At 71.0% G+C, this 113026-nt stretch carries 102 protein-coding genes, 2 tRNA genes and 3 pseudogenes (2 of these 107 cut by a window edge); 49 read left to right on the top strand and 58 right to left on the bottom strand.

Annotated features, from left to right (window positions below):
• Positions 1-364 carry the 3' portion of an EamA family transporter gene (locus ACIO1C_RS20560; RefSeq protein WP_401865549.1) on the top strand. Its footprint begins 512 nt before the window's first position, so only the last 364 of its 876 coding nucleotides appear in the window; the start codon falls outside the window, past its left edge; the stop codon is at positions 362-364.
• Positions 365-430: 66 nt separating this feature from the next.
• Here the strand turns inward: ACIO1C_RS20560 and ACIO1C_RS20555 are convergent, their stop codons facing one another.
• Both ACIO1C_RS20555 and ACIO1C_RS20550 read right to left on the bottom strand, forming a co-directional pair.
• On the bottom strand, positions 431-919 hold the full coding sequence (locus ACIO1C_RS20555; protein WP_401865547.1) for a GNAT family N-acetyltransferase: 489 nt from the start codon (positions 917-919) through the stop codon (positions 431-433).
• 74 nt (positions 920-993) lie between these two features.
• Positions 994-1776: an SDR family NAD(P)-dependent oxidoreductase gene (locus tag ACIO1C_RS20550; RefSeq protein WP_401865811.1), complete on the bottom strand. Its 783-nt coding sequence runs from the start codon at positions 1774-1776 to the stop codon at positions 994-996.
• Positions 1777-2067: 291 nt separating this feature from the next.
• Between ACIO1C_RS20550 and ACIO1C_RS20545 the strand changes: the two genes are divergently transcribed.
• From ACIO1C_RS20545 to ACIO1C_RS20535, 3 genes are read left to right on the top strand one after another with little or no spacing between them, the layout of a single operon-like run.
• The gene (locus tag ACIO1C_RS20545; RefSeq protein ID WP_401865545.1) at positions 2068-2532 is read left to right on the top strand and encodes a GntR family transcriptional regulator; all 465 of its coding nucleotides are present in this window, start codon (positions 2068-2070) and stop codon (positions 2530-2532) included.
• Positions 2533-2540: 8 nt separating this feature from the next.
• Positions 2541-3476: an ABC transporter ATP-binding protein gene (locus ACIO1C_RS20540; RefSeq protein ID WP_401865809.1), complete on the top strand. Its 936-nt coding sequence runs from the start codon at positions 2541-2543 to the stop codon at positions 3474-3476.
• A complete protein-coding gene (locus ACIO1C_RS20535; protein ID WP_401865543.1) occupies positions 3473-4552 on the top strand; it encodes an ABC transporter permease subunit in 1080 nt (359 codons plus the stop codon). The genes ACIO1C_RS20540 and ACIO1C_RS20535 overlap by 4 nt, the downstream gene beginning before the upstream one ends.
• A gap of 221 nt (positions 4553-4773) precedes the next feature.
• Here the strand turns inward: ACIO1C_RS20535 and ACIO1C_RS20530 are convergent.
• A pseudogene (locus ACIO1C_RS20530) lies at positions 4774-5285 on the bottom strand (GNAT family N-acetyltransferase); the annotation flags it as partial.
• Between the two features lie 113 nt (positions 5286-5398).
• Here ACIO1C_RS20530 and ACIO1C_RS20525 point away from each other — a divergent pair.
• Both ACIO1C_RS20525 and ACIO1C_RS20520 read left to right on the top strand, forming a co-directional pair.
• Positions 5399-5611 (top strand): hypothetical protein, encoded by a 213-nt coding sequence (locus ACIO1C_RS20525; RefSeq protein ID WP_401865845.1) that lies wholly within the window; start codon positions 5399-5401, stop codon positions 5609-5611.
• On the top strand, positions 5608-5805 hold the full coding sequence (locus ACIO1C_RS20520; protein ID WP_401865541.1) for a hypothetical protein: 198 nt from the start codon (positions 5608-5610) through the stop codon (positions 5803-5805). The genes ACIO1C_RS20525 and ACIO1C_RS20520 overlap by 4 nt, the downstream gene beginning before the upstream one ends.
• Positions 5806-5813: 8 nt before the next feature.
• Here the strand turns inward: ACIO1C_RS20520 and ACIO1C_RS20515 are convergent, their stop codons facing one another.
• From ACIO1C_RS20515 to ACIO1C_RS20500, 4 genes are all read right to left on the bottom strand, one after another.
• Positions 5814-6977, bottom strand: coding sequence for a serine hydrolase domain-containing protein (locus ACIO1C_RS20515; protein ID WP_401865539.1), 1164 nt, complete (start codon positions 6975-6977; stop codon positions 5814-5816).
• 82 nt (positions 6978-7059) lie between these two features.
• Positions 7060-7896 carry an energy-coupling factor ABC transporter ATP-binding protein gene (locus tag ACIO1C_RS20510; protein WP_401865537.1) on the bottom strand — a complete coding sequence of 279 codons (837 nt, stop codon included), beginning with the start codon at positions 7894-7896 and terminating at the stop codon, positions 7060-7062.
• Positions 7893-8654, bottom strand: a complete 762-nt coding sequence (gene cbiQ, locus ACIO1C_RS20505) for a cobalt ECF transporter T component CbiQ (RefSeq protein ID WP_401865535.1) — start codon at positions 8652-8654, stop codon at positions 7893-7895. Before cbiQ ends, ACIO1C_RS20510 begins: the two co-directional genes overlap by 4 nt.
• A 1-nt stretch (position 8655) precedes the next feature.
• Positions 8656-9717 (bottom strand): energy-coupling factor ABC transporter permease, encoded by a 1062-nt coding sequence (locus ACIO1C_RS20500; protein ID WP_401865533.1) that lies wholly within the window; start codon positions 9715-9717, stop codon positions 8656-8658.
• Positions 9718-10022: 305 nt separating this feature from the next.
• On the opposite strand from ACIO1C_RS20500, the gene ACIO1C_RS20495 reads away from it, so the two are divergent.
• The gene (locus ACIO1C_RS20495) at positions 10023-10436 is read left to right on the top strand and encodes an SsgA family sporulation/cell division regulator (protein WP_401865531.1); all 414 of its coding nucleotides are present in this window, start codon (positions 10023-10025) and stop codon (positions 10434-10436) included.
• A 186-nt stretch (positions 10437-10622) separates the two neighbouring features.
• On the opposite strand, the gene ACIO1C_RS20490 is transcribed toward ACIO1C_RS20495, so the two are convergent.
• Positions 10623-12890, bottom strand: coding sequence for an MMPL family transporter (locus tag ACIO1C_RS20490; RefSeq protein WP_401865529.1), 2268 nt, complete (start codon positions 12888-12890; stop codon positions 10623-10625).
• Between the two features lie 140 nt (positions 12891-13030).
• Complete coding sequence (locus tag ACIO1C_RS20485) at positions 13031-13603, bottom strand: TetR/AcrR family transcriptional regulator (RefSeq protein ID WP_401865527.1); 573 nt, start codon at positions 13601-13603, stop codon at positions 13031-13033.
• Between the two features lie 188 nt (positions 13604-13791).
• Here ACIO1C_RS20485 and ACIO1C_RS20480 point away from each other — a divergent pair, with 188 nt between their 5' ends.
• Positions 13792-17529 (top strand): S41 family peptidase, encoded by a 3738-nt coding sequence (locus tag ACIO1C_RS20480; RefSeq protein WP_401865525.1) that lies wholly within the window; start codon positions 13792-13794, stop codon positions 17527-17529.
• An 80-nt stretch (positions 17530-17609) separates the two neighbouring features.
• Here ACIO1C_RS20480 and ACIO1C_RS20475 read toward each other — a convergent pair whose 3' ends face one another.
• From ACIO1C_RS20475 to ACIO1C_RS20460, 4 genes are all read right to left on the bottom strand, one after another.
• Positions 17610-17942, bottom strand: coding sequence for a hypothetical protein (locus ACIO1C_RS20475; RefSeq protein WP_401865523.1), 333 nt, complete (start codon positions 17940-17942; stop codon positions 17610-17612).
• A gap of 87 nt (positions 17943-18029) precedes the next feature.
• A complete protein-coding gene (locus ACIO1C_RS20470; protein ID WP_401865521.1) occupies positions 18030-18920 on the bottom strand; it encodes an SDR family oxidoreductase in 891 nt (296 codons plus the stop codon).
• Positions 18917-19915 carry an alpha/beta fold hydrolase gene (locus tag ACIO1C_RS20465; protein ID WP_401865519.1) on the bottom strand — a complete coding sequence of 333 codons (999 nt, stop codon included), beginning with the start codon at positions 19913-19915 and terminating at the stop codon, positions 18917-18919. Before ACIO1C_RS20465 ends, ACIO1C_RS20470 begins: the two co-directional genes overlap by 4 nt.
• Complete coding sequence (locus ACIO1C_RS20460; protein WP_401865517.1) at positions 19912-21465, bottom strand: flavin-containing monooxygenase; 1554 nt, start codon at positions 21463-21465, stop codon at positions 19912-19914. The genes ACIO1C_RS20465 and ACIO1C_RS20460 overlap by 4 nt, the downstream gene beginning before the upstream one ends.
• 159 nt (positions 21466-21624) lie before the next feature.
• On the opposite strand from ACIO1C_RS20460, the gene ACIO1C_RS20455 reads away from it, so the two are divergent.
• Positions 21625-22269, top strand: coding sequence for a MerR family transcriptional regulator (locus ACIO1C_RS20455; protein ID WP_401865807.1), 645 nt, complete (start codon positions 21625-21627; stop codon positions 22267-22269).
• Positions 22270-22561: 292 nt separating this feature from the next.
• Here ACIO1C_RS20455 and ACIO1C_RS20450 read toward each other — a convergent pair whose 3' ends face one another.
• Positions 22562-23362: an exodeoxyribonuclease III gene (locus ACIO1C_RS20450; protein ID WP_401865515.1), complete on the bottom strand. Its 801-nt coding sequence runs from the start codon at positions 23360-23362 to the stop codon at positions 22562-22564.
• 190 nt (positions 23363-23552) lie between these two features.
• On the opposite strand from ACIO1C_RS20450, the gene ACIO1C_RS20445 reads away from it, so the two are divergent.
• Positions 23553-24173, top strand: a complete 621-nt coding sequence (locus ACIO1C_RS20445; protein ID WP_401865513.1) for an HAD family acid phosphatase — start codon at positions 23553-23555, stop codon at positions 24171-24173.
• 104 nt (positions 24174-24277) lie between these two features.
• Here the strand turns inward: ACIO1C_RS20445 and ACIO1C_RS20440 are convergent, their stop codons facing one another.
• The gene (locus tag ACIO1C_RS20440; protein ID WP_401865511.1) at positions 24278-24550 is read right to left on the bottom strand and encodes a hypothetical protein; all 273 of its coding nucleotides are present in this window, start codon (positions 24548-24550) and stop codon (positions 24278-24280) included.
• A gap of 274 nt (positions 24551-24824) precedes the next feature.
• Here ACIO1C_RS20440 and ACIO1C_RS20435 point away from each other — a divergent pair, with 274 nt between their 5' ends.
• Entirely contained in the window at positions 24825-25655 is an 831-nt protein-coding gene (locus ACIO1C_RS20435) for a Scr1 family TA system antitoxin-like transcriptional regulator (RefSeq protein WP_401865509.1), read from the top strand.
• On the top strand, positions 25652-25849 hold the full coding sequence (locus ACIO1C_RS20430; protein ID WP_401865507.1) for a DUF397 domain-containing protein: 198 nt from the start codon (positions 25652-25654) through the stop codon (positions 25847-25849). The genes ACIO1C_RS20435 and ACIO1C_RS20430 overlap by 4 nt, the downstream gene beginning before the upstream one ends.
• A 54-nt stretch (positions 25850-25903) precedes the next feature.
• On the opposite strand, the gene ACIO1C_RS20425 is transcribed toward ACIO1C_RS20430, so the two are convergent.
• Positions 25904-26281, bottom strand: coding sequence for a nuclear transport factor 2 family protein (locus ACIO1C_RS20425; RefSeq protein WP_401865505.1), 378 nt, complete (start codon positions 26279-26281; stop codon positions 25904-25906).
• Positions 26282-26467: 186 nt separating this feature from the next.
• Between ACIO1C_RS20425 and ACIO1C_RS20420 the strand changes: the two genes are divergently transcribed.
• Complete coding sequence (locus ACIO1C_RS20420; RefSeq protein WP_401865503.1) at positions 26468-27547, top strand: MerR family transcriptional regulator; 1080 nt, start codon at positions 26468-26470, stop codon at positions 27545-27547.
• Positions 27548-27568: 21 nt separating this feature from the next.
• Here the strand turns inward: ACIO1C_RS20420 and ACIO1C_RS20415 are convergent, their stop codons facing one another.
• Positions 27569-29272, bottom strand: coding sequence for a carboxylesterase/lipase family protein (locus tag ACIO1C_RS20415; RefSeq protein WP_401865501.1), 1704 nt, complete (start codon positions 29270-29272; stop codon positions 27569-27571).
• Positions 29273-29498: 226 nt separating this feature from the next.
• Between ACIO1C_RS20415 and ACIO1C_RS20410 the strand changes: the two genes are divergently transcribed.
• A complete protein-coding gene (locus tag ACIO1C_RS20410; RefSeq protein ID WP_401865500.1) occupies positions 29499-29936 on the top strand; it encodes a VOC family protein in 438 nt (145 codons plus the stop codon).
• An 81-nt stretch (positions 29937-30017) separates the two neighbouring features.
• Here ACIO1C_RS20410 and ACIO1C_RS20405 read toward each other — a convergent pair whose 3' ends face one another.
• Complete coding sequence (locus ACIO1C_RS20405) at positions 30018-30425, bottom strand: rodlin (protein ID WP_401865498.1); 408 nt, start codon at positions 30423-30425, stop codon at positions 30018-30020.
• A gap of 152 nt (positions 30426-30577) precedes the next feature.
• Here ACIO1C_RS20405 and ACIO1C_RS20400 point away from each other — a divergent pair, with 152 nt between their 5' ends.
• The gene (locus tag ACIO1C_RS20400) at positions 30578-32368 is read left to right on the top strand and encodes an RHS repeat-associated core domain-containing protein (RefSeq protein WP_401865496.1); all 1791 of its coding nucleotides are present in this window, start codon (positions 30578-30580) and stop codon (positions 32366-32368) included.
• Between the two features lie 95 nt (positions 32369-32463).
• Here the strand turns inward: ACIO1C_RS20400 and ACIO1C_RS20395 are convergent, their stop codons facing one another.
• Positions 32464-32874 (bottom strand): rodlin, encoded by a 411-nt coding sequence (locus tag ACIO1C_RS20395; protein WP_401865494.1) that lies wholly within the window; start codon positions 32872-32874, stop codon positions 32464-32466.
• A 224-nt stretch (positions 32875-33098) separates the two neighbouring features.
• Between ACIO1C_RS20395 and ACIO1C_RS20390 the strand changes: the two genes are divergently transcribed.
• The 4 genes from ACIO1C_RS20390 (at position 33099) to ACIO1C_RS20375 (ending at position 37028) form a co-directional block, all read left to right on the top strand.
• Positions 33099-33509, top strand: coding sequence for a rodlin (locus tag ACIO1C_RS20390; RefSeq protein ID WP_401865805.1), 411 nt, complete (start codon positions 33099-33101; stop codon positions 33507-33509).
• A 273-nt stretch (positions 33510-33782) separates the two neighbouring features.
• Positions 33783-34016 (top strand): chaplin, encoded by a 234-nt coding sequence (locus ACIO1C_RS20385; RefSeq protein ID WP_401865492.1) that lies wholly within the window; start codon positions 33783-33785, stop codon positions 34014-34016.
• A gap of 139 nt (positions 34017-34155) precedes the next feature.
• Positions 34156-35286 carry a chaplin gene (locus ACIO1C_RS20380; protein ID WP_401865490.1) on the top strand — a complete coding sequence of 377 codons (1131 nt, stop codon included), beginning with the start codon at positions 34156-34158 and terminating at the stop codon, positions 35284-35286.
• A gap of 512 nt (positions 35287-35798) precedes the next feature.
• On the top strand, positions 35799-37028 hold the full coding sequence (locus ACIO1C_RS20375) for a glycoside hydrolase family 26 protein (RefSeq protein ID WP_401865488.1): 1230 nt from the start codon (positions 35799-35801) through the stop codon (positions 37026-37028).
• A 69-nt stretch (positions 37029-37097) separates the two neighbouring features.
• On the opposite strand, the gene ACIO1C_RS20370 is transcribed toward ACIO1C_RS20375, so the two are convergent.
• The 8 genes from ACIO1C_RS20370 to ACIO1C_RS20335 form a co-directional block, all read right to left on the bottom strand.
• Entirely contained in the window at positions 37098-38327 is a 1230-nt protein-coding gene (locus tag ACIO1C_RS20370) for a GNAT family N-acetyltransferase (protein ID WP_401865486.1), read from the bottom strand.
• On the bottom strand, positions 38327-39031 hold the full coding sequence (locus ACIO1C_RS20365; RefSeq protein ID WP_401865484.1) for a lipopolysaccharide biosynthesis protein: 705 nt from the start codon (positions 39029-39031) through the stop codon (positions 38327-38329). The genes ACIO1C_RS20370 and ACIO1C_RS20365 overlap by 1 nt, the downstream gene beginning before the upstream one ends.
• A complete protein-coding gene (locus ACIO1C_RS20360) occupies positions 39028-40218 on the bottom strand; it encodes a glycosyltransferase (RefSeq protein ID WP_401865482.1) in 1191 nt (396 codons plus the stop codon). The genes ACIO1C_RS20365 and ACIO1C_RS20360 overlap by 4 nt, the downstream gene beginning before the upstream one ends.
• Positions 40215-40976: a polysaccharide deacetylase family protein gene (locus ACIO1C_RS20355; protein ID WP_401865481.1), complete on the bottom strand. Its 762-nt coding sequence runs from the start codon at positions 40974-40976 to the stop codon at positions 40215-40217. Before ACIO1C_RS20355 ends, ACIO1C_RS20360 begins: the two co-directional genes overlap by 4 nt.
• Positions 40966-42654 (bottom strand): murein biosynthesis integral membrane protein MurJ, encoded by a 1689-nt coding sequence (gene murJ / locus ACIO1C_RS20350; RefSeq protein WP_401865479.1) that lies wholly within the window; start codon positions 42652-42654, stop codon positions 40966-40968. The genes ACIO1C_RS20355 and murJ overlap by 11 nt, the downstream gene beginning before the upstream one ends.
• Positions 42651-44102 carry an O-antigen ligase family protein gene (locus ACIO1C_RS20345; protein ID WP_401865477.1) on the bottom strand — a complete coding sequence of 484 codons (1452 nt, stop codon included), beginning with the start codon at positions 44100-44102 and terminating at the stop codon, positions 42651-42653. The genes murJ and ACIO1C_RS20345 overlap by 4 nt, the downstream gene beginning before the upstream one ends.
• On the bottom strand, positions 44102-45640 hold the full coding sequence (locus ACIO1C_RS20340; RefSeq protein WP_401865475.1) for a sugar transferase: 1539 nt from the start codon (positions 45638-45640) through the stop codon (positions 44102-44104). The genes ACIO1C_RS20345 and ACIO1C_RS20340 overlap by 1 nt, the downstream gene beginning before the upstream one ends.
• A 182-nt stretch (positions 45641-45822) precedes the next feature.
• Entirely contained in the window at positions 45823-47010 is a 1188-nt protein-coding gene (locus ACIO1C_RS20335; RefSeq protein WP_401865473.1) for a glycosyltransferase, read from the bottom strand.
• Between the two features lie 646 nt (positions 47011-47656).
• On the opposite strand from ACIO1C_RS20335, the gene ACIO1C_RS20330 reads away from it, so the two are divergent.
• The 3 genes from ACIO1C_RS20330 (at position 47657) to ACIO1C_RS20320 (ending at position 49501) form a co-directional block, all read left to right on the top strand.
• Complete coding sequence (locus ACIO1C_RS20330; protein WP_401865471.1) at positions 47657-47896, top strand: chaplin; 240 nt, start codon at positions 47657-47659, stop codon at positions 47894-47896.
• A 272-nt stretch (positions 47897-48168) separates the two neighbouring features.
• Positions 48169-48903, top strand: coding sequence for a hypothetical protein (locus ACIO1C_RS20325; RefSeq protein ID WP_401865469.1), 735 nt, complete (start codon positions 48169-48171; stop codon positions 48901-48903).
• 307 nt (positions 48904-49210) lie between these two features.
• Positions 49211-49501 carry a hypothetical protein gene (locus ACIO1C_RS20320; RefSeq protein WP_401865467.1) on the top strand — a complete coding sequence of 97 codons (291 nt, stop codon included), beginning with the start codon at positions 49211-49213 and terminating at the stop codon, positions 49499-49501.
• A 135-nt stretch (positions 49502-49636) separates the two neighbouring features.
• Here the strand turns inward: ACIO1C_RS20320 and ACIO1C_RS20315 are convergent, their stop codons facing one another.
• Positions 49637-50305, bottom strand: a complete 669-nt coding sequence (locus tag ACIO1C_RS20315) for a vitamin K epoxide reductase family protein (RefSeq protein WP_401865465.1) — start codon at positions 50303-50305, stop codon at positions 49637-49639.
• Between the two features lie 85 nt (positions 50306-50390).
• On the bottom strand, positions 50391-50897 hold the full coding sequence (locus ACIO1C_RS20310; RefSeq protein WP_401865463.1) for a DUF5949 family protein: 507 nt from the start codon (positions 50895-50897) through the stop codon (positions 50391-50393).
• Positions 50898-51081: 184 nt separating this feature from the next.
• Here ACIO1C_RS20310 and ACIO1C_RS20305 point away from each other — a divergent pair, with 184 nt between their 5' ends.
• From ACIO1C_RS20305 to ACIO1C_RS20295, 3 genes are all read left to right on the top strand, one after another.
• Positions 51082-52398: a cytochrome P450 gene (locus ACIO1C_RS20305; protein ID WP_401865461.1), complete on the top strand. Its 1317-nt coding sequence runs from the start codon at positions 51082-51084 to the stop codon at positions 52396-52398.
• A 104-nt stretch (positions 52399-52502) separates the two neighbouring features.
• Positions 52503-52991: a GNAT family N-acetyltransferase gene (locus ACIO1C_RS20300; RefSeq protein ID WP_401865459.1), complete on the top strand. Its 489-nt coding sequence runs from the start codon at positions 52503-52505 to the stop codon at positions 52989-52991.
• 228 nt (positions 52992-53219) lie between these two features.
• The gene (locus ACIO1C_RS20295; RefSeq protein WP_401865457.1) at positions 53220-54383 is read left to right on the top strand and encodes a DUF3103 family protein; all 1164 of its coding nucleotides are present in this window, start codon (positions 53220-53222) and stop codon (positions 54381-54383) included.
• 115 nt (positions 54384-54498) lie between these two features.
• Here ACIO1C_RS20295 and ACIO1C_RS20290 read toward each other — a convergent pair whose 3' ends face one another.
• From ACIO1C_RS20290 to ACIO1C_RS20275, 4 genes and pseudogenes are all read right to left on the bottom strand, one after another.
• On the bottom strand, positions 54499-54804 hold the full coding sequence (locus ACIO1C_RS20290) for a hypothetical protein (RefSeq protein WP_401865455.1): 306 nt from the start codon (positions 54802-54804) through the stop codon (positions 54499-54501).
• Positions 54805-54936: 132 nt separating this feature from the next.
• On the bottom strand, positions 54937-55113 hold the full coding sequence (locus ACIO1C_RS20285) for a hypothetical protein (protein WP_401865453.1): 177 nt from the start codon (positions 55111-55113) through the stop codon (positions 54937-54939).
• 292 nt (positions 55114-55405) lie between these two features.
• A complete protein-coding gene (locus ACIO1C_RS20280) occupies positions 55406-56272 on the bottom strand; it encodes a phosphotransferase family protein (RefSeq protein ID WP_401865451.1) in 867 nt (288 codons plus the stop codon).
• A 133-nt stretch (positions 56273-56405) separates the two neighbouring features.
• A pseudogene (locus ACIO1C_RS20275) lies at positions 56406-56606 on the bottom strand (nuclear transport factor 2 family protein); the annotation flags it as partial.
• On the opposite strand from ACIO1C_RS20275, the pseudogene ACIO1C_RS20270 reads away from it, so the two are divergent.
• A pseudogene (locus tag ACIO1C_RS20270) lies at positions 56604-57152 on the top strand (LysR substrate-binding domain-containing protein); the annotation flags it as partial. The pseudogenes ACIO1C_RS20275 and ACIO1C_RS20270 overlap by 3 nt on opposite strands.
• A 139-nt stretch (positions 57153-57291) precedes the next feature.
• Here the strand turns inward: ACIO1C_RS20270 and ACIO1C_RS20265 are convergent.
• The 7 genes from ACIO1C_RS20265 to galU all read right to left on the bottom strand — a co-directional run bounded on the left by ACIO1C_RS20265 (position 57292) and on the right by galU (position 62919).
• A tRNA-Ala gene (locus ACIO1C_RS20265) sits at positions 57292-57365 on the bottom strand.
• An 83-nt stretch (positions 57366-57448) separates the two neighbouring features.
• Positions 57449-58720, bottom strand: a complete 1272-nt coding sequence (glpR, locus tag ACIO1C_RS20260; protein WP_401865449.1) for a gephyrin-like molybdotransferase receptor GlpR — start codon at positions 58718-58720, stop codon at positions 57449-57451.
• 141 nt (positions 58721-58861) lie between these two features.
• A complete protein-coding gene (locus ACIO1C_RS20255) occupies positions 58862-59488 on the bottom strand; it encodes a GNAT family N-acetyltransferase (protein WP_161312720.1) in 627 nt (208 codons plus the stop codon).
• Complete coding sequence (locus tag ACIO1C_RS20250; protein WP_401865447.1) at positions 59485-60018, bottom strand: molybdenum cofactor biosynthesis protein B; 534 nt, start codon at positions 60016-60018, stop codon at positions 59485-59487. The genes ACIO1C_RS20255 and ACIO1C_RS20250 overlap by 4 nt, the downstream gene beginning before the upstream one ends.
• On the bottom strand, positions 60015-60605 hold the full coding sequence (gene moaC / locus ACIO1C_RS20245; protein ID WP_401865445.1) for a cyclic pyranopterin monophosphate synthase MoaC: 591 nt from the start codon (positions 60603-60605) through the stop codon (positions 60015-60017). Before moaC ends, ACIO1C_RS20250 begins: the two co-directional genes overlap by 4 nt.
• Before the next feature lie 72 nt (positions 60606-60677).
• The gene (gene glp, locus ACIO1C_RS20240; protein ID WP_401865444.1) at positions 60678-62036 is read right to left on the bottom strand and encodes a gephyrin-like molybdotransferase Glp; all 1359 of its coding nucleotides are present in this window, start codon (positions 62034-62036) and stop codon (positions 60678-60680) included.
• On the bottom strand, positions 62017-62919 hold the full coding sequence (gene galU, locus ACIO1C_RS20235; protein ID WP_401865442.1) for a UTP--glucose-1-phosphate uridylyltransferase GalU: 903 nt from the start codon (positions 62917-62919) through the stop codon (positions 62017-62019). The genes glp and galU overlap by 20 nt, the downstream gene beginning before the upstream one ends.
• A gap of 116 nt (positions 62920-63035) precedes the next feature.
• On the opposite strand from galU, the gene ACIO1C_RS20230 reads away from it, so the two are divergent.
• Positions 63036-63626 carry a 5-formyltetrahydrofolate cyclo-ligase gene (locus ACIO1C_RS20230; RefSeq protein WP_401865440.1) on the top strand — a complete coding sequence of 197 codons (591 nt, stop codon included), beginning with the start codon at positions 63036-63038 and terminating at the stop codon, positions 63624-63626.
• 137 nt (positions 63627-63763) lie between these two features.
• Here ACIO1C_RS20230 and ACIO1C_RS20225 read toward each other — a convergent pair whose 3' ends face one another.
• Positions 63764-66664, bottom strand: a complete 2901-nt coding sequence (locus ACIO1C_RS20225) for a penicillin acylase family protein (RefSeq protein WP_401865438.1) — start codon at positions 66662-66664, stop codon at positions 63764-63766.
• Between the two features lie 214 nt (positions 66665-66878).
• Between ACIO1C_RS20225 and ACIO1C_RS20220 the strand changes: the two genes are divergently transcribed.
• The 6 genes from ACIO1C_RS20220 to mscL all read left to right on the top strand — a co-directional run bounded on the left by ACIO1C_RS20220 (position 66879) and on the right by mscL (position 72860).
• The gene (locus tag ACIO1C_RS20220) at positions 66879-68420 is read left to right on the top strand and encodes a potassium/proton antiporter (RefSeq protein ID WP_401865803.1); all 1542 of its coding nucleotides are present in this window, start codon (positions 66879-66881) and stop codon (positions 68418-68420) included.
• Positions 68421-68699: 279 nt separating this feature from the next.
• Positions 68700-70028, top strand: a complete 1329-nt coding sequence (locus ACIO1C_RS20215) for an MFS transporter (RefSeq protein ID WP_401865436.1) — start codon at positions 68700-68702, stop codon at positions 70026-70028.
• Positions 70029-70094: 66 nt separating this feature from the next.
• The gene (locus tag ACIO1C_RS20210) at positions 70095-70481 is read left to right on the top strand and encodes an FmdB family zinc ribbon protein (protein ID WP_401865434.1); all 387 of its coding nucleotides are present in this window, start codon (positions 70095-70097) and stop codon (positions 70479-70481) included.
• Between the two features lie 77 nt (positions 70482-70558).
• Entirely contained in the window at positions 70559-71392 is an 834-nt protein-coding gene (locus ACIO1C_RS20205; RefSeq protein WP_401865432.1) for an S-methyl-5'-thioadenosine phosphorylase, read from the top strand.
• 283 nt (positions 71393-71675) lie between these two features.
• Positions 71676-72245, top strand: a complete 570-nt coding sequence (locus tag ACIO1C_RS20200) for an RcpC/CpaB family pilus assembly protein (RefSeq protein ID WP_401865430.1) — start codon at positions 71676-71678, stop codon at positions 72243-72245.
• A gap of 123 nt (positions 72246-72368) precedes the next feature.
• Entirely contained in the window at positions 72369-72860 is a 492-nt protein-coding gene (gene mscL, locus ACIO1C_RS20195; protein WP_401865428.1) for a large conductance mechanosensitive channel protein MscL, read from the top strand.
• Between the two features lie 34 nt (positions 72861-72894).
• On the opposite strand, the gene ACIO1C_RS20190 is transcribed toward mscL, so the two are convergent.
• Positions 72895-73113 carry a hypothetical protein gene (locus ACIO1C_RS20190; protein WP_401865426.1) on the bottom strand — a complete coding sequence of 73 codons (219 nt, stop codon included), beginning with the start codon at positions 73111-73113 and terminating at the stop codon, positions 72895-72897.
• Positions 73114-73217: 104 nt separating this feature from the next.
• On the opposite strand from ACIO1C_RS20190, the gene ACIO1C_RS20185 reads away from it, so the two are divergent.
• From ACIO1C_RS20185 to ACIO1C_RS20170, 4 genes are all read left to right on the top strand, one after another.
• Positions 73218-74402, top strand: a complete 1185-nt coding sequence (locus tag ACIO1C_RS20185) for a low temperature requirement protein A (RefSeq protein ID WP_401865424.1) — start codon at positions 73218-73220, stop codon at positions 74400-74402.
• A gap of 17 nt (positions 74403-74419) precedes the next feature.
• The gene (locus tag ACIO1C_RS20180) at positions 74420-75472 is read left to right on the top strand and encodes a P1 family peptidase (RefSeq protein ID WP_401865422.1); all 1053 of its coding nucleotides are present in this window, start codon (positions 74420-74422) and stop codon (positions 75470-75472) included.
• Positions 75473-75595: 123 nt separating this feature from the next.
• Positions 75596-76369 carry a DUF6227 family protein gene (locus ACIO1C_RS20175; protein WP_401865420.1) on the top strand — a complete coding sequence of 258 codons (774 nt, stop codon included), beginning with the start codon at positions 75596-75598 and terminating at the stop codon, positions 76367-76369.
• A 543-nt stretch (positions 76370-76912) separates the two neighbouring features.
• Complete coding sequence (locus tag ACIO1C_RS20170) at positions 76913-77527, top strand: YdcF family protein (RefSeq protein ID WP_401865801.1); 615 nt, start codon at positions 76913-76915, stop codon at positions 77525-77527.
• Here the strand turns inward: ACIO1C_RS20170 and ACIO1C_RS20165 are convergent.
• Entirely contained in the window at positions 77524-78927 is a 1404-nt protein-coding gene (locus tag ACIO1C_RS20165; RefSeq protein WP_401865799.1) for an MFS transporter, read from the bottom strand. The genes ACIO1C_RS20170 and ACIO1C_RS20165 overlap by 4 nt on opposite strands.
• Positions 78928-79219: 292 nt before the next feature.
• On the opposite strand from ACIO1C_RS20165, the gene ACIO1C_RS20160 reads away from it, so the two are divergent.
• Entirely contained in the window at positions 79220-80230 is a 1011-nt protein-coding gene (locus ACIO1C_RS20160) for a helix-turn-helix transcriptional regulator (RefSeq protein WP_401865418.1), read from the top strand.
• A gap of 121 nt (positions 80231-80351) precedes the next feature.
• Here ACIO1C_RS20160 and ACIO1C_RS20155 read toward each other — a convergent pair whose 3' ends face one another.
• Complete coding sequence (locus ACIO1C_RS20155) at positions 80352-81347, bottom strand: RNA polymerase sigma factor RpoD/SigA (RefSeq protein ID WP_401865416.1); 996 nt, start codon at positions 81345-81347, stop codon at positions 80352-80354.
• 153 nt (positions 81348-81500) lie between these two features.
• Here ACIO1C_RS20155 and ACIO1C_RS20150 point away from each other — a divergent pair, with 153 nt between their 5' ends.
• Together ACIO1C_RS20150 and ACIO1C_RS20145 are read left to right on the top strand one after the other, a co-directional pair.
• The gene (locus tag ACIO1C_RS20150) at positions 81501-82031 is read left to right on the top strand and encodes a GNAT family N-acetyltransferase (protein ID WP_401865414.1); all 531 of its coding nucleotides are present in this window, start codon (positions 81501-81503) and stop codon (positions 82029-82031) included.
• A 92-nt stretch (positions 82032-82123) separates the two neighbouring features.
• Entirely contained in the window at positions 82124-83413 is a 1290-nt protein-coding gene (locus ACIO1C_RS20145; RefSeq protein ID WP_401865413.1) for a questin oxidase family protein, read from the top strand.
• A gap of 47 nt (positions 83414-83460) precedes the next feature.
• Here ACIO1C_RS20145 and ACIO1C_RS20140 read toward each other — a convergent pair whose 3' ends face one another.
• Positions 83461-84243 carry a dioxygenase gene (locus ACIO1C_RS20140; RefSeq protein ID WP_401865411.1) on the bottom strand — a complete coding sequence of 261 codons (783 nt, stop codon included), beginning with the start codon at positions 84241-84243 and terminating at the stop codon, positions 83461-83463.
• A gap of 118 nt (positions 84244-84361) precedes the next feature.
• Here ACIO1C_RS20140 and ACIO1C_RS20135 point away from each other — a divergent pair, with 118 nt between their 5' ends.
• A complete protein-coding gene (locus ACIO1C_RS20135; protein ID WP_401865409.1) occupies positions 84362-84949 on the top strand; it encodes a MarR family winged helix-turn-helix transcriptional regulator in 588 nt (195 codons plus the stop codon).
• A gap of 162 nt (positions 84950-85111) precedes the next feature.
• Here ACIO1C_RS20135 and ACIO1C_RS20130 read toward each other — a convergent pair whose 3' ends face one another.
• Complete coding sequence (locus ACIO1C_RS20130) at positions 85112-86650, bottom strand: MFS transporter (RefSeq protein WP_401865408.1); 1539 nt, start codon at positions 86648-86650, stop codon at positions 85112-85114.
• A 307-nt stretch (positions 86651-86957) separates the two neighbouring features.
• Complete coding sequence (locus tag ACIO1C_RS20125; protein ID WP_401865406.1) at positions 86958-87614, bottom strand: TetR/AcrR family transcriptional regulator; 657 nt, start codon at positions 87612-87614, stop codon at positions 86958-86960.
• A 357-nt stretch (positions 87615-87971) separates the two neighbouring features.
• Here ACIO1C_RS20125 and ACIO1C_RS20120 point away from each other — a divergent pair, with 357 nt between their 5' ends.
• A complete protein-coding gene (locus ACIO1C_RS20120) occupies positions 87972-89336 on the top strand; it encodes a M6 family metalloprotease domain-containing protein (RefSeq protein ID WP_401865403.1) in 1365 nt (454 codons plus the stop codon).
• A 9-nt stretch (positions 89337-89345) separates the two neighbouring features.
• On the opposite strand, the gene ACIO1C_RS20115 is transcribed toward ACIO1C_RS20120, so the two are convergent.
• The gene (locus tag ACIO1C_RS20115) at positions 89346-90368 is read right to left on the bottom strand and encodes an AMP-binding protein (protein WP_401865401.1); all 1023 of its coding nucleotides are present in this window, start codon (positions 90366-90368) and stop codon (positions 89346-89348) included.
• A gap of 208 nt (positions 90369-90576) precedes the next feature.
• Positions 90577-91122, bottom strand: a complete 546-nt coding sequence (locus ACIO1C_RS20110) for a GNAT family N-acetyltransferase (protein WP_401865398.1) — start codon at positions 91120-91122, stop codon at positions 90577-90579.
• A 495-nt stretch (positions 91123-91617) separates the two neighbouring features.
• Between ACIO1C_RS20110 and ACIO1C_RS20105 the strand changes: the two genes are divergently transcribed.
• Together ACIO1C_RS20105 and ACIO1C_RS20100 are read left to right on the top strand one after the other, a co-directional pair.
• A tRNA-Arg gene (locus tag ACIO1C_RS20105) sits at positions 91618-91693 on the top strand.
• Positions 91694-92039: 346 nt separating this feature from the next.
• Positions 92040-92786 (top strand): hypothetical protein, encoded by a 747-nt coding sequence (locus ACIO1C_RS20100; protein WP_401865395.1) that lies wholly within the window; start codon positions 92040-92042, stop codon positions 92784-92786.
• A 181-nt stretch (positions 92787-92967) separates the two neighbouring features.
• Here the strand turns inward: ACIO1C_RS20100 and ACIO1C_RS20095 are convergent, their stop codons facing one another.
• Positions 92968-93708: an adhesin gene (locus ACIO1C_RS20095; protein WP_401865392.1), complete on the bottom strand. Its 741-nt coding sequence runs from the start codon at positions 93706-93708 to the stop codon at positions 92968-92970.
• A gap of 126 nt (positions 93709-93834) precedes the next feature.
• Here ACIO1C_RS20095 and ACIO1C_RS20090 point away from each other — a divergent pair, with 126 nt between their 5' ends.
• Complete coding sequence (locus ACIO1C_RS20090; protein ID WP_401865389.1) at positions 93835-94680, top strand: MerR family transcriptional regulator; 846 nt, start codon at positions 93835-93837, stop codon at positions 94678-94680.
• 75 nt (positions 94681-94755) lie between these two features.
• On the opposite strand, the gene ACIO1C_RS20085 is transcribed toward ACIO1C_RS20090, so the two are convergent.
• Positions 94756-96564 (bottom strand): MFS transporter, encoded by a 1809-nt coding sequence (locus ACIO1C_RS20085; RefSeq protein WP_401865386.1) that lies wholly within the window; start codon positions 96562-96564, stop codon positions 94756-94758.
• Between the two features lie 320 nt (positions 96565-96884).
• Positions 96885-98843, bottom strand: a complete 1959-nt coding sequence (locus tag ACIO1C_RS20080) for a serine hydrolase (RefSeq protein WP_401865384.1) — start codon at positions 98841-98843, stop codon at positions 96885-96887.
• Between the two features lie 1736 nt (positions 98844-100579).
• Between ACIO1C_RS20080 and ACIO1C_RS20075 the strand changes: the two genes are divergently transcribed.
• From ACIO1C_RS20075 to ACIO1C_RS20060, 4 genes are all read left to right on the top strand, one after another.
• Positions 100580-101323 carry a GPP34 family phosphoprotein gene (locus tag ACIO1C_RS20075; protein ID WP_401865383.1) on the top strand — a complete coding sequence of 248 codons (744 nt, stop codon included), beginning with the start codon at positions 100580-100582 and terminating at the stop codon, positions 101321-101323.
• Positions 101324-101704: 381 nt separating this feature from the next.
• Complete coding sequence (locus tag ACIO1C_RS20070) at positions 101705-102562, top strand: helix-turn-helix transcriptional regulator (RefSeq protein WP_327238653.1); 858 nt, start codon at positions 101705-101707, stop codon at positions 102560-102562.
• A 248-nt stretch (positions 102563-102810) separates the two neighbouring features.
• A complete protein-coding gene (locus ACIO1C_RS20065) occupies positions 102811-103020 on the top strand; it encodes a DUF397 domain-containing protein (RefSeq protein WP_401865380.1) in 210 nt (69 codons plus the stop codon).
• 475 nt (positions 103021-103495) lie between these two features.
• Positions 103496-105091 (top strand): sodium:solute symporter family protein, encoded by a 1596-nt coding sequence (locus ACIO1C_RS20060; protein ID WP_401865378.1) that lies wholly within the window; start codon positions 103496-103498, stop codon positions 105089-105091.
• A 148-nt stretch (positions 105092-105239) separates the two neighbouring features.
• On the opposite strand, the gene ACIO1C_RS20055 is transcribed toward ACIO1C_RS20060, so the two are convergent.
• The 6 genes from ACIO1C_RS20055 to ACIO1C_RS20030 all read right to left on the bottom strand — a co-directional run.
• Positions 105240-106358: an ADP-ribosylglycohydrolase family protein gene (locus ACIO1C_RS20055; protein WP_401865375.1), complete on the bottom strand. Its 1119-nt coding sequence runs from the start codon at positions 106356-106358 to the stop codon at positions 105240-105242.
• A 154-nt stretch (positions 106359-106512) separates the two neighbouring features.
• On the bottom strand, positions 106513-107184 hold the full coding sequence (locus ACIO1C_RS20050) for a transglycosylase family protein (protein ID WP_401865373.1): 672 nt from the start codon (positions 107182-107184) through the stop codon (positions 106513-106515).
• A gap of 135 nt (positions 107185-107319) precedes the next feature.
• Positions 107320-107736 (bottom strand): hypothetical protein, encoded by a 417-nt coding sequence (locus tag ACIO1C_RS20045; protein ID WP_401865370.1) that lies wholly within the window; start codon positions 107734-107736, stop codon positions 107320-107322.
• The gene (locus tag ACIO1C_RS20040; protein ID WP_401865367.1) at positions 107733-108317 is read right to left on the bottom strand and encodes a hypothetical protein; all 585 of its coding nucleotides are present in this window, start codon (positions 108315-108317) and stop codon (positions 107733-107735) included. The genes ACIO1C_RS20045 and ACIO1C_RS20040 overlap by 4 nt, the downstream gene beginning before the upstream one ends.
• A gap of 233 nt (positions 108318-108550) precedes the next feature.
• Positions 108551-111058: a tetratricopeptide repeat protein gene (locus ACIO1C_RS20035; RefSeq protein ID WP_401865364.1), complete on the bottom strand. Its 2508-nt coding sequence runs from the start codon at positions 111056-111058 to the stop codon at positions 108551-108553.
• A gap of 122 nt (positions 111059-111180) precedes the next feature.
• On the bottom strand, positions 111181-113026 hold the 3' portion of the coding sequence (locus ACIO1C_RS20030; protein WP_401865362.1) for a LamG-like jellyroll fold domain-containing protein. The gene runs 299 nt beyond the window's last position; the window shows 1846 of its 2145 coding nt (coding positions 300-2145); the start codon falls outside the window, past its right edge — the gene reads right to left on this strand; the stop codon is at positions 111181-111183.

Here is a 113026-nt window from a genome sequence, read left to right as displayed (position 1 = left end):
GGACGGGGTGGGCGTACGGAACGCGGGCTCGGCGGTCAGCTATCTCGCGTGGCTGATGATCCTGGAGGGCGTCCTGATCCCGGCGTACGCGCTCCACGTGCGCGGCGCCCGCGTCCTTCTCCCCCAACTCCGCCCGCACGCCGCGCTGGGCCTGCTGGGCGGCTTCCTGTCGGTCGTGGCGTACGGGCTGGTCCTGTGGGCCCAGACCCGGGCGGCGCTCGCCCCGATCGCGGCGCTGCGGGAGTCGTCGATCATCGTGGGGGCGGCGATAGGGGCGGTGTTCTTCAAGGAACGCTTCGGCACGCCGAGGATCGCGGCGGCGGGGCTGATGGTGGTGGGGATAGGTCTGATGCTGCACACGTGAGGGGGGCCTCGCAAAGCTCACGTACGGGCCCGGTCCCGCGCGCACCGGCTTCCCGTACGGGCCCGGTCACGCCCGCACCAACTCCCGTACGTACGTGATCCCCGGCCGCCCGCCCAGGACGCTCTCGCCCGTAGGGGTGAACCCGGTGCGGGTCAGGACCGCCCGCGACGCGAGGTTGCCGCGCGCCGCGCCCGCCCGCAGGGAGGTCAGCCCGTACTCCGTGGCGGCCAGGGTGAAGAGACGGCGGACCGCGACGGTCGCCAGCCCTCTCCCCGCGGCCTTCTCGGCGATCCGGAACCCCAGTTCGGCGGACCCGTCCGCCACGTCCACCAGGTTGACGCGCCCCACCACCTCTCCCCCGCTCTCCACCAGCAGGTGGAAGTGGCAGAGCCCGGCGGCCTGTTCCGCGAGCAGCGCGTCGTGGCGGGCGTCGAAGTGCGCGAAGTACGCGTCGCCGCGATCCGTGACCGACGCCGCGAAATAGGCCCGGTTCTCGCGCTCGAACGCGAGCAGGGCCGGGGCGTGGTCGGGGCGCAGACGCTGGAGTTCGGGCATGGAAGAACGGTACGTGGACGGGTCCGGGCGGCAGGCAGGTGGCCAACCCGACCGCCGCGTATCGAACGACAGGCTCAGGCCCCGCCCCCGAGGGCCCGCCGCAGACCGACGTTGCTCGTCAGGATTCCGCCGTCCACCGGGAGCGTCACGCCGGTGATCCACGCCGCGTCCGTGGACGCGAGGAACGCCACCGCCGACGCGATGTCCTCCGGGGTGCCCACCCGCCCCGCCGGGTAGTGCCCGGCCGCGCGGTCCAGCGCGTCCTCGCGGCCCGCCCAGCCCTCCGTGCGGATGGTGCCGGGGGCGACGAGGTTCACCCGTACTCCCCGGGGAGCGGCATGGCCGGCGAGGGTACGGGTGAGGCTCGCGAGGCCCGCCTTGGCCGCGCTGTAGGCGTGGTTGCCGAAGTCCTGCTCGCCGTTGACCGAACCGATGGAGACGATGGCCCCGCGCCCCGAGGCCGCCAGATGCGGCAGCGCGGCCCGCGCGCAGCGGAACGCCCCGGTCAGGGTGATGTCGAGGTCCCTGGCCCAGACGTCGTCCGGCTCGTCCTCGAAGAGCGGTGCGTCGGGCGCGCAGGCGTACGCGTTGTTGACCAGGACGTCGAGGGAGCCGAAGTGCTCCACGGCGTACGCCACCGCCGCCTCGATCTCCGTACGGTCGGCCACGTCGCAGCGGTACGCGAGGGCGCCGGGAAGGGCCTCGGCCGTGGCCCGCGCCCGCTTCTCGTCCAGGTCGGTGACGAGGACGCGGGCGCCCTCGTCGGTCAGCCGGCGCGCCGTGGCCGCGCCGATGCCCCGGCCCGCGCCGGTGATCAGCACGCCGTACCCGTCGAACCGCCGGACACCGGGCGGCACTTCCCCCACCGCCGCAAGACCCGCCCCGGTCCGCCCCGCCTCCGGCTGATCCACCTGTCGCATCCCACTCACTCCGTCCGGCCGCCCGACCCGTCCGGCCGGTGTCCGGTGATCATGTCTCCGAACCCGCCGCCCGCACCAGAGCCGGGCGCCGGTCGGTCGTTTCCAGGCGTACTCCTCCAGCGCCTTCTTTCTGCGCCATGACCTCCCACCCGCTTCTCCTCGTCCCCGGTCGACGTTGACAACCGCCCTCACAGCCCTCCATCATCATTCCACTAATCAAGTAGTGGAATGGTGGTGGTGATCGTGGAGTACCGCATCGACAGGCGGAGCGGGGTCCCCGCCTTCCAGCAGATCGTGCAGCAGACCAAGCAGGCCCTCCGGCTGGGCGTACTCGTGCCGGGTGACCGGCTGCCCACCGCCAAGGAGGTCGCCGCGACCAGCACGGTCAACCCGAACACCACCCTCAAGGCGTACCGCGAGCTGGAGCGCGAGGGCCTGGTCGAACCGCGACCGGGCCAGGGCACCTTCGTACGCCGCACGCTGGGCCGCCCCGAGACGGGCACCGACTCGGCGCTGTACGCGGAGCTGGTGGCGTGGATGTCGAGGGCGGCCGGGGGCGGTCTGGAGCAGGAGGACGTGGCCGCGCTGGTCGCGTCGGCGATGGAGAAGCAGTACGCCGCCCGGGAACGTGGCGGCGACGAGGTCCACGACAACGGGGTCCACGGGGGCCACGACAACCAGGAGCACAGGTGAGTGAAGGTATGTACGCGGGGGAACCGGCGATCGAGGCGTACGGGCTGGGGATGCGCTACCGCCGGGGCTGGGCGTTGCGGGACTGCTCCTTCCGGCTCCCGGCGGGACGAATCTGCGGCCTGGTGGGACCCAATGGGGCGGGCAAGACCACGCTGCTGAGCATCGCGGCCCATGTCCTCCAGCCGACGAACGGCTCGATCAGCCTGTTCGGTGAGGCTCCGGGCTCGGTGGAGTCCGGCCGGCGCACAGCGTTCCTCGCCCAGGAGAAGCCCCTGTTCCGCCGCTTCACCGTGGCGGAGACCCTGCGTCTGGGCCGGGAGCTGAACCCCGGCTGGGACCAGCGCGCCGCCGAGGACATCATCCGCGCGGGCGGCGTGCCCTTCGACGCGAAGATCAGCACCCTCTCCGGAGGCCAGCGCACCCGCGTCGCCATCGCCCTCGCCTTCGGAAAGCGCCCCGACCTGCTGATGCTCGACGAGCCGATGTCGGACCTCGACCCGGTCGTGCGCCACGAGATCATGGGCACCCTCCTCGCCGAGGCCGCCGAGCGCGGAACCACCGTGCTGATGTCCACCCACGTCCTCGCCGAACTGGAGAACGTGTGCGACTACCTCGTCGTCGTCTCCGGCGGCGGAGTGCGCCTCGCCGGTGACGTGGACGAACTGATGTCCGTGCACACCCTGGTCACGGGCGCCAAGGAGGGTGACGGCATGGCTCCCGCCGCCCTCGGGCACCACACCCTCGTCGAGTCCCGGACCAGCGGACGGCAGTTCACCGCGCTCATCCGCCCCGTGGGCCCGGTCACCGGCCCCTGGGACATAAACGCCCCGAACATGGAGGAACTCCTGCTCGCCTATCTCCGCTCACCCGACGCACCACCGCTGATCACCCCCACCGCCCAGGTCCACGGCCAGGGGTTCGGCACCGGGGCGGTGGCGGCATGAGCACCTTCACCCGCGGCTCGACCAGCACCTCGACCGGCTCCACGAGCGACGGCAAGAACGGGACCATGAACGGGACCACCGACGGGACCTCGGACACGACTACCACGGAGGCCGGCCGGCGCCCCCGACTCAGCGGTATGACCTGGCTGGTCTGGCGCCAGCACCGGGCCGCGTTCTGGACGATCCTCGCCGCCACCGCGCTCTCCGTGGCCTGGATCGTCTACCAGCGCGGCCAGCTGGTCGACTTCCTCGACGGCTACGGCTATCCCGGCAAGGGCCTTGACGAGGCGGGCGGCAAGGTCCAGCAGTACAACGACGCGTTCTCCGTCGTCTCCATGGGTCTCCAGGCGATACCCGTCCTGCTCGGTGTCTTCCTCGGCGCCCCGCTCATCGCGGGCGACCTGGAGAACGGCACCGCCAAGCTGGTCGCCGCCCAGTCCATGAGCCGGACCCGCTGGCTCGCCACGAAGCTGGCGCTGGCCGGACTGGTGGTCGTGGTGAGCACGGGCGCGTTGTCGGCGGTGTTCGGCTGGTGGTGGAACCCCGTCAAGTCCGAGGTCACGGTCCTGGACTGGACCTCGGGCGCCGCGTTCAACACGACGGGCCCGGTGCCTGTCGCCCTCACCCTCTTCTCCGTCTTCGGCGGGGTGGCGATCGGCGCGGTGCTGCGGCGCACGCTGCCGGCCATGGTGGTCACCTTCGGTTTCACCGTCGTGCTCCAGCTCGTCTGGGGCTACTTCCAGCTGTCGCTCGGCAACGTCGTCACGGTCACGACGGACAAGGGTGTCATAGGCGAGAATGTGTTCCCGTTGCTCCCCCGCGGCGCCTACGAGATCGACCAGTCGTATGTCACCGGCAGCGGGGATCTGCTGGGCTGGGGCACCTGTTCGGAGTCGCAGACCGAGGCGGCACGGCAGGTGTGCCTGGACAAGGACGGTGTCGTGGGCTGGTCGGTGCAGTACCTCCCGCTGTCGCAGATGAACGCCATGCAGTGGTTCGGGGCGTCGATTCTGTTCGCCCTGACCGCCGGTGCCGTGGCGTTCCTCTTCTTCTGGGGCCGTAAGCGGCTCGTCTGAGGGGCCGAACCGGCATCGAGCCGAACACCGATGTCCTCCGGCCACTTCGGCCTGCCCTGCTGGTCCGGGTCCCGGTACGCGCGGATGAAGTCCTCGAAGACCAGCAGGGCACGGCGGACATGGCCCTCGTCCGTCCGGTCAACGCCCTCCGCACAGAGCATGAACTCGGTCCGGCGCCGTCCGGAGCCCTCGTAGGGGTCGTCGCCAGGCCGACCGGCTGGTTCGGCCAGCATGACGGCGTAGACCGGGGAGTCCGGGAAGGGCTGACGCTCGCCGACCTTCCGGAAGCCCCAGCGCTCGTACAGGGCCTGGACGCGGGGGTGTTCGATGTCCACCAGGAGGACGGCGAGGTTCTCGGGCCTCTCCTCCAGGAGGGCACGGGAGAGGGCGTCCGCCACGCCCTGCTTCCGCTTCTTCGGGTGGACGGCCAGCTCGGAGTACGAGAAGGTCAGCGTCTTCTCCGGCACGGTCTCCACGTGCTCTCGCCACCACTCGCGGCCATAAGCGGCGGGAGCGCCGTACGCGAAGCCCACCCCCTCGTCCCCGTCGTACGCGATCACGCAGGCGAAGTCCGCGTTACCGCCCCAATGGTCCACGAACCAGGGGAACTTCTTCTTGAAGTCGTCGTCCCGGTCGGGGCCCGCCGTGCGGCGTGCAGCTCGATGATCGTCTGCCGGATCTGTGGCAGGTCATCATGCCCGAAGCGACGGACGTCCAGCTCGGCGGCGCTCACAGTCGGCTCCATTCGGTTCGGTAGCGGTCGCCCCACTCTCGGGCGACCGAGGCGTCCGGCGCAAGAGTGATCAAGTCTCGGTAGTAGTCGCCGAGCAGGGATCCTCGATCCGTGTGATCGTCACCCGCCCCACGGAGAACTGGATTCGCCTCGGGGCCGTCGACCGCTCGAAAGCCATCCCGATGATGCGGACCGACTCCAACGGCGACCAGATCCGGGGCCGTGGCCTCGTGATCGTGAACTCCCTCACCGAGCGCTGGGGCACCGACCTCGATCCGTGGGGCAAACAGGTCTGGGGCGAGATGCGAGTGGAGGACGCGGCATGAAGGACGGGAGGGCATGGGTCGGCGATCAGGTGTACGACGGGACCACCGACAGGAAGGCCATCGTGACCGACGTCCAGCAGGGGACCACGTACGTTCTTGGGCCCATCCTGGGAGGGGGCGAGAACTGGGTGGCCGAGGACGCCGAGAAGCTCACCGTGACCGAGCCGTTGGTTCACGGAGCCGAGGCCCCCTGATCCGGCGATCAGATCGCCGCGCGCACCGCCCGTACCAGCGCCTGCGCCCGCGGGTCCGCCGTGACGCCCTTGCGCATGCCGTTCGTGACGTACCCGAACGCGATGCCCGACTCGGGGTCCGCGAAGCCCAGGGCGCCGCCGCGGCCCGGGTGGCCGAAGGAGCCGGGGCCCAGCAGGGGGGCCGCCGGGCCGTGCAGCATGAAGCCCAGGCCGAAGCGGGTGGCGACGACCAGCACCCGGTCCGGGCCGACGGACTCCTCCGTGCGGGCCAGGGTGAGCGTGGCGGGTGCGAACAGCCGGTGTCCGTCGACCGGTCCGATCATCGCCGCGTAGACCCGCGCCAGCGCCCGCGCGGTCGAGATCCCGCCCCCGGCGGGCAACTCGGCGGCGCGGTAGGCGGGATCGTTCTCGTCGGCCCGTGGTGCGATCGCGCCGAACGCCCGCCGCGTCAGCGACTCGGGGTCCTTGTACGCCTCCGACACGGACCGCTTCGGCCGCAGCCGCAGCTCGCCGCCTCCCTCGGCGGCGGGCGGGGCCTCGGCGGGGCCGATCCGGCCGACCCGGTGGGCCTCCTCGGCGGGCAGCCCGACCCAGAAGTCCAGCCCCAGCGGCCCGGCGATCTCCTCCGCGATCCAGCGGCCGACGCTCCGGCCGGTGACCCGGCGGACCAGTTCGGCGATGAGCCAGTTGTGGGTGAGCGCGTGGTAGCCGTGGTCGGTGCCCGGCTCCCAGAGGGGCCGCTGGGCGGCGAGCGCCCGCGCGCCCGACTCGCCGTCGATCGCCTCGGCCGGGGTCAGCGGCCGGTCCAGGACGGGCAGTCCGCCGCGGTGCGTGAGCAGATGCCGTACGAGCACCCGCTCCTTGCCCGCCGTCTTGAACTCCGGCCAGTACGTGCCCACCGGGGCGTCCAGGTCGATCTGCCCGCGCTGGTGGAGCAGGAGGAGGACGGCGGCGGCGATGCCCTTCGTCGCGGAGCGGACCGTCTGCGCGGTGTCGAGGGCCCAGGGTTCCGTCCCGTCGACGTCCCGCGTGCCGGCCCACAGGTCGACGACCTTCCGCCCGTCGCGGAAGACGGCGACGGCCGCGCCGCGTTCACCGAGCCGCTCGAAGTTCCGTACGAAGGCATCCCTGACCGGCTCGAAGCCCGCCGCCACCGTGCCCTGGACGTCCACGCCCGCACTCCCGCCCGTCGTACCGCTCGTCGTTCCGATCCGGTCGCCGCTCGCGCGCGCGTACCGCTCGGAAGAAACATACCTACGACGGGACGGGTCCCGGCGCCACGGACTTCGGGTCGAAACCGAACGGCAACTCCAGCCGGTGCGCGCCCATCAGCGCCCCGTCACCGAGCAGGTCGCGGGTGGGACCGTCCGCGACGATGACGCCCTCGCTCAGGATGACGGCGCGGGGGCAGAGTTCGAGCGCGTACGGCAGGTCGTGCGTGACCATCAGCACGGTGATGTCCAGCGACCGCAGGATGTCGGCGAGTTCGCGCCGGGACGCCGGGTCGAGGTTGGACGACGGTTCGTCGAGGACGAGGATCTCCGGCTCCATGGCCAGGACGGTCGCCACCGCGACCCGGCGGCGCTGGCCGAACGACAGGTGGTGCGGGGGGCGGTCCGCGTACTCCGCCATGCCGACCCGCCCGAGCGCGGTGGTGACCCGCGCCTCCAGCTCGGCGCCGCGCAGCCCGGCGGCGGCCGGGCCGAACGCCACGTCCTCCCGCACGGTCGGCATGAACAACTGGTCGTCCGGGTCCTGGAAGACGATGCCGACCTGCCGCCGGATCTCCGCGAGGTTCCGCTTCTCCACCGGCAGCCCGGCGACGGTGACCGTGCCGGCCCCGGCGTCGAGGATGCCGTTCAGGTGCAGGACGAGCGTGGTCTTGCCGGCCCCGTTGGGACCGAGCAGCGCCACCCGCTCCCCGCGCGTGACGGACAGGTCGACGCCGAAGAGCGCCTGGTGGCCGTCGGGATAGGCGTAGGCGAGGCCCCGGACGTCGAGGGACACCGGCCGGGCGGAGGAGGGAGAGGAGGGAGCGGTCGTGGGGTCCTGGGCAGTCAGGTCCTGGGGCGTGAGGTCCGGCCGAGTCATAGGGTCCAGCCAAGCAGACACACGGCGAGCGCCGTCACCGGGAGGGCGGCGGCGTAGCGCCACTGGGCCCGCGAGGCCGTCACCTCGTCGATCACCGGCATCGTGCCCGTGTACCCCCGGCTCACCATCGCCAGGTGGACGCGCTCGCCGCGCTCGTACGAGCGGATGAACAGGGCGCCCGCCGTCTTGGCCAGCACCCCCCAGTGCCGTACGCCCCGCGCCTCGAAGCCGCGCGAGCGCCGGGCGATCGACATCCGGCGCATCTCGTCGGTGATGACGTCGCCGTACCGGATCATGAAGGAGGCGATCTGGACGAGCAGGGGCGGCAGCCGCAGCCGCTGGAGGCCCAGCAGCAGCGACCGCAGCTCGGTGGTCGAGGCGAGGAGGACGGACGCGGCCACGCCGAGGGTGCCCTTCGCGAGGACGTTCCAGGCGCCCCAGAGCCCGGGGACGCTCAGGGGGACGCCGAGGACGCGGATCTCGTCGCCGGGGACCACGAAGGGCATCAGGACGGCGAAGGCGACGAACGGCACCTCGATGAGCATCCGCCGCAGCAGGAATCCGGCGGGGATACGGGCCGCCGCGGCGACCGCCGCCAGGAGGACCGCGTACAGGCCGAACGCCCAGACCGCCTCGCGCGGGGTGGAGACCACCACGAGGACGAAGCAGAAGACGGCGGCGAGCTTGCAGTGCGGCGGCAGGGCGTGGACCGGGGAGTGGCCGTGCCGGTAGAGCTTGTGGGCGTGACCGGCGCCCATGTCAGACGCTCCCGCCGGCGAAGGACGTCACGGAGCCGTCTCGGTCGGCCGCGCGGCGCCGGCGCACCGCCCAGAAGATCCCGCTGCCGACGGCGACGGTGCCGGCCACGCCGATGACCCCGGCGAGGCCGCCGGAGATCCGGGCGTCGGTGATGTCCTTGACGCCGTAGTCGGCGAGCGGGGAGTCGGCGGTGTGGTGCGGCTCGGTCTTCTTGTCGATGCCCTGGTCGGCGGCGACCTTCTCCAGGCCGTCGGGGTTCGCGGAGGCGTAGAAGGAGACGAAGCCGGCCAGTACGAGGGCGGTGACCAGGCCCGTCGCCCAGACCGCGCGGGTGGACCGCGCCGCCACGGGGACGGGCGCGGCGGCGGGCGCCGCGTCCACCAGCTCGCCGCCGACCCGCAGCTTGAGCGGGGCGGAGAGGCCGCGGGCGCCGTGGACCAGGTCGGGGCGTACGGCGATGACCGCGCCCACCGTCAGCGCGGTGATGGCGGCCTCGCCGATGCCGATCAGCACGTGGACGCCGACCATGCCGGTCACGACCTTGCCGAGCGGGATGTCGGTGGTCCCGCCGATCGCGTAGAAGAGGGTGAAGCCGAGGGCGGCGGCCGGTACGGAGACCAGGGCGGCGACGAAGGACGCGATGGTCACGGAGCGGCGGGCGCGGGGCAGGATCTTCACCAGCGCGCGGAAGAGCGCGTACGAGACGACGGTCGTGATCACGGCCATGTCGGTGATGTTCACGCCGAGCGCGGTGAGGCCGCCGTCCGCGAAAAGGATGCCCTGCATCAACAGCACGACGGAGATGCAGAGCACGCCGGTGTACGGGCCGACGAGTATCGCGGCCAGTGCCCCTCCCAGGAGATGGCCGCTGGTGCCGGTGGCGACCGGGAAGTTGAGCATCTGTACGGCGAAGATGAAGGCGGCGACCAGTCCGGCCAGGGGCGCGGTGCGCTCGTCCAGCTCCCGGCGCGCGCCGCGCAGGCTGACGGCGACGGCGCCCACGGCGACCACGCCGGCGGCGGCGGAGACGGGCAGGTTGATGAATCCGTCGGGGACATGCATGGCGGGCTCCGCTTCCTGCGGGGGCTGTTGAGGACCGGGCGGTGGGGGTGGGAACCGTCTGTCGGCGGCGGGTGACCGTCTGATGATAGGGCCCTCTTGCGAACAGCTCGCAAGAGCAGGTTGTATGCAAACCGCCCTCCCGGGGAACGGGGGGTTGCGGGGGAGCGCGAGGCGGCCCGACCACACTGGGCAGCATGTCCCTATTTGACTGTTTTGTGTGACTATGAAATGAAGGTCCGATAAAGCCCGCGGGGTCGTGACGCCAGACTCACCGTCCCCGGCTCTCACCCCAGAGGAGCGAGCCGATGCCACCCGTCGTGGAACAACCCGCCAAAGCACGTCTGATCACGGACGCCGCCCAGCACAAGACCGTTCCCGTCACCCTGCTCTACGACGGCGCCGATCCGCTCGCGATGCGCATCGTGTTTCCCCCCGAGGTCTCCCTCGACCGGAGCGAGGTGGTCTGGGCCTTCGCCCGGGACCTGCTCGAAACCGGCCTGCGGCTGCCGTCCGGCACGGGTGACGTGCTGGTGTGGCCGTGCGGGCGGGCCCAGACCGTACTGGAGTTCCACTCGCCGGACGGGGTCGCGCTGGTGCAGTTCGACAACGCGCCCCTGCGGCGGTTCCTGGAGAGCTCGTACGCGATGGTCCCTGCGGGCAAGGAGCACCACGAGATCGAGGTCGAGAACGAGCTGGGAAACCTCCTCCACCGCACCTGATCGTCCCCCGTAACGCGCTGTGGCCCGGTCCCGCACCCCCTCTCAGGGATGCGCGACCGGGCCACGCGCCGCTCCCGGCCCCCGTCCCCACGGTGCCGGTGCGTGTCCGGGGTACGGGTGCCGCTCACACCCGCCCCGGAGCACTGGGACGGCGTACGTCAGAAGTACGCCGAGCCTTTCCGTATGTCAGACGCGCACAAGCTCACGCTCGGAGCCGGGCCCGCCCTCCGGACCGCCGGAGCCGTCCGCCCCCCGCGCGTCGTCCCCGAGCTGCTTGCGCAGCTGCTCGCCCTCCACGTCCACGTTGGGGAGCGCCCGGTCGAGCCAGCGCGGCAGCCACCACGCCCGCTTGCCGAGCAGGGCCATCACGGCGGGCACGATCGCCATCCGGACCACGAAGGCGTCGAAGAAGACCGCGACGGCGAGGCCGAACCCGATCATCTTGATCATCGCGTCGCTGGCCCCGATGAAGCCGGAGAAGACCGCGATCATGATCACCGCCGCGGCCGAGACCACCCGCGCCCCGTGCCGGAAGCCGGTCACGATCGCCTCGCCGGGCCGCTCGCCGTGGACGTACGCCTCCCGCATGCGGGTGACCAGGAAGACCTCGTAGTCCATCGCGAGGCCGAAGACCACACCCACCAGGAAGATCGGCATCATCGACATGATCGGGCCGGTCTGCTCGACCCCGAGCAGCCCCCCGAGCCAGCCCCACTGGAAGACGGCGACGACCGCGCCGAGCGCCGCGACAACCGAGAGCAGGAAGCCGAGGGCGGCCTTCAGCGGGACGAGGACCGACCGGAAGACCAGCATCAGCAGCAGGAACGCGAGCCCGACGACCAGCGCCAGGTACGGCAGGAGGGCGTCGTTCATGCGCTGCGAGAAGTCGATGTTCAGGGCCGTGGCACCGGAGACGTACACCTCGGCGCCGTTCTCCGCCTGGGCCTTCGCCGCGGCGGACCGGATGTCGTGCACCAGTTCCTCGGTCTTGATCGAGGAGGGCCGGTCCTTGGGGATGACCGTGACGGTCGCGGTGTCGCCCGCCTTGTTCAGGACGGGGTCGAGGACGGTGACGACGTCGTCCATCTTCTTCACGGTGGCCGAGATGCCGAGCGCCGCGGCCTTGGCGTTGTTGTCCGCCTGGCCGTCGACCACCAGCATGAGCGGCCCGTTGAACCCGGGGCCGAAGCCGTCGGAGAGCAGGTCGTACGCCTTGCGCTGAGTGGTGCTCACCGGCTGCGAGCCGTCGTCGGGCAGGCCCAGTTCCAGCGAGGTGGCCGGGAGGGCGATGGCACCGAGGCCCAGCACACCCACCACCAGCACGGCGACCGGCCGGCGCAGCACGAACCGCGCCCAGCGGGTACCCATGTTGGGCTTCTTCTCGACGGGCGTCGCTCCGGCGCGCACCTGGGCGTCCGTGTGCTCCATGGCCTTACGGGCCTTGCGGCCGAACACCCGCTTGCCCACGAACCCGAGCATCGCGGGGGTGAGGGTGAGGGCGATGAGGACGGCGATCACCACGGTCGCGGCCGCCGCGAGGCCCATCTTGGTGAGCATCGGGAGGTTGACCACGGCGAGACCGGAGAGCGCGATGACCACGGTGAGCCCGGCGAAGACGACGGCGGATCCCGCCGTGCCGACGGCCCGTCCCGCCGCCTCTTCCCGTTCCCGGCCGTCGGCCAGTTCGGCCCGGTACCGCGAGACGATGAACAGCGCGTAGTCGATCCCGACCGCGAGGCCGATCATCATCGCGAGGATCGAGGTGGTGGAGCCGAGGTCGAGGACGGTGGCGAGCGCGGTGATCCCGGAGATCCCGACGCCGACGCCGAGGAGCGCGGTGACCAGCGGCAGTCCGGCGGCGATCAGCGACCCGAAGGTGATGACCAGCACGACCGCCGCGATGGCGACACCGATGATCTCACCGGAGCCCGTCTCCGGGGCGACCTGGAGGGCGTCCCCGCCGATCTCGACGGCCATGCCCCGGTCCTTGGCGTCGGCTCCGGCGTCCTCCAGCGCGGTACGGGTCGCGTCGGTCAGCGACTCCGAGCCGACCTTGTACGAGACGCTCAGGTACGCGGTCGAGCCGTTCTTGGCGACCCCGCCCGTGGTGAACGGGTCGTTGACGGACTTGACCTGCGACGAGCCGGCCTTCAGCTCGTCGGCGATCTTCTTGACCTCGGCCTTGTTGCCGGCCGCGGTGATCTTCTCGCCCGCCGGGGCCTTGAAGACGACCCGGGCGGTGGCCCCGTCGCTGCTGGCTCCGGGGAACCGCTGGTCGAGCAGGTCGAAGGCCCGCTGGGCCTCCGTACCCGGGATCGAGAAGGAGCTGGAGGTGGGCGTGGACGCGGAGGCCGCGGCGACTCCGGCGAACGCCAGCAGGGCCACCCAGATCAGGGCGACATAGCGGCGGCGCCGGAAAGCGAGCCGGCCGAGCTTGTAGAGGAACGTGGCCACGAGGGCGTACTCCCGGTCTGTGGACGAAACAAGGGCATGGGGAGCCGACCCGACGGCGAGAGAGCGGCACGCGTCAGGGAAATGCGGGTGCTACGGGGAGGGGGACTGCGGGGACTGGCTGTTGCTGGCTATGGGGACGATCAGACGCCGAGGGCGGGGAGGACCACGGCATCCAGATACGCGACGAGGAACGCCCGGTCGACGGACCGGTCCTCGATGAGCTGCCGGGCGACGAAGGCGCCGACCAGCATGTGCAGGACGAACGGCAGCGCGGGATGGTCCGCGGCGATCTCGCCGCGGTCGACCGCGCGCCGGAGCAGCGTCTTGAGTCCGCTCGTCTCGGGCTCCACCACTACGTCGCGCAGCGCCTGGCGGAGGTCGGGGTTGTCGTGGACGGCATGGAAGAGCGCCCGCATCAGCGCGGAGTCCCGTTCCATCTGGGATTCGTCGGTGAGCGCCGTCATCGCGTGCAGGTCACCGCGCAGCGAACCGGTGTCGACGTGGTGCGACTGGTCGGGCTTGCTGTGCCGCATCGCCCGCGCGACCAGCACCGGCTTGCTCCCCCACTGGCGGTAGAGGGTGGCCTTGCTGGAGCGGGCGCAGGTGGCGATGGCGTCCATGGTCAGCGCGTCGTACCCCACCTCACGCAGCAGGTCGAGCACGGCGCCGTACAGCTCGGTCTCACGCTGGGGCGTCAGCCTGGTACCCGCCATGTTCCACCTCCTGCCCGGCCCACACGAACGAAACGGTTTCGTACAGTACGAAGATAGCCCGGCGCCGAGCGAAACGAAACCGTTTCGCTTGTGGCCTGCGCCACAGAGGTGAGTACGACATAAATGTGAGCGCAAAAAGTCCCCGGCCAGAAGTTGCCGCACCCCCTCCACGCGGAAAGCATTGGGGGGTGAGTGACGACGGCGCGTATCTACGGTTCCCGCACCTGCACGACGACCTGCTGTGCTTCGCCGCCGAGGACGACCTCTGGGTCGCTCCCCTCGTGCCGGCCGGGCACCGGCCCGGACGTGCGTGGCGGGTGACCGTCGACCGCACCAGAGTCGGTCATCCGCGCTTCTCGCCCGACGGCCGTCAGATCGCCTACACGACCTGGCGCAGCCTCGACCCGGAGATCCACCTGGCCCCGGTGGACGGGGGTCCGGCCCGCCGGCTCGGCTACTGGGGCTCCACCGACACCCGGGTCTGCGGCTGGACGCCGCCGGGTGAGGACGGCGAGTCGCAGATCCTGGCGGTCTCCTCGCACGGCCAGCCGTTCTCGTACTACTCCTGGGCCTACAGCGTCCCCACCGACGGGTCGCCGGGCAGCCAGCTGCCGTGGGGCCCGGTCGCGGACCTGGCCGTGGCGGACATCGGCGGCGAACACCGCACGCTGCTGCTCACCGGCAAGCCGCCGCACGAGCCGGCGGCGTGGAAGCGGTATCGCGGCGGGGCGATGGGCCGCCTGTGGCTGCACGGCGAACGCCTCCTTCCCGACATCGGCGGTCATCTGGACTGCCCGATGTTCGTGGACGGACGGGTGGCGTTCCTCTCGGACCACGAGGGGGTGGGGAACCTGTACTCGGTCCTGCCCGACGGTACGGACCTGCGCCGCCACACCGACCACGACGCGTTCTACGCCCGCCACGCCTCCTCCGACGGGCGCCGGGTGGTCTACCAGTGCGCGGGCGACATCTGGCTGGTGGACGCGCTGACCCCGGACTCGGTGCCGCGGAAGCTGGACGTACGACTGGGCGGCCCGCGCGCCGGCCGCCGCGCGTACCAGGTCCCGGCGGCGAGCCACGTGGACGCGATCTCGGTGGACACGACAGGCCGGGCGAGCGCCGTGTCGGTACGGGGCAGCCTGTACTGGCTCACCCACCGCGACGGCCCGGCCCGCACGATCGCGGACACTCCGGGGGTACGGGTACGGCAGCCGGACATGCTGGGCGGCGGCGGCCAGGTCGCGTACGTCACGGACGCGGACGGCGAGGACGCGATCGAAATCGCCTACCTCCCCCGAGCGACGGGCGACCGCCCCCCACGCCGCCTGGCCTCGGGCCACCTGGGCCGAGTCCACGAAATGGTCTCGTCCCCCACGGGCGACCGCATCGCGATCGCGTCCCACGACGGCAGACTGCTCCTGATCGACACGACGGAGGAGGAGGGGCCGGAGGCGGGCACGCCTCCGGCGGGGACGGGCGCGAGCCCGCGCGGGGCGGGTACGTCCCCGCCCGGAACCAGCCCGAGTCCGCACGAGGCGGGCACGACCCCGCCCGGGGCCGGCGCGACCCCACCCGGGACGGGCACGACCCCACCCGGGGCCGGCGCGACCCCACCCGGGACGGGCACGACCCCACCCGGGACGGGGGCCACCGCAGGAACCGGGCCGGACGCCGCCGGGCCCACCGCAGGTGGCCCGGCAAGGGGGGCCGCCGGGGGCGCCGCCCCTGGTGAGCCCACCCCCGGCGGCTCCGCCGCCCACGCCGCGCCCGGCGCCGCAGGACCCGAGCCGACCACCAACGGGCCCACCGCAGACGCGCCCCCCACAGGGGCGCCCCGCACCGGGTCCACCCTCTGGAAGCCGCCGGGTGGGCCCGGGATCGTCACCGAAGTCATCCGCTCCATCAACGGCCCCGTCGCCGACCTCGCCTTCTCGCCGGACGGCGACTGGCTCACCTGGTCGCACCCCGGCGTCGGCCGCACCCTGCGCCAGATCAAGATGGCCCGCATCGGCGGCAGCCCCGACCGTACGATCATCGACGTCACCAACGGCCGCTTCGAGGACGAGAATCCCGTCTTCACCAGCGACGGCCGCTACCTCGCCTTCCTCTCCTGGCGCGGCTTCGACCCCGTGTACGACGTGCACACCGGCGACCTCTCCTTCCCGCTCGGCTGCCGCCCGTACCTCGTACCGCTCTCCTCCGCGACCCCGTCCCCCTTCGCCCTCTCCCCCGACGGCCGCCCCGCCGCCGGCGGCCTCGACCCGGCGATGAGCGACGCCGGCGCCGGCGAGGGCACGGTCACCGTCGAGGAGGAGGGGCTCGCGGCGCGCGTCACCCCGTTCCCCGTCGCCGCGTCCAAGTACTCCGCGCTGCACCCCGTCAGCGGCGGCGGCCTCGTCTGGCTGCGCTGGCCCATCTCCGGCGCGCTCGGCGAGACCTTCGCCAACCCCGCCGACACCTCGGGCCGCCCCACCCTCGAACACTTCGACCTCACCAAGGCCCGCAAGAGCGAACTCGTCGCGCACCTCGACTGGTTCGCCCCCAGCGCCGACGGCACCCGCCTGGTCGTCGTGGACGACGACGAGCTGCGCGCCGTCCCGGCCACCGAACCCGGCGACACCGACTCGACCGTCTACCTCGACCTCCGCCGGATCCTCCACGAGGTCGACCCGGAGGCGGAGTGGCGCCAGGCGTACGAGGAGGCCGGCCGCCTCATCCGTACGTACTTCTGGGAGCCGGACATGTGCGGCATCGACTGGGACGGCGTCCTCGCCCAGTACCGCCCCCTCGTCGAACGCGTCGCCTCCCCCGACGAGTTCGCCGACCTCCTCCGCGAAGTCGTCGGCGAGCTCGGCACGTCCCACGCGTACGTCACCCCCGCCCGCCGCAACGAAGGCCCCCGCCACTACCAGCGCGCCATGGGCCTGCTCGGCGCCAACCTCGTCTGCCGGGACGGCAATTGGATGGTCAAGCGCATCCTCCCCGGCGACTCCTCCGACTCCAAGGCCCGCTCCCCGCTGGCCGGCACCGGCATCCGCGAGGGCGCGATCCTCACCCACGTCGACGGCCGCCCCGTCGATCCCGTGGCCGGCCCCTTCCCGCTCCTCTCCGCCGCCGGCGGCACCACCGTCGAGCTGACCTTCCGCACCGCCGGACACACCGCGGGACACACCGCGGGACCCGAGCCCCACTCCCGCCGCGTCGCGATCGTCCCCCTCATCGACGAACGCCCCCTGCGCTACCAGGACTGGGTCGCCAAACGCCGTGAGGTCGTACGGGAGATCAGCGGCGGCCGCTGCGGCTACCTGCACATCCCCGACATGGGCGGCTCCGGCTGGGCGCAGTTCAACCGCGACCTGCGCCTAGAGGTCTCCCGCCCCGCCCTGATCGTGGACGTACGGGGCAACGCGGGCGGCCACATCAGCGAACTGGTCGTGGAGAAGCTCACCCGCCGCATCCTCGGCTGGGACCTGACCCGCGACGCCCAGCCCGTCTCGTACGCCTCGAACGCCCCGCGCGGCCCGGTGGTCGCCATCGCCGACGAGGCCACCGCCTCCGACGGCGACATGATCACGGCCGCCTTCCGGCTGCTGAACCTCGGCCCGGTGGTCGGCCAGCGCACCTGGGGCGGGGTGGTCGGCATCACCGGCCGCCACCGGCTGGGCGACGGCACGGTCATCACCGTCCCGATGAACGCCGCCTGGTTCGACGCGTACGGCTGGTCCGTCGAGAACCACGGCGTGGACCCGGACATCGAGGCCCTGCGCACCCCGCTCGACTGGGCCGAGGGCCGGCACGCGCAGCTGGACGACGCCGTGTGGGTGGCGCTGGACCTGCTGGCCGCCCATCCGGCCGCGACCCCGCCGGGGTACGGCGCGGTCCCGGACCTCCGCCGCCCCGAGCTCCCCCCGCGCGGGACGGCCTGACCCCGGCCCCACGAGACCGCACGGGAAGGAGGCGCACCCCGCGACCGGGGTGCGCCTCCCGTACCTACCGGGCCAAAGCCTCAGGCGTCGCGCGCGCCGCCCCGCATCCCGTCCCGGTCGGCCCGGTCCCGGTCGGCCCGGTCCTGGTCGCGGCTCATGTCACGGTCCGCGTCGCGGTCCATGTCCCGACCCATGTCCCGGTCGCGGTCACCACCCATGTCCCGACCCATGTCGCGGTCGCGACCCGCGTCCCGGTCCATGTCCCGGTCCTTACGGCCGTCCGTACCACGGCCGTCCGCGCCACGGCCCTTGCCCTTGGCCTTCGCCTTGTCCTTCTCCTGGTCGCTCATCCGCGACCGCGCCTGGTCCTGAAGCTCCTGCGCCTTGTCCTTGAACTGGTCCGAAATACCCATGGAAAGCCACTCCTGAAAGTCTGTGGGGCGCTACGGGGGGGTGGATCCCGACCAGACTGACACGGCCCGACATTCCGCGCATTTCGATCAGTTACGCAGCGTACGGCCCCGCTCGTCGGCCGCCCCGCCCGCCCCCACCAGCCCCGTACGCACCCCGTCGAGCCGTGGCCCGAAGCGCCGCATCTCGCGCCGCCCCACCGTGGCGATCAGCCCCGGCAGATACCCCCGGACGGACTGCATCCCCCGCAGCCACCCCTGTCCGTACACATGCGCGGACCGCCGCTCGATCCCGGCGACGAGCCGGTCCACGGCCGGGCCGAGCGGATACGTACGGTTGGACGGCCACGGCAGCCGTTGCCGCAGTTCCCGCATCACCTCGTCCTCGTCCGCGCCCCGCACCATGTCGGTGTCCGTCCAGGACAGATAACCGACGCCGACCCGCACCCCCCGGTACCCGACCTCGGCCCGCAGGCTGTGCGCGAAGGCCTCCGCCCCCGCCTTGGACGCGCAGTACGCGGTCATCATCGGCGCCGGGGTGAGCGCGGCGAGCGACGCGATCTGGAGGAAGTAGCCCCGGCTCTCCAGCAGCAGCGGCAGGAACGCCCGCGCCGTCACCGCTCCCCCGATCAGGTTCACCTCCACGACCCGCCGCCACGCGTCCGGGTCGGAGTCCACGAACGGCCCCCCGGACGCCACCCCCGCGTTGGCGACGACGAGGTCCACCTTCCCGAAGCGCTCCTTGACCTCCCCGGCCACCCGGGCCATCGCGGCGTGGTCGGTGACGTCCGCGTACCAGTGGTCGGCGTCACCGTGCAGCCGTCCCGCCACCCGCTTCAGCTCGTCCTCCTCCAGCCCCACCAGCGCGACCCGCGCGCCACGCGCCGACAGCTTGCGGGCGAGGTGCTCCCCCACCCCGCGCGCCGCGCCGGTGACAACGGCGACCTGCCCTTCGAGACGGTTGGTTCCGGTACGGCTCATGCCACGTCCTCCGTCGTAGTCACATCGGCGGTCGCCGCACCGACCTCGGCCGTACGTGTGTCAGCCGTACGGTCATCAACCGCACACGCACGCACCTCACCCCCACGAACATCCGCATCCAGATACGCGACAACCAGCGCCCGAATCGCCCCCGTCACCGCCTCCGGCGCCTCCACCGGCGTCATGTGCCCCACCCCCGGCAGCACGGTCAGCCCGGTGCAGTCGGGCAGGGCTGCGGCCAGCGCCCGCGCGTGTACGGGCGGGGTCATCCGGTCGGCGGTCCCGACCAGGACGGCCGTAGGCACCCTCAACTCCCGTACGTACGCGTCGAGATCGAGCGTGTCGAGCACGTGCGACCACGCGACACGCGCGCGCCGCCCGCACGCGTGCACGATCCGCGCACACCGAGCCACCCGTTCCGGCGCGGTCGCGGGCCCCATCGTCGCGTAGCGCAGGATCCGCCGCGAGAGCGCTGTGACCGGCCCCAGCGGGGCCCGCGACCCCAGCACCGCCCGGGTGAGCCGCGTCCGCACCCGCCCGGCACGCAACGGCAGCACCAACGACTCCGCGACCAGCCCCGAACTGCCCGTGCTGCACAACAACACAGCCGCCGCGTGCTCCCGGAAGCCCGGCCGCCGGGCGGCGGCCATGATCGCCATGCCGCCCATGGAGTGCCCGGCGAACACGGCCCGCTCGCCCGGCGCGAGCGTCGCGGCGAGGACCGCCTCCAAGTCGTCGGCCAGAGTGTCGGCGGTGCAGGCGCCGGGGCCGGGGAACGCGGTCCGCCCGTGCCCCCGCTGGTCATAGACGATCACCCGCTGCTCGGCGGCCAGTCCGGCGGTCTGCGCCGACCAGAAACGGGTCGAGCAGGTCCACCCGTGAGCGAGCACGACTGCGGGCCGACCCTCGGAGCCGTACACCTCCACATGGATCCGCGACCCGTCGGCGGAGACGGCGGTCAGCGCACGACGGGTGGACGTGGGCAAGGGGCTCATCGGACTGTCTCCTTCGTGGCGGACGGCTGCGGCGCCGCGCCGCCGTCACCGGCGCGGATCACGTCGTACTCGGCCAGGTCGACGGCCCGGGTCTCGCGGCGGAACTCGCGTGTGGTTCCCGGCCAGATGGTGGTGTTACGGCCGTTGGCGTCCAGATACCAGCTGGTGCAGCCACCGGTGTTCCAGACGGTCCGGGTCATCCGCTCCTGCACCCGCCGGTTCCAGGCGCCGACGGCGGAGACCCGGGCGTCGAGGGCAACACGCCCACCACCGAGGCCGCCTCCACCCCCACCCCCACCACCCAACTGCCTCAACCGCCCCAACTGCCGGAGATAGTCGGCGAGATAGTTCAACTGAGCCTCGATCATCAGGATCATCGAGGAGTTCCCGAGCCCCGTGTTCGGCCCGGTGATCATCATCCAGTTGGGGAAGCCGGCCGCCGTCGTCCCGCGCAGCCCCTCCATGCCGCCCTTCCACGCCTCGGCCAGCGTGACCCCGCCCGCCCCCACCACCCGCTCGGCGATCGGGACGTCCGTCACGTGGAAGCCCGTCCCGAAGATGATCACGTCCGCCTCCACCTCCGTCCCGTCCGCCGCGACCAGCGTCGACCCGCGCACCTCCGCCAGACCGGAGGCGACCACGTCCACGTTGGGCCGCGCGAGCGCCGGGTAGTACGTGCTGGACAGCAGGATGCGCTTGCAGCCGATGCGGTACGAGGGGGTCAACGCGGCCCGCAGCGCGGGGTCCTTGACGGCCTTGGCCATGTTGGCTTTCGCCAGCAGCTCCACCACCCCCAGCAGATCCGGCCTCTTGGTGAAGGCCTGCACCTGCAAGTCCCGCACCCCCCAGAGGAATTGGCGCCGCGCGGTCCCGGTGGCCGGGAGCGCGCGATGCAGCCGGCGCTCGATCCGCGAGATGGCCCGGTCGGCACGGGGCATGACCCAAGGCGGTGTCCGCTGAAAGACCGTCAGTCGCCCTACCCCCGGCTGGATCGCGGGCACGATCTGAATGGCGGAGGCTCCGGTGCCGATCACGGCAACGCGCTTGTCCCGAAGCTCATGTCCGTGGTCCCAGCGGGCGGAATGGAAGACCTCCCCCGGGAACGTCTCCAGCCCCGGCACGTCAGGCACCTGGGGATCGGACAGCGCCCCGCCCGCCGACACGACCACATCGGCGGTGAAGTCCCCTTGGGAGGTGGCAACTTCCCAACGCAGCGCCACCCCGTCCCACCGGACCCTCATCACCTCGTGGTGGAACCGCAGATGCGGCCGGACCCCGAAGGTGTCCGCGACCCGCTCCAGGTAGGCCCGGATGTACGACTGCCCGGAGAAGGTGCGCGGCCAGTCGGGTTCGGGCGCGAACGAGAACGAGTAGAGGTGGGAGGGCACATCACACGCGCACCCCGGATAGGTGTTGTCCCGCCAGGTCCCGCCGACCGATCCGGCCCGCTCCAGGACCACGAAGTCGGTGATCCCCTCACGCCGCAACCGGACGGCGGCCCCGAGGCCGCCGAACCCCGACCCGATGACCGCAACGCGTACGTGCCGCACGTGCTGACCGACAACCACAACGCCTCCCGCGACCGCCGAACCGTGCCAGTAATCACTGGCACGGTTAAGCAGCGTAGGGCAGGCCCCTACCCATGGGTAGGGTTCGGACGAGAGAAGTTACCGACGGTACGACATAAAGTGACGCCCATGGAGTACCGCATGGACGACCTGGCCCGCGAGGCGGGCATCACGGTGCGCACCGTGCGCTTCTACCGCGAGCGCGGCCTGCTCAGCCCGCCGCGCCGCGAGGGCAGGATCGCCTGGTACGACGACCAGCACCTGGCCCGACTCCGCACGATCGCCGCCCTGTTGGAACGCGGCCACACCCTCAACGGCATCGCGGACCTGGCGGCGACGTTCGAGGCGGCCCAGGCCCCCGGCGGCTTCGCCTCGGCCCTCGGCCTGAACGAACCCCCCACCGAGGAAACCCCGGTCCGCCTCTCCCCCGAGGAACTGGCCGACTACTTCGAGGGCGAGGTCACCCCGGAGAACCTCGCCGCGGCCCTGGACCTCGGCTACCTGGCCGTGGACGGCAACGAGATCGTCCACATCAGCCGCCGCCTCCTGGACGCCTCCTCGGCCCTGGTCCGCGAGGGCGTCCCCCTGGCAGCGGTCCTGGCAGCGGCGGTAGAGGTCCGCGCGCACGCAACGGCCCTGGCCGACCTGTTCACCACCACACTCCAAACCCACACCACCCACGCCAACCCCACCACCCTCCGCCCCCTGGCCCAGAGCGTGGTGGAAGCGGAACTATCCATGGCCCTGGACCGCAGACTGCGCCCACCCCAGCAACCACCCAACTGAGCCCTCAGAACCCAAGGGCCCAGACACGGGTCGGTCGGTACGGAGCCCCCTGTCCCGATCGCCGACGGCGGCTCTCCCGGGACCGGCCTCGTGGTCACCCACCGCCGACCCGGTCCCCCAATAGACCGCTACCCGACGGAACAGCTCCACCGCATCCGCCCACACCGGCACCGCGGCCTTCGAGCGTCCCAAGCCCTACAGGCCCTTTGCCGGGCAGCTCTCAGGCCGCTGCCACCACGCGGCCGGTGCGCGTGCCGGGCGTCGCGGGCCGAACGCCACCCCCGCGCCGGCCCTAGGGCCGGTCGAAGACCACCGTCACCGGGGCGTGGTCGCTCCAGCGCTCCCCGTGCGTCGCCGCCCGCTCCACGTACGCCTTCACCGTGCGCTCGGCCAGGCCGGGGGTCGCCGCGTGGAGGTCGATGCGCCAGCCGGTGTCGTTGTCGAAGGCGCGGCCACGGTACGACCACCAGGAGTACGGGCCCTCCTGATCCGGGTGCTGGGCCCGTACGACGTCCACGTAACCGACCTCGTCGAAGACCCGGGTCAGCCACGCACGCTCCTCGGGGAGGAACCCGGAGGACTTGGCGTTGGCCTTCCAGTTCTTGAGGTCCGCCGGGGTGTGGGCGATGTTCCAGTCCCCGCAGACCAGCACCTCACGCCCGTCCGCCTCGGCCCGCTTCCGCAGTTGCTCCAGGTGGACGAGGAACTCGTCCATGAACCGGTACTTCTCGTCCTGCCGTACGGTGCCCACCTCGCCCGACGGCAGATAGAGGCTCGCCACCGTCACCCCGGGCAGATCGACCTCCACGTACCGCCCGCTCGCGTCGAACTCCGCGCTGCCGAAGCCGATCTGGACACGTTCCGGCTCCCGCCGCGTGTACAGCGACACCCCCGCCCGCCCCTTCGCGAGGGCCGGCGCGTGCACGGTGTGCCAGCCCGCCGGCTCCCGCACGCCGGCGGGCAGCTGCTCCGGCTCGGCCCGTACCTCCTGGAGGCAGACCACATCGGCGGAGGTCCCGGCGAGCCACTCCACGAACCCCTTCTTGGCGGCGGCGCGGAGGCCATTCACGTTCACGCTTGTCACGGTCAGCACCCCGGCACAGTACCGAACCGGCCCAGGTCACCCGGGCCCGCGACCCGTGCAGACCGGATGTGTCCATGTCACCAAACGTTCACCGGCCAACTTCGTGCGCCACGCCCCCAACCCCGCGCTTTTCGGCTTAGGTCTAGATCGACAACAAACTCGGCGCCCGCACCCCGGGCCCGGACACCGTGGAGGAACCATGGCAACCACCCTGCGAGGCAGCCGACTTGGCGCCGCCGTCGCGACAGCGGCGGCGCTCGTCGCACTGGCGGGCGCGACGGACGCCCAGGCGAGCACACCGGCCCTGGCACCCACCGCCTCGGCCGCCGCCGTCGACTACGCCACCTGGCAGGCCGACGTACGCAAGGTGACGGACGAGGCCCGCCCGTACCTCGAACAGCGCATCGCCGACGGCACCGGCGAGAGGCAGGCGATCGTCCTCGACATCGACAACACCTCCCTGGAGACCTACTTCTCCCCCTTCCCGCCCTCCCCCGCCGTCGCCCCCACCCTCGACCTGGCCCGCTACGCCGACGCGCACGGCGTGGCGGTCTTCTTCATCACCGCCCGCCCGGACTTCATCGGCTGGGTCACCAAGCCGAACCTGACGTCCGTCGGCTACCCCGTCACCGGTCTGTACGAGCGGAGCATCGGCGACCTGTTCGGCGACGCGGCCACGTACAAGGCGGCGAAGAGAGCCGACATCGAAAACCGGGGCTACACGATCATCGCCAACATAGGCAACAACGCCTCCGACTTCGCGGGCGGCCACGCGGAGAAGACGTTCAAGCTCCCCGACTACGACGGCGCGCTCTCCTGACCCGTACGTCCCCCACAAAAGGCGTGACAGGCCCCGGGCCGCCCCCAGCGGCGGCCCGGGGTCTCTTCATGGTCAACCGACAGGAATTCCCGGCCCATTCCCCTTCACGGCCGCCCCTGCCTGCTCCACTTGTTCCGCTCGGCCACCCGCGCACTGAGTTCTTCGGCGGGAGATGCGGAAGGCGTGCTGTCCGGACACAAGGAATGCCCGCATTCACAGGCGGGCCACCGAAGCCCCGATCCGGGCGCGAGATCCGCCCCCTCGGCACCGGCCCCCGCCTCGCCCCCGTCCTCGGCCTTCCACACCACCAGCACCCCGTCCACCCCGAACGCGTCCACCAGCCGGGACAGAAACCGCCGCGCCTCACTGCCCGCCATCGACCGACCGCCTCAGCCCGAGCGCCACACGCTCCACCAACTCCCTTGTCGGCGACGCGAATTCCCTGGGAACCCAGTCCGGCGCGACCCGCCAGAACCCACCCTGCTCAATTAACTCCGCCAACTCGTCCTCGTCGGCGCGGCCCTCCGCCATTCCAGGATCCTCTCTCCGTGTGCTTTTGAATGTTTTCGCCTCCCAGCATGACCACCACCCCCTACGCTGAACAGCAGAAATGAGGTTCCAAACCACCAAGAACACAGAGGAGTTGAACGAATGAGCGAGGCCGCCGTCGAGGAATCCGCCGAACCGCAGGACGGAGCGGCGTTCTTCGGAAACGAGGTCAGGCACGCGAGGGAGTTCGCGGGAATGACCCAGGAACAGCTGGCGGACGCGACGCACTACAAGCGCCCGTACGTGTCAAAGGTCGAGAGCGGCACGCTGCTGGCGTCCCAGCAGTTCGCGGACGCGTGTGACCGGGTCTTCAAGACCCCGGGCAGCTTTGGCCGCCTGCGGCGGCGGGTGAGCGAGCAGGGCCATCCGGGCTGGTTCATCCCGTACGTGAAGCTGGAACAAGACGCGACGACGATCTTGGACTACTCGACCACGTTCATCATGGGCATGTTGCAGACTCGCGGCTATGCGAGTGCCGTGTTCCGTGCCATGCATCCGCGTGCGACCGACGAGCAGATCGCCGGCTGGGCGGACGCGCGCCTACGCCGCAGGGATGTGATGGACCGAGAGGAACCGCCCCTGCTGTGGATCATCCTCCACGAAGGCGTGCTTCGTACTCAGGTCGGAGGCAAGAAGGTGATGATCGAACAGCTCGACCACCTCGTGGCAGCCGCCGCATCGCCGCACATCATGATCCAGGTGCTCCCCTTCAGCGCAGGAGCCCCCGCCTCGCACCTTCCGTTTAATCTGCTTACGCAGGAAGACGGAACAACCGTCATGTATTCGGAGACCATGGGACAAGGACGAGTGACTGATTCGGCAACGATCGTGGCGTCGGCACAAGCCGCCTACGATCGGCTTCGCGCCGCGGCACTCTCGCCCGACGACTCACTGGACTTCATCCGCAGGATCTCGGAGGAACACGCCAAATGATCAGCAGCCACGAGTGGGTCAAGAGCACATACAGCGGCGGCGACGGCGGCCAGTGCATCGAATGGTCACCCACCTACGCCGCGACCCACCACACCGTCCCGGTACGGGACAGCAAGAACCCCACCGGGCCCACCCTCATGCTCACCCCCGCCGCCTGGACGGCCCTGCTGTCCCTGGTGACGGACCGAAACTGACCGACAGGTGAGGGGCCGCGCGGCCCAAAGGTGCGCGGCCTCCGCCAACACCCCTCAGGCGACGGACGGTTCGATCTCCCCGGCGAAGACGATGATCTGGTCGATGAGGCTCCGCCGTAGATGGACAACGTCCGTTCCCGCAAGGCGGGGACCCCCGTCCGGCGTGGCGAAGACCCACTGGTACCGGGCCCACTCGTCCGGCATGTCCACCCCCGAACAGCGCACCATCGAACCGGGCCCCGCCGGGTGCTTCCGGATGTCCAGTACGAACCGCTCGACCGCCTCGATCCCCTCACTGCGGCCCAACGGCCCCCAGAAGACGACGTCCGAGGTAAGGGCCTGCGAGAGCAGAGCCGTCACATAGCTGTCGTCCGAGGCGTTGAAAGCGGAGATGAACGTGTCGATCGCGGACCGCGCTGTCTCTTCCTGCATGAACCAGTAGTACCAGCCAGTCCCCACAACGCGCCCCTACGCCTCGACCCACCACACCGTCCCCGTCCGGGACAGCAAGAACCCCGCCGGCCCCGCCCTCCTGCCCCTCCTCACCGACCCAAACTGACTGGAACCCTCGCGACGGCGCGTTGACCTTCGAGTTGGTTGAAGCTCAATGATGGCGCGGTGCCTAATTCCGAGCTGATGCCGATCGGGTTCTTTGCCCAGCGCACTGGTCTGACCTCCAGCGCGCTGCGGTTCTACGCCGACTCCGGGCTACTGCCCCCCGCCGAGATCGACCCGGTCTCGGGTTACCGCTACTACGGCGCCGACCAGGTGGCGCGGGCCACCGCGCTGCGCCGGCTCCGTGAGATCGCCATGCCCCTCGCGGATATCGAGGCGGTGCTCGGTTCCGGGGCCGACGAAGCCTCCCGGCTGCTCGACGAGCATGTGTCGAGAGTGGTCGAAGACGCGGCGGCGGCACACCGGAAGGCCGCCGTCATCAAGTCCGCGCTCGGCAAGGCGTCAGGTCTTCCGATCACGGCGCTGAAGGGTCCCGTACTTGCGGATGCCGTCGAGCAGGTCCTCACCGCGACCGCGCACGAGCCCGGGATGCCGGTTCTCGCCGGCCTGCGCGTCGAGGCGACTCATGACGCGATCACGCTGACCGCGACCGACCGTTACCGGCTCTCCACCCGCACACTGGTGCCGGCCGAACCACCGGCGCAGACCTGGGCCGGCACGGTCAACGGCGACGAACTGCGGGCCGCCGTCGCCGAGATCCGCCGCAGCGCGCTGGTGCGACTCGAAGCGGTGCCGCACGGGATCTGGCTCCGCGTGGCCGACCGGGAGGACCGGCACTGCCGGTTGCTGACCGAGGAGTTCCCCGACTACCGCCTGATGCTCGCCTCGCTGGGCGAGATCACCACCCGTACGACGGTCTCGAAGGAGTTGCTCCTGCGAGCCCTGGAAGAACACCCCGGCGAGCGCCTGGCGCTGCACATCGCCTCCCACGGAGTGAACGTCGTCTCAGAGGACGACGAGGACGACAAACACACCCACCACCCCCTCCCCGCCACCACCACCGGACACCCACTCCGGATCTCCTTCGAGCTGACCACGCTCTACCCCGCCGTGAGCACCGCGATCGGCCCCGAGGTGATGCTCGACCTGAGAGGGGACGACCAGCCCGTCACCATCCGCTCCGCCGCCCGCGGCGACCTCACCACCCTCGCCATGCCGATCAAGTCCGCCCGCACTGCCTGAGAAAGGGCCGCCTGAGAAAGGTCAGCTCCCGAACGCCTCTCGCCGGGCGGCCTCGCCATTGGCGGTGAGGATGTCGGCCAGGGTCGAAATGTCACGCACCTTCGTCCCGGTCATCAGATCCCATTCGTCGCGCAGCAGACCCGGACGCATTTCCAGCCGCTCACCGAACCAGAGAATGTTCCACCCGTCGCGATCAAAGGCGCGCCAGTCCGCGCCGGGATCGCCGGTCCGCATGAACTCGGCGTACATCGCGCGCATGGCCGCCGATATCACCGAGACCCGGCCCAGATCGATGCCGTGGAACGGCGGTAGTGCGGCGATGTCCTGCGGGGTGTACGTGCCCCACAGGAACGGGATGTCGCCGGTATGGGTCGCGCGCATCAGACCGCCCATGCCGGGAAGGTCCCAGGAGAACTGGAACACCCAGCTCGGCACCCGCCGGGAGAGGTTCAGCGCGACCGCCAGCATGCCCCACTTGGCATGGACGAAGCTCATGGCATCGCTGAGGGCCCGGCCCGGACGGCGGTCGTCCGGTACGGCGTCGAGGTGGAAGTCGAGTATCCGCCCGGCCTCGTCCTCGCTGAACACCTGGGTCAGCACCGCCCGGGTGGACTCGCGGGAGCCGCTGCGAAGCGTGTCCGACGTACTCCTCCAGAACTGCCACTCGTCCTTGGCGACTCCGAAGATCAACTGCTTGTCCCGCAGGTCGTCGGCCGCGGCGTCGGAGGTCAGGTACCGCAACGGCATCTCGGGGACGATCGTGCCGTCGACCACCGCCCCGGTCGTACGCCACGCCGCATTGACGTCGGGGCCGACCGCCTGGAGGACCACCAGCTGCGCGGCCAGCAGCCGCTCGACGTCGACCGACATGAGCTCGGTGGCGTCGGTGATGCCGACCAGGTCGAGGATCCGCCGGGCGACGTCCCGCGCCTCCGGCTTCTCCTGGGTCGACCAGCCCTCGAAGGGCAGGAACGACTGGACGACGGCCCGCCGGTACAGCGGCCGCACCGCGGGGTTGGTCAGCAGGTGCGACACGGTGCTGGCGCCGGTCGACTCACCACCGATGGTGATCCGGTCCGGGTCGCCGCCGAACGAGCCGATGTTGTCGTGGACCCAGCGCAGCGCGGCGAACTGGTCCTGCAACCCCAGATTCACCGCCTCACCCATGCGCTCGTCCATCAGGCCCACATGCAGCCAGCCGAGAGCGCTGAGCCGGTAGTTGGGCCGGACCACAATCACTTGTCCCTCACGGGCGAGGGTGGCGCCCCGCTCGCGCAGGTACGACCCGGAACTGACCTCGTTCGCGCCGCCGTGGTAGTACACGTACACCGGCAGGGGTTGAGTGTGGGCTTCGTCCGGGACCCAGATGTCGAGGTACAGACAGTCCTCGCTGATGTTGGCCTGACTGTAGAGCGCGTACCCGTAGGGCGGCGTCTGCGGATTCCCGGGCAGCTGCGGCACCATCTCGCCCATCAGCGCCACGACCCGGGCCATGTTCTCGCCGTTGACCTGCATCGACGCCGGCCCGGCGGTGTGCGCCGGCCGCTCGCCCTCCCACACCGGCGCCGGCCCGGGCGCCCGGAAGCGGCGCTCCCCCACCGGCGGCTCCGCGTACGGAACACCCCGGAAGACCCGCACCCCGTCCTCGTACACGCCCCGAAGCCGGCCTTGCGCGAGCTCGGCCACACAGCGGTCGACCCACGGCCTTTCGGCGGACATCGTCATGATCGCGCTCCATCCACATCGTCGGGATATGCGGGCGGCCTGATATTCCGTACGCCGAATTTATAAGCGCGGGGAGCCGAATGTCGAACAAAGTCTGGTGATGGGAATCAGCACTGTCTCTGATAATCACCGGGGAATTCGGCCGGGCCTGTCCAGGTCCGTGTGCTCGTCGGAGACGGCGGTAGGGTCCGGGGCACTGGAGCCGAACGGACGGACAGGAACCCTCATGGCCACCAAGTGGACCTTGACCATCGACTGCGCGCACCCGGCCGAACTGGCGCAGTTCTGGGCACTGGCGCTCGGGTACGACGAGAAGCCGCCGCCCACGGGGTTCGCGAGCTGGGAGGAGTGGTTCGCGCACCACGACGTGCCGGAGGAGGAGTGGGACGAGGGGGCCTACTTGGCCGACCCGGACGGAGTGGGGCCCAGCATCTCCTTCCTCCAGGTGCCGGAGGCGAAGGTCGCGAAGAACCGGCTCCACCTGGACGTCCAGGTCGGCGGCGGCCGCGAGACCCCCTGGGAGATCCGCTGGCCCCGGGTGACGGCGGCGGTGGAACGCCTGACGGCCGCCGGCGCGACGGTGATCCGCGAGTACGAACTCCAGGGCCGGCCCGATCACGTGCTGATGGCCGATCCCGAGGGGAATGAATTCTGCTTGGTGTGAGCCGAGACGAAAGCCTGCGAACCCCGGACAGCGCGAAGGCCCGGCCCGGCGTCAGGACGCCGGGCCGGGCCTTCGGGGCAATTAGTTGTTGCCGACGCCGTTCCCGGACAGGACCGGGATGTCGTCCAGGATGTGCGACAGGGGCTCGTCGCCCTTCGCCTGGGTCGAGTTCTCGGTGCACTGCTGGTTCTGCGGCGAGGACAGGACGTTGATGTCCTGGACCGCGATCGGGATGAGGCCCACGAGCGAACCGGCGTTGACCTTGGCGGGCAGGCCGATGCAGGGCTTGTTCAGCGAACCCTGGACGAGGCTGAGCTGCGGGCTCATGTCCCCGTGGGTCGCCGAGTTGCCGAAGGCCTGCTCGGCACCGTTACCACTGAACGACGTCGTGCCCGTGTCGTTCCCGACGGCCAGGGCCGGCGACGCGACGGCGGCCGAGGCCCCGACGAGCGATGCCGCTACAGCAGCGGTTGCCCACAGCTTCTTCATTTAAATGCCTTTCCGGAAAGTCGGACTCCACCGGTGGAGTACCGAATTACTCAACTCGCCACGGGGCGGATAGTTTCGGTCATTCCCCCGAACGGCCCAATGAATTTTCCGTTTAGCTACGTCGCGGGCGTCCTCGGTGCGGCGGCCAGTACATGGTGCAGAACAGCACCTACACCGACCTGGGGCAGGTGTCGACCCTCACCCTCGGCGTCTCCGAGGCGACGGGCGTCGACAAGGTCAACGTCGTGCACGACTACGAGGACGGCACCGGCCGGCTGCTGCGGACCGAGGTCAGGGGACAGGGGAACGCGTACGACGCGCTGAACCTGCACTACACGTACGACATCGCGGGCAACGTGACCCGGATCTCCGACACCACCACGCTCGGCGGTTCCTCGGCGGCCGACATCCAGTGCTTCGACTACGACGGCTACCAGCGTCTGACCGAGGCGTGGACGCCGGGGACCGAGGACTGCGCGGCGAGCGGACGCACCAGCGCCAACCTGGGCGGGGCCGCGCCCTACTGGTCGAGTTACGGCTACACCACGTCGGGCCGGCGGGCCACCGAGACGGAGCACACCGCCGCCGGTGCGACGACCACCACCCGCTACTGCTACCGGGCGGCCACCACACAGCCGCACACCCTGCTGACCACGACCACGGCATCCTGCACCGGCGCCGCCGCGACCTACGCGTACGACGCGACCGGCAACACGACCGGACGGCCCGACGACGCCGCCACGCAGACCCTCACCTGGGACGAGGAGGGCAAGCTGAGCCGGCTCACCGAGGGCGCCTCGGCGACCGGCTACGTCTACGGGCCGGACGACACGGGCTTCCTCGGCATGACCGCCGACGCGAGCACCGGTCTCACCCATGTCGGCGCGCGTGAGTACGACCCGGAGACGGGCCAGTTCATCAGCGTCGACCCGCTGCTCCAGGCGGACCTGTCGCAGACGCTCAACCCGGAACGCATGCAGAAGGAAGCGGGCGGTACGGCGTCGAGCTCGGGAAGCAAGAAGGGCGGCGGCACCAATTCCGGCGCCGCCCGGCAGACCGAGTTGGGCAACCGGGCCGCGGCGGCCCACCGCTTCGGACTGCGCCTGAACCCCGCGGTCTTCCTCAACCCCAACGCCACTCAGCTCGTCTCCCTGTGGTTCATGGGCGCCACCCCGGCCGCCTACCACTTCGACGAGAGCGACAAGATGACGCAGGACGTCAAGCGGCACATCTGGCTGCAGATGGTGCGGTCCTACCTGTCGCACCGGCCGGGGACCAAAATGGGAGAGACCATCAAGGGACTGGACTACAAGACGGCCTACGGCGCCGCCATGAAATACCTGCCCCTCAAGGGGATGATGGCCGCCGGAGCCGTCCGGCGCCTGGTCTCCGCCGCGCTGGCGCTCGCGGTGGCGCCGCTGCTCTCGTCATGCGTCGACAGCCGGACCGACCCCCCGCCCCCGCCCGTCACCGTGACCGCGGAGGAGCTCTACGGCACCTGGCACGGGTGGGAGGGCAGTTCCCTGACACTGGAACCCGGAGCGAAGGCGGAGACGACAAACCTCGACGGCCAGGAGTTCGCCTTCGACGACGGCCGGCGGATGACGGGGACCGGCACCTGGAGCGTGCAGGAACCGGGTGCGTACCGCGGGGGCAACACCGTGGGGAACGGGTCGGTGATCCGGCTGGAGGCCGCGCCCGCGGCCGACGCCGCCCCGCCGGCGGACGGGGCGGACGCCACCCCTCCCGTCGGCACACCGGACACGGCGGTCTCCCCCGACCCCATGGACGCCGCCTCGCGGACCGCGCCACCGCCGTCGCGCGCGACGTGGGTCATCGGGGTCACCAAGGAGAAGAAGGGGGAGCTACGTCTCTTCTTCCTCACCTCCGACCCTGATGTCCGCGACACGTACTACCTGACGAAGGACGGCGCGGGGGCCTGAGCCGGGCCGGACGCGAAAAGGCCGGACGCAAAAGGGCCGGACCGCCGCGGAGTTCAGCGGTGGTCCGGCCCCCGGCCGATCTCTCGGCCGACGTCTCAGCTGTTGCCCGCGCCGTTCCCGGACAGGATCGGGATGTCGCTGAGGAGGTGCGACAGCGGCTCGTCGCCCTTCGCCTGGGTCGAGTTCTCGACACACTGCTGGTTCTGCGGCGAGGACAGGATGTTGACGTCCTGGACCGCGATCGGGACGACGCCCACGAGGGAGCCGAGGTTCAGCTTCGCGGGCAGGCCGATGCAGGGCTTGTTGAGCGAACCCTGGATGAGCGCCATCTGCGGGCTCATGTTTCCGTACGTCGCGGAGTTGCCGTACTGCTGGCTGGCGAAGTTGCCACTGGCGGACGTGGTGCCGTGGTCGTTGCCGACGGCCAGCGCCTGCGGGGCGGCCGTGGCGGAGATGCCCACGACGGAGGCGGCGACAGCGGCGCCGGCCAGAACCTTCTTGATCACGATGAGTCCCCTTCTGAAGGATGCCCCAAAGTCTCCGGGGCGTACTGAGCAACTTCGCATCGTCGGTTTAGTTCTTTCACTTCACTCCAATGGCCTATTACCGGCGTTCAACAAGCCGATCGAGTGAAGCAGCGCAACCAAACACCTGGGAGGCGGTTGTGCAGGTCGCTCCATCCGCTCGACCCGCTCGACCTGAATTTCTTTGAGAAAAGGACACTCTCGTGATCAAGAAGATTATGGCCGGCGCCGCCGTCGCCGCCTCCGTAGTCGGCGTATCCGCCGCGGCGGCGCCTACGGCGCTCGCGGTCGGCAACGACCACGGCACGACCTCCCTCAGCGGCAACGGCGCGGGCTCGTCGTACGGGAACAACTCGACCAAGGGCAACATGAGCCCGCAGGGTGAGCTGGTCCAGAGCTCGCTGAACGACCTCTGTGTCGGTCTGCCGGTCAAGGTCAACGCCGGTGCGCTCGTCGGCGTTCTCGTGCCGGTCGCCGTCCAGGACATCAACGTCCTCGCCTCGCCGCAGAACCAGCAGTGCACCGAGAACTCCACCCAGGCCAAGGGTGACGAGCCGCTGTCGCACATCCTGGACGACATCCCGGTCCTCTCGGGCAACGGCGTCGGCAACAGCTGATCCGTCGTACGCGCCATCGCCGGGGCCCTGGTCCCGGCCGACGGGCCGGCCGGGGCACCGACGCCCCGGCCGGCCCGTACGCGATTTCAGCGCAGAAACGAAACCTCTGGACGCGGCAGTCGGGTGAACCCGAGAAAGCCGAAAAGGGGCCAGTTTCCTCGAATCGGCCGGGCTCGTTGGAGTTCCAGCAGCGGACGTATGAGCCGGCTTTGCGAGGCTCGCGTGCCACGACAGTCGTGCGGACGTTTTCTCCGCTGCGGAAAGGGCTCAAAGATGAAGTGCAAGAAGGCCGCAACCATCGTCGCGGGGCTGTTCCTGGCCGTCGGTGCCGCCGCCCCGGCCGTCGCCGACGCGGGCGCCGAGGGTGCCGCCATCGGTTCCCCCGGTGTCCTGTCCGGCAACGTCGTCCAGGTGCCCATCCACATCCCCGTGAACCTGTGCGGCAACAGCATCAACGTCGTCGGCCTGCTGAACCCGGCTTTCGGCAACACCTGCGTCAACGCCTGACGTTGCACCGACGCCCCCTCGGGGCTGTCTTCGGCCGGTCCCCGAGCGCGTGCGACACGTGCTCGGGGACCGGCCTCAGTTGGGACCTGTTCCACCCGCGACAACTGCTTGCCGAATCCGCCAGCAGGAGGAGAACCAGATGCGAGACCTCATCAGCAAAGGACTGCTCACCGCCGCTGCGGCGTCGAGCGTCCTGTCCATGACGGGCGGCTACGCCGTAGCGGCCGAGGCCGACGGGGCGGCCGTCGGATCACCCGGTGTGCTCTCGGGCAACTCCATCCAGGCGCCGCTGGAGGTCCCGGTCAACATCTGCGGCAACACCGTGGACCCGGTGGGCGTGCTCAACCCGTCCTTCGGCAACAACTGCGGGAACACGTCCGGTTCCGCGCACTCCTCCGCCCATGAGACGTACGGGCGCTACGCGCCGCAGGCCCCGGCCGCGTACCGGCAGGCCCCGGCCCCGGCACCGGCGCCCGCGCACGCGGCCCCCGCGCCCCGCCCGCAGGCACACGAGAACCACCCGCCGGCCGCCCACGCCCCGTCCCACGCGGCGCCCGCCCCGGCCCACGCCCGCCCGGCCCCGGCCCACGCCGCTCCGGCTCCGGCTCCGGCCCACGCCCGTCCCGCCCCGCACACGTCCGCGCCCGCCCCGGCCCACGCGCCGGCCCCCGCGCCCGTACGCGAGCACAGGCCCGCACCGGCCGCCGCCCCCGCCCCCGTACGGGAACACAAGCCCGCCCCGCGCCCCCAGCCCGGGCCCGCCGTCCACGAGGCCCCCGTCTCCCCCCGCCCCCACCACCAGGCGGCCAGCTCCACCCACGCCAACGGCACCGCCGCCGGATCCCCGGGCGTGCTGGCGGGCAACCTCCTCGAAGCCCCCGTCGAGCTCGTCCTGAACGCCTGCGGCAACACCGTGGACGTCGTCGGCCTGCTCAACCCGGCCTTCGGCAACAACTGCGCCAACGGCACCGTGACACCCCGGCCCCCCGTCCGCCAGGTGCCCCCCGTCCAGCCGCCCGTCGACGACCGCTCCGTGGTCCCGAACACCCCCGTCACACCCCCGCACACCCCGAACAGGCCCGTCGCGCACCACGCCGCCCCGCCGGTGGTCCCCGCGCAGTACCGCCCGTCCGCCCCGGCCCGCGCCGAGGCCCCGCAGCTCGCCGAGACCGGCAGCGACCACCTCCTCGCCGCCGCCGCGATGAGCGCCGGCCTGCTGCTCGGCGGCGGGATTCTCTACCGCCGCAGCACCGCGAAGGCCCGCGTCTGAGGCCGGTGCTGATGGCCCGCGGGGCCAGGCCGTCTCTTTTGGATCTTGCCGGTTAAGCCCGCGTTGTCTGGTGCCGTGCATCGCAAGGCGGAGGGTGACCCGTGTACTGAATGTACTCGGGTCTCCCGACAACGCGGCGAGGTGCGGTGCCAGGCAGCGCGGGTCAGGCAAGATCCGAAAGAGACGGCCTGGTCGTCCATCGCCGGACGGCGTCTCGAACCCGTCCGGCGATCGGTGACCCAGCGAGACCGACGGCCGCGCGCGACCAGCTGACGCGCCGTCCGCTCCCTCCCCGGCAGGCACGTTCCGTCCCGGCCGTGCCCTGCTGTGCCGTGCTCCGCCGTGCCGTGCTCCGCGCTGCCGTGCTCTGCATTTCGATAACCCATGCGGGGGATCAAATGCACGAACGGGCTACTGGAAAGCCAACCCGGGTTCCCCATTGGCTTATCAGAAATACTTTTGAACCAGAAGCTGAGCAATCGGAAGCTGAGGCTCGATCACGAGGAGCGCACATGTCCCGACGTCGACGGCTGGCGAGCACCTGTCTGGGTGCGGTCACGGCAGGCCTTCTTGCCACAGGCGCGGGGCTTCCGTTGCCGACCGCCACGACGGGACCGGTGGACCCCCCGGACCCGAAACCGCCACAGGCTCAGTCGCCGGCGTTCGGCGCCTATCTCGACTACGGGCCGAGAGGAGTACGGCGCATCGCCGAGATGCAGAAATGGCTCGGCGGTACGGAATTGCGCGTCGGCCACACCTACCTCCCCGGCGACGTCTGGTCCAACATCGAGGGCAGCCCCGGCTTCATCGAGGACTGGGCGGAGTGGCGCAAGGCCAGCGCCGACCGGCTGTTCGTCCTCAACGTCCCGATGCTGGAGCGCAACGAGGACCGCGTCCCAGACGGTCTCGTACGGCGTGAGCTGCGCAAAGGCGCCCAGGGAAACTACGACAGCCACTTCAAGGCCCTCGCGGAACGGCTCGTCGGGCTCGGTGTCCCCGACACGGTGATCGTGCTCGGCTGGGAGATGAACGGCACCACGTACACCCACCGCTGCGGACCCGACCCCGAGTCGTGGAAGAAGTACTGGAAGAACATCGTCACCACGATGCGCGCGGTGCCCGGCCAGAAGTTCCGTTTCGACTGGGCGCCGAACCGGGGCAGGGACGCCGTTCCGTGGACCGAGTGCTATCCCGGCGACGACGTCGTGGACATCATCGGAATGGATTCGTACGACCAGCCCCCCGGCCGGACCTTCGACGAGCAGGTGAATGAGCCGTACGGCCTGCGACAGCACGTGGAATTCGCCGCCGCGCACAAGAAGGTCATCTCCTATCCGGAATGGGGCCTCTACCGGAACGGCGACAACCCCACCTATATGCGTGGCATGCTCCAGTGGATCGACACCCACAAACCGCTCTACAACACCGTCACCGACTACTGCCCGCACGGCGTCTGGCAGTGCGACAAGAATCCCGAGTCGTCGAAGGTGTTCCGTTCCATGCTGTACGGACGGCTGCCGGAGCCCGCGCCGACAACACCTCCCGTACCGACCCCGACGGTCCCGACCCCGACCGTGCCCACCCCGACGGTCCCGACGCCCACCGTCCCCACCCCGCCCGTCCCGCCGGTGCCCCCCGTACCGGGCGCCTGCACCCCGATGAACCTCGGCAGCTGGGTCGAGACCTGGCTCGGCGGCAAGCTCTGCCTCCGGATCGACTGGTGGGAGCGCAAGAACTCCTGACGTCTCCCCCCCCCAGCCCCCCCAGCCCCCCTCAGCGGCGGGGCGGCGGCACGGCGGACCGTATCCGGGTCATGCCTTCTCGCCGCCCCGCCGCAGCCGTTTGACCAGCGCGGCGGCCCGGCCACGACCCGCCGCGCGGGCGGCCAGCAGATGCAGCCACGGCGTCAGATACGTCCTGGCCAGGAGGAAGCGCTGGTTGCACACGGTGTCCGGGCGCCAGTGGTGTTTGTACGGCTCGTTGCCGCGCAGCATGCTCAGCGTCGTCCGCCCACTGGCGCTGATCTGCCGCGCGCACGTGCGCAGCAGCATCATGGCCACGTCGACCTTCTTGGCGCGCAGCACCGGGTCGGCCCCGTAGAGATAGCCGCCGGCCAGCTGGGACGACATGAGGGTCAGGTCCGAGGCGACCAGCTCCCCGGCCAGCCGGAATTCGGTGATCATGGCGTCGCCCTGCTCGACCATGGACCGGACCGAGCGGGTCAGGTGCGCGGCGAAGCGGGTGCTGAGGTGTTCGGGGGTGACCCCGCGGCCCTGCCACTGGAGCCGGTGCAGCTCCAGGAGCCGTTCGACCGCGCCGGGGATCTCGTCCTCGGGCACGATCCGCTCCTCGATGCCGAGCGCGTCGAGCTTGCGGAGCTTGGCGCGGGCGCGCTGGGCGCGGGCGGAGGCGAGGCGGCCGAGCAGCTCGTCCATGGGGACGGCGGGCAGCTCCAGGCAGGGCGAGTCGGCCAGTTGCCGGCGCGTGCCGGGCCAGCAGGCGTGGACGCGCTCCGCCGCGGCTCCGGGCCGTACCTCCCGCAGGTCGATCACGGCGGTACGGGCCGCGCGGGCGAGGGCCTTCGCGAGGGCGGCGGCCGCGGCGTCGGCGCAGCTGTCGTCCAGCAGGACGTCGGAGAAGTCGGAGATGGAGCCGCCGAGCTGGATCAGTACGGGGAAGGGGCGGTGGATCAGCATCAGGGGGGCGGCGGCGATCAGGACCCCGCCCCGGCGGACCAGGACGACGCGCAGGCGGCCCGGGGTGCCGTACGACAGCCACCAGGAGTGGAGCCAGGCGTGGCTCTGGAAGGGGGTGGCCGTGCGGGAGCGGCGGTAGAGGTCGTTCCAGGCGGGGGCGAGGGCGGCGAAGCCGTCGATGTCCCGGACCAGTTCGGTGGTGAACACCGAGCCGGAGACGGACCCGGCGAGGGGCGAGGAGACGGTGGTGGAGGGGGTGACCCTGGCGGGCGTGGCGGGTGCCTGGGCCGTGGTCCTGGTCGTGGGGGACGCGGGCGTCGTGCGTGTCTTCGGTTGGGTGGCCATCACACCGTTTCCGGTTGGGGCTGGGGGTGGGGGGAGTGCGAGGGGGATTCCGAGGCCGACGGGTTCGGTACGGACCCGTAGGGCGCGGCCGTCCGCCGCCGCTTGGGCCTGACCAGCAGGCCGAGGCCGCCGAGGAGGCCGCCCGCGCTGCCGCCGACGAGGGCCGCCAGCGGTGCGGAGGGCGAGACCGGGTCGGTGGGCTTCACGGCGCGGGAGAACTGGAGCACCTTGACGTTCGTGCTGGTCTGGAGGTGCGAGCCGTTGACGACGAGGGAGCGGGCCACCCCGTCGGCCATGCTGACCGCGACCGACGCGTCGGACGAGGTCGCGGTGACGGAGATCATCGGCGCGTCCGGCGAGGTCGACGTCCGTACGTTGGCCTTGAGGGTGGCGGCCGGCACCCGGGCCCACACCTGGGCGTCCCCGAGGATCGCGACCTGCGAGGCGACCCGTCCGTACGCCGTGGCGAAACCGAGGGCCGCCGCCGGGTCGGACTTCTCGGTCGGGACGACGAGGACGTAACTGGTGGCGTTGTACTGCGGGGTGCTGACCATCCCGTACACCCCGCCGGCCAGCGCGCCGATCGCCGCCGCGGCCGGCACGACCGTCCACAGCGGGGGCTTCCTGAACCTCGGCCTGGACTTCGAAGGCGCCGACGAGGGCCGGACGCCCTCGCGGCGCGGAGAACTCGATTCCTTGGTCATGGGCAACTCACTTCTCGGGTGGGAGCCGGGCCGCGCAGCGCGTTCTCGTAGACGGCCATCAGCTGTTCGGCGCTGTGGGAGATGTCGTAGTGGCGGGCGGCGTCCGGCACGGACAGGCGGTGGACCCCGGATCCCCGGGACGCTTCCTGGAACTGCCGCAGCTCCGCGATCAGTTCGGGAACGTTTCCGCTGATCTGCCGTGCCCCCGGGGCCGCTTCGGCGGGGAGATCCTCCAACGCGGGGCAGGTGACGTGCAGGACGGGCAGTCCGGCGGCCAGCGCCTCGACCACCGCGAGCCCGAAGGCCTCGTCCTGGGAGGTGGAGACGAAGACGTCCATGGCGGCGAGAAGCGCGGGCAGGTCGGGCCCGTCGGCCGGGTCGACGACGGAGGACCCGGACCCGGTGTAGGCGTCGGGCGGCGGGTCCTGGCACGCGCCGTGCAGCAGGATCCGGTCCGCCGCCCCCCGCACGTACGCCAGCCGCTGGAGCCTGACCTGCTCGGTGCCCTCGCCGACGAGCAGCAGGCGCGCGTCCGGCAGGTCGGAGACGGCCCGGACCAGCGTGTCGAACCGCTTGCTGCCGGTGAGCCGCCCCACTCCGCCGACCACAAAGGCGTCCTGGGGCAGTCCGAGGCGCTCGCGGGCGTCGCGGCGGGCGGCGGGGTCGTAGGCGAAGCGGTCGACCTCGATGCCGTTGGGCACGACGTGGATGCGGTCGCGCCGTACGCCCCAGCGTTCGAGCCGCCGGGCGACGGTGGCGGAGACGGCGACGGTGGCGGTGCCGAGGCGCTCCCCCGCGAGGTAGAGGGCGCGGGCCCCGGTGGACAGCGGCCGGCCCTCGATCTGCGCGGAGCCGAGGGAGTGTTCGGTGGCGACGACGGCCCGTACCCCCGCGAGACGCGCCGCGAACCGCCCGTACAGACAGGCGCGGTAGAGGTGCGTGTGCACCAGGTCGTACTGACCGCGCCTGACCAGCCCGGTGAGCCGGGGCAGCGCCCCGACGTCACGGTTGCCGGTCATCGCGAGGTCCCGGACGCGGACCCCGTCGGCGACGATGCCGCGCGCGACCGCGCCCGGGTTGGTGAGGGTGATGACGTCGCTGTCGGTGGGCAGCTTCCGCAGCATCAGGCGCAGTTGCTGCTCGGCGCCGCCGATGCCCAGACCGGTGATGACGTGCAGGACTCTCATGGGCGGGCCTGCTCGGGCTCGTAGGGGGCGGCGTACGGGACCGGTTCGCGGCGCCAGCGGTGCAGCCGTCGCTTGAGGTGCAGGCGCGGGCTGGTGTCGTTCTCGCCGACGTGGACGCGCGGGAGGGCGAACAGGCCGGTGAGCGGGCCGGGGTCGATGCCGACGGCGTACGCGTACCCGGCATGCCGTACGGCCCCGATGACGCGCTCGTCGACCGTCCCGTACGGATAGCAGAAGCCGGTCACCTCGGTGCCGGTGATGTCCTGGAGGAGGGCGCGGCTCTGCGCGGTCTCGGCGGCCAGTACGTCATCGTCGGCCACCGTGAGGTCGATGTGCCGCAGCCCGTGCGAGCCGACCTCCATACCCGCCTCGGCGGCCAGCCGGATGCCGTCCTCGGTGAGGAGGGGCTTGCGGGGGCCGAGGCTGTCCCACTCGTTCTCACCGCCGAGGCGGCCGGGCAGGACGTAGACGGTGGCGGTGAAGCCGTACCGGTGGAGGAGCGGCACGGCCGCCTCGTTGAAGTCGGCGTACCCGTCGTCGAAGGTCAGTCCGACCATCCGGGAGCCCCGGCCCTCGGCGCGGGCGCGGAGCAGTTGCGCCATGCCGACGCCGGCCAGTCCCCGGCGGCGCAGCCACCTGAGCTGGCGTTCGAGACGTCCGGGCGAGACCGTCACCTGGTAGGGGTCGTCCGTGCGGTCGGCGACCGAGTGGTACATGACTGCCCACAAGGGGCCTGCGGACGCTGTGTCAGCGGGCATGAGCGAGCTTTCGTGTGACGGGACGGAGGACGGTGTCGATCTCGGGGGCCCGCAGCGCGCGGGCGATCCCGAGGAACACGACGGCGATCACCACGAACGCGGACGTGGCGCCGAGGACGGGTGACGGGACGAGGACGCCGCACAGCCAGCCGGAGCCGGTCGAGGCCGCTGCGGCGGCGATGAGTTTGACCAGGGCGCCGGTCATGTACCGGGTCCTGACGGGCACGCTGTGGCGGGCGACGCCGTGCAGGAGCAGCACGGCGGTGACGGTGATGCCGAGCGCGTTGGCGGCGGCGATGCCGAGGACGCCCCAGACCTGGACGAGGAGGGCGCCCGCGACGGTGGTGAGGGCGAGGCCGGCCAGCATGGCCAGGGCCGGGAACCAGAGGGGGCGGGCGGCGGAGAAGTAGCAGCGCACCAGCGCGCCCACGAGGGTGTGGCCGAGCAGGCCGAGCGCGTACACCCGCATCACGGCGGCCGTGGCGGCGGTGTCGGCGTGGTCGAACGCGCCGCGCTGGAAGAGGACTTCGATGATCTGCGGCGCGCAGGCGATGACGGTCGCGGCACCGACCAGGACGATGATCCCGGCCATCGCGAGGTCCCGCTCGACACGGCGGCGCGCCCGGTCGGTCTCCCCCGCCGCCATGGCGCGCGCGACCACGGGGAAGGTGACCGTGCAGAGCATCAGGGAGAGCACCATCGGCATCTGCGCGACCTTCTGCGCGTAGTTGAGGTGCGAGATGGCCCCGGCGGGCAGCGGCGCGGCCAGGAACCGCTCGATGAGGACCTGCGACTGGCGGCTGAGCGCGAACACGATGACGGGCGCGAGGAGTCCGATCGCGACGGGCGGCACCCGGGGCGTGCCCTTGGGCTCCCGCCCGGTCACCGGCCGGCGTTCCTTGAGCCTGCGCCACAGCGCCGGGCCCTGGACGAGGACCATCAGGACGCCGCCGGCCGCGACCCCGGCGGCGGCGGCCCGTACCCCCAGCCGGTCGCTGAGGAGCAGCATCGTCGTGATGATGCCGACGTTGTACGAGGTGTAGATCATCGCGGGCGCGACAAAGCTGCCGTGCGCCCGCAGCGCCGCGCTCATGTATCCGGCGAGGCCGAAGGAGAAGGCGCAGGTGGCGGTCAGCCGGGTGCAGTCGACGGCGACCTGCGGCTCGGGCAGTCCCGGCGCGAGGGCGGCGACGACCCAGGGGGCGGCGGCCACCAGCAGGGCGGCCCCGGCGGTGAGGGCGAGGAACAGCCGGGGCAGGGTCGTGCGCATCAGGACCCGTACGGGATCGGGCTCCGGGGCCTGGTGGGAGGCGCGGCGGGCGAGCGCGAGGCTGAACGCCGGGACGAGGATGAGCGCCATGGCGTCCTCGATGAGGAGCGTGGAGGCGACCTCGGGCACGGTCCAGGCGACGAGGAAGGCGTCGGTGTCGGGGCCGGCTCCGTACAGATGCGCGATGGTCTGGTCGCGGAGGAGGCCGAGGAGGGCGCCGGCGGCGGTCAGCAGGGCGGTGAGGAAGGCGGCGCGCGCCAGGAACTTCCCGGAGAAGAGGCCACCGCTCGCGCCGGACTCGCCGGTCTTCGTGCCGCTCGCGCCGGTCTCCCCGGTGGCTCCGGTGGCCGCGCGGGGCGGGACGGGCTGCGGGGGGACCCCGGGAAGGGACTGCCTGGTCTCACTCACGCCTGGGCAGCCCCGCTGTTCGCTCGGTGGTCGTCGGGGACTTGGTGGTCCGTCGGTACGGCGGCCCGGTTCAGGCCCCACCAGGCGGCGAGGCCCAGCATCACGGCGGTCAGTACGGTCGAGGGGCCGCCGATGTCCGCGTACCCGAAGTCCACCAACTGCCAGACCAGCAGCCCGCCGGTCACCAGCCCCGGTCCGGCGCCGGCCCCGGAGCGGCGGGCGGCGGGCACCCGGCGCAGCACGCACACCAGCAGCGCGGCCCAGCTGCCGGCGAGCGCGACCACGCCCACCAGGCCCTGTTCGCTGAGGACGAGCAGGTACATGTTGTGCGGGGAGAGCAGCGGCTGGCGCTGGAAGCCCGCCCCCGCGCCCGCCGTGTCGCTGGCGGCGGAGAGGGCCAGCGAGGAGTGGCTGTCGCGGTACGCGGGGAAGCCCTTGAGCCCGACCCCGGTGACGGGCCGCTCGCGCCACATGTCGGTGGCGGCGGCCCACATCGTGTACCGGTCGGTGACGGACTGGTCGGGCGCGTCGGCGACCTGGGTGATGCTGCTCAGCCGCTCGGTGATCATCTGCGAGCCGATGCCGAGTCCGCCGACGAGCACCACGCCGAGCGCGGCGGCGGCGAGGACGACCCGGGTGGCCCGGCGCACTCCGGAGAGCGCCAGCTGGAGGAGGAGGGCGACGGCGGTCGCGATCCAGGCGCCCCGGCTGAACGACAGGACGAGCGGGAGGAACAGCAGCCCGGCGCAGACCAGCGCCACCGCGCGCTGCCGCCCGGTCACGTCCCGGTCCTCGCCGAGCGCGTACCCGACGGCGATGACCAGGGCGTACGCGACGACGGTCGCCATGCCCATCACGTCCGTCGCGCCGAACGTGCCGACCGCGCGGATGTCCTCGCCCATGTACGAGGCGCCGGTGCCGGTCAGGTACTGCACGACCCCGAGCGAGCCCTGCCCGAGTCCGAGGACCACGACGGCCCCGGCGACGACGCGGAAGTCGCGGCGGTCGCGCGGGAGCAGCAGCAGCGCGGCCGGGACGAGGACGAAGATCTGGAGGTAGCGGGCCACACCGGGCAGGCTGGCGGCGGGGTCGTGGGAGGTGATCGACGCGACGGACACGCCGAGGACGGGGAGGCCGAGGACCAGCGCGGCGGTACGGGTCAGGGGGCGGGCCCGGTCGCGCAGGACCCGTACGAGACAGAAGAGGACAAGCACCCCGGACGCGGCGTCGGCCACGGTGCCGGAACCCGCGGAACCGTCACCGGCGGGTGGCGCGGGTACGGCGAGCAGCGCGACGACGGCGAGGGCGGGGAGGAGGGGGGCGAACCTCCGCAGCGGCTCGGGCCATCGGTGGGTGCCGGGGACATCGGCCGGCGGGCGGTCGTGTCGCGGGGGGTCGTGTGGGGGGCGGTCGGCGGCCGGCGGGAGGTACGCGGTGGCGGCCGTCATCAGCTGCCGGCCGGGCGGACGAGGGACGCGGCGGTCCGCAGGAGGATGCACACGTCCTGCCACAACGACCAGTTGTCGATGTAGTGGTTGTCGAAGCGCGACCGGTCCTCGATCGAGGTGTCGCCGCGCAGCCCGTGCACCTGCGCGAGACCGGTGATGCCGACGGGCATCCGGTGGCGGGCCGCGTACCCGGGGTGTGTCTTGCTGAAGTTGGCGACGAAGTACGGGCGTTCGGGACGCGGGCCGACCAGGCTCATGTCACCGCGCAGGACGTTCCACAGCTGCGGCAGCTCGTCCATCGACGTGCGGCGAAGGAAGTTCCCCACCGCGCTCATCCGGTGGTCGCCCGCGACGCTCCAGCGGGTGGCGGCCTCGTGCGGATCGGCGCGCAGGGTACGGAACTTGAGCAGGGTGAAGGGGCGGCCGTCCTGGCCGACGCGCTCCTGGCGGAACAGCACGCCCGGTCCGTCGCAGAACCGGACCGCGAGGGCGCAGGCCAGCAGGAGCGGGGAGACGGCGAGCAGGACGGGGGCCGTCATGACCACGTCCAGCAGGCGTTTGGCGAGCGCGCCGCGCCGGCGCGCGGCCGGGGGCTCCAGGCGGCGGCCGGCGTAACCCCAGACGTGCCGGGCCATGTGGCCGGACCCGGCGGTACCGCCGACCGGGGCGCCGCCCTTCGCGAGGGCCGGCTCCCACGGGCCCGTACCGACGAACCAGGTGGCGCAGCCGTACTCGTGGAACAGGCCGACGAGCGCGGGGCGGTCCCAGCGCTCGGAGCCGTCCGTGCCCGTGCCCGTTCCGTCGGGGGAAGCGATGCCGAGGCCGGAGGCGGAGCCGTTGACGGAGCCGATGGCGAGGTCGGTGCCGATGGCGAGGTCGGTGCCGTGGTCTGTAGCGGAGCCCGTACCGGAGCCCGTACCGGAGTCGACGAACACCGCCTCGGCCACCCCGTTCTGGATGACGGCGCGGTGGATCTCCTCGGTGGAGGTGAGGACGGGCAGGGTGCCCCCGTCCCCGCCCTCCTCGTGCGCGGGCGCGGCGATCCCGACGGGCCGCAGGCCGTACTCGGGGTGCTGGGCGAGGAGCGCGGCCACGCGCCGCGCCGCCGGGACCGTACCGACGACAAGGGTGGAGCGCGGCCGGTTGCGTGCCGCCGCGCGACGGCGTCCGTGGACGAAGGAGCGGCAGACACACGCGGTGGCCAGTTGCAGGGCGCCGCCCGCGAGGAGGGCCAGGAGGCCGAGGGCGTGGCCGGGGAGGAACCCGGCGAGGACGGCCGCGACCGCGCACCACGACACCGCGATCCTGGCGGCGAGCGTGGGCAGTTGGTCGAGGCCGGAGAGGACGAGGCCGGGGCGGTAGAGGCCGGCGAGCGCGTTCAGCATCGTCACGCAGAGGACCAGCGGGAGCAGGACGGCGTCGCGCTGCTCCTCGCTGAGGAAGGCGGTGGAGAGCACGGCGGCGAGCGAGTCGCCCGCGAGGAGCGGCAGCCGGAAGCGGAGCGGGGCACCCGCCGGACGGCGGGACGCCACCGCCACGCGGTCGGGCGTGTCCCGGCGCGGGACGGCGACGGAGATCCGCCCCCGGGGCCGGCGCCCAGGAGGATGCGGGCCGGGTGCCTGACGGCCGGAGGGCTGACGCACCGTGGACGGGCGTCTCGTGGACGGGCCGGCCGGGCGCGCGCGCCCCGACGGCGGGGGAACGCTGGCGCTTTCCGTGGTCACTGGGGGATCGGCTCCCTGCGTTCGGGGCGCGGCACGGCGGCCACGTCGCGGTACACGTCCGCGATGGCCCGCGCGGTCTGCCGCACGTCGTAACTGCTGAGTACGTGCCGGCGGCCCTGACTGCCGACGGCTTCGCGCAGTGGCCTGTCGCGGAGCAAAGCGCTCACGGCCTCCGCCAGCGCGGGCGGGTCCTCGGGTGGAGTGAGAAGGAGAGCCTCCCGGCCCGGCGGCAGGCTCTCGCGCGCGCCGTCCACGTCACTGAGGACAACGGGGCGGCCACACGCCATCGCCTCCAGGGGGGCGACCGCCATGCCTTCCCAACGGGAGGGAAGGACGACCAGATCGGCCGCCCGGTACCAGGGCGTGGTGTCCGGTACGGCTCCGGCGAACAGCACGGAGGGCGGGGCCGCGTCCCGCAGCGCCGAGGACTCGGGTCCTTCGCCGACGAGTACCAGCCGCGCCCCCGGGACCTGGCGGGTGATCAGCGGCCAGGCGCGCAGCAGGATGTCCTGCCCCTTCTGACGGCACAGCCGGCCGACGCAGACGACGAGCGGGGCGGCGGCGGGCAGCTCGGCGAGGAGCGGGAGCGCCGCGCGGAGGGCGGCCGGGTCCGCCGCCGGTTCGGCGGGGGGCCGGAAGCGGTCGAGGTCGACGCCGTTGTGGACGACGACCCAGGAGGCCCGTACACCGGCGCGCTCGCCCGTACGCCGCTCCGCCTCGCTCACGCAGACGACCCGGTCGGTCCAGCGGGTCGCCCACCGCTCCCAGCGCCGGGCCAGGAGGCCCGTCACCCCGCCGACCGCCTCGAACGACCAGGCGTGCGGCTGGAAGACGGTCGGGACACGGCCCCGGACGGCGAGGCGTCCGGCGAGGCCGGCCTTCGCGCTGTGGGCGTGGAGCAGATCGGGGCGTACGTCCTCGACGACCCGGGCCACCTGCCGTGTCTCCTCGTACAGACCGGGTCCGGGGTCGCGGGTGGCCCGCCACTCCCGTACCTCCGCGCCCCTGCGGGCGGCTTCCGCGGCGAGCGGTCCCTCCCCGGGACAGGCGACCACCACCCGCGTCCCCGCGGCGACCTGAGCCCCGGCCAGATCGAGGACCACCGTCGCGACCCCGCCGTCCACCGGCTGGACGAGATGGAGCGCCGTGAAGCCGGTCCCCGGCCGGTGCCGCTGTGGCTGCACGCGCAACTCTTTCCACTCGTGGACCCACGGAGCCGAGCCCCGTGCTGCTGCCTCTACGAGAAACGCACCGGGAGGGGCGGAGTCACGCCCGACAGCGAATCGAACGCAATGCCGATACGGTCCGGGCGTGTCGCTGAATTCCATACACAAACACCCGGGAACCTTTACAGAGACCGGGCTGAAAATCACGCCAGACGCGCTGGAACTCCCGGAAAAATGCTGAACGTACAACCGGACTCGCGTTTACGGAAAACGTCCCGGATATCGGCCCGCGGCGCCCCGCCGCCGAGCCCTCGGGCCAATTGGCGGGGGGATAGGCACGCTCATTGGTCCCCCGCCGTCCCCTGTCGACGCTTGTTCTCGCCTGTCGTCGCCTGTACCTCTCTCTCGCCCTCTGTTCGAACCGCGTCGATCACCGCGCATCACCGCCCATCACCCCGCATCACCGCGCATCACTGCCGATCACGTGACCCGGTGACAACCCCCGCTATCGGGCACGGGCACGTTTTGTGTCCGCGCGTGCCCGGCCGACAGGCGAGCTTCACTCATTCGGGCGCGCAACCGATGGCCTGCTCCTGCGTTGATGGATGAGTCGGGCAACTGCGCCCGCCATGCCGTTCCCTTTATCACCGAGGAGCCCTCCCCCATGTCGCGTATCGCCAAGGCTGTTGTTCTGTCCACCGCGGCTGCCGCCGCCGTCGCCGGTGCGTCCGGCGTTGCCTTTGCCGACGCCGGTGCGGCGGGCGCGGCCGTCGGTTCCCCCGGTGTGCTCTCCGGCAACCTGCTCCAGATCCCGGTCCACATCCCCCTGAACGTCTGCGGCAACACGGTCGACGTCATCGGCCTGCTCAACCCGACCTTCGGCAACACCTGCGTCAACGCCTGACCTCTGGTCACTTCGTCTTCGACGCCAGGAAGAGCCGCCCACCCCTCGGGGGGAAGGGCGGCTCTTCCGCTGTACGGGTGTGGCCCCGCCACCCTTTCGGCGGCGGGGCGCCGACCGCCGTGGCGCCGGGCGGTGACAGGTCGTACCAGGTCAGGGGAGGTACGACCACCAGTCGGCCGACAGTGCGTCAGCTGCCCGATCGGTTGCGGGCCGCAGTCGTGGAACCCACGGTGAAACCAACGTTCCCGACGCACCCCCGAAAGGACACCTGCATGCGTCCCCTGCTGTCACGTCGCGCCGCCACCGCCGCCGTCTGCGCCACGCTGATCCTCGGTACCGCGGGCCCGGCCGTCGCCGCCTCCCACGCCGCCACCGAAGCCGCCGCGCTCGGGTCGGCCCTCTCCGCCCGTCACGACGCCGGCGTCGGCACCCCTCGCGCGCCGCTCCCCACCGCCGACGCCCTCGGCAAGCAGGTCAAGCCGCTGACCGAGGTGGCCGGCGTCCTCACGCCCGTCACCGCGCTGGTCACCGAGGTGCTGAAGGCCGACAACGGAAAGCTGCCGGCCGCCGACGCGGCCAAGCACTCGGCGGCGATCAAGGACGCGCTGGCGCTCGTGGGCAAGGCGGCCCCGGCCGCTCCCGTCACTCCCGGCACTCCCATCGTTCCCGGCACTCCCATCGCCCCCCTCGCTCCCAAGCCGGCTGTTCCCGGTCCCGAGCAGGCGGACGACCACTTCCAGACGCTCCCGGCCGACGCGAAGAGCGACGCTCTCGCGGCGGTACGGAAGTCGACGGACGGCCTGGTCAAGGCCACCGCCGCCGCGGCTCCGGCTGACGTGCTCGCCCAGATCCAGGCCGTACTCGCGTCGCTCATCACCCTGCTCACGAACCTGCTGAGCGGTGTCCTGCCCGACCTGCCGGCGCTGCCCGCCACCCCGGGCGCGCCCAAGCTCCCGACCGTCCCCACGGTGCCTCAGCTCCCGGTGACCCCGGGGCAGTCCTCCTGAGCGTCCCCCGCCCGTGAGAGCGGGCCGTCACACCCTCCCGCGCCCGGGCCCCTCAGTGAGGGGTCCGGGCGCGGGGGATTTGATACGAGAATAGGCCGAGTCCCCTTCATTCGGGTGGCCTGCCCAGAATTCCTTCCGCACGGAGTTTCCGGCGCGTCCGGGAATCGTTACCCATGACGAGGCCACGCAAGCGAAACCTCCAAGAGGCCCGTACGAAAGGTGAGTTGTCTCGCCGCCCGTCCTGCCGCTTGTCCCGCCGCTTGTCTCCCCGCCTCGCAACTGACATCGCTGAAAGAAGGATTCAAGAATGAAGCCCATGAAGGTCGCCGCGGTCGTCGCCGGTTCCATGATGGCGCTGGGTGCCGCCAGCCCCGCCTTCGCCGCCGAAGGCTCTTCCTCGATGAGCCTGAACGGCGCCGTCAACACCCTGGCGAGTGAGGGGCTGCGCAGCGGTTCGCCGCTGAACACCAACGCGCTCGACTCCAAGAACAAGGGCTCGCTCGTCAACGCGGTCAAGGACACCGCGGCGACCCTGAGCAAGTCGAAGGGCAACAAGCTGCTCGGTGGAATCCCGCTGGGCAAGGCGCTGGGCAAGTAGCACCGGACCTTCCGGAACGCGGTTCGCCGCCGCCAAGTTCGCCGTACCGGCCCCCGCCCCGTTCGCCGGGGCCGGGGGCCGAACTGCTCGTACCGACCTGATCAGCCTGGTCGTACCGACCTGATCAGCGGTCGGTCAGCTGATCCAGAAGTCCCACCAACGGGTGAGGATCAGCATCCCGATGATCCCGATGTGCAGCACGGGCAGAACCCACGTGAACTCGCCCAGCAGGCTCCGCAGCCCGGCGGGGGCGGGGATGATCCCGTGGCGGAGGTTGTGGGAGGTCACGTACCAGAACATGACGATCGTGCCGACCCACGCCAGACAGCACCACAGGCACAGCGAGTTGATGTTGTAGAGGGACTGGTACTGGAGCCAGGTGCAGAATCCGACCCCGAACAGCGTGCCCGCGTTCAGCCCCAGCCAGAACCACCGGCGATAGCGCGCCCCGGCCAGCAGCGCCAGACCGATCCCCATCACCACCGGATACGTCGCCAGCCCCAGCATCGGATTCGGGAACCCGAAGACCGACGCCTGCGCGCTCTTCATGATGTTCCCGCACGACACCACCGGATTCAGACTGCACCCCGGCGTGAAATTCGGGTCCTCCAGCAGCTTGAACTTGTCCAGCGTAATCACCCACGCCGCCAGCAGCCCCATCGCACCGGTGATCACCAGCATGACCGCGAACGCCCGGACACCGCCCGGGGAAAGGCCCGTTCCGTCCGCCGCCGCCGTCTCGTCCTTGGCGTGTTTCCTGTTTCCTTCGCCGGCTGTCGCATTGCCGACCAGTGCTGATGCCATGCTTCTCAGGCTCCCTGCGTGAGGCGATGCTTTCCGCGCTCCGTGCGTGAGGCGATGCTTTCCACTCCCGCCACCCGGCGCCGTCTCAGCCGCGCAGGCTCCGTACCGGCAGCAGGCAGTGCGCGGCGCTGGAAAGCACCTCGTCGTCCCCGATGAAGGCGCGCAACCGCTCCTCGGTGACGGGCTTTCCGGGCGTCCCCGACGTCCACGGCCGGGTGGCGACCATGAAGTAGACGTGCCCGATCTCGCGCGCGTCCTCCTCCCACTCCGGCGGGACGGGGCACTGCGCGTTGAGGTACGGCATGGTCAGGACGGCCCGACCCGCCTCGACCAGCAGCTTGATCCCGAGGCCGGGATTGCGGGAGACGTCCACCAGATCGCCTCCGGGCTTCAGCCCGACCTCGCCGAGGACGGTCCGCATGGTCTCCTCGCCGACCTCCGGACCCTCGCGGCCGTCGCCCAGTGAATAGGCGAGCAGATAAGGCGCGTTGCGTTCTTCGGCGGCGGGATCGCTGGTCCAGGGAATCACCGAAAGGGTGCCCAGGAGAGGGGTGTACCGAAGGGTGTTCGCGGCGGTGTGGGGAGTGGTCATGCTTCCGCACAGTAGCGGCCCGCGGGGAATGTTCGTGAGTCCGCGTCACCCGAGTGGGCGAGCGCACTCCTATTTCGTTCTCCTGTACGAGAGTTGGTCCCGCGTGTACGAGAGTTGGTCCCGCGCTGGAGCCTCCTCTTCGTGGCAAGCTCCTTGACCACACCCCGACCCGAGAGGAATTCCCATGACCACGCTGGCAGAACAGGCCGCGGTAGGGGGAGAAAAGCCGGAAGGACCGAGACCGGATCTCGGGGATCCGTCGTTCTGGCAACTTCCGCACGCCGAACGCCTGCGCGCGTTCGCTCTTCTGCGTCAATGGGACGCACCTCAGTACTTCGTGGAGCGGGAAAAGGGGCGGGGCCGGCGGGAGCGGGGATTCCACGCGCTGGTCACACACGCGGACGTGGTCGAGGCGAGCCGTAACCCCGAGGTGTTCGCCAGCGCGCCGGGCGCCACGACACCCGAACCGGCCCGCTGGGTGCGCGCGCTGTTCGGCGACTCCCTGGTCAATCTGGACGGCCCGCTCCACGCGCAGCTGCGCCGTATCGTCTCCCGGTCCTTCACTCCGCGGATCCTGGGGCGGACGGAGGAGGACATCCGGGCGGTGGCGGCCCGGATCGTGGACGACGTGCTCGCGGACGGAGGTGCCGGGGCGGTTCTTTCCGACCGGCCGGGGGACTTCGTCACGGCGGTCGCGTCCCGGATGCCGTTCGAGGTCATCTGCAATCTGATGGGCATCCCGGAGAAGGAACGGCCGGCGATCCTCGGCCAGGTGAACCGCGCCTCGGGTGACACGGGGGTGGCGCGGGCGGCTCGCGACCGGTTCCGGATGCCGGGCAAGGGTCTGCGGGCGCTCGCCTCGATGCAGGGCATGGTGGCGGACCTGGGCCGTGAACGCCGTAAGAACCCCACCGACGACCTGGTCTCGATGCTGGTCAGTGCCGACGTCGACGGCCAGGCACTGACGGATCGCCAACTGGGCGCGTTCTTCTCCCTCCTGATGGTCGCGGGGGTCGAGACGACCAGGAACGCCATCGCGCACGGCCTGGACCTGCTGACCCGCCATCCGGAGCAACGGGCTCTGCTGATGGAGGACTTCGACCGGTACGCGGACGGCGCGACGGAGGAGATCGTGCGGCACTCAACGCCGATCATCCAGTTCCGGCGCACGCTCACCCGGGACCACCGGATGAACGGCCACACCTTCCGCAAGGGCGACAAGGCCGTCCTGTTCTACGCGTCGGCCAACCGCGACGAGACCGTCTTCACCGACCCGGACGCCTTCGACATCACCCGGAGCCCGAACCCCCATGTCGGGTACGGGGGCGGGGGGCCGCACTACTGCCTCGGTACGTACCTCGCCAAGCAGGAGATGAAGGCGCTGTTCCGCGAACTGCTGACGCGGGCACCCGACCTGCGCGCGACGGCCGCGCCGGTCCTGGTCCCGTCGAACTTCGACAACCGGGTGCGGTCGATGCCGTACGCGGTCGGGAAGGGGTGAGGGGCGCGGCGCGTGCCCCGCCCTCTCGGCCCTCTCGGCCCTCTCAGTCTCTCCGTACCAAAAACCGCTCGGCGTCCGCGCGCCGTACATGCCATGGTGTGCGGATGTTGATCAGAGAAGCCACCGCGGCGGACTGGCCCGCCATATGGCCCTTCTTCCAGGAGATCGTCGCTGCGGGCGACACCTTCACGTACGCGACCGACCTGACGGAGGAGGGCGGGCGGGACATGTGGCTCCTGCCGGCCCCGAACCGTACGGTCGTCGCCGTCGACGACGCCGGGGCCGTCCTGGGCACGGCGAAGATGAACACCAACCAGATGGGCAACGGTTCGCACATCGCGAGCGCGAGCTACATGGTGGATCCGGCGCGTGCGGGGCGGGGTGTGGGCCGGGCGCTGTGTGAGTACACGGTGGAGTGGGCGCGGGCGGCGGGGTTCCGGGGGATGCAGTTCAACGCGGTGGTGGAGACGAACGAGTACGCGGTGAGGCTGTACCGCTCGCTCGGCTTCGAGGTGGTCGGCACAGTGCCGGGGGCGTTCCGGCACCCGGCGAAGGGGTATGTGGGGCTGCACGTCATGCACCTGGCGCTCTGACGTTGTTCACCGAGGCGCCCTTGCAGATTTGACATGCTACGGACATGCTTTTGGAGCGTGGTCTACCCGCATAGATCCACAGCTCCACAGCCTCGGAGTTCCAGAACTCCAGAGCTCCACAGATCCGCAGCTCCACAGATCCGGCGCAGTCCTGAACGCCCCCTACCGCCGCCGCGTCGAGAGGCGCACGCGGCCAGCCTCCAGGAGGATCGCTTGAGCCCGTCCCGCATGTCGCGCACGTCCCGCACGCGCCGCAGTGCCCTCGCTCTCGCACTCTGCGCCGCCACTGTCGCCACCCTGCAAGGGGTGGCGTCGCCGACGGCAGGCGCCGCGCCAACCTCCTCACCGTCCACCTCCACCTCCCCCTCCACGGTCGGCCGCATCGAGGACAGCACGGCCCGCGCCTTCGCCGAGTCGCTCAGCGAGGGGAGTTGGCGGACCCAGGTCCGTACCGCCGCGCTCGCCTCGGACCAGATCGACCTCCGCGCGCTGACCGGCCGGACCACAACCCGGGCCGGCGGCGCCCTGGAACCGGCGATCGCCACCGCCGACCGACGCATCGCGGAGGCCAAGGGCCTGGCCGCCGACACGGGCTCCCTGCTGCGCCTGCGCCTGGCCGCCCCGTCGATGCGGGACGAACTGGTTTCGGGTACGGCCCCGTTGGTCGCGGCGGCCACCACGGACGACAGCGCGGAGACGATCACCGCGTACGACAGCCGGGGCCGCGCCCACACCCTGGACGCCCGACGGACGCCGGACCGCCCGGTCTACGTGGTGGACATCGACGTGTCGCGGGCCATGGCAGCAGGCCTGAAAACGCTCAACAAGGAACTGACAACCCGGGGCCTGACCACCCCCAAGCCCTCCACCGCCCCCAACTCGCCCACCCGGTCGGCGGCGGCAGGCTTCTGGACGACCAAAATCGACTCGGTCCAGCTGTCGAGCGACGAGGAGCCCTGGGTCTCGGGTGACGCCGAGGTCTTCTCGATCGTCAGCGGCTTCGGTTTCGACGGCAAGGTGCGCGTCGACACGGTCGACATGCCGTACCTGGACAACGACGGCACCACGTACTACCCGAACCAGATTCTCGTCAACTGGTCCTCGTACAAGTACAACCTCGCCGACGTGGTGATGATGGAGGACGACGGCGACACCAACTACCAGGCCCTGGCCAAGGCCCTGGCGGACGCCCTCCTCACCATCACCGACCTGGGTGCCTACATCCCGCTGGTGAACGCGATCCTCGACGCGATCCCCGTCTCCTGGTGGACCAACGACCCGGACTACGTGGACTCCTGGTACACCCTGGCCAACACCTCCACAGGCCGCCTCAACGGCGCCCGGGCCAACGGCTGGCTGACGGTGACCCCGTACTTCGTCACCCAGTCCTAGCCCGACTCTCTCCCCCACGGTACGGCGAGAGGGAGGGAAGGGACCGTTCCCCGAGGGCAACGGCCCCTTCCCTCCCTCTCAGAGGGCGATACGTGAGCGCATAGGTGTTTTGTCTTCAGGTGCGGCAGATGATGGGCCGGATGGCGGACCCGAGCCTGGTGGTGCTCGATACGCAGATTGTGCACGCGTCGGCCGGAGTGCCCGCTGTGTCGACGGGACGTGATGCGGCGCAAATGCGCCGAACCGCAAGCTCGGCCTGGCCGTTGACGCGTTGGGGCTGGTAATCGCGGTGGTCGTGGCGGCCGCGTCCGCGCACGAAAACGCCCTCGGGATCGCACTGTTGGACAAGGTCGTCGCCGACACCGACACCGTGGAGAAGGCCCTGGTCGATCAGGGCTTCAAGAACGCTGTCCTCGCGCATGGGGAAGGTGGGCATCGCGGTGGAGGTCGTGGAGCGCAACCCCGCGCAGAGCGGGTTCGTTCCCCGGGCCAAGCGGTGGGTAGGGGAGCGCACCTTAGGGATCTTGATATTTTACCGCAGGCTGGTGCGCGACTACGAGCACCTGCCCCGCAGTTCGGAGTCGCGGGTGTACTGGGCGATGACCGCGGTGATAGTGCGCAGGCTGACCGGGGCGACCACGCCCGCCTGGCGCACCGCATGACCGGCGGGGAGTTGACGCTGCCCGATCCGCAGCCGCCCGCGCCCCCGGCACCGAAACTGCCGGATCATGCGGCCTACCAGCAGATCATGGCGGTGTTCGCCGCCGCTGACCATCCGCTGCGGGCGCGGCAGATCTGCGAGGCGATGGACCTGACGATCGAGCCGAACAACGTCAACAACATTTCGCCTGAAGCTCAAGCGGCTGACCGACCGCGGGATCCTCGTCGAGATCGAGCAGGGCTCGTTCACCCAGCCCCGGCCATAGCCGTCCGCCACCGCCGCGGCCCGCCCGCTCCCTCTGAAGGATCTTGGAGCCTCGCCGTTCGGTTCCTTGTCGCCTTCGAGTGGCTTTGGGTGATTTCTACTGGGCGCCCAGTCGCTTGTTCATCGTGTCGAGTGTCGGCCAGGGAGGTCCGTCGTGCAGTGCGCGCAGGAACGCCTCTCCGTTGAGCCTCCCGTTCGGAAACTCGTCGCCCAGCTCCCAACGCCAGGCTGCGACCATCGCGAGGACGAGCTCGCGGCACTCGTCCAGCAGCCCTTGGTCGAGGTTCGGATAGTGCCCGCAGACCATCTCGGGAGCATGGGCGAGGTCGAACTCGACGGGTCCACGGCAGCACGTCTCAAAGTCGATGAACAACGGGCCGTTTGCCGTGCTGAGCACATTGCCTGGATGCGGCTCGCCGTGGAGCAGTTGCTCCACGGCGCCGCGCTCCTCGATCGCCTTGCGCAGGCTTGCGAGTCTGCCGCTGAGGAAGACGCGCTCTGTGTCGGCGAGCTCCGGCGAACGTTCCGGGTCGGCAACGACGTCTTCTGCCTCCGTGATGCGGCCGGTGAACCGTTGGCTGGGCACCTCGGCCTCGCGCATGCCGGCGTGCAGCCGCTCAAGCGCCTGGGCGTAGTCGACTGGTGACAGGTGAGGTGTCACGGGCTCGTAGTAGATCCACAGCGTCACGGCGAAGCCATCGCGGGTGTACACGACCGGGTCCGCCCGGGGCTCCAGGGGACACACCGGGCTTCCGACCTCGGTGAGCCGCCGAGCGAGCTCGACTTCGAACTGTGCAACCTCTTGCCCCACAGGGGCGACTCGGGCAAAGACGTCGCATGGCGTCAGCCGCAGGGCCAGCTTGTTCGAGTTGTGGAGCACGACTGCGTCGCTGACGGGCAGGCCGAGCGATACGGCGACCGCAGTCGCAGCCGCCTTCGCACGCGTAACGTTGGACATCTCCATTCCCAGATCCTGGCGTACCGGCAGCCGGTAGTCTCCTCGATTTCTGCGTCAGGCGCGGATCCGGCTTGCGCGGCGGCCGCACACGTTCCGGTGACATCCACAGTGACATCGCGTTACATGCCGCCCTCTCAGGAGCGCGGTGATACGCCTTGTTGGCGATGCGCCAGCCGTCGTCGGTGCGGACCAGCAGGAAGACGTCGGTGAACGTGTCCGCGCCGTGCGAGAGCGTCATGGTGGCGGTCGCGACGGTGCCGTGGACCTCTATGGAGTCGATACGGCGGGTGCGGGCCGGCTCGTCCGATGCCGGCCGGCCCTGGAAGAGAGCGCGGTACTCGACATCGCCATCGTCACCGACGCTCCGCCGGGGCTGGCCGTCGACCCACGGGTCGAGCGCCGGTTCCTCGGGCTGGACGAGATGGTCGTCGTCCTGCCCGCCGGCCATCCGCGGGCCGGGCGTGCGCCGGTGCGCATCCAGGCGCTGGCCGACCAGACCTGGGCCGAGGACGACGACGGCTCCGCGGCGCTCCTGCACCAGCACGCCGCCCGCGCCGGAGTCAGCGTCCGCGTCGGCCTCACCGCGGCCGATCTGGCCGGCAAGCTTGCCCTGGTCGCCACCGGTCACGCGATCGCGTTGATCCCCGGAGTGCTGACGAGCGCGCTGCGGGCCGACGTCACCACGGTCGGCCTTGTGGACCCGCCGACCCGCGGCGTCTACGCGATCACGCCGCGCCGTGACCCCCACCCCCGCGCGGCTCCCCTGCTCGAACTACTCGCCGCGGCCTTCGCCTCCATCCGTCCGGCCCGGGCTGCTCACCGGTCCGGCGCGACGGACTGCCACCCCGCCGCACCGGCGCCCCAGGACGACATCACGGAATCCTGACCCGGGATCGTGGCGCTCGGGATGCCTGCGGACCCCAACTGCTGTACGCGCTTCCACAACGACGAAGTCCCGTCCGATCACAGTGATCGAACGGGACTCGTAAACCGCCTACGAGCTAACTCGCGAACGGCCCTTGCAGTGGACCTGAGGGGATTCGAACCCCTGACCCCCTCGATGCGAACGAGGTGCGCTACCAGACTGCGCTACAGGCCCTTGCAACGAGTGAAACCTTAGCACCCCCGTCGCCGTGCCCGGAAATCCGTTGGGGCTGTCGGCGGCTGGTCACAGGGTGGTCGTCACTCGTTGGCCGCTCGGGGGCGGTCGCCCTCCTCGTACTGGTCGAAGAGGGGGGTCCTGCCCCGGTCGCGGGTGCGGCGGGGTGGCGGGGTGCGCTGGGCCGGGGGTGGTGGGGGTGCCTCCGGGGTGGGCTCCGCCGTCGAGGAGCGGGCCGCGCTCCAGGTTTCCGGGTCGCCGACCTCGACGCCGCCGTTCGCGCGGGGGGCGACCGGGGCCGTGACGTACGTCGGGAGCGGGACCGGGACGGGCTCCCAGCTGTCGCCCCGTGCCGGGCCGCGTTCGCGCTGCTGGTCCACCCACTCCGCGTGGTCGGTCTGCTCGACCAGGGCGCGGCGTCCCGCCTCCTGCGGCGAGACCGTCGCGGGGGGTTCCGGGTCCGGGTGGGACGCGGGCGCCTCCTCGTCCGGCTCACCGGCTCCGCCACCCGCGCCGGCGGGCGGCGGCTGGTGGCGGCGCGGGCGGTTCTCCCGCAGGCGCTGCGCCGCCGCCTCGGCCCTGCGCCGGTCCATGGTGAAGGCGAAGCGCCGTCGTTCCTGGCCGCGCAGATGCACGATGTAGACGCTGAGCAGGACCGCCGGGGCTGCCGGTGCCCAGAGGAGTCCCAGGCCTCCCACCGCCGCCACGATCGCGCCGAGCGTGAAGGCCAGGAAGAGGAGGACGGTGGTACGGCGACGGCGCGCGAGGACCTGCGAGCGCTGCGCGCGCCGGGCGCGTTCCGCCGCCGCCCCCGACTGCCGTCCCGCACGCGGACGTACCGCACGGGGACGTACCGCACGCGGGACACGTACCGGACGGGCCGTACGGGACGGGCGGAACGTACGTTCCGGACGGGCGGGCGCGGGCTCCGGGACCGGGGCGTGCACCTGCGCCGGTCCCGATACCTGGGCCGCCGCCTGCCGGGGTGGCGCGAGGCGCTGCGCCGGAGGTCTGGGGTGCGCCTTGGCCTCCCCGCGAAGCTCCGCGGGGATCTCCAGGCGCGCCTCGGTCCGGTCCGGGGGCGCGGAAAAGGCCCGGACGTCGACGGAGCTCATCGACTCCGCCCGATCGTCCGGTTCGACGTCGGAACCCGCCTCCTCGGCGGCGCGTACCTGTAGCTCCTTGGCGTAACGACGCTCCATGGCGCCCCGGCCGGACAGCAACCGGATCGCGGTGCTGAACCGTTCCGTCGGGCGCGCCTCGTTGAGCTCGTCCTGCCTGCGGAGCCACATCGGCACCAAGTAGGCGGCCCAGGCCCCGACGATGACTGCGTAGATGAGGCCGCTGCTGCTCACGGTTCACACCGTAGAGGGGTTCGCGCGAGGGCATCCGCCAATTGGGCCGGTGTGTCGCACGATCTGGCTGATATCACGGACTTTTTTTGTGATTGTTCAGATCGCTTGATGGTCACATCGGACCGAATTCGAACACTTATTTTATTTCCGTGACGTTCCCGGCCTCCGCGCCTGGTGCCAGCGGTGGACCAGCCCCTCCGGGGCCTCCTCCGCCGTGAGTACGTAAATGAGATGGTCCCGCCACGCTCCGTCAATGTGGAGATAGCGCGGGCGCAGCCCCTCCTCGCGGAATCCCAGCTTTTCGACGACGCGGCGGCTGGGCCCGTTCTCCGGGCGAATGCAGATCTCGACGCGGTGCAGCCCCACCGAACGGAAGCAGTGGTCGACCGCCATGGCCACCGCCGTCGGCATGACGCCGCGCCCGGCGACCTCACGGTCCACCCAGTAGCCGACATGCCCCGAGCACATGGAGCCCCAGGTGATCCCGGCGACGGTCAACTGCCCCACCAGCCGCCCCTGGTACTCGATGACAAACGGCAGCATCCGGCCCGCGTTCGCCTCGGCGCGCAGGTGACGGACCATCTGCCGGTACGTGGGCCGCTGGGCGAGCGGCGCACCCGGGGCCGGCGGCGGAATCGTCGCTTCCCAGGGACGCAGCCAGTCGCGGTTACGCCGGTTGACCTCTCGCCAGGCGCGCTGGTCGCGCATCCTTATCGGACGGAGTGTCACGTCTCCGTCCACCAGCAGCACCGGCCAGGAGGGGTTCATCCGGAGGTACGGGGGTGATCGCCGCCGCGGAGCTGGTCCACGGCATGGATGAGCAGCTTGCTGAGGACGGCGAGACCGTCGCGCACGCCGCCGGCCGAGCCCGGCAGGTTGACGATCAGCGTCCGGCCGGCCACGCCCGCGAGCCCGCGCGAGAGCGCGGCGGTGGGGACCTTGGTGGCGCCCTGGGCGCGGATCGCCTCCGGGATGCCGGGGATCTCGTGGTCCAGGAGGCGCCGGGTGACGTCCGGGGTGCGGTCCGTGGGGGAGATGCCCGTACCGCCCGTGGTCAGGATGACGTCGTACGCGGCGGCCACGCCGTCACGCAGCGCCCGCTCGACCGGGTCGCCGTCGGGGACGACCTTCGGGCCCTCGACGGAGAAACCGAGCGCGGTGAGGCCCTCGACCAGGATCGGGCCGCCCGTGTCGGCGTAGACACCGGCGGCGGCGCGGTTGGAGGCGGTGACGACCAAGGCACGGTAGGGGGCGGAGGGGGGAGGGGTGGCGGCCTGGAGTGCGGGATCGTCCGTCATGTCGTACTCCCGTCTCCGGCCCCGCGCGTCCACGTGCCCGACTTGCCGCCGGTCTTCTCCTCGACCCGTACGTCCGTGATCACCGCGCCCTTGTCGACCGCCTTGACCATGTCGACCACCGTGAGCGCGGCCACGGAGACCGCGGTCAGGGCCTCCATCTCCACGCCCGTACGGTCCGTCGTCCTCACCGTCGCCAGGATCTCGACGGCGTCGTCCGCGACCGCCAGGTCCAGCGTGACACCCGAGACGGCGAGCGGATGGCAGAGGGGGATCAGGTCCGGCGTCCGCTTGGCGCCCATGATGCCGGCGATACGGGCCGTGGCGAGAGCGTCCCCCTTGGGCACTCCCCCGCCCCTGAGCAGCTCGACGACGCGCGGCGAGACGAGGACACGTCCGCTGGCGCGGGCGGTGCGCGCCGTGACGTCCTTCGCCGAGACGTCGACCATGCGGGCCGCGCCCGACGCGTCGAGGTGGGTCAGCCCCTCCGTCCGTCCCTCCGCCTGTCCCGACGGAGGGACGGGCGGAGGAGCTGATGGAGGATCTTGCTGAGACGGTCCGGAGGTCTCCCCCCGGTTAAACGCGGTCATTGCTGTGAGCGCTCCCGGTCCGGGCCCGAGAGGGCCTGTGTGGGCTGACACGGTACCGCCACCCCGGGGCGGTCAACCGATCAGGACCACGTCGAGTTCCGTGCCGGGTTCGACCGACACGGCGTCCTCCGGGACCACGGCCAGCGCGTCGGCGTGGGCGAGGGCCGCCACGAGGTGGGACCCGGCGCCGCCGACCGGCGCGATCGTGCCCGCCTCCGCGTCGTACTTCGCCCGCAGGAACTGCCGTCTGCCACTCGGCGAGGTCAGCGGCTTGTCGCTGACCAGCGTCGCGCGGACCGTCTGGCGGTGGACGTCCTCCAGGCCCATCAGGGCGCGGATCGCGGGCCGTACGAACAACTCGAAGGAGACATAACACGAGACCGGATTGCCGGGCAGCGCGAGCAGCGGGACGTGCTCCGCCCCGATCGAGCCGAAGCCCTGGGGCTTGCCCGGCTGCATCGCCAGCTTGCGGAAGTCGATGCCGCTGCCCGGTTCGTCCTCGTCTCCTACGGAGGACAGCGCCTCCTTGACGACGTCGTACGCCCCGACGCTGACGCCGCCCGTGGTGACGAGGAGGTCCGCGCGGATCAGCTGGTCCTCGATGGTGGCGCGGAGCGTCTCGGCGTCGTCCGTGACGGCCCCGACGCGGTACGCGATGGCGCCCGCGTCCCGGGCCGCGGCGGTGAGCGCGAAGCTGTTGGAGTCGTAGATCTGGCCCGTACCCAACTGCTCGCCGGGCTGGACCAGCTCGCTGCCGGTGGACAGGACGACCACGCGCGGGCGCGGCCGTACCCGGACGGAACCGCGGCCGATGGCCGCCAACAGCCCGATCTGCGAGGGGCCGAGCACCGTACCGGCCTTGAGGGCGAGATCGCCGGCCCGTACGTCGCTGCCCTGGGCGCGGACATGGCCGCGGGCCTCGATCGAGCGGTAGACCCGGACCTCGCCGCTCCCCCCGCCCGGTGCGTCGCCCGCGGGGCGCATGGAGGTCGCCGGGCCCTCGCCCGTACCCCCGTCGGTCCACTCGACCGGCACGACGGCCTCGGCCCCCGGCGGGAGCGGGGCGCCCGTCATGATCCGGGCGGTCTCCCCCGGGCCGACCTCGGGCAGATCGCCGCTGCCCGCCGCGACGTCGCCGATGACGGTGAGCACGGCGGGGAACTCGTCCGTGGCGCCCGCCACATCGGCCGTACGGACCGCGTACCCGTCCATGGAGCTGTTGTCGAACGGCGGCAGGGCCACCGGCACCGTGACGTCCTCGACCAGGACGCAGCCCTGGGCGTCGGGCAGTTGCAGCTCGATGGGTTCGAGCGGGTGGATGGCGGCGAGGATGTCCGCGAGGTGCTCGTCCACCGACCACAGCTGCTCGTGGCGGGCCACCGGAGCCGATTCTGCCGTGCTGCTCAAAGCGCTACATCTCCTCGCTGACATAACTGCGGAGCCAGGCGCGGAAGTCCGGGCCCAGGTCTTCACGTTCGCACGCGAGTCTGACAATGGCACGCAGGAAGTCGCCGCGGTCGCCTGTGTCATACCGGCGGCCCTTGAAAATCACACCGTGGACCGGTCCGCCGACCTTCTCGTCCACCGAGAGCTGCTGGAGGGCGTCGGTGATCTGGATCTCACCACCGCGGCCCGGCTCGGTCTTGCGCAGTATCTCGAAGATCGCGGGATCGAGCACGTAGCGGCCGATGATCGCGTAGTTGCTCGGCGCGTCGGCCGCGTCGGGCTTCTCGACCAGGTCGTGGACCTTGACCACGTCACTGTCGCCCGTGGGCTCCACGGCGGCGCAGCCGTAGAGGTGGATCTGCTCGGGGTCGACCTCCATGAGGGCGATGACGCTGCCGCCCTCGCGCTCCTGGATCTCCATCATGCGCGACAGCAGGGGGTCGCGCGGGTCGATCAGGTCGTCGCCCAGCAGGACGGCGAAGGGCTGGTCGCCCACGTGCGGCGCGGCGCACAGGATGGCGTGGCCGAGGCCCTTGGGGTCGCCCTGGCGCACGTAGTGCATGGTGGCGAGTTCGCTGGACTCCTGGACCTTCGCGAGCCGTTCGGCGTCGCCCTTGCGGGTGAGGGCTCCCTCCAGCTCGTAGTTGCGGTCGAAGTGGTCCTCAAGGGCGCGCTTGTTGCGGCCGGTGATCATGAGCACGTCGGACAGGCCGGCGGCCGCCGCCTCCTCGACCACGTACTGGATCGCGGGCTTGTCGACCACCGGCAGCATCTCTTTGGGAGTGGCCTTGGTGGCGGGGAGGAACCGGGTGCCGAGGCCTGCGGCGGGGATGACAGCCTTGGTGATCCGGGAGGGCGACTGAGTCATACGGATAACCCTATCCGGTGGGCTATGCGCGGAAGATGATGCTCCGGTTAACTTTCGCCGCACCTATGGGTGTACATCCGCAATCGAGAGGTTTGTGATGTCCGGTGCCGCATGAGATGTCCGGAAAGGCCTCCGTACGGAGTGAACTCCTCGCCGCGAGAGCCCTGCTGTCCAGTGAAGACGCGCAAAAGGCCGCGTCGGTTCTCGCGCGGCGGGCCGGGGATCTGGCCGAGCTGGCCGGGGCCCGTACGGTCGCCGCGTACGTCTCCGTCGGACGCGAACCCGGCACACGCGTGCTGCTCGACATACTGCGCGCGCGGGGCGTCGACGTGCTCCTGCCGGTGCTGCGCGCGGACAACGACCTCGACTGGGCGCGGTACGAGGGGGCGGAGCGTCTCGTACGCGCGGGGCGGGGCCTGTGGGAGCCGGGCGGGACTCCGCTCGGCCTGGACGCCGTGCTGGCGGCGGAGGCCGTGCTGCTGCCGGGACTGGCGGTGGACACACGCGGGATGCGACTGGGGCGGGGCGGTGGCTCGTACGACCGGGTCCTCGCCCGGCTGGAGCGGGCCGGCGCCACACCCACGCTGGCCGTCCTGCTGTACGACGACGAGGTGGTCGCGCGGGTCCCGGCGGAGCCGCACGACCGTCCCGTACACGCGGTGGTGACGCCCGGAAGTGTCAGGCACTTCACCGGCGGCCGTCCTTGATGGTGCTCGACAGTGCTTGATGGCGCTTGATGGTGTTGACGGCGCTTGACGGCGCGAGGGGGATGGAGCGGGTGGCTGCCGCCCCCTCGTAGAGGGGGCGGCCTCCGGACCGGCCGTTGATACCGCTGAGACCGGCGTTACGGATTCAGCGTCAGGGTGTCGGTCGTGCTGCGTTCGACGGCGTTGGGCGTGTACGACCAGTCGAGCAGCTCGCCCTTGGCCCACTTGTCCGTCTGGTCGCTGTAGTGCGCGTTGTACGCGTGTCCCGACGCGCCCGTCAGGTTGATCCAGCGGGACTTGTCCCAGTCGCCGACGTTGACGACCATCCGCATCGACGGGACCCAGATGACGTCGTAACCGCCTGCCGCGTTCCACCCCGTCGCGTCGACCGCCGCCTCGCCGCCACCCAGGTTCCACGGGCCGCGGTTCAGTATGAACTTCAGGACGCCGGGGCCGTCGGTGCCGAGGGTCTGGTTCTTGAGGTTCAGCTGGTGCAGTCGGCCCCAGTTCCAGGAGGAGACGTCCTTGCCGAGCGCGGCGGTCAGCTCCCAGCGGGCGTCCGTCATGGCACGGGCGAGCAGCTGGTCACGGGTCTTCGTCGCGCTGTCCCGGCGGCCGCCGGCGGCGCTCCACCACGCGTTCTTGTCGTCCTTGATGATGTTGCGCACGACCTCCAGCCAGCGGTCCCCGCCGTCCGGCTGCGCCGAGTCCGGGTCGCGCTGGCCGCACTCCCGCACCGCGCGTGTGTCGAGGTCGTCCACCGGGCCGGTGTTGTCGGCGGGCGCGACGGTGAGGCAATCGCCCTTGGCGCGCAGCTCCTTCGGCAGCTTGTTGCCAAAGGCGAGCTTGAGGACGTTGCGCCAGACCGCATTGAAGTAGGCGGCCGCGGCGGAGTCCGGTTCCTGGGTGCCGTCCCAGCCTTCGAGGAGCTTCTGCGCCTCGCGGACGGAGGGGTCCGAGACATCGATCTTGAGCAGATAGCTCTTCAGCAGCGTCCAGGCCTGGCTGCTGTTGTCCATCTGCATGGTCTGCATGTCATCGGTCGAGATCTTGCCGCCGTCCTTGGTCTTCGACTCGATGAGGTCGTTGATCCGCTGGCTCCGGGCGCCGTAGCCCCAGTCCTCGGTCAGCGTGTACGGATACTTCTTCGCGTCTATCACGGCCTGGTTGGCGGTGACGATGTACCCGCGCTTGGGGTTGTACTCGTACGGCAGCTGGTCGAACGGGATCGGGTCCTTCTCCCAGTTCGCCTTCGGGTCCCAGCCGGGGGCCGGCGTCCTGCCGTCGAAGCCCTTGGGGCGGATCGGGATCGTGCCCGGCGCCTGGTAGCCGATGTTGCCCTTGGTATCGGCGTAGATCAGGTTCTGCGAGGGGACCTCGAAGTGCGAGGCGGCCTTGCGGAACTGGTTCCAGTCCGCGGCCTTGTCCAGTTCGAAGACCGCGTCCATGGACTTGCCCGGTTCCAGCGCGGTCCATTTGAGGGCGACCGCGTAGCCGGTGCCTCTGTCGGGCGCGAGATTGCCCACCGGGGCCTTGTCGCCGACCTTCTCCAGCTCGGTGTCGCGGTCGGACACGAGGGGGCCGTTGTTGGTCTCGCGGATGGTGATCTTCCTGCTGGGGCCGCCGGCGACCTTGATTGTCTCCTCGCGCGTGACAAAGCGCTTCTCGCCGTCCCCGTACAGGTACGAGTCGCCGTTCACCTTCTCCAGGTAGAGGTCGGTCACGTCGGCGCCGAGGTTGGTGAAGCCCCAGGCGATGTTCTGGTTGTGGCCGATCACGACGCCCGGCATGCCGGAGAAGGTGTAGCCGGCGACGTCGTACTGGCACTTCGGCGAGACGCTGCGGCAGTGCAGGCCCATCTGGTACCAGAGGGACGGCATCTGGGGCGCGAGGTGCGGGTCGTTGGCGAGGAGCGGCTTGCCCGTCGTCGTGAGGGAGCCCGAGACGACCCAGGAGTTGGAGCCGATGCCGCTGCCGCTGGGGCCGAGCAGGGCCGGGATCTCGTCGAGGGTGCTGGAGAGGGAGCCGAGCTGGGAGGCCAGGGCCTGGGTGGCGGCGGCGGGGCTGCCCGGGTCGGCGGGATCGCCGCCGCTGTTGGTGCTGATGCCGGTCCCGGTGCCTGTCTCCGTACCGGTCCCTGTGCCTATGCCTGTGCCCGTACCGTCTCCGACACCAGTGCCGGTGCCGTCCCCGGTGCCCGTGCCAACGCCCGTGCCGTCGCCGGTGCCCGTGCCGTCGCCGGTGCCGCCGAGCTGGTCCGTCGCCGGGGCCTTGGGGTCGTACTTCCCGGTGAGGGGATCGATCCCACCCTCGTCCACGATCGGCGCGTTCCGGTCGTACGGGTACTCCGGGTACAGGTCGGCGATCTGCTTCGCGCTCAGCCGGCTTGTCATCAGTGAACGGTCGATCTCGTCCTGCATGTTGCCGCGCAGGTCCCAGGACATCGCCTTGAGCCAGGCCACCGAGTCGACCGGCGACCACTTCTCGGGCTTGTAGTCGTTCGTGAAGCTCAGCGCCGCGTACTCGACGGAGATGTCCTTGCCGTCACGCCCCTTGAGGTAGGCGTTGACGCCCTCCGTGTACGACTGGAGGTTCTTCTTCGTCTCCGCCGACAGCTGGGTGTCGTACTCCTGCTGCGCCACCCGGCGCCAGCCGAGCGTGCGGAGGAAGGCGTCGGTCTTCACCTGCCCCTTGCCGAACATCTCGGAGAGGCGGCCGGACGTCAGGTGACGCCGGACGTCCATCTCCCAGAAGCGGTCCTGCGCCTGAACGTAACCCTGGGCGCGGAACAGGTCGGCGTCGGTGTCCGCGTAAATCTGCGGGACGCCGTAACTGTCCCGTCTGACGTCCACGGAGCCGGACAGGCCCTTGAGCTGGACGGACCCCGTGGTCTGGGGGAAGGAGGCGCGGACCGTACTCACACCCCAGTACGCGCCGAAACCGACACCCGCAACGAGCGCCAGCACCAGCACGATCAGGATCAGACGGGCGCGTCGCCCCTTCTTTTTGGCGGAAGGGGGGGCTGTGTTGGCGGGCATCGCTGTCCTTCGAGGGGCAGGGTGGTCCTGGGAATGCTGGAGCAACCATAGGCGCAGCGCTTCAACGATCAGGACTCGGTGTCATGTAGTGCGACTGATCAGACGATCACACAAGGGTGAGGGGCGCGTGAGGCGGCATAGGGGGTGGCGCTCGTACTGACGATCGAGCGCGTCAAGAAAACGTTAAAGATTAGGTAAGGTAACGAAGTACCCGCTGCCGGAGGAACGATCCGGCGAGCACGAGGGGAAGGATCGGCCGCTGACTGTCCACCAGCTCAATGAACTCCTGCTCATCTGCTCCCTCGTGCTGCTGATCGCGGTCGCGGCCGTACGGATCTCGTCCCGCAGCGGCCTCCCCAGCCTGCTGTTGTATCTGGGCATCGGGATCGCCATAGGCCAGGACGGGATCTTCAACGTCAAGTTCGACAACGCCGAACTGACGCAGGTCATCGGCTATGCCGCGCTGGTCGTCATCCTGGCCGAGGGCGGTCTGGGCACGAAGTGGAAAGAGGTCGCGCCCGCGCTGCCCATGGCGGTGGTCCTGTCGACCGTCGGCGTCGCGGTGAGCATCGCGGTGACCGCCACCGCCGCGCACTATCTGGTCGGCCTGGAGTGGCGGGCGGCGCTGATCATCGCCGCCGTCGTCTCCTCGACGGACGCGGCCGCCGTCTTCTCCGTGCTGCGCAAGGTGCCCCTGCCGACCCGGGTGACCGGGGCGCTGGAGGCCGAGTCCGGCTTCAACGACGCCCCCGTGGTGATCATCGTGGTGGCGCTCTCCGCGTCCGGTCCGGTGGAGCACTGGTACGTCCTGGTCGGCGAGATCGCGATGGAGCTGGCCATCGGCGCCTTCATCGGGCTCGCGGTCGGCTGGGTCGGTGCTCTCTGTCTGCGGCATGTGGCGCTTCCCGCCTCCGGTCTCTATCCGATCGCCGTGATGGCCATCGCTGTCTCCGCGTACGCGATCGGTGCCACGGCCCACGGCAGTGGCTTCCTCGCCGTCTATCTCGCCTCCGTCGTCCTCGGGAACTCCCGCCTGCCCCACGCCCCCGCCAACCGCGGCTTCGCCGAAGGGCTCGGCTGGATCGCGCAGATCGGCATGTTCGTCCTGCTGGGACTCCTGGTGACGCCCCACGAACTGGGCCACGACTTCTGGTCCGCCGTGATCGTCGGCCTGGTGCTGACCGCCGTGGCCCGCCCGCTGTCGGTCCTGGTGAGCCTCGCGCCCTTCCGTGTCCCCTGGCAGGAAGGGGCGTTGATGTCCTGGGCGGGGCTGCGCGGAGCCGTGCCCATCATCCTGGCGACCATCCCGATGGTGTCCGAGATCGAGGGCAGCAAGCGGATCTTCAACATCGTCTTTGTCCTTGTCGTCGTGTACACGCTGGTGCAGGGGCCGACCCTGCCCTGGTTGGCCAAGGCACTGCGGCTGGGCGGCTCTTCCGACGCCGCCGACCTGGGGATCGAATCGGCGCCGCTGGAGCGGCTGCGGGGGCATCTCCTCTCCGTGGCGATCCCCGCCCGGTCGAAGATGCACGGCGTGGAGGTCGCGGAGCTGCGGCTGCCCGCCGGGTCCGCCGTGACCCTGGTCGTACGGGACGGGACGAGCTTCGTCCCCCTGCCGTCGACCGTGCTGCGCCGGGGCGACGAGCTGCTGGTCGTCGCGACGGACCCGGTGCGGGACGCGGCGGAACGGCGGCTGCGGGCGGTCGGACAGGGCGGAAAGCTCGCCGGATGGCTGGGGACGAACGCGGGCGTCTGAGCGCTGATCCACCGGGGATCGCGGGACAGCCCTTGGCAATCCCAGGCACACCCCAGGGCCACCGGGGGTTTCCCAGCCGCCACAAAGCTCCTACCTGTACGATGAAGGCGTACTTGATCGACCACCTCTGCCTGACGCAGAGCTGGCGCGACCGTATGGCGGCCGTGGAGCCCCCCACCGTGGGCCCCGGTATCTACCGCAGATCCGCGCAAGAGGACAGCTCTCGGCCGCCCCCGCACTCGCGGGGGCCCGCTACCAGGCGGCAGAAAGGCACGGACCGTGTCCCACACGGTCGACACCGCCGGGCGGACCTCGGACGCCGATACCGCCGCGGCACCCCGCCCCGGATACGGGCGGCTGCTGCGTACCCCCGGCGCCTGGACCTTCCTGCTGCCCGGCTTCGCCGCCCGGCAGCCGTTCGCGATGCTGACGATCGGCATCGTCCTGCTTGTCGAGCACACCTCCGGTTCGTACGGGACGGCGGGCGCCGTGGCCGCCGTCACCGGTGTCTCGATGGCGCTGTTCGCACCCCAGGGCGGCAAGCTCGCCGACCGCTTCGGCCAGCGCGCGGTCCTCGTACCGGGCGTACTCGTCCACGCCGCGTCCGTCACGGCGCTGATCGCCCTGGCGCTGGCCGGCGCCCCGCTGTGGGCCCTGTTCGCGGCAGCCGTCCCCACCGGCGCCTCCGTCCCGCAGATCGGTCCCATGGTGCGGTCGCGCTGGGCCGCCGTCCTCGGGAAGGGGAACGGGTCTTCGCTGCTGCCGACAGCGGCCGCCTTCGAATCCGTGACGGACGAGTTCACCTTCGTCATCGGTCCGGTGCTCGCGACGGCGCTGGCCACTGGCGTCCACCCGGCGGCCGGCCTGATCGCGGAAGGTGCGCTGACGCTCGTCGGCGGCCTGCTCTTCGCGGCCCAGCGGGGCACCCAGCCCCGGACCGCGGGACAACGTCACCGGGACGCCGCGGGCGCCCCGGCCCGGCCGCGCACCTCGGCGCTCTCCGTGCCGGGCATTCCGGTCCTCGCCGTGGCCTTCCTCGGCATCGGGTCGGTCTTCGGCGGTATGCAGGTCTCCCTGACGGCGTTCGCCGAGGAGATCGGGAAGCCCGGGAGCAACGGTGTGCTGTACGGCATCTTCGCGGCCGGCAACATGCTGGCCGGGATCGTGTGCGGCGCCGTGGCCTGGAAGGTGGGCCCGCGCCGCAGGCTGCTGGTCGCGTACGCGGCGCTGACGCTGACCGCCTCCGCGCTGTGGGCTGTGCATTCCGCTCCTCTTCTCGCCGGACTGGGTCTGCTGGTGGGTCTGTGCATCGCGCCCGCGCTGATCACGGGCTACACGCTGGTCGAGTCGCTGGTGCCCGCGGAAGCGCGCACCGAGGCCTTCACCTGGCTCACCGGAGCCGTGGCCCTCGGCCAGGCGGCGGCGGTCACCGTCGCCGGACAGCTCGCCGACGCGCACGGCGCGAGCGCCGGATTCCTGGTGCCGCTCGTCGGTACGGCACTGGCTCTGGCGACGCTGGCGGCACTGCGCTCACGGCTCTCGCCGAAGGGCCCCGGACGCGTCGCGGCGCGTGGGATGAGTCACCGCGTGCCGGTGACAGTGGACTGAACTCTCGGAATACGTCACTATGGAGCGTCGTTAGCACTCATTGAGTGAGAGTGCCAGGAGGAACAAGTGCCGACCTACCAGTACCAGTGCACCCAGTGTGGCGAGGGCCTCGAAGCGGTGCAGAAGTTCACCGATGACGCCCTCACCGTGTGCCCCACCTGCGAGGGACGCCTGAAGAAGGTGTTCTCCGCGGTCGGCATCGTCTTCAAGGGCTCCGGGTTCTACCGGAACGACAGCCGCGGCTCGTCGTCCAGCAGCGCACCGGCGTCGGCGGGCTCTTCCACCTCGGGCTCCGCCGCCACGAAGTCGTCGTCGGACGCCAAGTCCTCGACAGCGGCCTCGTCGTCGTCCTCCGGCTCCTCGTCGGGCTCCTCGGGCTCCAGCGGCTCGTCGAGCGGATCGGGCTCCGGTTCCGGCTCGTCGAGCAGCTCCAGCGGCTCCTCGGCCGCCTGATCCCTCCTTCTCCAGGGCCCCGCCGTCACTGACGGCCGGGGTCCTTGGCGTGTGCCTCTGCGGCTAATGTGATCGCCATGGCGAACGCAGAGATCGGCGTGATCGGTGGGTCGGGTTTCTACTCCTTCCTGGAGGAAGTGACCGAGGTCGAGGTGGACACTCCCTATGGAGCGCCCAGCGATTCCCTCTTCCTCGGCGAGATCGCCGGCCGGCGGGTCGCGTTCCTTCCCCGGCACGGACGCGCCCACAACCTGGCGCCCCACCGCATCAACTACCGCGCCAATCTCTGGGCGCTGCGATCTGTCGGTGTGAAGCAGGTCCTCGGCCCGTGCGCGGTGGGCGGCCTGGTGCCGGAGTACGGACCGGGCACGCTGCTCGTACCCGACCAGCTGGTGGACCGTACGAAGGCGCGGACGCAGACGTACTACGACGGGGTGCCGCTGCCCGACGGCAGCGCGTCCAAGGTCGTCCACATCTCGCTCGCCGACCCCTACTGCCCGGAGGGCCGTAAGTCCGCGCTGGCGGCGGCGCGCCGGCACGCGTGGGAGCCGGTGGACGGCGGAACGCTGGTGGTCATCGAGGGACCTCGTTTCTCCACTCGGGCGGAATCCCGGTGGCATGCGGCGATGGGCTGGTCTGTGGTCGGGATGACGGGACATCCCGAGGCGATCCTGGCTCGTGAACTCGGCCTCTGCTACACCTCCATGACGCTCGTGACGGACCTGGACGCGGGAGCCGAGACGGGTGAGGGCGTTTCCCACGAAGAGGTGCTGAGAGTGTTCGCTTCCAACGTGGACCGGCTGCGCACCGTCTTGTTCGACGCAGTGGGCGGACTGCAGGCGAGCGAGACCCGGAACTGTTTGTGTGCGCATGCGCTCGACGGAATCGACACTGGTCTGAAACTGCCCTGACCAAAACCGCGCCAATCGGCCTGACGGCCGAACCACCCGCGTGAGTGGCCGAGTTATCCACAATCGGCGGGCCGTCCACAGGCCGCGGCAGGATCGCCGCGGACCGTGGATCGTGAGGAGCGACCGCAGAAACTCCTCACGACTGGCGGTGGTTGCCATGTCCCGTTCGTCCGCGCACGATCACTCCGCTCCTCACTCCTGCTCTCCCCTGTCCCGCCCGCCCTCGCCGGCCCCGGCATCGCTGCCCGCGCCCACCGGCTCGTCGGCGCCCGATCTCCGCGGCGTGCCGGCTTTCGAGCCCCTGCGGGTGGGCGGCCCGCGCCACCGGCTGAGCCGGGCGCTGCGCAGGCGGCGGCGTGTGATGGCGGCCGGCCTGGCCATGACCGCGGCGGCCCTGGCCGCCGGCGGTGCGGGCGGCTCGGTGGGGGTCACGGGGGACACCAGGTCCCGAGGCGACAACGCGGCCGGTGTGCCGGACGGCGCCCCGCCGCACGGAACCTCACCGCCTCGGGCGTCCGCCGCAGGTCGTCGCGCCCCCGTCGAGATGGCGTCCGCGCCCGTGCGGATCGCCGACGCGGCCACGGTCCGGCTCCTGCGGCGCGGCGACCGCGTCGATGTGATCGCCACGCCCACGGCCGGGCCCGACGGGGCGGAAGAGAGCGCCGGGGCCCGCGTGGTGGCGGCGGGTGCCCGGGTGACGGAGATCCCCGACCCCACGGGCGGGGACGGGGAAACGGACCGGCAGACGCCGGCGGAGGCCGGAGCCCTGGTCGTTCTGTCCGTGCCGCGTGCCACCGCCGCCGAGCTGGCCGGGGCGGGCGCGGTGTCCCCCTTGGCGGTGACACTGTGCTGAGTCGTACTGACGAGCTGGCGGGTCGCCTGTTCGCGTGTGCGGATTGGACAGCACGGGCACGCGCTGTCGTAGGTTGCGGGGCAGTTGGTCATCCGTACCGCAGATATGAAGAAGGGCTCACTCGTGAGCAAGGACAAGGAGAGCGTGCTGGCGGGCTTCAAAGCCTTCCTGATGCGCGGGAACGTGATCGACCTCGCGGTCGCGGTGGTCATCGGAGCGGCGTTCACGAACGTGGTGAACTCGGTCGTGAAGGGCGTCATCAACCCCCTGGTCGGCGCGTTCGGCACGAAGGACCTGAACAGGTACCACTCGTGCCTCAAGTCGCCGTGTTCGACGGACGAGGCGGGCAACGTCGTCGAGGGCATCCCGATCATGTGGGGAACGGTCGTCAGCTCGGTCCTGACCTTCGTGATCACGGCGGCCGTCGTCTATTTCCTGATGGTGCTGCCGATGTCCAGGTTCCTTGCCCGGCGGGCCAAGAACCAGGCCGCCAAGGAAGAGGTGAAGGAAGTCCTGGAGGTGAGCGAGCTGGAGGTGCTGAAGGAGATCAGGGACGCCCTCGTGTCCCAGCGCGGCCCGGGCAACGGCGTACCCACCACCCGCAGCGCGCCCTAGCCGTCCGCCGCCGGAGCGCGCCCGGCGGTCCGGATCAGATGTGGTGGGGCGGCTTCTCGTCCAGGAAACGGGCCAGGTCGGCGGCGCTGTCGCCGCCCCCGGCGGGCCGCTCTCCCCAGCCACCGTCCGTGTCGTCCGAGGACTGCTGGTCCAGCGGATCGTCGAAGACGAGCCCCTGGGTCGGGCGGGGCGGCTTCGGACGGGACGGCCGGGACTGCTCCGCGGCCGGCTCGGGGGTGGGGGCAATGCTCATACCTCCAGGGTACGGTCACCGCCGTCCCACCCGGATCGGCGGCCGGGCAGACCCGTGCGCGCGTCCGGCCCGGCCACCGGGGCCCCCTCTGCTGTGCTGGGCGCATGATGTCGACCAACGCAGCAGGCCCTCTGCGCAGGATGACCGCGCGCGGCCGGGACGAGACGCATCGGACCGCCACACCGCTGGAGCTCTTCTTCGACCTGTGCTTCGTGGTGGCGGTCGCGCAGGCCGGACTGCAACTGGTGCACGCGCTCGCCGAAGGCCACCCGGGCACCGGGATCATCGGCTACCTCTTCGTCTTCTGGGGAGTGTGGTGGGCCTGGATGAACTTCACCTGGTTCGCCTCGGCCTACGACTGCGACGACGTCCCGTACCGGATCGCGACGCTGGTGCAGATCTGCGGGGTGCTGATCTACGCGGCGGGCGTGCCCCGCGCCTTCGCGGACAACGACTGGGTCGTCACCGTCATCGGATATCTGGTGATGCGGGTGGCGCTGACCGGGCAGTGGCTGCGGGCGGCAGCCTCCGAGCCCGCGGGGCCGGCCAGGACGGCCGCGCTGCGCTACGCGGTCGGGCTGGTGATCTGTGAGGGGGCGTGGGTGGCGCTCCTGGCCGCGCCGGAGGGTATGCGGCGCTGGCTGTTCGTCGTGGTCGGGGTGGCCGAGCTGCTGGTGCCGGTGATCGCGGAGCGAGCGCATGAGACGCCCTGGCATCCGCATCACATCGTCGAGCGCTACGGGCTGTTCACGCTGATCGTCCTCGGCGAGACGATGTCGGCCGCGACCGTCGCCGTCCAGTCGGCGCTCGACGAACACGAAGCCGTCGGAAAGCTGCTGCCCATCGCGGGCGGGGGCATCCTGCTCGTCTTCGCCGCCTGGTGGATCTACTTCGCGGTCCCCGCGCACCAACGGCTGACCAGCAACAGGGAAGCCCTCCCGTGGGGATACGGTCACTTCGTGATCTTCGGGTCGGCCGCGGCCATCGGGGCGGGACTGGAGGTCGCGGTGGAGCACGCGGTGGGGAAGGCGCACGTCTCGACGGCGGCGGCGTCGGCCGCCGTGACCATCCCGGCCGCGCTGTTCGTGATCACGGTGTGGGCCCTGCACGCGAGGCACTTCAAGACGGGTACGGCGCAGCAGCTCGTGCTTCCGGGCGCGGCGGTGGTGATCATCGGTTGTACGTTCGCGGGGGTGTGGGCAGTCCTCTCCGCGGGGGTGGTGGCAGCGATGGCGGTCGCCGTGGGAGTGACGCTCGCCGCGCGGTCCGCGCGCGTGGCCGGATTCTGAGGAAGGGAACGATGCTCATGGCAGCCAACGACGCACTGACCGATGTGGCCGGACTGCGGGTCGGCCACGCCCAGGTGGCGGGGGCGCTGGCCCTCACCGGCACCACCGTGGTCCTCGCGCCGGAGGGCGGGGTGGTGGCGGGGGTGGACGTACGGGGCGGCGGGCCGGCCACCCGGGAGACCGATGCCCTGGATCCGCGCAACATCGTGCGGCGTATCGACGCCGTCGTGCTGTCGGGCGGCAGCGCGTTCGGGCTCGACTCCGCGTCCGGGGTGATGGCGTGGCTGGAGGAGCGGGGGCGCGGGGTGCGGGTCGGGCCCGATCCCGCCCAGGTGGTGCCGGTCGTCCCGACCGCCGGCATCTTCGATCTGGGCCGCGGGGGCGGCTGGCTGATCCGCCCGGACGCGGCGACCGGACGCGCCGCGGTGGAGGCGGCGGATGCCACCGCGAGCGGGGCGCCGGTCGCCGAGGGCGGGGTGGGCGCGGGTACGGGCGCCCTTGTCGGCCCCCTCAAGGGCGGGGTCGGCACGGCGAGTACGGTCCTGGACTCCGGGATCACCGTCGCCGCGCTGGTCGTGGCCAACGCGGCGGGCTCCGCGGTCGATCCGCTGACCGGGGTGCTGTACGGGCGGTATTTCGACGGCCCGGTGGCGTACCCGCCGGCCGAGGTCCACGAGGCGGCCCGGCAGCGCCTGGCCGAATTGCGCGAGCGGAGCGGGCCGCCGCCCCTCAACACCACGCTCGCCGTCGTCGCCACCGACGCCGGACTGACCCGGGCGGAGGCGCAGAAGCTCGCGGGGACGGCGCACGACGGCATCGCGCGCGCCGTCCGTCCCGTACACCTGCTCAACGACGGCGACACGGTCTTCGCCCTCGCGACGGGCGACCGTCCCCTCGCCGACGACGAGCCGCTCGCCCTCAACGAGGTGCTCGCCGCCGGGGCCGACGTCGTGACCAGGGCGATCGTGCGGGCCGTGCTGGCCGCGGAGAGCGTTGAGGGGCCGGGCGGAATGTTTCCCTCCTACCGGGAGTTGTACGGGCTCGACCGGCCTGTGGGCCAACGGAGTTGAGGGGGCGCGCATGAACCACGCGAACGCGCCGATAGTTTTCATAAACTTGGGACGCAATGTCACCCCCAGGGACTACGTTATGCAATCACCAAGTGACATGTGGCGACGGCCTGGAGACCCAACTTGAACGATCCGCATGAGACAACCGAGACGCACCTCGAGCGACTCCTGGGTCGGGCACTCAACTCCTTCGACCTTCCCGACGCACTGGTCGAGCGGCTCGATTCGGCGTTGGCGCACGCCAGTTCGCTGTGTTCCGCCCACCACAGTGCCGGACTGCACCGCGAGACGTACCGACACTCCTACCTGCTCACCGACGGCAGCACCATGACGCTCTGGGAGCTGGTGCACAACACCGGGCGCGGCGGTGCGCAGCTCCACGAGCTGTACGCCGACGAGGACGAGGCGCAGCTGGCCGCGTCGCGGCTGTGCCGTCCCGGCAGCCCCGAGGCACCTCGGCTCGGGTCGCCGGATCCCCTCGTGTCCGCCGGGCCGCCGCCACTCGACGACTTCGACCTCGCCCTCCTGGACCGCCTGCTGGCCACGCCGCCGACGCCTGCGCCTCGCATGTACGTCCCGGACAACTCCCCGGACCACGCCCGCCGGGTCCTGCGCCGCGCGGAGAACGCGGACCGGCCGGGCGAGGAGACGGCTCGGCTGCTGCGGACGGCTTTCGCCCACCACATCACGCAGGTGTTCGGGCGGCAGTGCCAGGTGGAGGGCAAGGACGCGGGGTTCATGCTGTACGAGCACGCGTTCTTACTCGTTGACGGCAGTGAGATGAGCCTGTGGGAGGTCGAGCACACGGCGACGCCGGACGGGCGCCACATGTGTGAGGTGTACGGGGCGGAGCGGACGGCGCGCGACGTGATGGAGGCGAGGGCGCGGGTCCGCTAGGCCGCGGTGGAGTGGGCGTGGCGTTGCTGGCCTCCGCGGCGCGCTCGGCCTCGCGGCCGGCCCGTTGTCCTCAATCGCCGGACGGGCTTGATTGTGGCGTCTGCCCGGTGCGCGGGCGCGGCTTACTGATGTCCTCAAACGCCGGACGGGCTGGATGGTGCCCCTGCGCGGCGGGCACGCGCGGGTCACTGCGTCCTCAAACGCCGGACCGGCTTAGAGACCCGGGGTGGGCCGGGTTGTTTTGGCGCGGGCCTGGAAGGGGGACGGGCAGGGGTCGTGTCCGGAACGTAGAGCGTGTTTTGTGTCGCATGGCGACCGTCACGCAATTCGGAGTTGCTGAACGCGACGTAAAACATGCAGTGCAGGACACGGCCCCTGCCCGGCCCCCGGCAACCGGCCTGCGGATAAAAGCCGGCCCGCAGCGGGCAAAACCAAGCCCGTCCGGCGCTTGAGGACAAAAAGCCCGGCCGCCAAGGCCGTCGTTCAGGAGGCGCTCGCGTGGACCGTTCTGCCGACATCACCACCCTGTGGGACTACCACCGCATGCGCCACGCACCCCACCCCGTCGACGTAGCAGTCGGGCTCGGGAGTCATGATCTTGGCGTTGCCGCGCACTGCGCCGCGTTGTATCGCGCCGGGCTCTTCACGACCCTGTTGTTCACCGGCGGCAACAGCCCCGGCACCCTCGCCTGGTTCCCCCGCGGAGAGGCAACGCACTTCCGCGAGCACGCGATCGCGCTCGGCGTCCCGGACGAGGCGATCCTCGTGGAGCCGCGCGCGGCCAACACCGGGGAGAACATCGCGTTCTCGCGCGACCTGCTGGCCGCCGCCGGGATCGTGCCGCGAAGCGTGTTGCTCGTCTGCAAGCCGTACATGGAGCGCCGCGCCTACGCCACCACCCGGAAGCTGTGGCCCGAGGTCGAGGTGACCTGCGCCTCGGTACCGTTGGAGTTCGACGCGTACGTGAAGACCATCGGGGACGAGAAGTTGGTCGTGGACATGCTCGTCGGCGATCTTCAGCGCGTGATCGAGTATCCGAAGCGCGGGTTCGCCGTCGAGCAGGACGTGCCGGAGGAGGTGCTCGCCGCGTACGCGTCCCTCGTGGACGCGGGCTTCGACGGGCACCTCCTCAGAGGGGCAGTAACGGACGGCGCCTAGCGCTCAGCGCCCGCGCTTCGCGCCTTCGAGGGCAGCGCGAACATCACCGCGAAGATCAGCGTCATGACGCCCACCACCCACCAGAGCGCGTTCTGGAAGCCGTCCGTGAACGCGGTGGCCACAGCGGCCGGGGCGGCCGTCGTACCCACCTTGTCGTCCACCACGCCGAAGAAGACCACCGACACCAGCCCGAGCCCCAGCGCGTTGCCCATCTGCTGGGTGGTGTTGATCAGCCCGGACGCCGAGCCGGAGTGTTCGCGGGGTACTTCGGACAGCACCGCGTCCGTCAGCGGCGCCACGATCAGGCCCATCCCGATCCCCATGACCATGAGCGGCAGGATCATCTGCCAGGAGTGGATCTGCGTGCCGTAGCGCGCCGCCTCGCCGATGTAGAGCAGCACGCCCAGGATCATCGTCAGCGCACCCGCCTGGAGCACCTTGCGCCCGAAGCGCGGCACCAGGACCTGGACCGAGAGACCGGCGGCCACCGACACCGCGACGGAGAACGGCAGACCCGTCAGGCCGGCGCGCAGCGGGGTCCAGCCGAGGCCGATCTGCATGTACAGCGTCCAGACCAGGAAGAAGATGCCCAGGGCGACACCGAAGGTGAGCTGTACGGCGATGCCCGCGCCGAAGCTCTTGACCTTGAACAGCGACAGTTCGACAAGCGGCGACCCGTCCTTGCGCGTCTTGTACTTCTCGTACGCCACAAACGCGCCGAAGACGACCAGGCTGCCCGCCATGCACAGGTGGCCCCAGAGCGGCCACCCCAACTCACGTCCCCGTGTGAGGGGATAGATCAGCATCAGCAGGCCCGCCGTCACCAGCACGACGCCGACGAGGTCGAGACGCAGCGCCTTGGGCGCCTTGGACTCGGTGATGAACTTCCGGCCCAGCAGCACCCCGGCTATCCCGACCGGCAGGTTGATCAGGAAGATCGGGCGCCATTCGAGGCCGAACAGGTTCCACTGCGTGAGCAGCGCCCCCAGCAGCGGCCCCGAGACCGCGCCCAGCCCGATGATCGCGCCGAACATCCCGAAGACCTTGCCGCGTTCGTGCGCCGGGAAGGTGGCGTGGATGATCGCCAGCACCTGAGGCACCATCAGCGCGGCCATCGCGCCCTGGAGGAGGCGGGAGGCGACGAGCATGTCCGGGTTCACCGCGAACCCGCAGAGCGCGGACGCGACGGTGAAGCCGGTGATACCCACGAGGAAGAGCCGCTTGCGGCCGTAGATGTCACCGAGCCGGCCGCCCGTGATCAGCCCGGCCGCGAAGGCCAGCGCGTATCCGGCGGTGATCCACTGGATCGCCCCGAAGGAGGTCGACAGGTCCCGTTCGATGCTCGGGACGGCGATGTTGACGATGGTGACGTCGACCAGGTCCATGAAGGCCGCGGTCATGACGACCGCCAGCGCCAGCCAGCGGCGCCGGTCGCCCGCGGGGCCGGTGAGTCCGCCGTCGGCCGAGCTGGGGTGGCCGGTGTCCCCGGGATCGGTGACAGCTCCGGGATCGGTGACAGCTCCGGGGTCGGTAACAGCTCTGGCATTGGTGACAGCTCCGGTGTCGGCGACAGCCCCGGGGTCGGTAGCAGGAAGAGAAGCCGTATCCGGTACGGCGGCCGATGTGGTCATGCGAAGAAGCTAGGTGGCATGTAGGCCAGCTTCTGTCCTAGATGAACACCATCATGGAGACATGACGGACACCCCGGCACGGCTCCTCAACCTGCTCTCCCTCCTCCAGACGCCACGCGAGTGGCCGGGCACCGAGCTGGCACAGCGGCTCGACGTCAGCCCGCGCACCATCCGCCGGGACATCGACCGGCTGCGTGACCTGGGCTATCCGGTCGAGGCGTCCAAAGGCGCGATCGGCGGCTACCGGCTGGTGGCCGGCACGGCGATGCCGCCGCTGCTCCTCGACGACGAGGAGGCCGTCGCCATCGCGGTGGGGCTGCGCGCCGGTGCCGGGCACGCCATCGAGGGCGTCGAGGAGGCGTCCGTACGGGCGCTCGCGAAGCTGGAACAGGTGTTGCCGTCGCGGTTGCGGCGCCGTGTCTCCACCCTCCAGGCCGCGACGATGCCGCTGACCCGGGGCGACGGCGCGACCATCGACGCGCGCACGCTGACGGTGATGGCGTCGGCCGTCACCGGGACGGAGCGGCTGCGCTTCGGCTACCGGTCGGGCGACGGTACGGAGACGAAGCGTCAGGTCGAGCCGTACCGCCTGGTGTCGACCGGCAGTCGGTGGTACCTGGTCGCGTACGACCTGGGGCGGGAGGACTGGCGTACGTTCCGCGTCGACCGGGTCAGCGACCCCGTGGCCACCGGGGCACGCTTCACGGCGCGCGAACTGCCGACGGGGGACGCGGCGGAGTTCATGGCACGGTCCATGGCACGGATGCAGCCGCGGCTGGAGGTGGATGTGAGCTTCGCCGCGCCCGCGGAGTTCGTGGCGGCGCGGCTGCCCGCCTACCTCGGCACGCCGGAGCCGACCGGGCCCGGCTCCTGCCGGCTGCGCACCACGTCGCACGACTCGCTGGAGTGGCTGGCGCTGCGACTCGCGCTGGTGAACTGCGCGTTCACGGCCCACGGCCCCGCCCAGCTGACGGACTATCTGAACGACCTGGGGGCCCGGCTCACCCGGGCGGCGGCAGCCCCAACGGCTGAGCACGGGGAGTCCGGAGGACAGAGCGGAGGGCAGAGGTGAGCCCCGGCACCTGGGGGGGGTTGGTGCCGGGGCTCGTCTGAGGGGGCCGACGTGTCGGCCCGTACGCGACACCCAGAAGCAGTGTGCGTAGGGCTGACACTACGGCCGATGGGCGGCGACGTCACGCCGCCGCGTCGAAGCCGGTGTCACGAGCCATTTTCTTCAGCTCCATGAGCGCGTGCTTTTCGATCTGCCGTATCCGCTCACGCGTGAGTCCGTGCTCCTTGCCGACCTCGGTCAGCGTGCGCTCCCGGCCGTCCACGATGCCGTAGCGCATCTTGATGATCGAGGCCGTGCGCTCGTCGAGCTTGCCGATCAGATCGTCCAGCTCCTCACTGCGCAGAAGCGTCATGACGGACTGCTCGGGCGAGACGGCGGAGGTGTCCTCCAGCAGGTCACCGAACTGGGTGTCCCCGTCGTCGTCCACCGACATGTTCAGACTGACCGGGTCACGGGCCCAGTCCAGTACGTCGTTGACACGCTCCGGGGTCGAGTCCAGCTCCTTGGCGACCTCGGCGGGGTCAGGATCGCGTCCGTTCTCACGGTTGAACTCGCGCTGCACACGGCGGATCCTGCCCAGCTCCTCCACCAGGTGGACGGGCAGCCGGATCGTACGGGACTGGTCCGCTATGGACCGGGTGATGGCCTGGCGTATCCACCACGTGGCGTACGTCGAGAACTTGAAGCCCTTGGCGTAGTCGAACTTCTCCACGGCACGCACCAGGCCGGCGTTGCCCTCCTGGATCAGGTCGAGCAGGGGCAGGCCGCTGCGCGGATAACGGCGCGCGACCGCCACCACCAGACGGAGGTTCGAGCGGATGAAGACGTCCTTCGCACGCTCGCCCGCGGCGACCAGCGCCTCGAGCTCTTCGTGCGAAGCTCCGCCTGCCTCGCTCTCCACCTCTCCGTCGAGGATCTGCCGGGCGAACACACCTGCCTCGATGGTCTGGGACAGCTCGACTTCCTTGGCGGCGTCGAGCAGGGGTGTGCGCGCTATCTCGTCGAGGTACATGCCGACCAGGTCGCGGTCGGCGATCTCCCCGCCCACGGCGCGAACACTGCTTGCCGCTTTCGAACCGCCGGTGGCGGAACGACGGGCGACGGCACGGGTTGCCATGCGAGCTCCCTTAACTGGACTGAGTAGGTCGCGACACCCTTTCGGGTGCCCTGCATCCGTTGGAAACAACGACTGGAATCAGGACAGAATTCCCCTGCGTACCTGGATTTTTGTGATCATGCAGTACCCTGTCCGGCCGACGAGGGAGGGCACATGCCGCAGCGGCCGACGGACGTGCAGGTCAGGGCCGGGACGGAGGCCGATCTCGGTGCACTCACGGACATTTACAACCACTTCATCCATGAGACGGCCATCACTTTCGACACCGTTGCCTTCACTTCGGAGGAGCGGTTGCCGTGGCTGCGCTCCCACCCTGTAGACGGCCCGCACCGCCTTTTGGTTGCTCAGGATGTCCCGTCTGCCCGCATTCTCGGGTACGCGACGAGCGGCCCGTTCCGTCCCAAGCCCGCCTACTCCACTTCCGTGGAGGTCAGCGTCTACTGCGCGCCCGACCACGTGTGCCGGGGCCTCGGCACCCTGCTCTACCAGGCGCTTTTCGACGCGCTGGCGGACGAGGACGTGCATCGCGCGTACGCGGGCATCTCCCTGCCCAACGACGCCTCGGCCCGGCTGCACACGCGCTTCGGCTTCCGCCACGTGGGGACGTACGGCGAGGTTGGCCGGAAGTTCGGGCGGTACTGGGACGTGGCGTGGTACGAGAAGCGGCTGGGGCCTGGGGCGTAGGTCCGCCGGGTCCCACGGCTTAGGCCCATGGGCCGTCACCCTAGGTCTGCGGGCCGTTACACCACCGGTGGCGCCGCGCCTAGCGTGCGGGTATGGACACCACCGGCATCAGTGACAACAACAGCGACGGCCCTGGCGATTCCACCGGCGGCCCGATCGACACCGGCGGCCCGATCAACAACGGCGGTCCGATCAACATCGGCGGCACGCCCGACAGCGCCGGCACACTCGACACCACCAGCACGCCCGATACCACCGGCACGCTCGACGAGGCGCTGGAGCGGCTGCACGCCTCCGGACCCGAGCGCCAGGGGTGGCTCAGCAACCACGCCCCGATGGCCGTGGAGGCGTTGGTACGGCACGGTCAGGCGCCCGCCGTCCACCGCTGGCTCGACCACTACCGCGACCGCCTGGAGGACATGCCGCCCACCGGCACCCCGGTCACGGCGGCCACCTGGCGGGAGGCGCTCGGCGACATCGGGCGGGTCGCCGACTGGACGGGCCACTTCGGGCGGGAGATCGCGGTACGCCCCTGGCGCGACGTGCTCGCCGAGTGGTGGCCCCGGCTGCTGCCCGGCATCGCGGGTGGCGCGACGCATCCGGTGATCCGGGTGGGCCATGCCGTACGGACCCTGCTGACGACCGAGGAGACGGCCCCGCGCCGCGCGGAGCTGGCCCACGGCCTCGGGTACTGGGCCGCGCGGTACCGCCCGCTCCCTCCCCTCGTACGGCTCCCCCGGGCGTCGAGCGCCGCCGCCGCGCTGGCCGCCGTACCGCCGGTGTCCGAGCGGACGGGTGGCATCGAGCAGCGGCTCAGGCTGCTCACGGCGTTCCCCGACTGGCCTGCGGAGGGGGTTCCGGACGGGACACGAGCGGCAGGGGACGGGGCACCAGAGGCAGAGGGAGAAGGGGTACGGGGCGGCCTCTTCGGCCCCGAGGCCGCGCGCGAGCGGCTGGCGGAGCTGGTGACCGCGGCCGTGCACCGTTACGCGACCCACGGGCACGGCGAGCCGATCATGCTGGTGCATGCCGCGACCGCGCCGAACGCCGTGCTCCGTACCCTCCCCGCCCTCCCGCCCGAACTGTGGGCGCCGAGCCTGGAGGCCGCCTGGGCGGCGAGCGCGGCCGTGACGGCCGCGTACGCACCGGACGACCCGGCGCCGTACGCATCCACCTCGCTGGCGCCGGAGGAGATCTTCGCGCGGGCGGCGGCGCACGGCGACGACCACACGATCAAGTTCACGGACACGGCGCTGGACGTGGCGGCGTTCGGCGGGACGGACGACGGGCGCGGCGGGAACGGGTGGGACGGGAACGGGTGGGACGGCACCGCCCTCGCCGCCGCCGTACGGGCCGTCGAACTCAACCCGCCGGCGCTCTGAGGCCCGGACCGCCTCGCGCGCCGGACCGCTTCGCGCACCCACCCGCCTCAGCCGAATTGCAGCGACCTCTTCGCCAGCCCCATCCAGAAGCCGTCGATCACACTCCGCCCGCTGTCCAGCTCCCCCTCCGAGGCGCCGAGCGTGACGAAGAGCGGAGCGAAGTGTTCCGTACGGGGATGGGCCAGCCGCCCGGCCGGCGCCTTGTTCTCGAAGTCGAGCAGCGCGTCGACGTCCTGCGCGAGCAGCGCCCGCGTCCCCCAGTCGTCGAACTCCGCCGACCAGCCCGGCACCCCGCCGCCCGCGTGTCGCAGCGCCGCCAGGTTGTGGGTGAAGAAGCCGCTGCCGACGATCAGTACCCCCTCGTCCCGCAGCGGCGCGAGCTTGCGCCCGATCTCCAGCAGCCTCCGGGGATCGAGGGTGGGCATGGAGACCTGGAGGACGGGGACGTCGGCCTCGGGGAACATCTCGACCAGGGGCACGTAGGCCCCGTGGTCGAGGCCGCGGTCCGGTACGTCCTGTACGGGCGTACCGGCGCCGCGGAGCAACTTCCTTACGGAATCGGCCAGTTCCGGCGCCCCCGGCGCCGCGTACTCCACCGCGTAATAGCGTTCGGGGAATCCCCAGAAGTCGTACACAAGAGGTACGGTCTCCGTCGCACCGAGCGCGAGCGGAGCCTCCTCCCAGTGGGCGGAGACCATCAGGATCGCCTTGGGGCGGGGCAGAGTCGCGGACCACGCGGCGAGTTCGCTGGTCCAGTTCGCGTCGTCCGCGAGAGGAGGCGCGCCATGGGAGAGGTAGAGGGCAGGCATGCGCTCCGCGACGGCGTTCATGGCGACTCCAAAGGTGATCCGTTCGGACGGTTCGGACTTTTACTTGAGACCTCAAGCGCTTGCCGCAACAAGCCTAGCCGCATCTAGTTTAACTTTCAAGAATAGGTAGAGTGGCCTCATGACCACGGCATCCTCCGGCAGCGCGGCCGGTACGGGCGGTAGTACGGACAGCACGGGCGGCGCAGGCAATACGGGCGGCAGCGCAGGCGGTATAGACGGCGCGGAGCCTCGCTGGCTCACCCCCGCCGAGCAGGACGTCTGGCAGGCCTACGTCCAGGGCAGCACCCTCCTGGAGGACCACCTCGACCGGCAGCTCCAGCGCGACGCCGGCATGCCGCACATCTACTACGCCCTGATGGTCTACCTCGCCCGCGCCCCCCGCCGCCGCATGCGGATGACGGAGCTGGCCATGGCCGCCAAGATCACCCGGTCCCGGCTCTCGCACGCGATCGCCCGGCTGGAGAAGTACGGCTGGGTCGGGCGCGAGGAGTGTCCGTCCGACAAGCGCGGCCAGAACGCGTATCTGACGGACGAGGGCAACGAGGTGCTCGCGCGGTCCGCGCCGGAGCACGTCACCGCCGTACGCCAGGCGATCTTCGACCGGCTCACCCCCGAGCAGGTGACCCAGCTCGGCGAGATCATGTGGGTCATCGCGAAGGGGTTGCAGCCGGAGGGTACGGGCGCGGATCTGCCCTGGCGCCGCTGAACCACCGCGACACCAGGGCAGATCCGTCGTTACCGTGCCACGCGATCGCCGACCGCGCTTTTTCACTGTCCCGCGCGATCGCCGACCGCGCTTTTTCTCACTACGGCGGGTACGGGGTCACCGCGCCACCGCTTCGTACACCGTCGCCTTCCCGCACGACCGTCAGTGCATCGCGACCGGGACCTGGACCTCGCCCTCGGCCCCTTCGCTGCCGCCGACCTTCGTCGGGTCCATGTTCGGACGCCCGGCGGTGATGAAGGTGACCGCGATCGCCGAGGCGGCGACCAGGATCCCGACGGCCCACCAGATGGCGCTCGCGTAACCGTGCACCAGCGCCTGGGCCTGGAGCAGCTTCTGGCCGCCCGAACCCACGGCGTGGGAGGTGAGGTACGAGGTGGTCGCGGAGGCCGCGATCGTGTTCAGCAGGGCCGTACCGACCGCGCCGCCCACCTGCTGCGAGGTGTTCACCATCGCGGAGGCGACGCCCGAGTCACGCGGCTCGACGCCGAACGTGGCGAGGGACATGGCTGGCATGAACGCCGTACCCATACCGAGACCCAGCATGATCTCGGCCGGGAGGATCAGACCCGCGTACGAGGAGCCGATCTCCAGCTGCGTCAGCAGCAGCATGGCGATCGCCGCGAGCAGGAAGCCCGGGCCCATGAGCAGCCGCGCGGGCACCCGGGTCATCAGCCGGGCACCGATCTGGGTCGAGCCGATGATCATGCCCGCGATCATCGGGAGGAAGGCGAAGCCGGTCTGGACCGGCGAGTAGCCCTTCACGATCTGGAGGTAGAACGTCAGGAAGAGGAAGAGCCCGAACATCGCGATGATCGCGAGGCCCAGCGAGAGGTAGACACCACCGCGGTTGCGGTTGGTCACCACGCGCAGCGGCAGCAGCGGGTTCTTGACCTTGGACTCGACCACCGCGAACGCCGTCAGGAGCACGACGGAGCCGACGAAGAGACCGATGGTCGTCGGGTCGGACCAGCCCTCGGACTCGGCGCGGGTGAAGCCGTACACCAGCGAGACCAGGCCCAGCGTGGACAGGATCACACCGGGGACGTCCAGGGCGGAGCGGTTACGGGTGCCCGAGGGCTCCCGGATCACGAAGTAGGCGCCGAGGGCGGCGACCACCGCGAAGGGGACGTTGACGAAGAACGTCCAGCGCCAGTCGAGGTACTCGGTGAGGAAGCCGCCGAGGATCAGACCCACGGCGCCACCGCCACCGGCGATCGCCCCGTAGATGCCGAAGGCCTTGGCGCGCTCCTTGGGGTCGGTGAAGGTCACCGCGAGGAGCGACAGGGCCGCCGGGGCGAGCAGGGCACCGAAGGCACCCTGGAGGGCACGGGCGCCGAGCAGCATGAACTCGCTGGTGGCCGCGCCACCGAGCGCGGACGCCAGGGCGAAGCCGGAGAGACCGACGACGAAGCTGCGCTTGCGTCCCCACAGGTCCGAGATACGGCCGCCGAAGAGGAGGAGCCCGCCGAAGGCGAGTGCGTAGGCCGTGATGACCCACTGCCGATTGCCGTCCGATATCCCGAGGTCCTTCTGGGCGGAGGGCAGGGCGATGTTCACGATCGTCGCGTCGAGCACGACCATCAGCTGGGCGAGCGCGATGAACGCCAACGCTTTCCAGCGGGTCGGGTCAGGAGCCGAGGCGTCCTGGTCGGGGAGCCGTGTTTCGGCTGTTTTTGACATGGAGGGATCCACCTAAGGGTGCAGAAAGGCGAAAACGTACGTAAGTACATGCGACGGTGCATGCCTTACGAGGTCATGGAGTCACTGGGGTCACTGAGTGACGGAGTGATGGACGGACGAAGTTCGGCACGTTCGCCCGGGACGTTTGTCCTGGTGAGGTCTGGGCCGGTCCGGGCCGGAAGGTCCGCGGCGCGCGGTCCTCACGTACGGTCGGCGTTCTCGTTCCGAGGGTTTTTGATCTGAGGGTTTTTGATCTGAGGGTTTTTGATCTGAGGGTTTTGATCCGTGGGTCTTGGTTCAGGGCGCGTCACGGAGCGGCGCGGCGCAGATCCTCCAGGGTCGCGGCCTTGCCCGGCAGTACGGACCGGGCCGGGGCGGCCAGTCCGTCCAGGAACAGCTGCAGGTGCCGGTGGGTGAACCGGTCCATGTCTACGCAGCCGGTACCGGGCAACGGGCGGGTGAGCTGGGACAACGCGACCATCAGATCGCCCACGGCGACGTCGGTGCGGAGCTGTCCGGTCCTTCTGGCCCGCTCCATCAGCCCTTCCACGGCGCCTTCGAGGCGCTCGCGCTGGGCGTCCAGTTCGGGGCGGTCCCGGTCGAACGTACCGGAGAGCATGGGGCACAGGGCCCCGATCCGTTCGTCGGCGGCGGCGTGCACGAAGCGGCGCAGCGCGGCGAACGGGTCGTCCTCCTCGATCGCGGCCCGCTCCGCCTGTTCGGCGGTCCGGGCCATCACGGAGAGCACGACGTCGTTGACGAGGGAGTGCCGGTCGGGGAAGTGCCGGTACAGCGTGGCGTTCCCGATGCCGGCGCGGCGGGCGATCTCGTCGAACGCGGCCTCCGGGCCGAACTCCACGAACATCTCGCGGGCCGCGTGCACGATCCGCTCCCGGTTGCGCAGCGCGTCGGCGCGCGGCCGGGGAATGCGGCGCACACGTGGTTCCGCGGCGGTGGTGGTCACGTCCGGCCCTCCCTCGGTCCATCCTCGACCGATCATCGGTCGATCTGAGCCCCCGGTGGGCGGGGGCCGCGGCTCTTCGGTAAGCGGGGATCGCTTCCCCGTTTCCCTGGAACACACGTGCAAACGGGGAGAGGGTCCCCGCTTATTTCACCTTCCCCGCGTGACCTGGGTCACATGAAGAAGGATCATGCGCGAACCACACACAAACCCGGAAAAAACCCACGATCGGCGCACCCAGCGAGCGCCGACACGCCGACCGACGGAGGGTGATCGAACAGGCAGGTGAGCGAACAGGCAGCGGTATCGAACAGGCAGCGGTCAGGACCGGCCCGCCGCCGCGGACCCGGAGGCGACCGCATGCAGCAGACGCGTCGGATACGCAGGGGCGGAGGGGGAGGCGGCGGCGGACGCGGTGGTGGAGGCGGCGGAGGCGGTGGCGGCCGGTCGGGCCCGTACCGCGGCCGGCACCGCAGGCCCGGCCGGCTCAGCGCGCTCGCGGGTCTCGCCGCACTCACCCTCGCCGCGCTCACCACGGCGAGCGCGACCCTCCAGGCCCCGTCCCGGGCCAGCGCGGGCCCGGCGGCCGTCGGCCAGGACTCGGCCCTCGGCCCGTGCCGTATCGCGTCCGCCTCCACCGTACAAATGTCTGAGGGCGTGCCCACCCCGCCCGGCTACTCCCCCTCCACCGGCACGGTCCGCGCCCTGAACCTGATGATCGACTTCCCCGACGCGCCGGGTCCGGGGGACGCGCTCGGGCGGCTGGGGGAGTTCTTCCCGCAGACGTCCGAGTGGTTCAGGACCAGCTCGTACGGTCGGCTCGACTACCGTCCCGAGGCCCCCGTGACCAGCTGGCTGCGGATGCCGCAGGACTTCACGGCGTACGGGATAGTGCGCGGGTCACCGTACGAGCCGGGCTACCGGAAGCTCGTCGAGGACCTCGTACGGGTCGCGGACCCGAAGGTCGACTTCAGCGAGTACGACCTGATCAACGTCCTGGTCACACCCAACGCGGGCCCCTCGGCGCTGGACACGGTCCTGTCCGTGACCTTCTCCGGGAACGGGGACGCGCCCCACGCGGACGGCGTGCCGCTGGCCAACACGTCGTTCGTCTACAGCCGCCAGGACGACGGCTCGGGGTCGTACGCGGAGACGGGCTACCGGGTGCTGCCCCACGAGAACGGCCATGTCTTCGGCCTTCCTGACCTGTACACGCCGCAGGGCGGGGGCACGGTCGGGCACTGGGACATCATGTCGGAGGACTGGGGGGCCAACAACGACCTGCTGGGCTGGCACAAATGGAAGCTCGGCTGGCTGGACGACTCACAGATCAGCTGCGCCGCCACGGGCGGGAGCAGTGAGCATCTGCTGGGCCCGCTGGCGACGGCGGGCGGCCCGAAGTTGACGTTCGTACCGATTTCCAAGGACGCGGGGTACGCGGTGGAAGTACGCACCCGGGCCGGCAACGACGACGCGGTGTGCCGGCCGGGGGTGCTGATCTACCGGGTGGACACGGGGGTGGACACGGGGCGCGGGCCGGTGACGGTCGCGGACAGCGCGAAGACGAGCGGGGGGTGCACGCGGCGGCCGAACGTACACGCGGAGCTGTCGGACGCGCCGTACCGCCCGGGCGAGTCGTTCGTGGACCGGTCGAACGGGATCCGGATCGCGGTGGTGGGGGAGGAGAGGGGCGGGGAGTTCAGGGTGAAGGTGACGCGGTCGTAGGCGGCCCCCTCACTCTCCCCCGGCCCCCATGGCCCCCATGGCCCCGCTGACATGTCCCTCCCGGACCGTGGCCCGGACACCAGTCAGGAACCACCCGCCGCCACCTTCCGGGAAGGCGGCGAGGCCGGCCACCGGGTCGCCCCAGTACCCGCGCGCGAGCGACTGCCCACGCAGCCACAGCTCCCCCACTTCCCCGTCGGGGAGGGGTTCGCCGCGGGGCCCGGTGACGCGGACTTCGGTGACGGGGGTGGGCCGCCCGTCGAGGAGCACGGCCCCACAGGTCTCGGCGAGGCGCCCGTCCACCCGCACCCGAGGAACACCCTCAGCCCCCGCCCTCTCCCCCTCCTCTACCAGGAGGGTGCCGCCGACGGCCATGGCGCGATAGACGTCGGCGAAGGAAGCGGGGTGGAAGAAGGGGTACGTGAGGGTCGTGACGGGCACGGGCCCGAACCCAGGAATCCGCCCCCGCCCCCGCCCGAGATCGGAGACGGCGGCGTGGAAGCGCGCGTTCATCACGGCCCCGGCCTGAGCGAGGTGCGTGGCAACGGCGCCGAGGGGCGGACGGCCCGAACGCCCCTCACCCGTATAGAAGATGGTGGAGCAGTCCTCAGGACGCACGTCGAGCCCGGGAGGAGCAACGGCGGGATCGGCACCCTCCACCTCCCCTTCCAGGAGAACAACCCGCGCGGCGGCAGCCTCGGCCCACGCAGCGACGCGCGGCAGCCGCACCCGATCCACGAACAACAACCGAGGGTCGCAGTCGTCGAGCACGGACGTGAACTCCCCTTCCCCCCAAGAGGTGTCAACGGGAACAGCCACCAACCCCGCCAACTGAACACCCCAGAAGGCGACCTGCCACTCGATCCGATCGCTCATGGCAATGCACACGCGATCCCCGGCCCGCAGCCCGAATTCCCCACCCACAAGTCGCACAGCCAGAGCGCAAGAGGCGGCGAAGAACTCCCCGTAACTAAAGGTCCGCTCACCGATCAAGAGAAACGGCCGGTCCCCGAAGGCCCACGTGGTCTCCACGAACTCAACCAAGCTCCGAGGCCCACTCGCGTAAACGAGCCCCCCGCTCTCCCCCCGTACCACCCCAAAGGGCGCCCCACGCGCGGTCAACGCAGCCACAACCCGCTCAAGATCCCCCACACCACCGGACGCTATGCGGCCCCACCCCCATGGTCAACAACGAGGGTCCAGCGATTCCCTTCGCGGAAATCCGAGTCGGCTCAGAGACTCAGGGACGCTTCAAGCCCCACGTCTGCAGGGCGTAGGGCCGCCCCTTCTCCTCGCCCGTGATCAGCGGTACGTCGAGCAGTCCGAAGCCCGTTCCGGTGGCCACGGACACGCTGGGGGCGTTCTCGGCCTCCAGCTCCAGAATCACCTGCTCGGCACCCAACTGCTCGAAGGCGTACGCGGCCATCACACGCACCGCCCGCGCCGCCAGCCCTTGCCCACGGTGCGCCGGGCCGATCGCGTAGCCAAGTTCCGCCACGCTGCCGGAAACACGCCGCAGCATCACTTCACCCAGCGGCGCGCCGCCGTCGACGGTGATGGCGAGGAGGATGGTCGTACCCTCCTTCCGCATCTCCCGATCCCGCTCCAGCCGCGCGCGGGCGGCCGCCTCGTCGAAGGGCGAGACGATCGGTGTCCAATAGGCGATGTCGGGATGATCGAACAACGCCGGCATCGCACCCAAATCCGCCTCCACCCAGTCACGAAGAACAAGCCCCTCCCCCGAGAGCTCGATGCGTTCCGGCAGGGACGACGTGGTGACACTCACTGTGGCGGACCTCTCTGGCCTGGTCAGATCGAGGCAGGTTACCGGGGACAGGCACACGTTCCCACCGCGTTTCCCGAGGAACCTTCAACCCCGGCCAGCTGTCGGACGTCTCACCCGACGGCGATTCCGAGGACTTCGCAGTCGAGCAACGCCGCGCTGGAGCAGGCTGCCCCAAGCACTCATCAAGTACCTCGGTTTCCGCCGCATCGCGGCGGACGGAACGCCCGCGGAGGGCGCCCAGCCATGCGCAGCTCGACGCACCGGTTCGGGACGGGCGACACATCACGTACGGCGGCGACGCCCCATCGCAGCGACGCCCCAGCCACGATCCGGTAGTCTGTGGCTCGAGCATCTGAGGCAGGCGATGCGATGTGTCTGGCGCGGGCGACCGCGCATGCACACACCGTAGTCACAAACCTCAGACACTCCAGGCTTGGAAAGAGGCCCTAAGCGCAGACTGCTCCACAGTTCCGTGCAAGGTTCCACACAAGCCGGGCCTTCGTAGCTCAGGGGATAGAGCACCGCTCTCCTAAAGCGGGTGTCGCAGGTTCGAATCCTGCCGGGGGCACCAGTTCAAGAAGGGGGTTACGTACCAATTTTGGTACGTAACCCCCTTCTGACATCCAGATCAGACATCAACGGTGACGGTCAAGGACGACCGGGACGCCTCCTGAGCAGCTGGTCCATGTGGCTCATGGCCTCGTGCTGGGTGTCCTGCGTCGGCTCAGGTTCAGACGGGCCGCATCAAAGACGTCCCCGCCGTCGGCCGAATGGGACCCACACTTGGCGGAGATGGGCCGTCCGAGGCCGCTCGGCAGCGGCCAATGATGACCAACGACCACCACCGGACGCACGAGCCCACTGCGAGTGACTGGTCTGGAGGGGGATGGTGTCAGAAGTCTGGTCTAGGTTTGGCCGTGACCCACAGTCGCTCCCCTGCCCGGGCGCCCCGCGAGCCTGCCTTGCCGCCCTACCAGGTTGTCCTGGCGGAGACCGGCTGGGGTTCGCTCCAGACGGCTTTCGGGTCCGGTGAGGACCTTCCCAAGGTTCTGGCGCAACTTTTGGAGCCCGATGCCAAGGTCCAGGTCACCACCTTGTGGGAGCTGGGTGAGCTGGTCGGCCACCAGAACACTATTTACGAAGCCACCGCCCCCGCCGTCATGTACGTCGCCGGCATCCTCACCCACCCGGCGGCCATGACGCGACGGCCCTATCGCGACAGCCCCGTCCGCGCGACGTTGTTGGGTTGGCTGGCTTCCACACTCCACGACGCCTCCGACGAGATCGTCGCCCGCAACGAGGAGTACTTCCCCGGCTTCCTCAACCGCAGCACCACCGTGGCGGCCTTCCGGGACCTGCGCTCGATGCTCTATTGGGCCGTCGCGCTCTTCCTGCATGACAGCCACGAGGATGTGCGTGAAGCCGCCGTCACCGCCGCGCTCCTCCTCGCCGAACACCCCGCGCTCGCCGGGCACCGTGCTCACCTCGCCGTGCACGCACGCCGCATCCTGGACACCAGCAGCAACGACCCCAATCGTCGCCTCGCGTGGAGGGCCCTCGGAGCATGGGGCCACAATCCGCCCGGCCCGGAGCCTCTTTCGGAGGAGGCCGAGGACCAGGGGCCGCACAGCGATGGCCGCGGCGATCTCGAACCTCCCTTCTGACCGATACGCGCACGGCACACCTGCGGACCATGGCAGCAGGTGAGAGACACACCGGCCCAAGGTCGCGCGTGCCACATCCGTGCCGGAACGGGCGGGGAACCACGGGGAACGGCGGGGACCAGGCCACCGGTCAGCCAGGCTCCGCGTCCACTCCGCCGCAGGTGGAGGGGGGGAGGGTGGGTCAGGTGCAGGTCAGGTTCATTTGGGCTGCTGCGTGGTGGGCTCCGTAGCGGGACGGGGTGCCCCAGTCCTGGCCTCTGTCTCTTAGGCGGACCGTGAAGTGGTCTGCCTTCACTCGGTAGTTGCCTACCTTCAGCAGGGTGCCTCGGTGTGCTGGTTGGCGGATGCCGAAGGCCGCGTAGCCCGACGTGGGGTCGTCCTTGTCGGACAGGATCTCGTAGACCGAGGGGGCGCCGGCCGTGTCGCGGTTGTTGCCGCTGTCCGGGATGTAGACCGACAGCGCGCACTTCTCGTAGCCCCCGCCCAGGTCCCACGACCACGTCGCCGTCGAGCCGCGGTCGTCGTTCGCGCTGCCTGACATGGGGATCGCCGAGAAGCTGCCGTCGCACGAATCGTCCTGGTGGCCGCCGGAGTTCACCGTGTACCAGGCCGCGTCGCCGTTCTCGAAGCGGCCCTTCTCCTCGTACTCACCCGTCTCGCAACCCGGCCCCGCCCACACCGAGTAGCCCTGATTCGGTTGCGGAGTGGGGGCCAATGCCCCCCGTAGGGCCGGGAGTTCGGGCTGTATGACGTCCGTCGGTGCCGACGTGGACGGTGTGGTGTCGTCCGTTGCTGTGTCTGTTGTGTTGCTTGCCGTGAGCGTGAGCGTGACTACCGCCGTGGCCGCGGCCCCCAGCGCCAGGACCGCCAACACCGTGCGCAGTGGTCTGCGCGACGGGTGCTCGGAGTGCTGGGGCCTCATGCCGCCCATCTATGCGCGATCACACCCCCGCCGGAAACCGGAAGCCGGGGATTGACCTTGCCCCAACGGCATGGTTCACCCTCCCGTCACCGGGCCGACAGCGGCCCGGCGACGGAAGATGGGGCCATGGAAGACCTCGCGGGACTCCTCACCATCGGCGAGTTCGCCGCCAGGTCGCGGCTCTCGCCCAAGGCGCTGCGCCTGTACGACCGTCTCGGTCTGCTCGCTCCCGACCGGGTCGACGCGGTCACCGGCTATCGCTGGTACCGCCCCGGCCAGGTCGAGCGGGCCCGGCTGGTGGCGCTGCTGCGGCAGCTCGACATGCCACTCGCCCGGATCGCCGAGGTGGTGGCGCTGCCCGGGCCGCGGGCCGCGGACGTGCTCGCCGGCTACTGGGCCGAGCGCGAGGAACGCCACGCCACGCAGAGCGCGGTGGCCGCCCATCTCCGTGACCGATTGTCCGGTAGAAGGAGAAGCCCGATGTACGAGATCAAGACCGTGGACGTGGGCGAGCAGGCCGTACTGACCGAGCGCAGGCACCTGCCGGCCACCGAGCTGCCGCGCTGGATCCCCGCCGCCCTCGACCGGCTCACCGTCGCGGCCGAGCGGTGCGGGGGCGTCGCGGGCACCCCCTTCGTCGCCTATCACGCCGAGGTGAGCCTCGACAGCGACGGCCCGGCGGAGACCTGTGTGCCGGTGGGGGACGTACGGGCGGCGGAGGCGTACGCGGCCGAGAACCACCGTACGACCGGACTGCGCATCGAGCCCGCGCAGCGGCTCGCGTACGTACGGGTCACCAAGGCCCAGGTCGCGCACCCGCAGATCCTGTCCGCCTTCGAGGCCGTCGAGGAGTGGATCGCCGAGCGGGGGCTCACCATCGCCGGGCCCTGCCGTGAGATCTACTTCGAGGCGGATTGGGACGGAGCCCGGCCCTCGGATGAAGTGTGCGACGTCGCCTTCCCCGTGAGGTGAGGCGGGGTGAGGCGAGGTGAGGTGAGGTGAGGTGACCATGCGGGGGGGAGGGGGAGGGGGGCCGCTCTGTCCCCCTCAGCGCAGTTCCTCCGGGCAGCCCGTCCCCCGCGGCAGCTGGTACGGCGCCGCCAAGCGGTACACCCCCGGCCGGGGCGCCAGCAGTTCCGTCCACTCGTCGCCCTCCGCGTCCTCCTCGGTCTTCATCAGGCAGCCGTTGGGGTTCGTGTAGACCTTGGGGCCGTCGTCGTCCGCCTTGGACGCCTCCGTCTCCTGCGGCGGCAGCACGCTCTTGCCCTCCGCGTCGACCAGGCCCAGCCAGGGCGAGTACGGGATACGGATCAGCACCCGCCCCGCCGTCTTCACGTGGATCGTCAGCTCGCCCGCGCCCGCCCGGTCCACCGTCGCCGGCGGATCGGCCAGCGGCATCGGGTCCTCGACGGCGAACAGCTGCCAGTTGGCGTCGCCCCACAGCGGCTTGAGGTAGGGCTGGCCCTTCTGGACCAGCTCCGCCTCCATCTTCGCCCCCGTGTCGGGCTTGCCCTTCGGCAGCACCACGAAGTGCACGGCCCAGCGGTCCAGCCAGCCGCGGTAGTTGTCCGCGGACAGGGTGTCGTCGTAGAAGATCGGGTTGCGCTCCATGTCCGCCTGCCGGTTCCAGCCCCGGGCGAGATTGACGTACGGGGCGAGCGCCGACGCCTCGCGGTGGCTCCTGGCCGGGACCACCTCGACCCGGCCCCGCTCCGCGCCGGCCCGCTGCAACTGGTTCACCAGCGGCGCCAGCTCACGGGTCCAGGAGGCGGTGGGAGCGGTACGGACGATGTCGTCGACGCCCTTGAAGCCGATCCAGAAGTTCAGGCCGGCGAAGGCCACCACCAGCGCGTACCACCGGCGCGAGCCGGGGTGCGTGTACGGGAGCGCGGCCAGCAGCACCACCCCCGCGACGATCATCGCGAGGCGGGACACGTTCGAGCCGATCTGGGAGTCGACCACCCAGGTCAGCAGGACGCCGACGCCGTAGACGGCCGCGGCGGCCCGTACCGTACGCCAGTCGCGCGGCACCAGCACGAAGATGAACACCGCGAAGACGAACGGCAGCGAGGCCGTCCCGATCGACATCGGCTGCGTCCCCGAGAAGGGGAACAGCCAGGCGGACACGGCCACCACGACGGCCGGCGCCAGGCCGAGCGCGTACGCCCCCGGGCGCCGCTTGTTCACGAACAGCGCCGCCGCGACCACCCCGAGGAACAGTCCGGCGACGGGACTCGCCGCCGTCGCGAGCCCGGCGAGCGGCGCGGCGGCCACCGCCTTGAGCCAGCGCTTCCTGCGCCAGCGGTGCGGCCAGCAGAACACGGCGGCGACCGCGCCCAGCGCGAACATCACACCGAGCCCGAACGTCACGCGCCCCGACAGGGCGTTGCAGAGGAAAGCGAAGACCCCGGCCATCGCGCACGCGATGGGGTTACGGACCGCGCGGACGCGCACCAGGATCAGCGCGAGCAGGGCGGCGGAGACGGTCCCGGCGATCATCATCGTCGTACGGACGCCGAGGACCGACATCAGGTACGGCGAGACGACGCTGTACGAGACCGGGTGCATCCCGCCGTACCAGGCGAGGTTATACGCGGAGTCGGGGTGGCGGCCGACGAACTCCGCCCACGCGTCCTGGGCCGCGATGTCTCCGCCACTGTTTGCGAAGAAGAAGAACCAGAGGAGATGGACAACCGCCGCGAGCGCGCCCGTGAACAGGACCGGGTGTCTCCGTACCCGCTCGCGAAGGCCGGCGGCGAAGACCCGGGGCCCGTCGTCCGGCGGTGCGGGCAGCTGTCTTACCGCCCCCTCGGGGGTGGTGCTGCCGTCCGTACGGGCCGGCTCAGTGGTGGTCACTGCGGCTCTCCACGTCTCCCCGACATGCCCCTCCGCGCGCCGCCTTGCCGCGTGCGCCCGGGGGCCTCATGTCCTAAGGACGCCGTCCCCGCGTCCCACAGTTGCCCTGCCCCGTTCAGCAGATGTCCGTTTCGGACGCTAGCACGGCGGGCGGGCCGGGGAGAGGGGCATGTGAGACCCCTCTCCCCGGGGTGAGGATCGGCGCTTCCCAGGAGGCGGGCGGGTCGGTGCTTCCCCGGGGGAGGGTTGGTGCTCCCCGGGGGAGGGTCCGCGGGCGCGGGCCTGCCCGGGGGGAGGGTCGGCGCCTCCCCGGCCGGGGATCAGCCGACGCGGGTCAGCTTGGCGCCGAAGCCGGGCTCCGCCAGGTCCTGCTGGAGGGCGACCGGGGTGGAGACCTTGCCGTCGCCGGTGCCGATGGTCAGTTCGCCGACCACCGTGCCCGCCTTCGCGGTGTGCGGGACCTTCGACCCGCTGTCCGAACCCTTGCCCGGAACGTTGCCGCCGAGCCGGAGCGTGACCTTGAGGCCGGCCCAGCCCACCGGCTTGAGGTCCTTGGTGGCGACGACTGGGGTCGTACCGCCCAGCCCGTCGTCCACCTGTCCGACGACCTCGCCCTTCTTGACGACGGCGGCGGACGTGACGCCGTCCTGGGACGCCTTGATCAGCTTGAGGCTGTTCTGGATGGCCAGGTTGAGCTTGTCGTCCAGGGTGGTGGCCTGCTGCGCGCCCATCACTATGCCGATGATCCGGCGGTTCTCACCGTCGATGATGGTCTGCGCGGTCCAGAGCAGATTGCCGCCGGCGGGGGTGGAGGAGCCGGTCTTGATGCCGCTCACGCCGGGCTCGGCGAGGATCTTGTTGTTGTTGAAGATCCGCTTGCCGATGCCCGGGATCTCGATGTCCGGGGTGTTCACGATCTCGCGGAAGACGTCGTTCCGTACGACCGCCCCGGCCAGCTTGAGCTGGTCGGCCGGGGTGGACACGGTGGTCTTCATGAGGCCGCTCGGGTCCGTGTACGTGGAGTTCGTCATGCCGAGGTCCTTGGCGGCCGCGTTCATCTTCGCGACGAAGGCCTTCTCGGAGCCGGCGTCCCAGCGGGCCAGGAGCCGGGCCGCGTTGTTGCCCGACGGGATCATCAGGAGCTGGAGCATCTCCTTCTGCGTGTACTGCTGGCCCTCCTGAAGAGGCGCGGTCGACTCGTCGGGACGGTTCGACTCCTCGCCCGCCTGCTTGTCGACCGTGATCTTCGGGCCGACCTGCTTGCCGGTGATGGGGTGGTCCTTGAGTATCACGTAGGCCGTCATGGTCTTCGCGACGCTGGCGATGGGCGCGGGCTTGCCGGCGCCGTACTTCCCGAGACTGCCGACTCCTTCGACCTCGACGGCGCCCTGGCCCTCGGACGGCCAGGGCAGCTCGAGCTTGCCGCCGTCGAAGGTGAAGGTGGCGGGGGCGGTGAGGGAGAGCGCGGGGTCGGGCAGCGGTCGGAGAGCCTGCACGATTGCAAAGATGATCAGTACGAGGAGGACCAGCGGGGTCCAGATCTTGACCCGCCGGACCGCCGTACGGACGGGGGTCTGGGGCGGCGGCGGGGTGTTGGTCAGCTCGGCGAGCAGGTCGAGCGGCGGCATGGGCGGCATGGGCTGCTGCCGGGTGCGTTCCGCGCCGGAGAGCGCGGAGGCGGGGGCGGGGGTGGGGGCGGCGGGCGTGCTGGTCGGGGTGCTCGTTCCGGTGGAGCCGGGGAACGGTGCCGGCTTCGACGGCGCCGGGGCGGAGGTGGAGGCGGACGCGGACGCGGAGGGCGGGGGTGTCGCCCGGACCTCGGACTTCTCGTCCCTGCGCAGCGGTACGAAGGTGCTGGCGCTGGTGCCGGGATTGCTCCTGGCGGGCGGCGGCGTGGGCACCTTGAGCGTGGTGGTGGGCTGGTCGACGGGCTGCGGCCGCTCGAAGGCCTTGAAGACGGCGGTCTGGCGGTCGACGGGCGGTTCGTCGGGCGGTTCGTCGGCGGGGGTGGCCTTCGGGGCCGGCGCGGCGCCGGGGTCCGGCTTGGGCTTGGTGGCGGCGTCCGGCTTGGGCTTGGTGGCGGCGTCCGGCTCGGGTTCGGCGCCGGCGTCCGGCTTGGGCTCGGTGGCGGAGTCGGAGTCGGATCCGGCCTGCGGCTTGGGGTCGGCCTTCGGGTCGGCCTTCGGCTCGGGTCCCGCTTCCGGGGCGGAGGCGGAGTTGGATTCGTCGGCGGTACGGGTCCGGCCCCACGACGTGCCCGTCGAGGTCTCGGACTTCACCGGCCCGTTCGGGCGGTCGGGTTCGTCGCGTCCGTCGGATCCCTGGGAGCCCTCGGAGTCCGAGGACTCTCCCGAAACGGAATCCGTTGACTTGACGTCCGAAGGGCCCGAATCGTCCCGGATCCCGGACGCGGCGGCCTCCGCCGGCTCCGACGCCTTGGCGTCGCGTACGGAATCGGAATCGTCGTCAGCCTTCGCGTCACCGACCGCAGCGGACTCCTCGTCCCGGCCGGACGCGCCCCCAGAAGCCCCCTGGCTGCCCGTGTCGGCCTTCGGAGCGCCCGACTCCGTGGAATCACCCGCGTCGCGCCCCCGAAGCCCGGAGACGGCCGCAGGAGCGGCCCCGGGCTCGAACGAGCGGCTGTCCGCCGGGTCCTGGGCGTCGGGGGCCGGGCCGGCCCCCGGGCTTGGCGTGGTGGCGGAGGTTGGCGTGGTGGCGGCGGTTGGCGTGGCTGCCGGGCTTGGCGTGGCTGCCCGGGCCGGGGTGGCCGCCGAGGTCGGCGCAATCGCCGGGGCCTCATCAGCCCCCGAGGGCGCCGGAGTCTCGGAAACCTCAACGGCCTCTGAGGACACCGGGATCCCGGAAGCCTCAGCGGCCTCCGCAGGCGCCGGAGTCTCCGGGGACCCAGCGGCCCCCGAAAGCGCGGCAGTCCCAAGGGACTCGGGCCCCTTGCCCTCGCCCCCTCCACCCTGCGGAACCTGCCTCTGCGAAGCCGACGCCTGGTCCTCCGGACCTTCGGCCTGCGGACCCCGGCCCCCCTGGGCCTGCCCCTGCGAGGCATGGCCCTCGGATGCCCGGTCCCTGGGAGCCGCATCCTCCGGGGCCTGTCCGTCGGACGCCTCGCCCTGCGGAGCCCTGCCCTCGGACCCTGCGCTCGCCGGAACCCGGTCCTGCGGGACCTGACCCACCGGAGCCCGACCCCGCGAAGCCCGCCCGTCGGAGGCCTCGTCCTGCGGAGCTTCATCCTGCGGGACCTGGGTTCCCGGGTCCCGTCGCTCGGACGCCCGGTCCTTGGGAGCCGCTCCCTGAGGGAATTGCCCCTCCGGGGCCCGCCCCCGCGAAGCCCGCCCGTCGGACGCCCCGTCCTGGGGAGCTTCGTCCTGCGGGACCCGGCCCCCCTGGGCCCGCCCCTGCGAGACCTGGTCCTCGGACGCCCGGTCCTCGAACGCCCCGCCCTGTGGGAGCCGGTCCTCGAACGCCCCGCCCCGCGGAGCCTGGCCGCCCTCGGGCGGCCCGTCCTTCGGAACTCCGTCCCGTGGGACCCGTACCGCGCCGGCCCCCGCGGCCTCCCGGACCTCCGGAACCTCGCGAGCCTCCGGAGTGGCCTCCCCGGCCCCTCGGGTCCCCGGGGCCCGTCCGGCCCCGTCGCGGTCCAGTTCTCTGGTCACCGTCCCCAGCACCTTGGTCGCGCCGTCCTCGGGGACCTCGGTCGCGGCTTCGCGGAAGACCGCGAGGCGCGGGTCCCGCTCGCCCGGAGTCGTCTCCCCCGACGACTTCTGCTGCTCCGACTTGCCGGGGGACTCGCCCGCCACCGCGTCTCCTTCATGTCTCATACGGCACCTCGCGCGACGCGCCGTCCTTGCCGAACCATCTACGAGTTTCCTGTCCGGAACCGCTGTCCCGGTGCTAGACGAGAACGACATACATAACGGTTCCCGTACAAAGCACCCAGGCACTCTCGACAGACCATTGTGAGAGGGGTCACCCTGTCATTCATCCACGCGGGGAGGCATGGATGGGCAAGAGCCGCAGAACAATTCCGGAGGAGCTTCTGCTTCTCGCTCTGGACCCGGCCACGGGTACCACAGCGCAGCCGCAGTCGCTCGACCTCGGCCTGGCCGGGGCACAGCTAGTAGAGCTGGCTCTGGCAGGACGGATAGCCCCCGATGGGGATCGTATCGCCGTGGTGATGCCACGGCCGACCGGAGATCCGACTCTGGACTCCGCACTGGAACTGCTGCGCAGACGCGGCAGCCCGGTTCGGGCTGTCCATTGGATTGGCGGGCCCCGCCTGGGGCTGCGCCAGACTTACCTCTCGCACCTGGAGCGGTGCGGCATGGTGCATGCCGTTTCGACCCAGATGTGTGGAGTGCTGCCGACGACTCGCTACCAGGCGACAGAGACGGCGATCAGCCGGGAGATCAGGGCCCGGCTGGACAGTGCGATCCGCACCGGCGTACCGCCGGACCCGCGGACCGCGGCGCTCGCCGCACTGGCCCACGCGGTCGGACTCGGCAAGCACCTGTACCCCGGGAACGAGGGGCGCTCGTCGCGCTCCCGCCTCCGGGACCTGATCAGACACGACCCCATGGGCGGTCTTGTGGCGCACGCCGTCATGGACGTCCAGAACGGCGCGGGCGCTCAACCGCACCGTGGCCAGCCGGAACGGAGCGCGCAGGGCGCTCCGGGCGGACGGCCGGGGGGCGTGCCGATGCAGCCGCATCACGTGAGTGGCATGGCTCGCGTCGCGGCGCACTGACCGTCTCACCGACAGTCGTGCGCCCGCGCCGCACCACGCGGGTCAGTAACGCCGTACCTGTCGTTATGTTTTGACCGCAACACCGCAACACCGCAACACCGCAACACCGCACCACCACGCAATCCGCCGCACCGACGTCCCCAGACCCGGTTCGGGAGCCGCACAGGACACGCGGGGCAGACCTGACTCCAGGGCTGCCCCGCGTGTTGCGTTCCACCCCCGGCCGACGGCTCCGACCGCCGCCCCGCCACCCGGCGCCGCCCCCGCGCGGAAACCGGCGCATTCGTCTCTGTGGCCGTTTTCCCGCGCAGTTGGGACCTTTGGTGGCAGTCTGCTGAGCAGTAGATACGTACAGCTATGCAGCCGGAGGTGCAGTTTCCCGTGGCGCCCAACGTCAACCCCACCGTCAGGCGACGCCGATTGGGACAGGAGCTTCGACGGCTCCGTGAGCTCAAGGGCATGACGGCCGAGGAGGTGGCGGAACGCCTGTTGGTCTCCCAGTCGAAGATCAGCCGCCTGGAGAACGGCCGCCGCTCCATCAGCCAGCGCGACGTCCGCGACCTGTGCGGGGTGTACGAGGTCGAGGACACCCGCATCGTCGACTCGCTGATGCAGATGGCCAAGGACTCCCGCCAGCAGGGCTGGTGGCACGCCTTCGGCGACATCCCGTACAGCGTGTACATCGGCCTGGAGACCGACGCGGCCTCGCTGCGCGTGTACGAGCCCCAGGTGGTCCCCGGGCTGCTCCAGACCCGGCGGTACGCCGAGGCGCTCATCAACGGCGCGCTGCCCGAGTCCGCCGCCGGCGACGTGGAGAAGCGGGTCGGGGTACGGATCCGCCGCCAGGACCGCGTCACCACCACTGAGGAACCGTTGCGCCTGTGGGCCGTCGTGGACGAGGCGGCGCTGCGCCGGGTCGTCGGCGACCGCCAACTGATGCGGGAGCAGCTGGAATACCTCGTGGAGCAGTCCCAACTCCCGCATGTGACCGTGCAGGTGCTGCCGTTCGACATGGGCGCGCATCCCGGCATCTCGGGTCACTACGCCATTCTCGAATTCCCGGACGCGTCCGACTCCAGCGTGGTCTATATCGAGGGCGTGACGAGCGACCTTTATCTGGAGAAGGCCAATGACGTACAGCGGTACAGCGTGATGTACGAGCATTTGCGCGCGCAGGCCCTGAACGTCGACCAGACGCGGCAGTTCATCGCGGAAATCGCCAAGGAATACGCCCGCTGAGGCGGTCGGGGGGCGGCGGCCACGCGCCGGCCGCCCCCCGACCCCGCTTCCCAAATGTCTTGTACGTCCACTTCCCCGCCGGAGTGAGGGCACGCTACACCTCAACCGCCCCACCGTGGAAGGCTCCCCTCCGATATGCCATCCGGATGAGTGAACGCCCGTCCCGCCCATCGAGGCGGACGAGTAGCGTCGATCATGCCAGCAGGAAGTTGGCGTGATGTTCCACCACTTGCTGAACCGGAGCGAACATGGCAATTCTTCAGGGCGCTACGGACACGTGGACGAAGTCCTCGTATTCCGGCGGTAACGGCGCTTGCGTCGAGGTCAAATCACCCGAGGTCCAGTCCATCGCCGTACGGGATTCAAAGGCGCCCGAGGGGCCTTCGATCTCCTTCGTCCCCGCGTCGTGGAATGCCTTCGTCCAGGAAATGAGCAGGGGCGCGCTCAACATCGGCTGATCACAGCCGCGTTGGCACCCCCCATCGCACCCCAAGGTGAGAGCCCTCTCGACCGGTCCGCCGTCCTGGCCGAGGGGGCTCGGCCACGTCTCCGCCACTTACTCCCTCAGCCCCCAGTTCCTCACTCCCTCACCCGACCGCACGGGACCCGCATCCCGGCGGTCGTCTTTTTTTGCCTCCGAACGATCGGACGCGTCGAACCCTTGAACTTTTGAACTCTTCGAACTCTGACGAAGTGCTCGCTCATCGTGTGGTCGTCGTCACGTTCACGACAACGCCTCGTAGAGTCAAGAACAAGTAAAATCGTTCGGCTTTCTGATCCATGTTCACATTTATGACCCGAGAGGGCCTTGACCCGCCGCCGCGCCAAGCGGTTCAATCCCCGAAGTCCCCACTCCCGCACGGGGCCACCGCTGATCCGGACGTACTGACGAAGAGCATCGACGTTCACAAGGCGGACCCCTGGAGGGGGCACATGAACAGCCTCGACTGGATCGTGCTCATCGCATACTTCGGTGTGATGGTCGCGATCGGCATCTGGTCGCACAAGCGCGTGGACAACGTCAGCGACTTCTTCACCGCCGGCGGCAAGATGCCGTGGTGGCTGTCCGGCATCTCGCACCACATGTCCGGCTACAGCGCGGTGATGTTCACCGGCTACGCGGGCATCGCGTACGTCTACGGCATCACGTCCTTCGTGACCTGGTCGCTGCCCATCGCCATCGGCATCGGGATCGGCTCAAAGCTCTTCGCGCCGCGCCTCAACCGGCTGCGCTCGCGGCTGCACGTCGCGTCCCCGCTGGAGTACCTCAAGAACCGGTACGACGTGAAGACCCAGCAGGCACTCGCCTGGTCGGGTCTGCTGCTGAAGATCGTGGACGTGGGCGCCAAGTGGGCCGCCATCGCCACCCTGCTCTCCGTCTTCACCGGACTCTCCCTCAACCAGGGCATCCTCATCACCGGTGTCATCACGGGCATCTACTGCACGGTCGGCGGGCTGTGGGCCGACGCGCTCACCGAGCTGGGCCAGTTCATCATCCAGCTCTTCGCCGGGATCGCGATGCTCATCGCCGTCATGGGCAAGCTCGGCGGGTTCAGTTCGCTGTGGACGGTGTGGGACAAGCTCCCCGACGGGCACGCGGACCCGGTGGCGGGCCCGTACACCGTGACGTTCCTGCTGGCGTTCCTCTTCATCAAGACCTTCGAGTACAACGGCGGCATGTGGAACCAGGCGCAGCGCTACATGGCGACCGCCAACGCCCGTGAGGCCACCCGCTCGGCGCGGCTGTCCGCGATCCTCTGGCTGGTCTGGCCGCTGGTCCTGTTCTTCCCGATGTGGTGCGCCCCGCTGCTCGTCAAGGCACAGAAGCCGGACGCCTCGGACTCGTACGCCCTCATGGTCGAGCAGCTGCTGCCGCACGGGCTGCTGGGCCTGGTCATCGTCGGGTTCTTCTCGCACACCATGGCGATGTGCTCCTCCGACGCGAACGCCATCTCGGCCGTCTTCACCCGGGACATCGCGCCCGCCCTCTCCAAGGCGGCGCGCGGCTGGTCGGAGCGGGCGGGGCTGGCGGCGGCGCGGCTGTCGACCATCTCGTTCCTGGCGCTGTCCATGGCGATCGCCACCCAGGTCAACTCGCCGACGTTCAAGGACATCATCACCGTGGTCATCAAGTGGGTGGCCGGCCTGATGGGTCCGATCGCGATCCCGTTCATGCTGGGCATGCTCAAGACGTTCCGCAGGTCGGGTCCGACGGCGGCGCTCGTCAGCTGGGCGTTCGGCCTGCTGGCCTTCTGGCTGGTGAACTACCCGATCAACTGGAACGTCGACGGCGGGGTGCCGCTCCAGTACCAGGTCTCGATCCCGCTGGCCGTCTCGCTGGTGCTGTACATCGTGATCGGCTTCCTCAAGCCCGAGGACACCCCGGAGCGCGATGTGCTGCTGGCGCGGATCAACGGCGAGGGCGACGGGGACGGTTCGGGCCTGACGGCGGCGTCGCTGGGCCTGCCGGGGCAGGCGGGGCCGCGTGACGCGAAGGTGGTGGGCGGGAAGGCGTCGTCGGACGGCTGAGCGCCGGCCTGGCGGCTGCGTACGTGAGTACGCGAGTACGTGCGACGTGTGTACGTGAGCGCCGGGCGGGCCTGGTTCGGTCCAGGCCCGCCCGGCGCTCCGTGTTCCCCGTACCCCCTGCCTCCGGCCCGTCGTTCAGCCCCGTGGTTCAGCCCCGTGGGTAGCGCGCCAGCCAGCCGGACACCGCGACCGTCGGACTGTGCAGGGCGGGCCCCTGCGTCATCTCCATCGCGAAGTCGTCGGCGAGTTCGAGGAGGGTCGGCCGGCCCTCCAGCTCCGCCAGCCAGGCCGGGGGCAGCGCCGTCTCGCCGTGCAGGGTCCCGAGCAGCGCCCCGCACAGGGTGCCGGTGGCGCCGGACGGGCCGTCGTGGTTGACGGCGAGGCGCAGCCCGTGGCGGATGTCCTCACCGACGAGCGCGCAGTAGACGGCGACGGCCAACGCGTCCTCGGCGGCGCGTCCTTCGCCGAGTTCGGCGATCCGGTCCGGCCCCGGAATGCCCCGCCGTACGGCGCCGAGCGCCAACTGGAGGGCCTGGGAGACCGGTTCGTGCCCCGGGCGCGGGCCGAGCAGCAGCAGGGCCCGCGCCACGGACGCCTCCAGCGCCTCCCCCCGGGCCAGACCGTGCACGATGACGGCGAAGGCACCGGCGGAGAGGTACGCGGTGGGATGGCCGTGCGTCTGCGCGGCGCACTCCACGGCGAGCTGGCACACCAACTGCGGCTCCCACCCGACGAGCAGGCCGAACGGCGCGGACCGTACGAGCGCGCCCGCGTCCCTCGCGGTGGGGTTCTTGGGCTTGTCGAGCGTGCCCATGATGGTGTCGCCGAACCCGGTCAGGCAGGAGATCGTCGGGTCGCGGCGTACGTACAGCCACTCCTCCTGCGCGAGCCAGCCGTTGTCCTTGCGGCGGAGGTCGGGCCCCCAGTCGCGCTGCGTGGCCGCCCAGCGGAGGTGCGCGCGGTGCACGTCCGTCGGGGGGTGCCAGGCGCCGGTGTCTCTGCGGACCTGCGCGCGGATCAGTCCGTCCACGGTGAAGAGGGTCAGCTGGGTGGCGGCGGTGACCGCGCCACGGCGGCCGTACGCGGGTACGTAGTCCACGACCGCGTCCGAGCCGTGTACGCCCCGGATCTCGTCGAGCGTGAGGCCCGCGACGCCCGCCCCGAGCGCGTCCCCGACGGCGCCACCGAGCAGACAGCCCCGTACCCGGCTGCGAAAGTCCTGCTGCTCCGCGCGCCCCCAGACGGCGGCCCCGGACGGTGTGCTCACGCGCCCCTCTCCCTTCGCCGCGCCTCGCGCCGCGCCTCTCGGCGGCTCGGTGCGCAGCACTGTAATCGAACGGGGACGGGGGGTGGCGGCGTGGGCGGATACGGCGCGATCCCATGCCTCGGCCGCGGGGGATCGAGGCATGGGATCGCCGGACTCAGACGAGGGTGCCGACGTGGAGGGTGCCGTCGGGGAGGCCGGCGGCGTAGGTGTCGAAGATGTCGCCGTCGGCGTCTATCTGCTGGTTCGCGGCCCAGCTGCCGGTGGTGGAGCGCGTACGGTCGTACACCTCACCATTGACCAACGCCTGCACGTGGACAGTGCCGTCGGGCAGGGCGGACGCGGCAGCCGCCGTGATGTTGCCGTTTCCGTCGATCATTGTCGCGCCGGGCGCCCATGTACCACTGGCCGAACGCGTACGGTCCCACACCGAGCCGTGCGGCGGCGGAGGCGTGACCGGCGGATAGGGGTCGGCCGAATCACTGCCGAGCCCGGCTTGCGGTCCGCACGTGGGCCAGGCGGATTCGCCCTGCACCGCCAGAACCTTCTCCGCGGTGAGAATCTGTTCCTGCTTTGTCGCTTGATTGGGGAACGCGGCATACTGATCGCCACCGTACGCATTCCAGGTGGCGAGAGTGAATTGCAGGCCACCGTAAAAGCCGTTGCCCGTGTTTGTGCTCCAATTGCCTCCGCTCTCACATACGGCGACCTTGTCCCACGTACTCACCGAGGCGGCCGTCGCCGGTCCCGCTGTCAGGAAGAGGGAGAAACTCGCGGCCGACAGGACCGCGAGGCCGATCAGGAGACGTGATACGAGAGATCTGGTCATGCTGAAGAACCTCCGGAAGAGGTAGGGGGGAATGAGTCGTCGGCACCATCACCCGGTGGGCCGACAGCCAGGCCCGGGACCGCTTGCGGTCACCGGGCCGTGGCCGACTCACCAGATTCGGTGGCTGTCCGGTGGCTAGACGAGGGTGCCGACGTGCAGGGTGCCGTCGGGGAGGCCGGCGGCGTAGGTGTCGAAGATGTCGCCGTTGGCGTCTATCTGCTGGTTCGCGGCCCAGCTGCCGGTGGTGGAGCGCGTACGGTCGTACACCTCACCATTGACCAACGCCTGCACGTGAACAGTGCCATCGGGCAGGGCGGACGCGGCCGCCGCCGTGATGTTGCCGTTCCCGTCGATCATCGTCACACTCAGCGCCCACGTACCACTGGCCGAACGCGTCCGGTCCCACACCGACCCGTGCGGCGGCGGAGGCGTGACCGGGGTGTCGATGATCTTGTTGTACCGGTACGGCTCGAAGCCCTCGCTGTTGAGGTAGTTGACCGAGTAGACGGATCGACGGGCGTTGGTGCCCGGACGTGCCTCTTCGAGGATCACCGCGTTGGTGTGCGCGGCGTCCTCCCACCCTTGAACAGCACCACGTGCTGAAGATTCGTCGGCTGATTCCGTACGTTGTTGATGACGTCGCCGGGCTGGAGGTCCGCCAAGCTGCCCAACCGGGTGGAGACATCAGGCAGCGTCCATGTGGTGCGGCTGGTACCGAGATGCCAGGCCATGGAGACGAACCCGGAGCAGTCCTGCCGGTAGGTTCCGTTGGCGTCCGTCCAGTACGAGGTCTGGCTGTACGGAACATCCTGGTCCACCCATGTCTGGGCGCGCGCGATCACCTCGGACCGCGCGGTGGTGCCGTCGACCACCGAACTCGGCTCCGCCGTGGCGGTGGTCGGATCGCTGACGGTCGGAGTGAACGGGGTGCTGTAGCCGCGCTGTACGGCGATCGAGCCGGCCTCGGCCGAAACCGAAACCGAAACCGGAACCGGAACCGGAACGGGATCGGGATCGGGATCGGGATCGGGATCGGGATCGGCGTGGGCCGGACCGGACATGCCCAATACCAAAGCGCTCAGCGCCGATACAGCAAAGGCCGAGCGGATATTAAATCGTCTTGACAAACGCACGATGCGTGCCCCTTGGTCAGAAATGAAGAATCGATCGGTCGTAGCGGTCTCATTCGATGGCGAATGTGATCACTGAAAGAGGCTACTTCGCGATTTCTCAGACCTCGGGTGCTGATGATCAAACAAATACTTCCGCCGGAAAGCCCTCCTGATGAACATTCAGGTCGGTCTCACAGGTCCGCATGAATGTGTCGCGAATGGGGTATCACCGCGAGGGCCGGTCGTCCTGGCGGTCATGCCGGGCCTGAAAAGCCCCCGGCCGATTCCGCGCGTACCTGTTCCCGGTATTCGATGGCCCACGCGTAGCCGGGTCGCAGCGCGATCGCGCGGTCCAGGTCCGCGAGCGCCTCCGCCGGGCGGTTCAGGCGGTGGCGGACCGCTCCGCGGCTCGCGAGGGCCGAGGGGTGGGCGGGGTTGAGCGTCAGGGCGCGGCTCAGTTCGCGGTCCGCGTCCTCGTAGCGGCCCGCGAGACGGTGGATCTCGCCCCGTTCCGAGGCGATCCAGTCGCTGTCCGGCGCGATCTCCGCCGCCCGGTCCAGGTCGGCGACGGCGCGGTCGTGCTCACCCAGGGCGCAGAACAACCGCCCCCTGCGTACCAGGGCCCACAGGTAGCCGCCGTCCAGGGCCACCGCGCGGTCGAGGTCGACGAGGGCCTCGGTGGGGCGTCCCAGCCGGTGCAGGGCGCTGCCCCGGCTCGCCGTCGCGTACGCGTCCCCCGGGGCGGCCGCGATCGCCCGGTCCAGCAGCGCCACGGCCTCCTCGTACCGTCCCGCCGCGCGCAGCGTCTCGCCCCAGGCCCCGAGGATCCCGGGGGTGTCGGGGGCCAGTGCGTCGGCGCGGTGGAAGTCGGCGAGGGCCGCCGGGGTGTCGCCGCGCCCGCGGTGGGTGATGCCCCGGTCGAGGTACGCCCCGTACTGGCCGGGGACGAGGGCGAGCGACCGGTCGAGGTCGGCGAGGGCCGGCTCGTACTGGCCCTCGGCGCTCAGGACCCGGCCGCGTACCCGGTGCGCCACCGCGCGGCCCGCCGTGTCCAGGGCGCCGCCGTCGAGGAGCAGGCCGAGGGCGGTCCGTACGCCGGTCCGCACGCCGGTCGTTGCGCCCGCGTCGTCTTCGCCGAGCGCGTCGCCGAGCCGCCGCCCCCACTCCCGTACCACCGCGTCGTCCGTGTCCTCCCCCGCCTCCGCCAGCGCCAGCGCGCACCGCCGCGCGGCGCCCACGCCCTCGCGGCAGGCTTCCGCCACGTCGCGCAGGGCAGTGGCGAGGGCCGTCCCCGGGTTCGCGCAGAGGGAGTGGTACGTCTCTTCCAGGCGCAGCGCGCGCCAACGCCCGCTCTCCCAGCGGTCGTCGGCCCGCAGGCCCGCCTCCGCCTCGATCTCCTCCCGCCAGGCGGCGAAGCGCCGGGCGAGCGCGGTGTGCCGGCCGCTCCAGCCACGCGGCGAACGGGTCCTGCGCAGGCGGAGCATGGGGGCGCGGACGACGTCGTGGTAGCGGAGTCCGGCGGCGTCCGCCCCGGCCTTCTCGGTGACGAAGGGCAGGGCGCGCAGCCAGTCGTACAGTCCCGCCGCGTACTCCCCCGCCCCCGTGTCCTCCCTCACCCCCGCCTCCTCCACCACGGCCAGGAACACGTCCTCGTCCAGTCCGCGCGGCAGCGCGCAGTCCAGGGCGACACGTCGTCGCAGCGGATCCCGCTCCCACTTGAGGAAACGTTCGACGGCGGTCGCGCTCGGGTCGCCGACGTCGCCCGGGTCGGCGGGCCGGTTCTGGGCGAGGGTCGAGACGAGGACGGGCAGTCCGCCGGAGAGCCGCAGCACCTCCGCCACGACCGTCTCCTCCGTGACGGACCTCGCCGCGAGGAGCCTGCGTGTCTCGTCCTCGGTGAAGGGGTCGAGGCGTACGTCCGCCATGAAGTCCGCGAAGCCGTCCCACAGAGCGGTGTCGAACGGCTGGCGCCCGGCGAGGGTGACGACAACCTGGAGGGGCAGTTGCCCGTACCGCTCCGTGGTCATCAGGTCGTGCAACCAGCGGGCGAGGAAGGGCGCGGTGCGTTCGTACGTGTCGAAGAAGAGCGCGATCCAGGGGAGTTGACGGAGGGCCTCCGTCAACTCCTCGACCAGGACGGGCGTCAGGACCTGGTCCGGAGTCAGGACCAGCCGTACGTCGTCCGGGTTGCGGAACCGCGCGCTGAGCGCGGCCCGCAGCCGGTCGGTGCCCTCGGCGAGCCGGGCGGTGTCCAGCACACCGGCGAAGGCCCCGACGACGGGGACCATGCCGAGTCCGATGGTCCCGGCGGTGGCGAGGGCGGTGCTGCCGGCGGAGGGGCGTGGGGGCTGCGGGCCCGGGGCCGCGGGCTCCCCCATCTCCCCCGCCTCCGCCGGATCGGCGAGCGAGGCGGCGGCGGACGCGGACTCCGCCTCGTGGCGGCGCTGCCGGTACGTCTCCAACAGCCGGTCGAGGCGCTTGAACGGGCGCCCCTGGCGGGCGAATTCGGCACTGATGGCGGCCAGCGCCTCGGGCACGCTGTTGACGGCGTCGTCCACGTACGCGGTGAGCGCGTCGCACTCGCGCGCGGTCTTCTCCCACTCCCGTACGAGCGAGGTCTTGCCGACGCCGGCGATGCCGTGGACGTGGAAGAGGAAGCGGTGCGCCTCGTCGTCGGGCGCGAGGCCCAAGTTGTCCTGGAAGGCCACCAGTTCGGCCCGCCGCCCGACAAACCGCTGCCGCCGCCGGATCAACTCGGCCATGGACACCTGCCCGGGCCCGCGCCCCCGCCCCTGCTCCCGCCCCGCCATACGTCTCGGCCCCTCCCCGTCCGGTCGCTCCAGTGTGGCAGCCGGGCGGGGAGGGGCCGAGGGGCCCGGACGGATCAGCAGAGGCAGGGCTCCGTGCTGTGGCCGAGGGCGGGGATGTCGTCGGCCCGGAGCGCCCCCGCGAAGGCGTGCACCTCGTCCACGACGCCGTGCAGGTACTCGCCCCACCCGTCGGCCGTACGGGCGCGTCCCACCTGGAGTCCACCCGTACCGGTCCACAGGCTCCGTACGGTGGCCGTGGCGTCAGGGCCGGAAACGCCGTCCACATAAAGGGTGATCCGGTCGGTCGCGTCGTCGTAGACCACCGCCAGACGCTGCACGTCGTCCGCCGACCGGACCTGGCTCACGACCGTCTCCTCGGCGCCCGGTGCGTCGGACGCCGACACCACCAGTTGCCAGCGGTAGAGGGAGGGCACGTACCGCAGCTTGAACGCGTCGCCGTGCTGTCCGCCCTGGGACAGGACGGTCATGGGAAGTTCCCCCTCGTCCTGGGGCAGTTGGGCCACCACACCGACGGTGAAGCTGTCGCCGGTGTCGACCACCGGCTCGTCCGTCGCGGCGTGGCCGCCGGCCCCGTCCAGCTCCAGGTCGCCGTTGTCGACGAGCGCGTAGCGCACCACGGGGCAGGCGGGATCGAGGTCCGGGATGCAGGAGGGATCGGGCCCCCGGTGGAGGGTCGCACCGGCGCTCAGCCTCAGCGGCGCGCCGTCGTACAGCTCGGGGCTGACCCCGTCCCGCTCGCTCTCCAGCGACCAGTGGCCGCGCAGTTCGGGTGCGCGCCTGGCCAGTTCCGTCACCTCGTCGGGCACGACGAGCCGGTCGTACGTCCGTACGTCGCCGATCTCGCCCTGCCAGCGGTCCCGGTATCCGGTGTTCCCCCGCGCCCGTCCGATCTGGAGGGCCCCGGTGCTCGGCGCGGCGGTGGCCGCCTGTTCCGTACCGGTCTCCTCACCGTTGACGTACAGCCGGGCGGTGCCGGTCTCGGTGTTGTACTGACCGAGGACGTACGCCCACTCGCCCGCTTCGGGGGAGCCTCCGGACACGCGGGCGCCGCCGAAGGTGAACGTCCACGCGGCGCCCGTGGCGCCCGTGCGGGAGGCAAGACTGAAGGCCGGGGTACGAGCGGTGTCCGCGTCGGCGTCCTGGCTGACGACGGTCAGGTCCCGGTCCGTCCTGGCGGGACGCACCCAGGCGCCGACCGCGAAGGTCTTCGCCGTGTCGACGACGGACGAGCCGGGTGTCAGGAAGCCGTGGCCGGTGCCGTCCAGCCGGGCGGTGGACGTGAGGCCGGTGCCGGGCGGGGCCGCCGCCCCGAAGGTGACACCACTGCCGGCCCGGGCGTCCGGGCCCGTCTCGGCGGCGGCGGTTCCCGCGCCCGGCGCTTCGGCCAGCTTCCACTGCCCGGTGGGGACGCGGCCGGCCTGGATGTGGAACACGTAGGAGACGGTCGGACTGCTCCATCCCGCGCGGTCGATCGCCCGGACTTCGAGCGACCCTGTCGCCCGCGACAGCGGGACGTACCGGACGGTGGCCGGCCCGCCGGGCGTGGCCGCCTCCGCGGTGCCCCCGGGGCCGCCGACGAAGAAGTACCGGTACGCCACGACGTCGTCGGACGGCGAGTCGAACGTGAAGGAGCCGTAGTTGCCGACCCCGTCCGACCAGAAGACGTCCTCGGGGTACTCGGCCGAGGAGATCACGGGCCGGGCCGGAGTCACGTCGTCGCGGACGAACTCGCAGACGGTGCCGGAGCCGTCGGAGCTCCAGGGCGACACCGCCCGGCCGTCATCGGCCCTGACCCGCCAGGAGACCACGGTGTCCGCCGGGATGTCGGAGGGCAGACGCCATTGGGCGGTCTGGCCCGAGCCGGCCAGGTAGGTGGTCTCGGTCCGGCGCTGTTCCACA

This window comes from Streptomyces sp. NPDC087420 (assembly GCF_044744165.1).
In the GTDB taxonomy this organism is placed as follows: domain Bacteria; phylum Actinomycetota; class Actinomycetes; order Streptomycetales; family Streptomycetaceae; genus Streptomyces.
The sequence above is the reverse complement of the archived record's forward strand: the minus strand, read 5'-3'. Positions and strand labels throughout refer to the sequence as shown.

Coding starts and splice junctions, on each gene's coding strand:
- ACIO1C_RS20310 (WP_401865463.1), bottom strand. CDS start 50,897: ATGACCACTCCCCACACCGCCGCGAACACCCTTCGGTACACCCCTCTC.
- ACIO1C_RS20255 (WP_161312720.1), bottom strand. CDS start 59,488: ATGAACCCCTCCTGGCCGGTGCTGCTGGTGGACGGAGACGTGACACTC.
- ACIO1C_RS20160 (WP_401865418.1), top strand. CDS start 79,220: ATGACGGACACCCCGGCACGGCTCCTCAACCTGCTCTCCCTCCTCCAG.
- moaC (WP_401865445.1), bottom strand. CDS start 60,605: ATGACCGCGTTTAACCGGGGGGAGACCTCCGGACCGTCTCAGCAAGAT.
- galU (WP_401865442.1), bottom strand. CDS start 62,919: ATGACTCAGTCGCCCTCCCGGATCACCAAGGCTGTCATCCCCGCCGCA.
- ACIO1C_RS20355 (WP_401865481.1), bottom strand. CDS start 40,976: ATGCCCGCTGACACAGCGTCCGCAGGCCCCTTGTGGGCAGTCATGTAC.
- ACIO1C_RS20475 (WP_401865523.1), bottom strand. CDS start 17,942: ATGGGTATTTCGGACCAGTTCAAGGACAAGGCGCAGGAGCTTCAGGAC.
- ACIO1C_RS20320 (WP_401865467.1), top strand. CDS start 49,211: ATGAAGCCCATGAAGGTCGCCGCGGTCGTCGCCGGTTCCATGATGGCG.
- ACIO1C_RS20330 (WP_401865471.1), top strand. CDS start 47,657: ATGTCGCGTATCGCCAAGGCTGTTGTTCTGTCCACCGCGGCTGCCGCC.
- ACIO1C_RS20135 (WP_401865409.1), top strand. CDS start 84,362: ATGACCACGGCATCCTCCGGCAGCGCGGCCGGTACGGGCGGTAGTACG.
- ACIO1C_RS20120 (WP_401865403.1), top strand. CDS start 87,972: ATGCAGCAGACGCGTCGGATACGCAGGGGCGGAGGGGGAGGCGGCGGC.
- ACIO1C_RS20225 (WP_401865438.1), bottom strand. CDS start 66,664: ATGCCCGCCAACACAGCCCCCCCTTCCGCCAAAAAGAAGGGGCGACGC.
- ACIO1C_RS20290 (WP_401865455.1), bottom strand. CDS start 54,804: ATGCGCGAGGACAGCGTTCTTGAAGCCCTGATCGACCAGGGCCTTCTC.
- ACIO1C_RS20470 (WP_401865521.1), bottom strand. CDS start 18,920: ATGAGCCGTACCGGAACCAACCGTCTCGAAGGGCAGGTCGCCGTTGTC.
- ACIO1C_RS20455 (WP_401865807.1), top strand. CDS start 21,625: ATGGACGACCTGGCCCGCGAGGCGGGCATCACGGTGCGCACCGTGCGC.
- ACIO1C_RS20435 (WP_401865509.1), top strand. CDS start 24,825: ATGAGCGAGGCCGCCGTCGAGGAATCCGCCGAACCGCAGGACGGAGCG.
- ACIO1C_RS20190 (WP_401865426.1), bottom strand. CDS start 73,113: ATGAGCATTGCCCCCACCCCCGAGCCGGCCGCGGAGCAGTCCCGGCCG.
- ACIO1C_RS20150 (WP_401865414.1), top strand. CDS start 81,501: ATGCCGCAGCGGCCGACGGACGTGCAGGTCAGGGCCGGGACGGAGGCC.
- ACIO1C_RS20280 (WP_401865451.1), bottom strand. CDS start 56,272: ATGGAGATGTCCAACGTTACGCGTGCGAAGGCGGCTGCGACTGCGGTC.
- ACIO1C_RS20315 (WP_401865465.1), bottom strand. CDS start 50,305: ATGGCATCAGCACTGGTCGGCAATGCGACAGCCGGCGAAGGAAACAGG.
- ACIO1C_RS20140 (WP_401865411.1), bottom strand. CDS start 84,243: ATGAACGCCGTCGCGGAGCGCATGCCTGCCCTCTACCTCTCCCATGGC.
- ACIO1C_RS20060 (WP_401865378.1), top strand. CDS start 103,496: ATGAACAGCCTCGACTGGATCGTGCTCATCGCATACTTCGGTGTGATG.
- glp (WP_401865444.1), bottom strand. CDS start 62,036: ATGTCAGCGAGGAGATGTAGCGCTTTGAGCAGCACGGCAGAATCGGCT.
- ACIO1C_RS20090 (WP_401865389.1), top strand. CDS start 93,835: ATGGAAGACCTCGCGGGACTCCTCACCATCGGCGAGTTCGCCGCCAGG.
- ACIO1C_RS20375 (WP_401865488.1), top strand. CDS start 35,799: ATGTCCCGACGTCGACGGCTGGCGAGCACCTGTCTGGGTGCGGTCACG.
- ACIO1C_RS20095 (WP_401865392.1), bottom strand. CDS start 93,708: ATGAGGCCCCAGCACTCCGAGCACCCGTCGCGCAGACCACTGCGCACG.
- ACIO1C_RS20130 (WP_401865408.1), bottom strand. CDS start 86,650: ATGTCAAAAACAGCCGAAACACGGCTCCCCGACCAGGACGCCTCGGCT.
- ACIO1C_RS20485 (WP_401865527.1), bottom strand. CDS start 13,603: ATGGCGGGTACCAGGCTGACGCCCCAGCGTGAGACCGAGCTGTACGGC.
- ACIO1C_RS20545 (WP_401865545.1), top strand. CDS start 2,068: ATGGTGGTGGTGATCGTGGAGTACCGCATCGACAGGCGGAGCGGGGTC.
- ACIO1C_RS20370 (WP_401865486.1), bottom strand. CDS start 38,327: ATGGCCACCCAACCGAAGACACGCACGACGCCCGCGTCCCCCACGACC.
- ACIO1C_RS20165 (WP_401865799.1), bottom strand. CDS start 78,927: ATGACCGCGGCCTTCATGGACCTGGTCGACGTCACCATCGTCAACATC.
- ACIO1C_RS20050 (WP_401865373.1), bottom strand. CDS start 107,184: ATGACCAGATCTCTCGTATCACGTCTCCTGATCGGCCTCGCGGTCCTG.
- ACIO1C_RS20410 (WP_401865500.1), top strand. CDS start 29,499: ATGGCCACCAAGTGGACCTTGACCATCGACTGCGCGCACCCGGCCGAA.
- ACIO1C_RS20510 (WP_401865537.1), bottom strand. CDS start 7,896: ATGACTCGGCCGGACCTCACGCCCCAGGACCTGACTGCCCAGGACCCC.
- ACIO1C_RS20285 (WP_401865453.1), bottom strand. CDS start 55,113: ATGATCCGGCAGTTTCGGTGCCGGGGGCGCGGGCGGCTGCGGATCGGG.
- ACIO1C_RS20345 (WP_401865477.1), bottom strand. CDS start 44,102: ATGACGGCCGCCACCGCGTACCTCCCGCCGGCCGCCGACCGCCCCCCA.
- ACIO1C_RS20185 (WP_401865424.1), top strand. CDS start 73,218: ATGATGTCGACCAACGCAGCAGGCCCTCTGCGCAGGATGACCGCGCGC.
- ACIO1C_RS20365 (WP_401865484.1), bottom strand. CDS start 39,031: ATGACCAAGGAATCGAGTTCTCCGCGCCGCGAGGGCGTCCGGCCCTCG.
- ACIO1C_RS20065 (WP_401865380.1), top strand. CDS start 102,811: ATGGCAATTCTTCAGGGCGCTACGGACACGTGGACGAAGTCCTCGTAT.
- ACIO1C_RS20170 (WP_401865801.1), top strand. CDS start 76,913: ATGCGCCACGCACCCCACCCCGTCGACGTAGCAGTCGGGCTCGGGAGT.
- ACIO1C_RS20500 (WP_401865533.1), bottom strand. CDS start 9,717: ATGCATGTCCCCGACGGATTCATCAACCTGCCCGTCTCCGCCGCCGCC.
- ACIO1C_RS20540 (WP_401865809.1), top strand. CDS start 2,541: ATGTACGCGGGGGAACCGGCGATCGAGGCGTACGGGCTGGGGATGCGC.
- ACIO1C_RS20405 (WP_401865498.1), bottom strand. CDS start 30,425: ATGAAGAAGCTGTGGGCAACCGCTGCTGTAGCGGCATCGCTCGTCGGG.
- ACIO1C_RS20400 (WP_401865496.1), top strand. CDS start 30,578: ATGGTGCAGAACAGCACCTACACCGACCTGGGGCAGGTGTCGACCCTC.
- ACIO1C_RS20325 (WP_401865469.1), top strand. CDS start 48,169: ATGCGTCCCCTGCTGTCACGTCGCGCCGCCACCGCCGCCGTCTGCGCC.
- ACIO1C_RS20035 (WP_401865364.1), bottom strand. CDS start 111,058: ATGGCCGAGTTGATCCGGCGGCGGCAGCGGTTTGTCGGGCGGCGGGCC.
- ACIO1C_RS20075 (WP_401865383.1), top strand. CDS start 100,580: ATGGGCAAGAGCCGCAGAACAATTCCGGAGGAGCTTCTGCTTCTCGCT.
- ACIO1C_RS20305 (WP_401865461.1), top strand. CDS start 51,082: ATGACCACGCTGGCAGAACAGGCCGCGGTAGGGGGAGAAAAGCCGGAA.
- ACIO1C_RS20445 (WP_401865513.1), top strand. CDS start 23,553: ATGGCAACCACCCTGCGAGGCAGCCGACTTGGCGCCGCCGTCGCGACA.
- ACIO1C_RS20230 (WP_401865440.1), top strand. CDS start 63,036: ATGTCCGGAAAGGCCTCCGTACGGAGTGAACTCCTCGCCGCGAGAGCC.
- ACIO1C_RS20555 (WP_401865547.1), bottom strand. CDS start 919: ATGCCCGAACTCCAGCGTCTGCGCCCCGACCACGCCCCGGCCCTGCTC.
- ACIO1C_RS20205 (WP_401865432.1), top strand. CDS start 70,559: ATGGCGAACGCAGAGATCGGCGTGATCGGTGGGTCGGGTTTCTACTCC.
- ACIO1C_RS20250 (WP_401865447.1), bottom strand. CDS start 60,018: ATGACGGACGATCCCGCACTCCAGGCCGCCACCCCTCCCCCCTCCGCC.
- ACIO1C_RS20360 (WP_401865482.1), bottom strand. CDS start 40,218: ATGAGAGTCCTGCACGTCATCACCGGTCTGGGCATCGGCGGCGCCGAG.
- ACIO1C_RS20430 (WP_401865507.1), top strand. CDS start 25,652: ATGATCAGCAGCCACGAGTGGGTCAAGAGCACATACAGCGGCGGCGAC.
- ACIO1C_RS20155 (WP_401865416.1), bottom strand. CDS start 81,347: ATGGCAACCCGTGCCGTCGCCCGTCGTTCCGCCACCGGCGGTTCGAAA.
- ACIO1C_RS20415 (WP_401865501.1), bottom strand. CDS start 29,272: ATGACGATGTCCGCCGAAAGGCCGTGGGTCGACCGCTGTGTGGCCGAG.
- ACIO1C_RS20295 (WP_401865457.1), top strand. CDS start 53,220: ATGTCGCGCACGTCCCGCACGCGCCGCAGTGCCCTCGCTCTCGCACTC.
- ACIO1C_RS20180 (WP_401865422.1), top strand. CDS start 74,420: ATGGCAGCCAACGACGCACTGACCGATGTGGCCGGACTGCGGGTCGGC.
- ACIO1C_RS20380 (WP_401865490.1), top strand. CDS start 34,156: ATGCGAGACCTCATCAGCAAAGGACTGCTCACCGCCGCTGCGGCGTCG.
- ACIO1C_RS20520 (WP_401865541.1), top strand. CDS start 5,608: ATGAAGGACGGGAGGGCATGGGTCGGCGATCAGGTGTACGACGGGACC.
- ACIO1C_RS20495 (WP_401865531.1), top strand. CDS start 10,023: ATGCCACCCGTCGTGGAACAACCCGCCAAAGCACGTCTGATCACGGAC.
- ACIO1C_RS20440 (WP_401865511.1), bottom strand. CDS start 24,550: ATGGCGGGCAGTGAGGCGCGGCGGTTTCTGTCCCGGCTGGTGGACGCG.
- ACIO1C_RS20535 (WP_401865543.1), top strand. CDS start 3,473: ATGAGCACCTTCACCCGCGGCTCGACCAGCACCTCGACCGGCTCCACG.
- ACIO1C_RS20300 (WP_401865459.1), top strand. CDS start 52,503: ATGTTGATCAGAGAAGCCACCGCGGCGGACTGGCCCGCCATATGGCCC.
- cbiQ (WP_401865535.1), bottom strand. CDS start 8,654: ATGGGCGCCGGTCACGCCCACAAGCTCTACCGGCACGGCCACTCCCCG.
- ACIO1C_RS20385 (WP_401865492.1), top strand. CDS start 33,783: ATGAAGTGCAAGAAGGCCGCAACCATCGTCGCGGGGCTGTTCCTGGCC.
- ACIO1C_RS20465 (WP_401865519.1), bottom strand. CDS start 19,915: ATGAGCCCCTTGCCCACGTCCACCCGTCGTGCGCTGACCGCCGTCTCC.
- ACIO1C_RS20145 (WP_401865413.1), top strand. CDS start 82,124: ATGGACACCACCGGCATCAGTGACAACAACAGCGACGGCCCTGGCGAT.
- ACIO1C_RS20425 (WP_401865505.1), bottom strand. CDS start 26,281: ATGCAGGAAGAGACAGCGCGGTCCGCGATCGACACGTTCATCTCCGCT.